Consider the following 115,343-nt stretch of genomic DNA (forward strand, 5'->3'; position numbering starts at 1 on the left):
CCCAGTAGTCTATCTAATCTATCAGCGGCATATGTATGAGGTAAATGAGCAAATATGGAGGGAGATACGATTGACGATAACGAGACAAGACGCGTGGACGCAAGATGAAGATTTGCTGCTGGCAGAAGTGGTGCTCAGGCATATTCGGGAAGGCGGGACCCAGCTTTCCGCTTTTGAAGAAGTCGGCAGAGCGCTGACGAGAACGGCTGCCGCCTGCGGGTTCAGATGGAATTCTTATGTCAGAAAACAATATCAGTCAGGGATAGAACTGGCGAAAAAACAGCGGAAGGAATTAAGAAAGCAGATCGGGGTGCATTCCGCCAATCTGCCGGGAACCGTCAAACAGCCTCCGATCCGCAGGGCTGAAGGAGAAAAAGAGCTGTCCATTGATGATGTCATTTTGTTTCTGCAGCAATTTAAAGAGTCGCCAGCCGCAGCGGATATGCGTCATGAAAAAGAAAAACTCACAGAACAGCTGACCGCGCTGCAAAAAGAAGTCGAGGATCTGCGTGAGGAAAATGAAAGCTTGAGAAACAAGCTGGAGATGACGGAAGAAGATTATAAAGCGTTAATTGATATTATGGACAGAGCGAGAAGGATGGTCAATTCAAAAGAAGACGACAGAAAATCGGCGCAGAGCCTGTAAAATGAACCGGCCTGGGGGCGGCGCCCCGCCGGTTTTTTATTATGCCGTTTCTCCGGATGTCATTTCACCGTCCATATCGGGATGCCAGATATAAGGATTTTCTCCTTTATCACGCGCCATATCATATTTAACGGGCTCAAAATTCATCTTATCCCAGAAATCTGCTGATTTCATGCGTGAATTCGTCCTGATCGGCATTCTGAAGGATTTTGCAAAATCAACAAGCGCTTTTCCGTATCCGTTGTTTTGATAGCCCGGAAGAACCTCAAGCTTCCAAAGTTCCAAAAAGTCCTGACGGTGATCAAAATACGGATTCGCGCCTCCGTTTACCTGATATAAACTCATTCTCGCCACTAGTTTATCCCCGAAGTAAATCCCGTAAAAAGGCGAGGTGCTGTCATTTTCAATGATATTATCCTGAAGATCTTCAAGCATCGACAGCTCCTGCATCCCGTATTCCTTAAACCTTTTAAATTCTTCGAGTGTCTTAAAGTTGATGAGCAGTCGCTCTATTTTCAACACAAACTCCCCCTTTGTTGTGTTCTACCATTATTGTAAACGCTTTAATTGAAAATTCCAACTATAATATGCTTGCCAGTCTTTTTGCTCAAAACGAAATTGAAGTAATTTGCGGCGGCTTCTGCTATGATAATATGGAAAAATGCAGATATAGGGTGTGACAGTGTGAAAATCGGAATTATCGGCGGCGGAGCGGTAGGCCTTTTATGTGCTTACTACTTATCGTCCCGCCATCAGGTAACGGTCATTACGCGGCGGACGGAGCAGGCTGATGCGATTAACTCAGGCGGTATACGGCTTTTGAAAGACGGAATAGAATGTACGGCGGCATGCAGAGCGCAAACAGGCATCACTTCCGGATTCGACCTCTTAATCGCAGCCGTTAAACAGCACCAGCTAAGTGCTGTGTTGCGGGATCTTGAGACGATAAAAGGGACGAATGTGCTGTTTTTGCAAAACGGCATGGGACACATACACGACATTAAAGATTGGCATACGGATCATTCGCTTTATGTCGGCACTGTTGAGCACGGAGCAAAAAAGATATCAGATCATGCCGTTGAACATACGGGAGTGGGAGCCGTAAGATGGAGTGTATTCAGCGCATCCCGGCCGGAAACGCTCCAAAGCATCTTTTCCGGCATGCACCGGGATTTTCCCGTATATGATGAAAACGACTGGTATCGGCTTTTAACGGGAAAACTGATCATAAATGTATGCATCAACCCGTTAACTGCATTGCTGCGCGTGAAAAACGGAGAGCTGGTAACAAATGACGCTTACAAAAAATATATGAGAAACGTGTTTGAAGAAGCGGAGACAATACTTGGCCTCGCCGATAGAGAAAAAGCGTGGAACAAGGTTTGCGAAGTTTGCAGACTGACGGAAAAAAATCATTCCTCCATGCTCGTCGATATCATGGCAGGCAGGCGGACAGAGGCCGATGCGATTATCGGCTACCTTGTAAAAGAAGCGGAAAGCCGCGGATTGCCGGCCGTTCATCTCCCATTTTTACACCGCAGCATAAAAGCGTTAGAAAGAAACTGAAACAAAGTCTTTTGAGGTTTTCCGGTAACATGCTATACTCATTTCGGAAACCTAACTATTTATTGGAGAAAGGAAGTTCCAGACAGATGCAGCTAACTGAACTTTCCATCAAAAGTCAAAATAAGTTTGTGCAGCACTATATAGATGGAGAAAACATGTCTTCATTTTTTGATTATGATATTCATTCAGAGGACGTATGGCAAAAGCGGCTTCATGACCTGTCTTCGCGGCCGTTTGCCAGAGAAGAATTAGCGGATTATTTATCCTCCTATCACGAAAAATTTCACTCCGCCGCCATGCAGGCCTCCATCGAAAAACTGAGAGATCCAAAAAGCGCAGCGGTAGTAGGCGGCCAGCAGGCCGGTCTTTTAACGGGGCCTCTTTACACCATACATAAAATTATCTCCATTATCGTACTTGCCAGACAGCAGGAAGAGGCGTTGCAGATTCCTGTCGTTCCGATTTTCTGGGTGGCGGGTGAAGATCACGATCTGGAAGAAATCAATTTTGTGCATACGTCAACAGAGAATAAAGGTCCGGTGAAACAGAAACTGCCGCAGTCGTACTGGAAAAAAACATCGGCGGCTAAAACCGAGCTTGATCAGGAAAAATGCGCGGCTTGGATTGATGAAGTGTTCGCTGCTTTTGAGGAGACGGATCACACAAACACACTCCTTCAAAACGTGAAGCGATGTTTACGCTCATCAGAGACATTCACGGACTTTTTTGAACTGTTGATCGCCGACTTGTTTCAAGAAGAAGGCCTTATTCTGATGAATTCGGGAGATCCGGGGATTAAAAAGCTGGAAACGGGTATGTTTCAGCAGATTTTAAAACACAATCATGAGCTTGCCAAAGCCGTGTCAGACCAGCAGCGTCTTATGCGGGAAGCCGGTTATCACCCGATTATTGAATCGGACAAAGATCAGGCCAATCTGTTTTACGAACACGAGGGAGAGCGTTTCTTAATTGAAAAAGAAAACGGCGTTTTTGTCATTAAGGAGCTTGATCTGAAGTGGACGAACGACGAGCTTCATACCCATATGGAAGAAAAACCGGAATGTTTCAGCAATAACGTTGTGACAAGGCCGCTTATGCAGGAGTTTCTCATCCCGACTCTGGCGTTTATCGCGGGACCGGGGGAGATCAATTATTGGGGTGAGCTGAAGCGGGCTTTCTCATTAATGGGCTTTCGCATGACCCCGGTAATGCCGAGACTGAACATTACGATTTTAGAGCGCCATATTGAAAAGAAGCTTTCAGAACGGAATATCCCGCTTCAGGAAGCGATCGAACACGGCACCGGACACCTGAAAGACACTTATTTTGAAGAGCAGATTCCGGAAGAGTTTTCTTCTGTAATGGAACAGGCGAAGTCGCAGATTGAAGCTGTCCATAAACGCGCAAGGGACGAAGCGCTGAAGGTCGATTCAAGCCTTGAGCCGCTCTTACAGAAGAATGCCGCCTTCATTCAAGATCAGCTCTTGTTTTTAGAACGGACGGTAACGAAAAGAATTGAAGAAAAAGAAGGCTTTGTGCTGCGTGACTATGAAAGAATCCAAAACAGCATCAGACCGCTCGGCGCTCCGCAGGAACGGATTTGGAATGTGATGTATTATCTGAACCGCTACGGTCCAAAATTCTTCACAACCTTCAAACATCTGCCATTTTCTTTTCAAAACCAACATCAGATTGTCAAACTTTGAAATAAAGTTTTAAAGAACCCTGAATAGTTCAGGGTTTTTTTTTATGTGTAAACAGTGTAAAATGAGGTTGTGGAGAGAAGTGGCGGATAGTGGTGAGTTTAGGGGAGAAAGTGGGGGTCCTTATCATGTTTATGGGTGAATACCGGCATACTGTTGATGCAAAGGGCCGCATGATCGTACCCGCAAAATTCAGAGAAGGCCTCGGTGAGCAGTTTGTGCTGACCAGAGGACTGGACCAATGCCTTTTCGGCTATCCGATGAATGAATGGAAGCTGATTGAAGAAAAGCTGAAGGCTCTGCCGCTCACCAAAAAAGACGCCCGCGCATTTACCCGATTCTTTTTTTCCGGTGCGACCGAATGCGAACTGGACAAGCAGGGAAGGGTTAATATTGCGTCATCTCTTCTGAATTACGCAAAACTGGAAAAAGAATGTGTTGTCATCGGGGTTTCCAATCGAATTGAATTGTGGAGTAAGGTAATATGGGAACAATACACAGAAGAGCAAGAAGATTCATTCGCTGAAATTGCTGAAAACATGATTGGATTTGATATATAATGGATCTTCGTGCATCACAACAACAACTGACAATTCAATTCATTCCTGATAAAGGTGGGACCGACACAAATGTTTCAGCATAAGACAGTACTTCTTCGTGAAACCGTCGACGGTTTAAATATCAAACCGGACGGAACCTATGTGGACTGCACCCTTGGCGGCGCCGGGCACAGTACATATTTATTGCAGCAATTATCGGAAAAAGGACGCTTGATCGCCTTTGACCAAGATGACACGGCACTTGAAAACGCAAAGAAAACATTGTCCGAATACAAAGGACAGCTTATTCTGGTGAAAAGCAACTTTCGTTATTTAAAAGAGTGTTTACATGAACACGGCATTACGAGTGTCGACGGAATTCTATTTGATTTAGGAGTATCCTCTCCGCAGCTTGATACACCGGAACGGGGATTCAGCTATCATCATGACGCACCGCTGGACATGAGGATGGACCAGTCGGCCGCCCTTACGGCGAAAGAAGTCGTAAATGAATGGCGGTATGAGGACCTTGTGAGGATTTTCTTTAAATACGGAGAAGAAAAATTCAGCAAGCAGATCGCCCGAAAAATTGAAGAGGCAAGAGAAAAATCGCCTATTCAAACAACCGGCCAACTGGTCGATCTAATAAAGGACGCGATACCGGCTCCGGCAAGAAGAAGCGGAGGTCATCCGGCCAAACGTGTATTCCAAGCCATTCGAATCGCCGTAAACGACGAGCTTCAAGTATTTGAAGAGGCCCTCTTGCAAGCGATAGAGGTGCTGAAGCCGGGCGGAAGGGTGTCTGTGATCACTTTTCACTCGCTGGAAGACAGAATGTGCAAGACGACATTCAAGGAAAAATCATCACTTCCCGAACTGCCTCCGGGTCTTCCTGTGATACCGGAAGAATTTGAACCGGAATTAAAACTGATTACAAGAAAGCCCATTACGGCATCAAAAGAGGAGCTTGAAGAAAATAACCGCGCCCGGTCAGCGAAGCTCCGCATTGCGGAGAAACGAATATAAAGGGCAGCAAATGACAACATTAAAGGAGGTCATCAGCCTATGAGCAACTTAGCTTACCAGCAGGAAAAACAACAACGGCCAGTGATAAGTCCCGAAAAAAAGGTGATTGTCAAAAAGAGGGCTTCCATTACACTCGGGGAAAAGGTGCTGCTCGTCCTGTTTGCCATTGCCGTTCTCTCCACATCAATGTTTATCGTATCAAAGGCATACGCGGCGTACCAATCCAATATTGAGGTGCAAAAACTGGAGGAGAAAGTATCTGAAAAGAATAAGCAGATCGGTGATCTCGAAAAGACGGCTGCTGACTTAAGCCAGCCGCAGCGCCTGATGGATATCGCTAAAAAGCACGGTTTGAATCTGAAAGATAAAAAAGTGAAAAACATACAGGAATGATAACCCATGCCGAAAAAAAATAAGTTTATGAACAGAGGAGCAGCGATACTCAGTATTTGTTTCGCTCTCTTTTTCTTTGTCATTCTCGGGAGAATGGCGTACATTCAATTAACTGGTAAAGCAAACGGTGTAGAACTTGCAACAAAAGCGACCGAGCAGCACGAAAAAAAGCGGACGATAGAAGCGAGCCGCGGCTCTATTCTTGACCGGAACGGCAAAGTGCTTGCAGAGGACACGGCGACATATAAACTCATTGCCGTGCTTGATAAAAAGATGACGACCGACAAGAAGCATCCTCAGCATGTCAAAGACAAAGAGAAAACGGCGGAAAAACTGGCGACCGTTATCAATCTTGATAAAAGCGAGATTCTGGACATCTTAAACAGGGATGGCGCGAAGCAGGTGGAATTCGGTTCAGCCGGCCGCGATATCTCTTATGCGAAAAAACAAAAGATCGAAAAAATGAATCTTCCGGGTATTTCTTTCTTAAGAGATACGAAGCGCTACTATCCGAACGGTGTATTTTTGTCAAATGTTCTCGGCTATGCCGATGTGAATGAAAAAACAAACGAGATACAAGGCTCTTTAGGGCTTGAAAAAATACTGAACAACTATCTGACGGAACGCGACGGATCCGTCACTTACGAAAGTGATAAATCCGGCTGGAAACTTCCGAACAGCAAAGAAAAAATCACCGCACCTAAAAACGGTGACAATGTATATTTAACCATTGATCAGAAAATTCAAACCTTTTTAGAAGACAGCATGACGAAAGTAGCGGAAAAATATAAACCGAAAAAAATTATGGCGGCTGTCGTAGAACCGAAAACAGGCAAAGTGCTTGCGATGGGGCAGCGTCCGAGTTTTGACCCGAATATCAGAAACGTCACCAATTATTACAACGACTTAGTGTCGTACGCGTATGAACCGGGTTCAACGATGAAGATCTTTACGCTTGCCGCGGCGATTCAGGAAAATGTGTTTTCTGCAAACGAGAAATATAAATCAGGAACATATAAAGTGGGAGGCGGACCTGTTAAAGATTGGAACGATGGCGCCGGTTGGGGTATGACAAGCTTCCATGACGGCCTCATGAGGTCATCGAATGTTGCTTTCGCCAAACTGGCCAACGAAAAACTGGGGTTTGACCGGTTTAATGAGTACCTGCACAAATTCGGGCTCTATCAAAAAACAGGGATTGATCTGCCCGGTGAAGTATCAAGTAAAATTAACTACAAATATGATTTTGACAAAGCGTCTACGGCTTACGGCCAAGCATCGGCGATAACGCCGATCCAGCAGCTTCAGGCCGTCACGGCGATTGCCAATAACGGCAAAATGATGAAACCTTACGTCATTGATCATATTGTCGACCCCGATACGAAAAAAGTCGTCAAGCAGACAAAACCAGAGCAGGCAGGCACGCCGATTTCAGCCGATACGGCTAAAAAAGTCCGGAATCTGCTCGGAGAAGTCGTGACGTCAGACATCGGAACCGGAAAACCTTATAAAATTGAAGGATTTGACGTCGCGGGTAAAACGGGAACCGCACAAATTGCCGGGACGGGCGGATATTTAAGAGGAACGAGCAACTATGTGTTTTCATTCATGGGCATGGCGCCGAAAAATGATCCTAAGCTTGTCATCTATGTAGCCGTGCAGCAGCCGCAATTAAAAGCGGGGCAAAGCAGCTCTGATCCTGTCGCGGAAATCTTTAACCCGACGATGAAAAACAGCCTCCACTACATGAATATCGAACCGACGGAAAAAACAGATTCCGGTCAGGAAGAAACGAAAAGCCAAAAGATGCCTGACCTGACAGATAAGACGGTCAAGAGCGCTGAGAAGGAAGCGAAAAATGAACATCTCACACCGATTGTCATCGGCAGCGATGTTGCCGTAAAAGAGCAGTATCCGACAGCCGGAGAAGATGTGATCACCAATCAGAAAATCTTCTTAAAAACAGACGGAAAGATGACGATGCCGGATATGTCCGGATGGTCGAGGCGGGAAGTGCTTCAATTCAGCAAAGTATCAGGCATTCACATTGATGTGAGCGGTGAAGGTTACGCTTCAAGCCAAAGTGTGAAAAAAGGCAAAGAACTGAAAGGAAATACCGTGATCAAGGTGAAATTTAAAAATCCTGATTAACGGGACAGAGAAGTCCGCGGATGCCCGCGGGCTTCTTTTTTATGCGCCGCCGTTCTATGTGTCCAAGCTGAGGCATAAATTGAAACAAGCCTAAATAAGGAGTGGACGGTCCCTTGCGCGTTTCAAATGTAACGGTTCGAAAACGTTTATTACTGGTTTTGCTTTTTGGCGTAATCATTTTTTTGATCATTGACAGCAGATTAGGCTATGTCCAATTTGTGATGGGAGAAAAGCTGACTTCACTGGCTAAGGATTCCTGGAGCCGGAATTTGCCGTTTGAGCCTGAGCGGGGAGAGATTCTTGACCGAAACGGCGTGAAGCTGGCTACTAATAAAAGCGCGCCGACCGTCTTTGTCGTACCGCGCCAGATCCAAAATCCCATAAAAACGGGCAAACTTCTCGCGTCAGTTTTAAATATGTCGGAAGAGAAGGTCTACAAACACATTACTAAGAAAACCTCCATAGAAAAAATCTCACCCGAGGGGCGGAAAATTTCCAATAAAAAAGCGAAAGAAATCAAAGCGCTCGACTTAAAAGGGGTGTATGTGGCTGAAGACAGCATCCGCCATTATCCGTACGGAAGCTTTTTGTCCCATGTTCTCGGTTTTGCCGGTATTGATAACCAGGGTCTTCTCGGTTTGGAGGCTTATTATGATGATGACTTAAAAGGTGTAAAGGGATCCGTGAAATTTTATACGGATGCCAAGGGGAAGAAAATGCCTGATGAAGCGGATGATTACACCCCTCCGAAAGACGGACTTGATATGAAACTGACGATTGACGCCAAGGTTCAGACGATTATAGAAAGAGAGCTCGACAATGCAGCGGCGAAATATAACCCGGACGGAATGATTGCGGTCGCAATGAATCCGAAAAACGGGGAAGTGCTCGGCATGTCAAGCCGTCCTGATTTTGATCCGGCTGACTATCAATCGGTGGATCCGTCCGTTTACAACCGGAACCTGCCGGTATGGAGCACATATGAACCGGGTTCGACCTTTAAGATTATTACGCTTGCGGCGGCTCTTCAAGAGCAAAAAGTAAACTTGCAAAGAGACCACTTTTATGACAAAGGATTTGCCGAGGTCGACGGCGCCCGCCTCCGATGCTGGAAAAAGGGCGGCCACGGTTCGCAATCTTATCTTGAAGTCGTTCAAAATTCCTGCAACCCCGGGTTTGTACAGCTGGGGGAACGGCTCGGAAAACAAAAGCTGTTTCAATATATTAAGGACTTCGGTTTTGGAAAGAAAACAGGCATTGATCTGCAAGGGGAAGGAACGGGGATCTTATTCCCGCTTGACAGAGTCGGCCCGGTCGAACAGGCGACAACCGCTTTCGGACAAGGGGTTTCCGTCACGCCGATTCAGCAGGTGGCAGCCGTTTCCGCAGCAATAAACGGCGGAACGCTTTATACTCCGTTTATTGCCAAAGAGTGGGTTGATCCCGTTACGAAAAAAACCGTTAAGAAACAATCGCCGATTGCGAAAAGGCAAGTTATTTCCCAGGAAACGTCAAAGCAGATCAGATATGCTTTAGAAAGCGTCGTCGCTCAGGGAACGGGGCGGAATGCCTTTGTGGAAGGATATCGCGTCGGCGGAAAAACAGGTACCGCACAAAAGGTGAAAGACGGCAAATATCTCGAAAACAACCATATCGTCTCCTTTATCGGTTTTGCGCCGGCCGATGACCCGAGCCTTGTCGTGTATGTCGCGGTTGATAATCCGAAAGGCACGATTCAATTCGGGGGAACCGTCGCCGCGCCGATTGTCGGAAATATGATGAGAGACAGTCTGCCTGAGCTCGGCGTGAAACCGCGAAAAAATCAAATCGAGAAAAAATATCAATGGAACGACACAAAAACAATAGAGGTTCCGAATGTTGTAGGGATGTCTGTCTCTGATCTTGAGTCGCTGCTTGTCAATTTGAATATTGACTCCTCAGGAAAAGGAAGCAAAATTGTGAAACAATCACCTGCAGCCGGAACGAAAGTAAAAGAAGGCTCAAAGATCCGTGTTTACTTGAGTGAAGAATGAGTCTTTTTGAGGCAGCCGATTGTTTTCGGCTGCCTCTTATCATAAAGAGAAAAAAAGAAGATAACTTTTAAGATTAACTGGATGTATCCTTTTATTTACGCTAAAATATGAACTGTATGTTTAAAAGCCATTCTGACTTTTATAAACGGTTATCATGATAAAAGAATGAATAGAATTTCTGAGAGGTTTGATACAATGAAACTTACAAAGCTGCTTACATATTTAATGGCCGAACCTGTTCAAAATGACTTTCATGACCCTGACATAACTTCAATTGAGATGGACTCCAGGGAAGTGAGAAAAGGGAGTCTTTTTGTGTGTATAAAAGGGTATACGGTAGACGGACATGATTTTGCCCAAAAAGCCGCAGAAAACGGCGCAGCGGCCATCGTTGCCGAGAAAGAGCTTGACGTCGATGTTCCTGTCATTATTGTCCGCCGGTCACAGCGGGCGCTCAGCGTTCTTTCTGACGCGTTTTACGGGCAGCCGACAAAGCAGCTTCAGCTTATCGGCATCACCGGCACAAACGGCAAAACATCAACGACGCACATGGTTGATGAGATTTTCAAAAAAGCGGGAAGACAGACCGGTTTAATCGGAACGATGTACATTAAAATCGGGGATGAGACATTCCCGGTCAAAAATACAACGCCCGAAAGCGTCACACTGCAAAAAACGTTCAAGAAAATGAATGATGAGCATGTTGACACAGCTATTATGGAAGTGTCTTCTCACGCTCTGTCACTCGGCAGGGTTCACGGCTGCGATTATGATATCGCCGTATTCACGAACCTGACGCAGGACCATTTAGATTATCACAAGACGATGGAAGACTACAGACAGGCTAAAAGCCTCCTGTTTTCCCAGCTGGGCGGCTCCTTTAATCACGAAAAGCCGAAGCGGGCCGTTTTAAACGCAGATGACAAAGCCAGTGCTTATTTTGAAAAAGTGACGGCGGCGCACATCCTTACATACGGAATCGAGAATGATGCCGATGTCATGGCGAAACAAATCGAGATCTCTGCGCAAGGCACAAGCTTTGAGCTCGTTACGCCAAAAGGAACAAAGCAGATCACGGTTTCACTCGTCGGCCGCTTCAACGTGTATAACGTACTGGCTGCAGCGGCGACAGCGATCGCAGCGGGTCTGCCGTTTGATACGATCACAAGCGCTCTTGAAGAGCTGCAAGGTGTCAGAGGCCGGTTTGAACTGGTGAATCACAATCAGCCGTTTCCTGTGGTCGTCGATTACGCGCACACGCCTGACAGTCTGGAAAACGTCCTGAATACATGTAAAGACATGACAGAGGGCAAGCTTTTCGTCGTCGTCGGCTGCGGCGGAGACCGGGACAAAACGAAACGCCCGAAAATGGCGGAAATTGCGGTGCGGATTGCCGACGAACCGATTTTCACTTCAGATAACCCGAGAAGCGAGGACCCGCTGGCCATATTAAGAGATATGGAAAGAGGGGTAGAAGGCACTTACTATCACAGTATCGCAAACCGCGAGCAGGCTATCTTTTTTGCCATTGCCAACGCGAAAAAGGGAGATGTGGTTCTGATTGCCGGGAAAGGGCATGAAACCTATCAGCAGATCGGCAATGAAACATTCGACTTTGATGACGCCGAAGTAGCGGGAAGAGCTATTGTTGAGCTGAATAAAAAGTAAAACAGGAAAGAGTGTTAGAATGAGGGAAATGAAAAGAATTACGGGGACACAATGTGAATATGATAAATACGTATGTCGTTTGAACGAAACGGGAGGAGAAAAGAGCAATGCTTGAGCAAGTGATTTTATTTACAATAATAATGGGATTTTTAATCAGTGTTCTGATATCTCCGATTCTTATCCCGTTTTTAAGACGTTTAAAATTCGGCCAAAGTATCAGGGAAGAGGGGCCGAAATCACATATGAAAAAATCAGGGACGCCGACGATGGGCGGGGTCATGATTATTGTATCCATCGCCATTACGGCGATTGTCATGACGCAGAAATTTTCGCATCTGAGCGCGGAAATGTTTCTTCTGCTGTTTGTCACGATCGGATACGGCCTGCTCGGCTTTCTGGATGACTATATTAAAGTAGTAATGAAACGGAATCTCGGATTGACGTCGAAGCAGAAATTGATCGGCCAGATCATTATTGCCATTGTATTTTACGGAGTATATCATTATTGCCATTTTTCAACCGGCATCAGGGTGCCGGGCACACATCTGTCAATCGATCTCGGCTGGGGATACTTTATCCTCGTTCTCTTTATGCTTGTCGGAGGTTCAAATGCCGTCAACCTGACAGACGGTCTGGACGGTCTCTTGTCCGGTACCGCGGCTATCGCATTCGGCGCTTTCGCCATCCTTGCGTGGAACCAGTCACAATATGACGTTGCGATTTTCTCGGTTGCCGTTGTCGGCGCCGTTCTCGGTTTTCTTGTATTCAACGCCCATCCCGCCAAGGTATTTATGGGGGATACCGGTTCGCTTGCGCTCGGAGGAGCGATCGTGACCGTTGCCATTCTGACGAAGCTTGAAATTCTGCTCGTCATTATCGGCGGAGTATTTGTTATTGAGACCTTATCTGTTATCTTACAAGTCATCAGCTTTAAAACGACAGGAAAACGAATCTTTAAGATGAGTCCGCTTCACCACCATTACGAATTGGTCGGATGGTCTGAATGGAGAGTTGTCGTCACATTCTGGACTGCGGGACTGCTGCTTGCCGTTTTAGGAATTTACATCGAGGTGTGGTTATAAGTGGAAAACGAACTTTTTTTGCAAAAACAAAACTTTCTGGTCCTCGGACTGGCGAAAAGCGGATATGCGGCTGCGTCGATTCTTCATGAAAAAGGCATTAACGTCGTCGTGAATGATCAAAAAGCCTTTGAAGAGAACGAACCTGCCCAAAGGCTTGCAGAAAGAGGAATTGAAGTCATCTGCGGTGAGCATCCGACGTCACTTTTTGATCAGCATCACATTACCATTCTGATCAAAAATCCCGGAATCCCGTATGAAAATATCATGGTGGAGGAAGCACAAAGAAGAGGCATCCCGGTCTGGACGGAAATCGAGCTTGCGTATTATATCACCAATGCAAAATTCATCGGCATTACAGGTTCAAACGGGAAAACAACAACGACGACCCTGATTTATGAAATGCTGAAAGCTGATTCGATAAAGACGCTGATCGCAGGGAATATCGGCACTGTCGCCAGTGAAGTGGCTTATCATGCTGACGGTGATGAATGGATCGTCACAGAGCTTTCTTCGTTCCAGCTGATGGGGACTCATGCATTCAGACCTGAAATCGGCCTGATTTTAAATGTGTTCGACGCTCATTTGGATTACCATCACAGCCGTGAAAACTATGAAAAAGCCAAGCAGAACGTGTATCTTCATCAGCTTGAGAGTGATACGGCCATCGTGAATCAGAGCGATGAAACAGTCGTGCGGCTTGCCGAAAGCGGAAAAGCCGGCACCGTTCCGTTTTCAGTTCACCAGGAACTGTCAAGCGGCGCATTCATTAAAGACGGAATGCTGATGTTCGGCGATGAAGCGATTCTGCCTGTTGATGACATCGTACTGCCGGGCGCGCACAATTTAGAAAATATTTTAGCCGCTGTAGCCGCGGCAAAAACGGCGGGCGCGTCTAATAAAGCGATTCAGAAGGTGCTGACAAGCTTTACCGGTGTCAAACACCGTCTGCAGTATGTAACTGCGATCCAGAATCGTAGATTTTATAATGACAGCAAAGCGACGAATATTTTGGCCACAAGCAAAGCGCTCTCCGCGTTCAAAGCACCGGTTATTCTGCTTGCAGGCGGACTGGACCGCGGCAACGGTTTTGACGACCTGAAACCGTATATGGACAATGTCAAAGCGGTCCTGACGTTCGGACAGACAGCGCCGAAGATAGAAAAACTGGGCAATGAGCTGGGAATACAACATGTCAAACGTGTCGATAATGTTGAACAAGCAGTATCTGCGGCGTTTGCGCTCTCAAATGAAGGAGACGTCATCCTCTTGTCACCCGCGTGTGCAAGCTGGGATCAATTCAAAACATTTGAAGAACGCGGTGACATGTTTATAGATGCCGTGCATATGCTTAAGTAAGGGCTTGTCTCTGTTCATCGGCAGCCCTAAATGACTTATGCTTGGGGTGTCGATTGCTTTGACTACTAAAAAAACAGCGCCTGATTTGTTATTAGTTATCATTACGTTATTGCTTTTAACAATAGGATTAATTATGGTCTACAGTGCAAGTGCGGTATGGGCGGATTATAAATTTGACGACTCGTTTTTCTTCGCGAAACGGCAGCTGCTGTTTGCGGGGATCGGCGTCATTGCCATGTTTTTCATTATGAATGTGGATTATTGGACATGGCGCACATGGTCGAAGCTGCTTCTGATCATTTGTTTTTTTCTGCTTGTGCTTGTGCTGATTCCGGGAGTCGGAATGGTGCGGAACGGTTCAAGAAGCTGGATCGGAGTGGGAGCGTTCAGCATTCAGCCTTCGGAGTTTATGAAACTGGCGATGATTGCGTTTCTGGCTAAATTTCTTTCTGAAAAACAGAAGAATATTACGTCATTCAGACGCGGATTCGTTCCCGCGCTCGGAATCGTGTTTTCTGCATTTATTATTATTATGTGCCAGCCAGACCTGGGAACGGGGACGGTAATGGTGGGCACGTGCATCGTGATGATTTTTGTTTCCGGTGCGCGAATCGCTCATTTTGCGTTCCTCGGACTCATCGGTTTAAGCGGATTTGCGGCGCTAGTTCTGTCCGCTCCTTATCGGATTAAACGGATTACCTCTTACTTAAACCCGTGGGAGGATCCGCTTGGAAGTGGATTTCAGATCATTCAGTCGCTCTATGCCGTAGGTCCGGGCGGACTGTTCGGGATGGGGCTCGGCCAAAGCCGGCAAAAGTTTTTTTACCTGCCGGAGCCGCAAACCGATTTCATTTTTGCTATTTTATCTGAGGAACTCGGCTTTATCGGCGGTTCGCTCATATTGCTGCTGTTCACTATTTTATTATGGCGGGGCGTCAGAATTGCCCTCGGCGCGCCGGATTTATACGGAAGCTTTGTCGCCATCGGTATTATTTCTATGATAGCTATTCAAGTCATGATTAATATCGGCGTTGTGACGGGGCTGATCCCGGTAACAGGAATTACGCTGCCGTTTTTAAGCTACGGAGGCTCATCACTGACGCTGATGCTCGCAGCGGTCGGCGTGCTTTTAAATGTCAGCCGGTACTCGAGGTATTGATCTGTATCTTGCCTCATCACTCATGATTTATTCGTTATCTATAAAAAAACAGACAACATCAATAACCCTGTCCTAAAAAACAGGGTTATCGCTATGTGATTAAGGGGGACATACGAATGCGTATTGCAGTAAGCGGAGGCGGAACCGGAGGACATATTTATCCGGCCCTGGCCTTTATTAAAGAAGTTCAGCGCCGGCATCCGGATGTGGAATTTTTGTATATCGGAACAGAGAACGGTCTTGAGAAAAAAATTGTTGAACGGGAAAATATTCCGTTCCGCGCCATTGAAATTACAGGTTTCAAACGAAAACTTTCTTTTGAAAATGTAAAAACCGTCATGCGCTTCTTAAAAGGCGTGAAGAAAAGCAAATCATATTTAAAAGAGTTTAAACCAGATGCCGTTATCGGTACAGGCGGCTATGTATGCGGTCCGGTCGTATACGCGGCGGCAAAAATGGGAATTCCGACGATCATTCATGAGCAAAACAGCCTGCCCGGCATCACAAATAAGTTTCTCTCGAAATATGTTAATAAGGTAGCAATTTGCTTTGAAGAGGCAAAATCGCATTTTCCTGCTGAAAAAGTTGTGTTTACGGGAAACCCGAGAGCCTCTGAAGTCGTCTCAATTAAGACAGGCCGCTCATTAACTGAGTTCGGGCTGAAAGACAATCAAAAAACGGTGCTCATTTTCGGCGGAAGCAGAGGCGCGGCTCCCATTAACCGTGCCGTTATAGATATGCAGGAAGAATTGAAAACGAGACCTTACCAAGTGCTTTATATTACCGGGGAAGTACATTACGAGAAGGTAACGGCTGAGCTGAAAGGCGGAAAAGCCGCTGATAATATGGTGACAAAACCGTTTTTGCACCAAATGCCGGAGTACTTACAATCAATTGATGTCATTGTGGCCAGAGCCGGAGCGACGACGATTGCGGAGATCACCGCTCTCGGCATTCCGAGCGTGCTTATTCCGAGCCCGTATGTGACAGCCAATCACCAGGAAGTCAATGCGAAGGCGCTCAGCCAGCATGACGCTGCAATCGTACTGAAGGAAACCGAGCTCAGCGGAGAAAAACTGATCGCTGCGCTGGACAAAATCGTCATGAATGAAGAAACCTTAAAAGACATGAGTGAGCGGACAAAATCACTCGGTGTTCCAGATGCGGCAGCCAGACTGTACAGTATCATGGAAGACATAAAAAAATAGAGCAAATGGAATGCGGAGGTTTATGATGGAGAACGTAATTCAGGAATTAAGAGACCGCGAAGTCGGCAAAGTGCTGGAACAAGAACCGCTCGCGAACCATACAACGATGAAAATCGGCGGTCCGGCGGACATTTTGATCATCCCCAACCGTGTGGAAGCGGTCAAAGATATTATGGATATTGTGAAGAAACATGATCTGCCATGGACGGTTATCGGCCGCGGTTCAAATCTGCTCGTGCTTGATGAAGGCATAAGAGGAGTTGTCATCAAACTGGGCGCGGGTCTGGATCATTTGGAGATTGACGGTGATCAGGTGACGGTCGGAGGTGGCTATTCGGTCGTCCGGCTTGCGACTTCCATGAGTAAAAAAGGAATGTCCGGTCTCGAATTTGCAGCGGGCATTCCCGGATCAATCGGCGGAGCCGTCTATATGAATGCCGGGGCGCACGGATCTGATATGAGTGAGATTCTTGTGAAAGCCCGTATCTTATTTGAAGACGGCACAATCGAATGGCTGACGAACGAAGAGATGGATTTCAGCTACAGAACGTCTGTTTTGCAGAAAAAACGTCCCGGCGTCTGTCTCGAGGCAGTTCTTCAGCTTGAGCAAAAGGAACGGGAAGCCATTACGGCGCAAATGCAGCAGAACAAAGATTACAGAAAAAACACTCAGCCGTATTCAAGCCCATGCGCCGGGAGCATATTCAGAAATCCGCTGCCGGATCATGCCGGAAACCTCGTTGAAAAAGCGGGATTAAAAGGACATCAGATCGGCGGAGCGAAAGTGTCCGAAATGCACGGGAATTTTATCGTCAATGCCGGCGGAGCGACTGCCAAGGACGTTCTCGACCTGATTGAATATGTGAAAAAGACAATCCGTGAGCAGTATGATGTTGACATGCATACAGAAGTTGAAATCATCGGAGGGAATCGTTAAAAGGTTCTCTGATTACATGAGCTCATGTGATATACTTTTAACAAATGTCAAACGGCATCACAGCATGCCGTTTGTTTTTCAATCAGACGAATGTCAAGCTGTTTCATTCTTAGTGAGGTGGACAGGCAGTGAACCCAAATCATGAAAGAGAAAAAATTGTAAATATTGAAGAGCGGATTCCGAAAATCAAAGAGCAGCGGAAACAAAAAGCAAACCGCCGGCTGATTTCATTCATTGTGCTCTTTTTTATGATGGTGCTGATCATCGTGTACTTGCAGATGCCGATCAGCAAAGTGTCTTCTGTCACCGTTTCCGGAAACGAAAACGTGTCTGTAAAAGAGATCAACGCGCTTTCTGATATACATAACGGACAAACCGAGTTCTGGAGTCTGAACAAGAAACAAACAGAAGAAAAGATTGAGCAGAATAAGCTGGTGAAAAAGGCGGAACTTTCAAAAGTATTTCCTAACAAAGTCAGCATTCACATTGAAGAATACAAGACGATCGCGTATCTGCAGCGACATGATGTATATTATGAAGTGCTCGAAAACGGCACTGTGCTGCCGAACGAAGTCACGCCGGATGACGCGGGCCCGATTTTGGTTGACTGGACAAACGCGAAAAAGCGGGTCAAAATGGCGGAGCAGCTTGATAAGCTTTCCGGTTCGCTAAAGCAGTCGATTTCTGAAATCTATTATACACCGGTAAAAATGGATCAGGACCGGATCAAGCTGTATATGAACGACGGGTATGTAGTTACCGCTTCTATTAAAACGTTTGCCGGCCGGATGAAGACCTATCCTTCTATCGTTTCCCAGCTGGACGGCGGGAAAAAGGGGATTATCCACTTAGAAGTCGCTACGTATTTTGAAGAATTTAACAAAGGTAAATCCGGCAAGAAAAAAGAAAATGATTAATAGTTCTAAAGAACTAATTTCAAGGTGGTTCAAAAGAATCTATTACAATCAGCGGGGCAGCCGATATAACCGATAGCGGAATCATTATGACTATGTTTGTTTTTGCCCGGGATATGGCTGCCGGACAAGCGGAAAATTCTCAATGCAATGGGCGTGTCTTCTGCAATGAGCATTGCATTTGGAATTTTCCTCCTGTTTCTTCTTTTTTCGGATGTTTCTGGCAATATCTATAGCTTTTCTGGAGGTTCATCTTAGTGTAGACTAATGGAAAGCGGGTATATTTGCATCTGGTTTGCACAGTATGGCACCGTGACAGGAAATCTTACGGTAAGGTGGGCCGTCTCTAAAAAAAATAAAAAAAATACGATATAAAAGAGGATATACATAGAATATAACGAATAGTTTCATTAAACATAAATTGTGAGAAATCAGATAAGAATTTGTTGATGCTGTTGTTTTTGTTACACACTTGTAAAGCCACATTCATTGTATTGTTGTTCCGCAAATAATAGAATAGAATTTGATCGAAATGTGAGGAGGTGCCATAGAATGAACAACAATGAACTTTACGTCAGTCTTGACATCGGTACGTCCAATACAAAAGTGATCGTCGGAGAAATGACAGATGATTCCCTTAACATTATCGGAGTGGGAAATGTACCGTCTGAAGGGTTGAAAAAAGGCTCAATCGTTGATATAGATGAAACCGTTCATTCTATAAGAAAAGCGTTTGACCAAGCTGAAAGAATGGTAGGTTTTCCGCTGAAAAAAGCCATTGTCGGCGTTAATGGAAATTATATTCATATTCAAGATACGAACGGCGTTGTCGCTGTTTCCAGTGAAAACAAAGAAATTCACGTTGAAGACGTCCGCAGGGTAATGGAAGCGGCACAGGTCGTGTCAGTTCCGCATGAGCAGCTGATCGTAGACGTCGTTCCGAAACAGTTTATCGTTGACGGAAGAGACGAAATTACCGATCCGAAAAAAATGCTCGGCGTGCGCCTGGAAGTAGAAGGCACGCTGATTACCGGCTCCAAAACGATCTTACATAACTTACTTCGCTGTGTGGAGAGAGCGGGCGTTGAAATTACTGATATTTGCCTGCAGCCGCTTGCGGCCGGTTCGGCGGCTTTGTCAAAAGACGAAAAAAACCTCGGAGTCGCCATGATTGATATCGGCGGCGGCTCGACGACGGTGGCGGTATTTGAACAGGGGCACCTGAAGGAGACAGCCGTCATTCCGCTCGGAGGCGAAAACATCACGAAAGATGTATCGATCGGATTGCGCACTTCCACCGAAGAGGCTGAAAGAGTAAAAAAACAATTCGGACATGCATTCTACGATGAGGCTTCAGAAGATGAAGTATTTGAAGTCACCGTCATAGGAACGAATCAAAAGCAATCTTTTACACAGCAGGAAATTGCCAATATTATTGAAGCAAGAGTGGAAGAGATTCTTGAGATTGCCGCAGCCGAAATTGAGCATATGGGAATTACAGATCTGCCCGGCGGCTTTGTGCTGACCGGCGGACAGGCCGCAATGCCCGGAGTGCTTTCATTGGCACAGGAAGTGCTGAGGCACAATGTAAGGGTCGCAAGCCCGAATTATATCGGTGTAAGAGACCCTCAGTATATGACGGGTGTCGGCTTGATACAATTTGCCTGCCGAAATGCCAGAATTCAGGGAAGAAAAATAGGCTTTCATATGCCGGAAGAAGCCGTGCAGGAAATCGCGGTCTCTCACGAAGAAGAACATCATCAGCGGCCAGAGGCGCAGCAGCGTCCAAAAGCAAAACAAAAAACACAAGCCGAACACAACAAACCGAGCAAAATGAAAAAACTATTAAGCATGTTTTGGGAATAGATTGATAGTCATTCGGCAGATTAGGAGGATTTAGCATGTTGGATTTCGAAACAAACATAGACGGCTTAGCATCAATTAAAGTAATCGGAGTAGGAGGCGGCGGTAATAACGCGGTCAACCGAATGATTGAAAATGAAGTGCAGGGTGTAGAGTACATTGCGGTAAACACGGACGCGCAAGCTCTTAACCTGTCAAAAGCGGAAGTGAAAATGCAGATCGGGGAAAAGCTGACCCGCGGTCTCGGAGCGGGAGCGAATCCGGAAGTCGGCAAAAAAGCCGCTGAAGAAAGTAAGGAACAAATCGAAGAAGCGCTAAAAGGCGCTGACATGGTGTTCGTTACAGCCGGAATGGGAGGCGGTACCGGAACGGGAGCCGCACCGGTTATCGCGCAAATCGCAAAGGACTTAGGCGCTTTGACTGTCGGTGTCGTAACAAGACCGTTTACATTTGAAGGAAGAAAACGTCAGCTGCAGGCTGCAGGCGGTATCACGGCAATGAAAGAAGCCGTTGACACACTGATCGTTATTCCGAATGACCGCATTCTTGAAATTGTCGATAAAAACACACCGATGCTTGAAGCATTCCGTGAAGCTGATAACGTGCTTCGCCAAGGGGTGCAAGGTATCTCTGACCTCATCGCGACGCCTGGTTTAATCAACTTGGACTTTGCCGATGTCAAAACCATCATGTCCAACAAAGGTTCAGCATTGATGGGTATCGGGATCGCTACGGGCGAAAGCCGTGCTGCTGAAGCCGCCAAAAAGGCGATCTCCAGTCCGTTACTGGAAGCGGCAATCGACGGAGCGCAAGGTGTTTTGATGAACATTACGGGAGGTACAAACCTGAGCCTCTACGAAGTGCAGGAAGCAGCCGACATCGTCGCTTCTGCATCCGACCCAGATGTCAACATGATTTTCGGTTCAGTTATCAATGAAAATCTGAAAGATGAAATCGTCGTCACCGTTATTGCGACCGGTTTTATCGAACAGGAAAAAGATGACTCAAAACCGCAGCGACCGACTTTAAACCAAGGATTGAAGTCTCAAAGTCAAAACGCTGCGAAACGTGAGCCGAAACGAGAAGAAACACAGCATCAAAACACGGTGAACCGCCATACATCACAGCCGGCGGATGATGCCCTCGACATTCCTACATTTTTAAGAAACCGCAACAAACGCGGCTGATGTAAAAAAGGACAAGACCACATGGTTTTGTCCTTTTTCTTTTTTGTGTACAGTCTTCCTTCCTATCCCCATAATCTATACAGTGAAAAAAGCAACTTTATACCTATGACGAATTGATTGTTTTTTAGTTTCATACGGCTTTCTACAGAATGCGACAATATCTGGATGGAAGATTGTCTACATTTAACGTACAGCATCGAAATGACAAACGATTCCAATTATGAAGGAGGGATACACATTTTATAGGGCGTTACCAAATAAGGGGGGATACGATTGAAGAAAAAAACAAGAAACAGATGGACAGGCTCCGTTTTAAGCGCGATTGTCGTCAGTTCCCTGTTGTTTCCGGGTGCAGCCGGAGCGAACAGCACACCGGGGGCAGTTTCTTTCACCAAAGATCTTTCTTCCTCTAAGAGCATTCAGCATAAGATTTCCGATTCAGTCAAGAAGCGTTTTGAAAAAAATGATAAAGTCACGTTTCTTATCAAATTTAAAGAGAAAGCCAATACGAAAAAAGCGGTCAAAGAAGCAGAAAAAAACGCCAAGTCTCAATCGCTTTCCGCAGCAAAAAACGAATATCAAAAGCGGTCAGCCGTCGTTTCTTCTTTAAAACTGGCGGCTCATGATGCGCAGCAGAATCTGAAAACATATTTGGAAAAACAAAAAAAGAAAGGCAAGGCTGATCACATCCATTCCTATTATATTGTTAACGGAATGGCAGTCACTGCTTCGAAAGAGGTAATGGAAAAAGCCGCCTCATTTCCTGAAGTAGAAAAAGTTCTTCCGAATGAAAAACGTCAGCTTACTCAACGACAATCAAAAGCTCCTTTTCAAATGAAGAAAAAACAAAAAGAGATCAAAGCAAAGGAAGGCATCGAATGGAATATCAGCCAAATTGATGCGCCGCAGGCCTGGGCCTCAGGATACGACGGAACCGGCACGGTTGTCGCCTCCATTGATACGGGAGTTCAGTGGGATCATCCGGCGCTTAAAGAAAAATACCGGGGTTACGATCCTGAAAATCCCGCAGCGCCGAATCATGAAATGAACTGGTATGATGCCGTGTCCCATAAAGACGCTCCCTACGATGATCTTGAACACGGCACTCATGTAACAGGGACCATGACGGGTTCAGAACCTGACGGCTCAAATCAAATCGGTGTGGCTCCGGGGGCGAAATGGATCGCAGTAAAAGCATTTTCAGATGACGGAGGAACCGATGCCGATATTTTGGATGCCGGTGAGTGGGTGCTCGCGCCTAAAGATAAAAACGGCACGCCCCATCCCGAGATGGCGCCGGATGTTGTCAATAATTCCTGGGCAGGCGGTTCGGGAATGGACGAGTGGTACCGCGATATGGTGAATGCGTGGAGAGCGGCAGGGATTTTTCCGGAATTCTCTGCGGGAAATGAAGACTTATTTACACCGGGAGGACCGGGTTCAATCGCAAACCCGGCCAATTATCCTGAAGCATTTGCGACAGGTGCGACTGACATCGACAAGAAACTCGCTGATTTCTCACTTCAAGGCCCCTCACCGTATCATGAAACAAAACCGGACATTTCGGCTCCGGGAGTGAATATCCGTTCTTCGATTCCTGGAGGAACATACGAAGGCGGCTGGGACGGAACTTCAATGGCCGGGCCGCATGTGGCGGCGACGGCGGCTTTGTTAAGGCAGGCGAACGCCTCTATTACGGTCGATGAAATGGAAGACGTTTTGACGCGCACCGCGGAAAAGCTGACAGATTCCGTTTTTCCGGAATCACCGAATAACGGTTACGGCCACGGTCTCGTTAACGCTTTTGATGCCGTTTCTGCCGTAACGGACGGAATCGGAGGCGTAGAAGGCAAGGTCTCTTCTGCGGGCGAAGATCACAATCCGCCCAGCTTTCACCATGAACCGGTCTCAGCGGCTTACAAAGGGGCAAACCTTCCGTTAACGGTTACAGCAGAAGACGATGTAAGCGTAACTGAAGTCATCCTTTCCTATCAGTTTGATGAAGGAAAGTGGAAAACGACAGCTGCCGTTCAAAAAAGCGGTGATGAAAAAAAGGGAACATACCAGGCGGAGATTCCGGATGTAACGGGAAGCAAGGTAAGTTATAAATGGACCATAAAAGATTTCGGAGGTCATTCTGTAGAATCTGATACGTACCGGGCTGACGTGAAACCGAGCATTACGGCGGGATACAAAGAGGATTTTGAATCACAGCCGGCGGGCTGGTCCAGTTACGGGACACATGACCAATGGGAATGGGGTATCCCGGGTTCAGGGCCCGGCACCGCATTTTCCGGAGATAAAGTGTATGCGACGAATCTGTCCGGCCCTTATGCCGATTCAGCCAACATGAATTTGGTGATGCCTCCGATTCAAGTTCCGGAAACAGGACGGCTGTTTTTGCAATTTAAAAGCTGGCACAAGCTCGAAGAATTTTTTGATTACGGGTATGTGTTCGTTCTTCCGGAAGGAAAATCACATTGGGAGCAGGCGGCCGTTTACAATGGTGACTCCGCAGGATGGAACGATGAAGAGGCAGATTTATCTGCGTATAAAGGCCAAAACATAAAGCTCATGTTTAATATGCAGTCAGACGAAGTACTCAATGAAGACGGATGGTATATCGATGATGTCCGGCTTTCAAGCAGCCCTCTCGGCAAGGCGGCTAAAAAAAGTAAACACAATAGACAAACACCTCCCGGCCACCTGAAGAAAAAAGCAGTCAGTCCGAAACAGGCCAAACCGGCAGTGAAATCACCCGGAAAAAGAGTAAAACGTGAAACAAACCTCCTGCCTCTCAGAGCGCAAATCAGTGTCGCCGAGACGGGGAAATCCGTATATTCCGACCCTGCAAGCGGAAGCTACAGCCTGTCGCATAAGGCGGGAAGCTATACGCTGAAAGCCGAGGCTTACGGATTTAAGTCCGCTTCGAAACAAGTTTCTATTCAATCAGACAAAACCGCACAGGCAGACTTTACACTGGAGCAAATGCCGTCCGGCACGCTAAAAGGAACCATCACCAATCAGTCAACAGGCGAACCGGTAAAAGGGGCTGCGCTTTATGTGGCTGAGGATGCCGCAATTGAACCGGCGGTGACAAACGATAAAGGGGAATATTCGCTTAAGGCGTACGAAGGCTCCTACACAATCAAAGTAGCGGCAAAAGGCTTTTACAATAGCGAATTTTCCGTTGACATCAAAGGAGATGCTGAAAAAAACGTCAAGCTTAAGCCGTATATCGGTTATGAAGGGGAAATTGCATATGATAACGGAACGGAAGAAGCCGCGCTGTCATATTTTAAAGCCGGCAGCAAATCTGCCGTTAAGATGACGCTCAAAGACGGAAAAGAACACGGTATGCTGACGGGAGGCCTTTTTAAATTTTGGGGCGCCGACTGGCCTGATCCGGGCGGTACCGAATTTCAAGCAGAAGTATATGATGCATCCGGCCCTGATGGAGCTCCGGGCAGCAAAATTGCCGGCCCGTTCCAAGCTGAAGCGCTTCGAAACGGCGAATGGACCAAAGTGGATCTCAGCTCAAAAGGAATCGCGGTCGGAAAGGATTTTTATCTTGTGTTCCGCCAGACGAAACCCGATCCTTATACACCTGCCCTGTCATCTGATGACGGCAGTCCGTACTCGAACAGAAACTGGCAATACCTTGACGGCCGCTGGTCAAAAGCCGATAAATCAGACGGAAACTTTATGATCAGGGCTTTGGTCGACTACGAAGCTTCTGTGCCAGAAATAACGTCGCCTGAAGACCGGTCATTTACAAACAAGAAGTCAATCACGGTGAAAGGAACAGCTTCACCAAAAACCGCTGTCCGTCTTACCAATAACGGTAAAACCGCCGCAGAAACGAAAGCAGATGCAGACGGCAATTTCCAGGCCGGCGTCACACTCACTGAAGATGCCAATCGGCTGACGGCGGCATCTGTGACAGACAGCGGGTCAACCGATGAGTCACGCCCTGTCACGGTCATACTGGATGAGGATAAGCCGGATGTGACGATTGACAGTCCGGCAAACGGTGATAAAACAAATAAAGAAGCAGTGACCGTAAAAGGAAAAGTGCACGACACCCATTTAAAATGGGTAAAGGTGAACGGAAAAAAAGCTGAAGTAAATAACGGTTCTTATCAAGCGAGAACTCTTCTGGAAAACGGCAGCAATGAGATCAAGGTCACGGCCTCAGATGAAGCGGGTAACAAAACAACGAAAAAGACGGTAATCGATGTCAATTACAATGCTCCCGTCATTTCCGGATTGGTTCCCGGAGCGGATAAGGAATTAAAAGCCGGAGAATCAGTGAAAATCGCTTTTTCAAGCGGAAAGAAATTAGACGCTTCCTTCGTTATCCGTCTGCCTCTGACAAACGCCCGGGCAGGGAGCCAAAACGCAACAGAGCTTCCGCTGAGAGAAATTTCTCCGGGACGATATGAGGGTTACTGGACGGCGACTTCTTCCATCAAAGCAAGCGGAGCAAAAATTGACGTTATCGCTAGAGATGACTACGGAAATGAAACGAGACAGACGGCTAAAGGAAAACTTTATATCAATGAGTAAAACAGAGCGCTGCCAGATCACGGCAGCGCTTTTTTAGTTGAAGCGGACAATAGGAAAGCAACCCTTTCGGCCCTCGACAAATAAAACGGTTATCCCTTAAAAATTGTACTTTACCCTCAACATTAATTGACAGACTTTCCCACAGAGCTTGCTTTATACTTATGAAACAAGAGAGAGAAACAGATAAGTAAGACAAAAGAGGAAAGGGGTCAGATGTGAAAATCTATCTGGATGTCATTTGGCTGTTGAACTTTTGTTTTGATTCTCTTTTGCTTTTATTGACCGCCTTTATTTTAAAACGCCAGGTAAAAAAAAGAAGAGTGGCCGCCGGCGGTTTCATCGGGTCAGCCATTGTGCTTCTGATGTTTACGCCTGTTTCTCCCTTTGTGGAGCATCCGGCGGGAAAAATGGCGTTTTCAGTAGTCATCGTGCTTGCGGCTTTTGGCTTTAAACGGTTCCGATACTTTTTTCAAAATTTGTTCGCCTTTTATTTCGCGACTTTTCTCGTCGGCGGGGGAATGATCGGCGTACATTCCCTGCTGCAGACAGAATCAATTGTGCAGCAAGGCGTAATGGTCACAAGCCAGACCGGATTCGGCGACCCGATCAGCTGGATGTTTGTAGTTATCGGATTTCCGGCCATATGGTTTTTTTCGAAAAAGAGAATTGAAGACATCGAGACGAAGTCCATTCAGTACGATGAACTTGTCATGGTGCAGGCGGAATTCAGCGGACAGACAATCCGCGCGAAAGGATTGGTGGATTCCGGGAATCAGCTGTATGATCCGCTGACGAAAACGCCGGTCATGATCCTTCACATTGACAAATTCGCTCCGATTCTCAGCGAAAAGGAAACGGCCCTCATCAAATCCGCCAGTCCGCTTGAAGTGATAGAGCAGCTTGATGATTCGTTCCGCCATGCGGATAAGCTGAGGCTGATTCCGTACAGGGGCGTCGGCCAGGACAATCAATTTTTACTCTGTTTAAAGCCGGATTACGTCACGATTTTAACAAAAGACGAAATGATCGCTTGTGAAAAATGCCTGATCGGCATCAGCACGAAACCATTATCCGCGGACGGTGAATTTGACGGAATCGTTCATCCGAAGATGCTGACAGGGAAGGCTGTAAAACATGTTTCCTGACGAAAAGTCTGTTATTCATCATACTCAAAACGCGTTGTATTTAGAAGGGGGAGGAAGATGAAAAAACTTAAGCTGCGTCTGACATATTTGTGGTATAAATGGCTGATGAAACTCGGACTGAAAAGCGATGAAGTGTATTACATAGGAGGAAGCGAGGCGCTGCCGCCGCCTTTGTCTAAAGAAGAGGAGCAGGTGCTCTTATTAAAGCTGCCGAGCGGGGATCAGGCGGCGCGGGCCATTCTGATTGAGAGAAACTTACGTCTTGTCGTTTACATTGCCCGCAAATTCGAAAATACCGGCATCAATATCGAGGACTTAATCAGCATCGGCACCATCGGTTTGATCAAAGCGGTAAACACTTTTAATCCGGAAAAGAAAATCAAACTCGCCACCTACGCGTCGCGATGTATCGAAAACGAAATTTTAATGTACTTGCGCCGAAACAACAAAATCCGTTCAGAGGTGTCCTTTGATGAACCGCTGAATATTGATTGGGACGGAAACGAGCTGCTGCTTTCGGATGTGCTCGGCACAGATGATGATATTATTACAAAAGACATTGAAGCCAATGTGGATAAAAAACTTTTGAAAAAAGCGCTTGAGCAATTAAACGAAAGAGAAAAGCAGATTATGGAACTGCGTTTCGGGCTTGTCGGAGAAGAAGAAAAAACTCAAAAAGATGTAGCCGACATGATGGGGATTTCACAATCTTATATCTCCCGGCTCGAAAAGCGGATTATCAAAAGACTGAGAAAAGAGTTTAACAAAATGGTGTAAAATTTTTTCCATCTGACAGCCCTTACTGCTGCAAGGATTGCCGCAGCCGGATGTTTATTTCTGTAAAATGGCGGTGCATATTTTTCCCACCCGAGGAGATACTTAACGTTGTACAGCAGCTCCTAGTGGGAGGGAAAAACGTGTCAAGAAATAAAGTCGAAATTTGCGGGGTGGATACCTCCAAATTACCGGTGCTCAAGAATGAAGAGATGAGAAAGCTGTTTAGGCAATTACAGGATGAGGGCGATGATTCAGCGAGGGAAAAGCTTGTAAACGGCAATCTGCGCCTTGTCTTAAGCGTCATTCAGAGGTTTAACAACAGAGGAGAGTATGTTGATGACTTATTTCAGGTCGGCTGCATCGGACTAATGAAATCCATTGATAATTTTGACCTAAGCCATAATGTTAAGTTTTCAACATACGCTGTACCGATGATTATCGGAGAAATCCGCAGATATTTGCGGGATAACAATCCGATCCGCGTCTCGAGGTCGCTTCGCGATATCGCATATAAAGCGCTTCAAGTAAGAGAGCGGTTAATCAGTGAGACAAGCAGGGAGCCGACAGCAGAGGAAATCGCCAAAGTTCTTGAAGTGCCCCATGAAGAAATTGTGTTTGCCCTTGACGCCATCCAGGATCCGGTTTCACTGTTTGAGCCGATTTATAATGACGGCGGCGATCCGATTTACGTGATGGACCAGATCAGCGATGAGCGCAATAAGGATACACAATGGATTGAGGAGCTGGCTCTGAAAGAAGGCATGAGAAGACTGAACGAACGGGAAAAAATGATTTTGCGAAAGCGCTTTTTCCAAGGGAAAACCCAAATGGAAGTCGCTGAAGAAATCGGCATATCCCAAGCTCAGGTCTCAAGGCTTGAAAAGGCAGCCATTAAACAAATGAATAAGAATATCCATCAATAACGGAAAAAGCCTTTAAACCTTGTTTAAAGGCTTTTTTCATGCGATGGTTTACGTTTGCAAAAAAGTGATGTATTCTAATGTGTAAAAGTTTTTAGAAAATTTAAACAAAGCAAACGGAGGAAACTTCAATGATTTTACAGCTGGACAGTGTGTCATTAAAAAGAAACGGGAAATGGATTTTGAAAGATATTAACTGGCACGTCGAGAAAAACGAAAATTGGGTGCTGTACGGATTAAACGGAGCCGGAAAAACGGCTTTGCTGAATATGTTATGCTCTTATTACTTCCCCACTTCAGGAGAGATGCAGGTGCTCGGCCATCAATTCGGCAAAACAGAGCTCGGTGACAGGCTCAGAAGGAAAATCGGCCTTGTTTCGGCAGGTCTTCAGCACAAATTATATGCCGCGGACTCCGCTTTTGAAATCGCCCTCAGCGGCGCGTACGCCTCAATCGGGCTGTACGAAACTCCGAGTGAGCAGGTAAGGGAAAAAGCGATCGGTCTTCTGAAGGATTTGGGCGCCATCGGTTACGCCGACAGACGGTATGAAACATTATCACAAGGGGAAAGACAAAGAGCGCTGATTGCGCGGGCGCTTATGGCTGATCCGGAACTGCTGATTCTGGACGAACCCGTGACGGGTCTTGATTTTATGGCAAGGGAGCAGCTGCTGGACACGATTACGTCGATCGCCGAAAAAGAAAATGCGCCGTCCATCCTTTATGTCACCCATCACGCTGAAGAAATTCTGCCGGTATTTGATCAGGCGCTGCTTTTAAAACAGGGCGAGGTGTTCGCCTCCGGGAAAATCAGGGACATGCTTTCTGACGAGCGGCTTACAGCGTTTTTCGATATGCCTGTTAATGTCTTATGGAACAATGGCCGCCCGTTTTTAACCCGTGCAAAAGAGGCATCATCCGTAAAATAACATAAATTCACCCTGGGGGTGCTGCCATGCGGCTGAGAGAGACGTTGTCTCAACCCTTAAAGGACCTGATCCGGATCATGCCGGCGGAGGGAAGCGGTGAAAAAAGCGGAGGAAGATCCGTTTTTTACCCGTTTCATTTCATGAATGAAACGGGTTTTTTGATACAGCCAAAGGGGAGATTTCCAATGCATCAGATTGATATGCTGTTACACCAGGCGGAGAAACGGCGGCACGACTTCATACATATTGCTGAAAGACTGATAGCCTTTCCGACTCCGGCCCCGCCAGCAAGAAATACGGCAGAAGCCCAAAAGTGGGTGGCCGGATTTTTAAAAGAAACGGGCTGCTCGGTCGATATGTGGGATGTGTATCCGGAAGATCCGAATGTAGTCGGTGTTTTAAAAGGGACAGATTCAAGCAGGCATCAAAGCCTGATTTTAAACGGACACATTGATGTGGCAGAAGCCGGGGGCGAAGACTGGCACTCTGACCCGTTTCAGCCGCACGTAAAAGATGGCATGCTGATCGGAAGGGGCGCCGCTGATATGAAAGGGGGTTTGGCGTGTGTTCTTTTCTCTCTGAAGCTGATCCATGATGCCGGCATTAAGCTTCCGGGCGACCTCATTGTACAGTCTGTAATCGGAGAAGAAGTCGGTGAGGCGGGGACGCTGGAATGCTGCAAACGCGGCTATCACGCGGATTTTGCCGTTGTCGCGGATACGAGCAGCCTGCATATTCAAGGGCAGGGCGGAGTCATCACCGGCTGGATAGAATTGAAAAGCAAACAAACATTTCATGACGGCATGAGGCGCAATATGATTCATGCGGGCGGAGGCACATTCGGAGCGAGCGCCATCGAAAAAATGGCGAAAATCATCACTGCCTTGGGAGAGCTGGAGCGCCACTGGGCGGTAACGAAAAGCTATCCCGGTTTTGCGCCCGGCACCAATACGATCAACCCCGCCGTCATTGAAGGCGGAAGACACGCAGCGTTTGTCGCCGATGAATGCCGGTTATGGATCACCGTCCACTTTTATCCGAACGAAACGCACGAACAAGCAGCCGCAGAAATCGAAGACTATATTAATCGTGTCGCTGACAGTGATCTGTGGCTCAAAGAAAACAGGCCGGTGTTCAAATGGGGCGGATCTTCGATGATTGAAGACAGAGGAGAGGTGTTCCCGGCGCTGGAAATCGACCCGGATCATCCGGCAGTTTCTGTCTTGGCTGCATCACACTCAGCCGTCAGAAAACAGGAGCCCGTCATTGATGTTTCCCAAACCGTAACTGACGGAGGGTGGCTTTATCATGCCGGGATTCCGAGCGTCATATACGGTCCCGGCGATTTAAAAAACGCCCACTCCGTAAACGAGGAAGTGTCCGTTGATGAGCTTATGGACTATACGAAAATTATGCTGAGATTTATCCTCGGCTGGTGCAGCCGCAAAAAAGATTGCCCGATGTGACAAGGTTCAGCCCGGCCGTTCATATAATAGGAAAAAGAACGGGCAAAGGGCGTGATACGGATGATCAGCATATCTGAATTTCAAATAAAAGATGTGGTAAACGTGTCGAACGGAAAAAAACTCGGAAGCATCGGTGATATTGATATTAACGTGACAACGGGAAAAATTCAGGCGATTATTTTAGGCGGCAGCGGAAAAGTTCTCGGTTTTTTCGGAAAAGAAGAGGAAATGATCATTCCTTGGCGAAATATAGTTAAAATTGGGGAAGATGTCATCTTAGTGCGTGTAAACGAACCAAAGGGGGGAGCGTAATCCTCCCTTTACTTGTAAAAAGCCGGAAATCTCAATGTTTCCGGCACATTTATTTATCTCATTTTTCAATCAGCCGCTAAACGTATGCTTAAAATTGTGTTAAAATGAGTGGGAAATTACGCTTTTTTAATGTTTGTCGAAAGGTTGGATCTCCATGAATACATATCACCCGTTTAGTCTTACCACCCCCTCGGCACTCATGATAGAAGACTGGAACTGTGTGAATCAGCTTAACACAAAGGTCATCGCCGGATTCACAACGAAAAACGGCGGGGTCAGCAATCCTCCGTATGAGTCATTAAATACCGGATTGCACGTCCGGGACGAAGCTCATGATGTTGTGACAAACCGTGAAGTCATAGCGTCCTTATGCGGTACTGATCTGGATTCCTGGGTGTTCGCCGACCAGACACATGAAAACCGCGTCCGGCGCGTGACAGCCGGGGATAAAGGAAAAGGAGCGAGAGACTATTCTTCCGCATTCCGCGGGACGGACGGGCTCTACACGAAAGATGCGAATCTTTTTTTGGCCCTTTGTTTTGCGGACTGTGTGCCCTTGTATTTTTATGACCCGGTGAAATCCATTATCGGCGCTGCCCATGCCGGATGGAAGGGGACGGTCAAACAAATCGGACGCATCATGACGGAACGCTGGGTAAACGAAGAAGGCTCCCGTTTAGCAGATATTCAGGCTGTCATCGGTCCGTCCATCAGCGCGGAAAGCTATACAGTCGACGACCGCGTCATCAATGAAGTGCGGGCGCTGCCTTTTACGGCTGAATCCGCCATATGCGAAACGGAAAAAGGCCAGTATCAGCTTGATTTAAAAGAGGTCAACCGTCTTCTTCTGATACATTGCGGCATTCCGGAAGAAAACATTTCAGTCAGCGGTTTATGCACCGAACGAGAGCATGAACTATTCTTTTCACACCGCCGCGACAAAGGGAAAACGGGACGCATGATGTCCTTTATCGGAATGAAGGAGGCGTAAGATCTTGCGTGTTGCTGATCAATTACGACATATAAACGAAAGAATAAACGAAGCATGTAACAGATCGGGCCGAAGCCCCGAAGATGTTACCGTCATCGCGGTTACAAAATACGTATCAGCCGAAAGGGCTCAAGAGGCCGTTGATGCCGGTATTACAAGTCTGGGAGAAAACCGGGATGCCGAGCTTATCCATAAGCAGGAAGTCATCAAAGGCAGCCCGGAGTGGCACTTTATCGGCAGTCTTCAGTCCAGAAAGGTGAAGGCCGTCGTTGACCGTGTATCTTATATTCATTCCTTAGACAGACTGTCATTGGCAAAAGAGATTGAAAAACGGGCGCAGCATGCGGTTCGCTGTTTTGTGCAGGTGAATACTTCGCTTGAGCCGTCTAAGCACGGTTTGAAAACAGAGGAGGTCATCCCCTTTATCAGAGAGCTTTCTGAGTTTAGAAACATTTCTGTAGAGGGCCTGATGACGATGGCTCCCCTGACAGACGATACAGAAACGATCAGAGCCTGCTTCCGGCAATTGCGTGATCTGAGGGATCAGGTGCAAAAACTGCATCAGACAAACGCACCGTGCCGGGAACTGTCAATGGGCATGTCAAATGATTATGAAATCGCTGTTGAAGAGGGCGCAACTTTTATCAGAATCGGCTCTTCATTAGTCGGAAATGAACCGGGGGGTGTAAACAAATGAGCATGAAAAATAAACTGAAAAACTTTTTCTCAATGGATGAGGAGGAGTACGAGTACGAATACATTGAAACGGAGCAGGATCATCCGGAAGAGCATGAACAGCAGAAAGATAAACAGCCTGCTTACGCTCAGAAGCCGCAGGGCAAGCAGAACGTAGTAAGCTTGCAAAGTGTTCAGAAATCCTCTAAAGTGGTGTTGAGTGAACCGCGTGTATATGCGGAAGCGCAGGAAATCGCCGATCATTTAAAGAACAGGCGGGCGGTTGTCGTCAATCTGCAGCGCATCCAGCATGATCAGGCGAAAAGAATCGTCGACTTTTTAAGCGGTACTGTCTACGCCATCGGCGGCGACATTCAGAGAATCGGTTCAGATATTTTTCTGTGCACGCCTGATAATGTCGACGTTTCCGGTACGATTTCGGAGCTTATAAATGAAGACGAACATCAGAGGTGGTAAAGCAGGATGATTCTTTATCAAATTTTTTCCGTTCTGAGTTATTTAATTTACATCTACTCGTTTGCCCTGATCATCTATATCTTTATGTCATGGGTGCCGAGTACGAGAGAAACGGCGGTCGGACGGTTTCTCGCAGCGATTTGCGAACCGTATTTAGAGCCGTTCAGAAGGATCATTCCGCCCATTGCCATGCTGGATATATCCCCGATTGTAGCGATTATCGTGCTTCGGTTTGCCACGACGGGACTTTGGGGCCTATACCGCATGATCGCAATGTATACTTGAATGCGACAGTTTGATACGGGCTTGGCACCAGCCAAGCCTCTTTACATAGAAAGGAAAGAACATGAGCGATATTTACCAGCACTTCAGACAAGACGAGCGGCCTTTTATTGATCAGGCGCTTGAATGGAAACAGATTGTCCTGGACCAGTATCGGATGAAGCTGACTGATTTCTTAGATCCCAGAGAACAGGTCATTGTAAAAGCCGTTATCGGCGACGCCTGCGGTCTTGCGTTTTTCGGAGGATATGACAGAGCTGAGCGCAAGCGCGCGATTTTATACCCTGAATATATGGAACCTGAACAGGATGATTTTGAGCTTCGGGCTTTTGACGTTCAATACGCTGAAAAATTCGTCAGCATTGACCACCGCTCTCTTCTCGGATCATTAATGGGGATCGGCTTAAAGCGGCAGAAATACGGCGATCTGATTTTCTCTGAGGAAGCCGTGCAGCTGATCGTCTCCGGTGAAATCGCCGATTTTGTCAGCACTCAGCTGACCAAGGCGGGCAAAGCGCCGGTAAAGCTTGAGAAAATCGAGCTTTCCGCTATTCACATTCCCGCTTCAGATGTCGAAATAAGGGATGACACGGTTTCTTCATTGCGTCTCGACGCCGTCTGCGCTTCAATGAGCAGGCAATCCCGTCAGAAAGCGCAGGCGCTTGTGAAAAACGGGCTCGTTAAGGTGAATTGGAAAGCCATTGAAGATCCGTCTTATCAGGTTGCTGAAGGGGACATGCTCTCGATTCGCGGCTTCGGACGATGCAGTTTGGCAAAAGTTGACGGAAAAACGAAAAAAGACAAATGGAAAGTTACATTTGAACGGCAAAAATGAGTCGTTTTTTCAGTTTTTTTCTCCATCTGTGCCGTATTTGTTTTATAATGTGAACTAGATAACCGTACTGAAATGTAAAAATGGAGGTGGCAATATGCCATTAACGCCGAATGATATCCATAACAAAACGTTTACAAAAGGTTTTCGCGGATATGATGAAGATGAAGTAAATGAATTTTTAATGCAGGTCAGAAAAGATTATGAAATCGCACTCCGTAAAAAAACGGAGCTTGAGGCGAAAGTGAACGAGCTGGACGAAAAAATCGGCCACTTTGCCAATATCGAAGAAACGCTGAATAAATCAATTCTCGTAGCTCAGGAAGCCGCAGAAGACGTAAAGCGCAACTCGCAGAAAGAAGCGAAGCTGATCGTCCGTGAAGCAGAAAAAAATGCTGATCGCATCATCAATGAGTCGCTTTCCAAATCAAGAAAAATCGCAATGGAAATTGAAGAGCTGAAAAAACAGTCTAAAGTCTTCAGAACACGTTTCCAAATGCTGATTGAAGCGCAGCTCGACCTGCTGAAGAACGATGATTGGGATCATCTGCTGGAATACGAAGTCGACGCGGTATTTGAGGAAAAAGAATAATTTTCTGATTTTCTTGACATTCTCCGGCCCGTTCGAATATAATACGTTCATAAATTCAGATGAAAAGACGATTGAAAGGGACCGGCATGACTCAAAACAGGCTATAAAGCGACCCGGGGAAGGTGAAAGCCCGGGATGGCCGGAATCATGCAGATCAGCCCTTTAGTTTCCTTTCTGAACCGAGAGTAGGATAGGACGTTCCATCACGTTACGATGTTCGAGAGGAAAAGACGGATGATCCGTTTTTTCTAAAAGGGTGGTACCGCGAGATAAGCTTTCTCGTCCCTTATGGGATGAGAGGGCTTTTTTTATTTTCTGAAAAATGTTGTGGAGGAATGAAAATGGATTACAAAGATACGCTGTTAATGCCGAAAACAGATTTTCCGATGCGCGGAAATCTGCCGAATCGTGAGCCGGACATGCAAAAAGACTGGGAGGAGCAGGACATTTACCGTCTTGTTCAAGAACGGACGAAAGACCGCCCGAAATTCGTGCTGCATGACGGACCTCCTTATGCAAACGGAGACATCCACATGGGCCATGCCCTGAACAAAATCCTGAAAGACTTCATCGTCCGCTATAAATCAATGAGCGGCTACAACGCACCGTACGTGCCGGGCTGGGATACGCACGGACTGCCGATTGAAACGGCGCTGACGAAAAACAAAAAAGTAAACCGGAAAGAAATGTCAGTAGCAGAATTCCGCAAACTATGTGAAGAGTACGCTTGGAAGCAAATCGAGGGACAGCGTGAGCAATTCAAACGTCTTGGTGTCCGCGGTGACTGGGAAAACCCATACGTGACATTAAAACCGGAATACGAAGCGCAGCAAATCCGCGTATTTGGTGAAATGGCAAAACGAGGCTACATTTACAAAGGCCTTAAACCGGTTAACTGGTCACCTTCAAGTGAGTCTGCTCTGGCTGAAGCCGAGATCGAATATCAAGACAAACGTTCAGCATCTATTTACGTCGCTTTTGGTGTAAAAGACGGTAAAGGCGTTCTTGAAAACGGCGAGCGCATCATCATTTGGACAACAACGCCTTGGACAATTCCGGCGAACCTCGGAATCTCAGTGCACCCTGATCTTGAGTACAGCGTGATTGCAGTAGGTGAAGACCGCTTTGTCGTAGCAAGTGCCTTAGTCGAAAGTGTTGCATCAGCATGCGGATTTGATCAGTATGAAGTGACAAGAACGGTCAAAGGAAAAGACCTTGAGAACATTATCGCTGAACACCCGCTATATGGCAGAGACTCTCTCGTTATGCTTGGTGAACACGTAACAACTGATGCCGGAACAGGCTGTGTTCATACAGCGCCAGGACATGGGGAAGATGACTTTATCATTGGCCAAAAATACGGTTTAGATGTGCTTTGCCCGGTCGATGAAAAAGGTGTAATGACAAGCGAAGCTCCTGGGTTTGAAGGCATGTTCTATGATGATGCAAACAAAGCGATCACACAGCAGCTCGATGAAAAAGGCGCACTTGTGAAGCTTGAATTCATTACTCACTCTTATCCGCATGATTGGAGAACAAAAAAACCAACCATTTTCAGAGCGACAGCGCAATGGTTTGCGTCTATTAAAGATTTCAGATCAGACCTGCTGGATGCCATTAAAGAAACCAAATGGGTTCCTGAATGGGGTGAGCAGCGTTTGCACAACATGGTTCGGGACCGCGGAGACTGGTGTATTTCCAGACAGCGTGCGTGGGGTGTGCCGATTCCGGTATTTTACGCTGAAAACGGAGAACCGATTATTACAGATGAAACCATTGAACATGTTTCTGAATTGTTCAGACAGCACGGATCAAACATTTGGTTTGAAAAAGAAGCAAAGGATCTTCTTCCGGAAGGCTTTACGCATCCTGGCAGCCCGAACGGCACATTTAAAAAAGAACAGGATATCATGGATGTTTGGTTTGATTCAGGCTCTTCACATCAAGCAGTGCTTGAAGAACGTGATGACCTCGTTCGCCCGGCTGATTTATACCTAGAGGGATCTGACCAATATCGCGGCTGGTTTAACTCTTCTCTTTCTACAGCAGTAGCCGTAACAGGAAAAGCGCCGTATAAAGGTGTGCTCAGCCATGGGTTCGCACTGGATGGAGAAGGACGCAAGATGAGTAAATCAATCGGTAACGTTGTTGTTCCGGCTAAAGTCATGAAACAGCTTGGTGCCGACATCTTAAGATTATGGGTATCGTCAGTGGATTATCAGGCGGACGTTCGCGTGTCTGACGCCATTCTGAAGCAGGTCGCGGAAGTATACCGGAAAGTCCGCAACACGTTCCGCTTCCTTCACGGCAACCTGTTCGATTTCAATCCAAGCGTCAATGCCGTGGATGTAAAAGATCTCCGCGAAGTGGATCAATATATGCTGATCAAGCTGAATAAGCTGATCGATAAGGTAAAAAAAGCGTACGATGAATATGAATTTGCGGTTGTTTATCACAGCATTCACAATTTCTGTACGATCGAGCTCAGCTCCTTCTATCTTGATTTTGCAAAAGATGTTGTGTACATCGAGCATGCGGATCATCCGGACCGCCGCAGCATGCAGACGGTCTTCTATGAAACGCTGCTGGCGTTAGTGAAGCTGACGGCGCCGATTCTCCCGCACACGGCGGATGAAATGTGGTCTCACTTATCATTTGTTGAAGAAGCGAGCGTGCAGCTGACAGATATGCCGGAAACCATCGCTGTTCCGGACAGTCAAGCGACAGAAGAAAAGTTCGACCGCTTCATGGAGCTTCGAAACGACGTGCTGAAAGCTTTGGAAACAGCCCGTAACGAAAAAATTATCGGAAGATCATTGGAAGCGAGCCTGACTTTGTATCCGAACAAAGAAAACCGCGACCTCTTGTCATCCATTAAAGAAAACATCGCGCAGCTGTTTATCGTCTCAGAACTGACAGTAAAAGACGAAAGTGAAGCGCCGGAAAACGCGCAAAGCTTCACAACAGGAAAAATGACCGTAGAAAAAGCGGAAGGCCAGATGTGTGAACGTTCCCGCGTAATTTCTAAAGATGTCGGAGCCAATCCGAAATATCCGACATTATCACTGCGCAATGCGGAAATCGTTGAAAAATATTATCAAAAATAATAAATGAGAAAGCGCCCGGTGACAGCCGGGCGCTTTTTTACATGCCACTAATGTCATCGATTAGAACGACAGGAAAAATCTTATGGGCTTCAAATGGCGCTCTGGGGGCAACAATAAAGCTATAACATCAAGAGCAGGAGTTGTGATGAATGAATGATCAACTGACCGCAATCCACACGGAGCTTCTCATGATGAAAGAAGAACTTCAATCAAGATTATTCGAATATTCTTGCTTTCAAATGTCAGCATCTGTTGAACCTTCAATGAACGACCAAGAAGCAACTCTGATCTATCATATAAAAGAAGAACTTCAGGACGTTCTTCTTGCCCTGTCTAAGTTTGAAAACAATACGTACGGTTATTGTGAAAAAACAGGCGACCCCATTCCGATTGAAAAACTTGCGGTGCTGCCGACGGCCAGAACCGCTGATGATTTTTATTATCCCGCTCAATTTGAAAAGAAAACCCTTCCATATTGGGAACCCGGAGATTATGCGTATGATCAGGCGCTGTATGAGTGACAGCGTCTGTTTGCATGCGCTTATGATCTGCCTTTACTCTGGCATCTTTTACTGATAAAATTCATAAAGGATAAAAGTAACTGTATACTGGAGGAACGTGTGTGCTTTATTATCTAATCGCTCTTTTTATTATTATTGCCGACCAATTGACCAAATGGCTTGTCGTCAGCCATATGGAATTGGGACAAAGCATACCTGTCATCGATCAGGTGCTTTATATCACATCTCATCGCAACACGGGAGCGGCGTGGGGGATTTTAGCCGGCCAAATGTGGTTTTTCTACGTCATTACCATCGCCGTGATTATCGGAATCGTTTATTACATACAGCGTTATGCAAAAGGGCAGATGTTACTCGGAATTTCTCTCGGCTTAATGCTGGGCGGTGCGGCCGGAAACTTTATTGACCGGGCGGCGCGCCAGGAAGTGGTGGATTTTATTCATGTCATCATCGTGGATTATCACTATCCGATTTTTAATATCGCGGACTCCTCACTGTGCGTCGGTGTAATACTTTTATTTATTCATATGCTGTTTGACAGCGGGAAAAAGAAGGAGCAATAACATGAATCAATTTGAGATAACCGTTCAGCCTGAACAAAAGAGCGAACGGATTGATAAATTTTTGGCTTCAACGGGAGAAAACTGGTCACGCACTCAAGTGCAGCAATGGGTAAAAGAGGGATTGGTATCCGTTAACGGCAAATCCGTAAAAGCGAATTATAAAATGCAGCCCGGCGATCAGGTAAACGTCACCATTCCTGAACCGGAAGAATTGGACGTGCTTGCAGAGCCGATGGATTTGGACATTTACTATGAGGATCAGGACGTCTTGGTTGTGAACAAACCGCGGGGCATGGTTGTACACCCGGCGCCCGGCCATGTGACTGGGACGCTTGTAAACGGACTGATGGCTCACTGCAACGACCTTTCCGGCATTAACGGCGTCATGCGCCCGGGAATCGTCCACCGGATTGATAAAGATACTTCCGGTCTGTTAATGGTCGCTAAAAACGATATGGCGCATGAATCACTCGTTAATCAGCTCGTCAATAAAACCGTGACCAGAAAGTACATAGCGGTTGTCCACGGGGTGATTTCACATGATGACGGAACGATTGACGCTCCGATCGGGAGAGATAAAAAAGACCGTCAAAGCATGACCGTAACAAGAGAAAGCAGCAAAAACGCCGTCACGCATTTCCACGTGCTTGAGCGTTTTCAAGATTTCACGCTCGTAGAGTGCCGTCTTGAGACCGGAAGAACGCATCAGATCCGTGTTCATATGAAATATATCGGGTTTCCTTTGGCAGGTGACCCGAAGTACGGACCGAGAAAAACCATTGATTTCAATGGTCAGGCGCTTCATGCCGGAATATTAGGTTTTGATCATCCGCGGACGGGCGAATACATGGAGTTTGAAGCGCCCCTTCCTGAAGATATGAAAAAACTCATTGAAGATTTAAGAAATAGCCATTGACAGCGACTTTCTTTTCTGAAATAATAAAAACAAGCTGAATAGATTCTTTAACACAGTCCAGAGAGGCTGAGAAGGATAACGGATAGGACAGAAGAGATACACGTGTGTCTTCGTCCTGGAAAGGAACCCCTCTATGCTCTGGCAGGAGGGGTTTTTTCTTCTTATATACGAATGGAGAGGTGTCACGAGTGAATCAAAAAGCTGTTATTCTCGACGAACAGGCGATCAGGCGGGCGCTGACAAGGATAGCCCATGAAATGATCGAACGGAATAAAGGAATGAATGACTGCATTCTTGTAGGAATTAAAACAAGAGGCATTTATTTAGCGAAGCGGCTGGCCGAGCGGATCGAACAGATTGAAGGGAATCCGGTCACCGTCGGGGAAATCGATATCACCCTTTACCGTGACGACCTGACGAAAAAAACGAGCAATGAAGAGCCGCTTGTAAAAGGGGCGGACATTCCGGCCGATATCACAGACCAAAAGGTCATTGTGGTTGATGATGTGCTTTATACCGGCCGGACGGTGAGAGCTGCGATGGATGCCCTCGTTGATGTCGGGCGGCCGTCATCGATACAGCTTGCCGTGCTTGTCGACAGAGGGCACCGGGAGCTGCCGATCAGAGCGGACTATATCGGGAAAAACATTCCGACCTCAAAAGCTGAAAAAGTGATGGTTCAGCTGAGCGAAGTTGATCAGACTGATATGGTCGCCATTTACGAAAATGAATAATCACCTTTTTAAATGCATTCCAGAGAGTTTGCAAAGAGGATTTTAAAACACAAAGCCGGGCGGATCGACGCGGCCGGGTTTTGTATGCCTCTTTGCGCAAAAAGCAAAGAGGTTTTTTTATACCATTTGAAAGTCAACCGGGAGGAAAACGCCATGAGTAAGAAAAAAGTAAACCTGGGAGTCAGGGACGTCCCCAATCCATTGTCTTGGCTGTCATTCAGCCTGCAGCATTTATTCGCCATGTTCGGTTCAACCATACTCGTGCCGAAACTGGTCGGAATGAGCCCGGCAGTGGCGCTTGTCACGAGCGGAATCGGGACACTCGCCTATCTCTTGGTGACAAAAGGCCAGATTCCCGCTTATCTCGGCTCATCATTCGCCTTTATATCACCGATTATCTTGGTGAAGGCGACGGGAGGGCCGGGGGCTGCCATGGTCGGCGCTTTCCTGGCGGGAATTGTGTACGGCCTGATCGCACTGCTCATCAGGCAGCTTGGAACGGGGTGGCTGATGAAGCTGCTGCCCCCGGTGGTCGTCGGGCCGGTCATCATCGTCATCGGCCTCGGACTGGCAAGCACAGCCGTCAATATGGCAATGTATGCTGATCCGAATGCGAAGGAACTCGTCTACAGCCTGAAACATTTCAGTGTAGCCGGCGTCACTTTGGCCATAACCATTATCTGTGCCATCTTTTTACGGGGATTTTTAAGCCTGATTCCGGTATTGATCGGCATTATAGGCGGCTATCTGTTTGCGCTGACACAGGGCATCGTCAATTTCCAGCCGGTCATTGATGCAAAGTGGTTCGCCGTTCCTGAATTTATCATCCCTTTCAAAGACTATACGCCGTCAGTGACATTGGGCATTGCGGCTGCGATGGTGCCGGTCGCTTTCGTGACGATGTCAGAACATATCGGCCACCAAATGGTGCTGAGTAAAGTCGTCGGACAGGATTTCATTAAAAAGCCGGGACTGCACCGCTCCATAATGGGGGACAGTGTTGCGACGATCATCGCTTCGTTAATCGGCGGCCCGCCGACGACGACATACGGCGAGAACATCGGAGTACTGGCAATTACGAGAGTTTTCAGCGTCTTTGTCATCGGCGGCGCGGGTGTGATTGCGCTGTGCTTCGGATTTATCGGAAAAGTATCAGCACTGATCAGCTCTGTTCCGTCCGCGGTTATGGGAGGCGTTTCCTTCCTGCTCTTTGGAATTATCGCCTCCAGCGGCTTAAGAATGCTGATTGACAACAACATTGATTATGAGAACAAGAGAAATTTAATTATCACATCCGTCATCCTCGTGATTGGCGTCGGAGGGGCTTTTATTCAAGTTTCAAAAGGCGGGTTCCAAATATCCGGCATGGCGCTTGCGGCAATCGTCGGAGTCATCCTGAACCTCATCCTGCCGCATGCAAATGAAGAAGACGCGATTGCATCAGAAAAACAAAATCATATGTAAAACCTTTTAAAGAAAGTCCAGAGAGGCTTGGAAGGGTTATAACGGGAAGAAGCTGTACGCTGCTTCTCTCTTTAACCGCACCCCGAGTCTATAGACCGGGGTGTTTTTTTACGGCCTTCAAGCGGAAACGGAGGAGAAAAACATGAATCATTTAACGGCGATGTCTGAACTGAGCACGGCTGAAATTACAGAACTGCTGCGTGAGGCAAAAGCGATAAAAGAGGGAACAGTCCGCCCCGATCTCGCGGGAAAATTCGTTGCGAATCTGTTTTTTGAACCGAGCACGAGGACGCGGTTCAGCTTTGAAGTGGCGGAAAAGAAACTCGGGATGAACGTGCTCAGCTTAGACGGCACGAGCACAAGCGTTCAAAAAGGCGAGTCCTTATACGACACGGTCAGAACACTGGAATCAATCGGAGCGGACGCCTGCGTCATCCGGCACAGCACGGATGAATATTACAAAGATCTGACCGGCAGAGTCAATATTCCGATCTTAAACGCCGGCGACGGCTGCGGCCAGCACCCGACTCAGTCATTACTCGATTTAATGACGATTCAAGAGGAATTTGAGACCTTTCAGGGCCTGACGGTTTCCATTCATGGCGATATCAAACACAGCAGGGTGGCAAGGTCAAATGCCGAGGTGCTGACAAGACTCGGCGCACGCGTGCTGTTTTCAGGGCCGCCGCAATGGCAGGATGAGAAAAACGCCTTCGGCACCTGTGTGCAGACGGATGAAGCCATACAAGCTTCAGATGTCGTCATGCTGCTCCGCATCCAAAATGAAAGGCATCAGACAGAAGCCGACCAAAAAGGCTATCTGGAAGCATACGGGCTGACCGCAAAGCGGGCGGAGAGCATGAAGCGGCATGCCATCATCATGCATCCCGCACCGGTGAACAGAGGAGTCGAAATTGACACAACATTAGTGGAATGCGGAAAATCAAGAATCTTTAAACAAATGGAAAATGGCGTGTATATCAGAATGGCAGTCTTAAAAAGAGCACTGCAAACCAATGTGAAAAGGGGAGAAGCGGCTTATGTCTTATCTCATTAAAAACGGCTGGATGTTAAATGAACAGGGAGAAAAAGTGGCACAGGATATCCGGGTAACGGGTGAATTCATTTCGGAAACCGGGCTTCTGACAGCGAAAGACGGAGAAACGGTGATCGACGCTGACGGACTGTTCGTTTCACCGGGACTCGTAGACCTTCATGTTCACTTCAGAGAACCGGGCGGCGAGAAAAAAGAAACCATTGAGACGGGCTCTAAAGCCGCGGCGCGGGGCGGCTTTACCACAGTCGCAGCCATGCCGAATACAAGACCGGTGCCGGATACGAAAGAGCAGATGGAATGGCTGCAAAACCGGATCAAAGAAACCTCATCTGTCAGGGTTCTTCCTTACGCATCCATTACGATCAGACAAACCGGCGAAGAAATGACAGATTTTGAGGCGCTTCATGAAGCCGGCGCATTCGCCTTCACCGATGACGGCGTCGGCGTTCAGACGGCCGGAATGATGTATGAAGCCATGAAACGGGCGGCTTCAATGAATAAAGCGATTGTCGCTCATTGTGAGGATAACTCGCTTATTTACGGAGGGAGCGTGCATGAAGGTTCTTTTTCAAAAGCGAACGGCCTGAACGGCATACCTTCCATTTGTGAAGCGGTACATATCGCCCGTGACGTGCTGCTGGCGGAAGCGGCGGGCTGCCATTACCACGTGTGTCATATCAGTACGAAAGAATCCGTCAGAGCCGTAAGAGACGCAAAAAAAGCCGGAATCCGCGTGACGGCGGAAGTGTCGCCGCACCACCTGCTTCTTTGTGACGAAGATATCCCGGGACTTGATACCAATTTTAAAATGAATCCGCCGCTTCGCAGCAAAGAGGACAGAGAGGCGCTGATTGAAGGGCTTTTAGACGGTACGATTGATTTCATCGCCACTGACCATGCGCCGCATACAGAAGAAGAGAAAAACACGGATATGAAGCTTGCACCTTTCGGGATCGTCGGTTTAGAAACAGCCTTTCCGCTTCTGTACACACATTTTGTGAAAAACGGGGCGTGGACGCTGAAGCAGCTGGTTGATTTCATGACGGTAAAACCTTGCGAGGCATTTGATCTTCCGTACGGAACGCTTGCACCGGGGGCGCCGGCTGACATCACCCTGATTGATCTGGAAAAAGAAGCAGCCATTGACAAAGATACATTTTTATCTAAAGGAAAAAATACGCCATTCAACAAGATGAAGTGCTTCGGCTGGCCTGTTGCAACGATGGCTGCCGGTAAGCTTGCATACGAAGAAGGGAGACTCGTCAAATGAAAAGAAGACTAGTGCTGGAAAATGGAGCGGTATTTGAGGGTGAAGCATTCGGGAGCCTGGAGCATACCGCGGGTGAAGTCGTATTCAACACGGGAATGACCGGTTATCAGGAAATTTTATCAGACCCTTCTTACTGCGGGCAGATCGTGACGCTGACGTATCCTCTGATCGGCAACTACGGAATTAACAGAGATGACTTTGAATCCATCACTCCTTTTGTAAAAGGGCTGATCGTAAAAGAAATGTGCGAGCTGCCTTCCAACTGGCGTTCGGCTTACACGCTTGACGAGTATTTGAAAATGAAAAATATCCCCGGCTTACAAGGGATTGACACGAGAAAGCTCACAAGAATGATCCGCACGGCCGGCGCATTAAAAGGAACGTTTGCTTCAAGTGAGGAGAATGTCGGAGAGGTTCTTGCAAGGCTGAAAGAAACGGAACTGCCGAGAAATCAAGTCGCTCAAGTATCTGCGAAAACGGCATATCCGAGTCCGGGCCGCGGCAAACGCATCGTACTCGTCGATTTCGGTATGAAGCACGGCATTTTAAGAGAGTTAAACAAAAGAAAATGCGATGTCATCGTTGTGCCGTACAATGTAACGGCGGAAGAAGTGCTTCAGCTCAAGCCGGACGGCATCATGCTTTCTAACGGACCCGGAGATCCGAAAGATGTGCCGGAAGCCATTGAAATGATAAAAGGCATACTCGGGAAGGTGCCGTTATTCGGAATCTGCCTCGGCCACCAATTATTTGCACTGGCATCCGGAGCGGAAACGGAAAAAATGAAATTCGGACACAGGGGTTCCAATCATCCGGTTAAAGAGCTTGCGACAGGGAAAGTCGCTTTAACCGCCCAAAACCACGGATATACAGTTTCTTCAATAGATGAGACAGAGCTTGAAGTGACGCACATTGCGATCAATGATCAAACGATCGAAGGACTCAAGCATAAAACATTGCCGGCATTTACGGTTCAGTACCACCCTGAAGCTTCACCGGGGCCGGAAGACGCCAATCATTTATTTGACAGATTCATTGACTTGATCGAAACAACTGAGAAAGAAGGGGAAGCGGTATGCCAAAACGCGTAGATATTAAAAAGATTTTAGTGATCGGATCAGGCCCGATTATTATCGGACAGGCGGCGGAATTTGATTATGCGGGCACACAGGCGTGTCTCGCTTTGAAGGAAGAAGGCTATGAAGTCATTCTCGTCAACTCGAATCCGGCAACGATTATGACGGATACGGAAATGGCTGATCGGGTATACATAGAACCGCTGACGCCGGAGTTTCTCACTCGTATTATCAGAAAAGAACGGCCGGACGCCATCCTGCCGACTCTGGGAGGCCAGACCGGACTGAATCTTGCCGTTGAGCTGTCTGAACTCGGGGTTCTTGAGGAATGCGGGGTGGAAGTGCTCGGCACAAAGCTGTCCGCCATCCAGCAGGCGGAAGACCGCGACTTATTCCGTACGCTGATGAATGAGCTGAATGAACCGGTGCCGGAAAGTGAGATCATCCGCACTTTACAGGAAGCCGAGGAATTTGTCGGCCGAATCGGGTTTCCGGTTATTGTGCGCCCCGCTTACACATTAGGCGGAACGGGCGGCGGCATCTGCTCGAATGAAGCAGAACTGAAAGAGATCGTCGAAAACGGATTAAAACTCAGCCCCGTCCATCAGTGCCTTCTGGAAAAAAGCATTGCCGGTTACAAAGAGATCGAATATGAAGTCATGAGAGACAGCAGAGATCACGCGATCGTCGTCTGCAACATGGAAAATATCGATCCGGTCGGCATCCATACGGGCGACAGCATCGTCGTTGCCCCGAGCCAGACTTTGAGCGACCGGGAATACCAGCTTTTGCGCAATGTTTCATTAAAGCTGATCCGCGCGCTCGGCATTGAAGGCGGCTGTAATGTTCAGCTCGCGCTCGATCCCGACAGCTTCCAATATTACATTATCGAAGTGAATCCGCGGGTGAGCCGCTCATCTGCCCTCGCCTCAAAAGCGACGGGTTACCCGATCGCAAAGCTTGCGGCGAAAATCGCAGTCGGGCTTTCTCTTGATGAAATGATGAATCCCGTAACGGGAAAAACATATGCGGCTTTTGAGCCCGCGCTTGACTATGTCGTTTCTAAAATCCCGCGCTGGCCGTTCGACAAATTTGAGTCGGCAAACCGCAGGCTCGGGACGCAAATGAAAGCCACCGGAGAGGTCATGGCCATCGGGCGCACCCTTGAAGAATCGCTGTTAAAGGCGGTCCGCTCACTTGAAGCCGATGTCTATCACCTGGAACTGAAGGATGCGGAAGAGATTTCTGACGGACTTTTGGAAAAACGGATCAGAAAAGCCGGGGATGAACGCCTGTTTTATCTTGCTGAAGCGTTCAGAAGAGGCTATACAGTGGAGCAGCTTCATGAGTTTTCCGCAATTGACGTATTCTTTTTGCACAAGCTCTGTAAGCTGGTCGCTTTTGAAACAGAGCTGAAAGCGGAAAAAGGCAGCCTCGCCGTCCTTCAGACAGCGAAGGAACTCGGTTTCTCCGACAAATATATCAGCCGGGAATGGAACATGCCGGAACAAGAGCTGTATCAAATGCGAAAAGAAGCAGCCATCAAGCCTGTATATAAAATGGTGGATACATGCGCGGCGGAATTCGAATCAGAAACCCCGTACTTTTACAGCACATATGAGGAAGAGAACGAGTCTGAGGTTACATCAAGAAAAAGCGTCGTCGTCCTCGGTTCCGGCCCGATCCGTATCGGACAGGGCGTCGAATTTGACTATGCGACCGTTCATTCTGTCTGGGCGATCAAGCAGGCAGGCTATGAAGCGATTATTATCAACAACAACCCTGAGACGGTGTCCACTGATTTCAGCATATCAGACAAACTGTATTTTGAACCGCTGACGGTAGAAGATGTCATGCACATCATCGATTTGGAACAGCCGGAAGGCGTTGTCGTCCAATTCGGCGGCCAGACGGCGATCAATCTTGCGGAAGAATTGAGCGCCCGCGGCGTCAAAATCCTCGGCACATCACTTGAAGATTTAGACCGTGCGGAAGACCGGGATAAGTTTGAGCAGGCGCTTGAGGCGCTGAATGTGCCGCAGCCGCTCGGAAAAACCGCTGTGTCGGTGAACGAAGCGGTCAAAATTGCCGCATCCATCGGCTATCCGGTACTTGTCCGCCCTTCGTATGTGCTCGGCGGCCGGGCGATGGAAATCGTCTATCACGAAGAAGAGCTGCTTCACTATATGAAAAATGCGGTCAAAATCAACCCGCAGCATCCGGTGTTAATCGACCGTTATCTGACGGGGAAAGAAATCGAAGTCGATGCCGTATCTGACGGCGAAACAGTCGTTATTCCGGGAATTATGGAGCATATCGAGCGGGCCGGCGTCCATTCAGGGGATTCAATCGCCGTCTATCCGCCTCAGTCTTTAAGCGAAGACATTAAGAAAAAAATCGAACAATACACTGTAGCCTTGGCAAAAGGCCTTAACATCATCGGGTTGCTGAACATCCAGTTCGTACTGTCGCAAGGTGAAGTGTATGTGCTTGAGGTAAATCCGCGGTCAAGCAGAACCGTGCCGTTCTTAAGCAAAATCACAAAGATTCCGATGGCGAATCTGGCGACAAAGGTCATTCTCGGCCAAAAGCTTGCTGATTTCGGCTATCAAGAGGGGCTGCAGCCTGAACAGCAGGGGGTATTCGTGAAAGCGCCTGTCTTCTCATTCGCGAAGCTGAGAAGAGTGGATATTACGTTAGGCCCTGAAATGAAGTCGACGGGAGAGGTCATGGGCAAAGATTCAACCCTGGAAAAAGCGCTCTATAAAGCGCTGATTGCTTCTGGCATTCAAATCCCGAACTACGGCTCAGTGCTGTTGACTGTTGCCGATAAAGATAAAGAAGAAGGACTGCTGATCGCGAAGCGGTTCCACGCCATCGGCTATAAAATCTTGGCGACGGAAGGAACGGCGGCTTATTTAAAAGACGCTCAGATTCCGGCTCAAGTCGTCGGAAAAATCGGCGAAGAAGGGAAAAATCTGCTCGATGTGATCAGAAACGGCGAAGCGCAATTTGTCATCAATACGCTGACAAAAGGCAAACAGCCGGCCAGAGACGGCTTCAGAATCCGCCGCGAATCCGTTGAGAACGGAGTCGCCTGCCTGACATCTTTAGATACGGCCGAAGCCATTTTGCGGGTACTGGAAAGCATGACATTCCGGGCGGATCATATGCCTGCATCCGAAACCAATCAAAAGGCGGCAGTCACGATATGAAGAAAGCGCATTTGACTGTTCAATCCAACTTAGAAATTGCCGACCGGATTTATAAGATGGTGCTGAAAGGAGAGCTTGTCCGGCACCTTACCGAGCCGGGTCAATTTCTACATCTGAAGGTGAGTGACGCGGTCACGCCGCTATTAAGAAGACCGCTCAGCATTGCGGACGTCAATTTCGCCGCGGATGAAGTATCCGTTATCTACAGAGCTGACGGTGAGGGAACGCGGCTTTTGTCCGAGAAAAAAGAGGGCGGCAGGATAGACGTTCTCGGCCCTCTCGGCAACGGATTCCCCATCCGGCGGATTGAACCCGGCAAAACCGCGCTGTTAGTCGGAGGCGGAGTGGGGGTTCCGCCTTTGCAGGAACTGTCAAAGCGATTGACGGAAAAAGGCGTAAACGTCATTCATGTGCTTGGATTTCAATCAGCAAAGGATGTTTTTTACGAACAGGAATGTCGTGCGTACGGAGACACCTATGTGGCGACGGCTGACGGAACATATGGAGAGAAAGGGTTTGTCACCGATGTCATCCGTGAAAAGCAGCTCGAATTCGATGTCCTGCTAAGCTGCGGACCGACACCGATGCTGAAAGCTCTGAAGCAGCAGTACGGCCATAAAGAGGTTTATCTTTCGATGGAGGAGCGGATGGGCTGCGGCATCGGGGCCTGCTTCGCCTGTGTGTGCCGCACGGGTGAAAGCGATACATCCTATGTAAAGGTCTGCCTTGACGGGCCGGTATTTAAAGCTGAGGAGGTGGCGCTGTAATGTTAGAAGTGAATCTGCCGGGTCTCCAATTGAAAAATCCGATCATCCCCGCTTCCGGATGTTTCGGTTTCGGGAAAGAATATGCCGGATTTTACGATTTATCATGCCTCGGAGGCATTATGATTAAAGCCACGACGAACGAAGCCCGCTTCGGAAATCCGACACCGAGAGTGGCGGAGACAAGCGCGGGAATGCTGAATGCCATCGGACTGCAAAATCCCGGCCTTGAGCATGTGCTCAATCATGAGCTGCCTTGGCTCGAACAATTTGACACGCCGATTATCGCAAATGTCGCCGGTTCTCAGGTGGACGACTATAAAGAAGTAGCCGAGCACATCAGCCAAGCGCCGAATGTGCATGCGCTTGAGCTTAACATTTCATGTCCGAATGTCAAAACGGGGGGGATTGCTTTTGGTACTGATCCCGTCATGGCGGCCGAACTGACAAAAGCGGTGAAAGAAGTTTCCGCAGTGCCTGTGTATGTGAAGCTTTCGCCTAATGTCGCAAACATAACCGAAATTGCTAAAGCGATTGAAGCGGCCGGTGCTGACGGTCTGACGATGATTAATACACTCATCGGGATGAGGCTTGATCTAAAGACGGGACGGCCGATCTTAGCAAATAAAACGGGCGGACTGTCAGGCCCGGCGATCAAACCGGTCGCCATCCGGATGGTATACGAAGTCAGCCAGGCCGTTCAAATCCCGATTATCGGGATGGGCGGCGTTCAGACCGCAGAGGATGCATTAGAATTTCTTCTTGCGGGAGCGAGTGCGGTTGCCGTCGGCACGGCAAACTTCGTCAATCCGTTCGTCTGCCCGGAAATCATAGAACAGCTCCCCCGTGTACTGAACCAACACGGCTTTCAATCTGTAAGTGAATGCATCGGAAGGAGCTGGAAACATGAAAAACAACCTGCCCATCATCGCGCTTGATTTTGCATCAGGGGAAGAGACTTTAACGTTTTTAGACTTGTTTGAAAAGGAAAGGCTTTTTGTCAAAACGGGGATGGAACTTTTTTATCAGGAAGGCCCCGCCATCATTCACCAATTAAAAGAACGGAATTGTGATATATTTTTAGATTTAAAGCTTCATGATATCCCGACTACGGTCAATAAAGCGATGAAGCGGCTGGCCGGCCTCGGCGTTGATCTCGTCAATGTGCATGCGGCAGGGGGCGCACGCATGATGCGCGCGGCCCTTGAGGGGCTTGAAGAAGGCACGCCGGCAGGCAGAAAACGCCCGTCTTTAATCGCGGTGACTCAGCTGACCAGCACTTCAGAGCAGGTGGCGAAGGAAGAGCTTCTGCTGCATAAGCCGCTGTTAGAAACGGTTGTGCACTACAGCAAAATGGCGGAAGAGTGCGGGCTGGACGGAGTGGTATGTTCGGTACATGAAACAAAAGCCATTTATGAAGCGGTCCGGCCTTCATTTCTGACAGTCACACCGGGCATCCGCACGGCCAGTGACGCAGCTGACGATCAAGTCCGGACGGCGACTCCGTCATTTGCGAAAAAAAACGGTTCGTCAGCCATCGTCGTGGGCCGCTCAATTACAAAAGCGGAAAACCCCGTTGAAGCATATGAAGCAATTAAACTGGAATGGGAGGGCGTTCGCCGATGAAACAGGCTATCGCAAAACATCTATTACACATTGAAGCTGTCTTTTTACGCCCGAATGAGCCGTTTACGTGGGCGAGCGGCATTTTATCACCGATCTATTGTGACAACCGTCTGACATTGTCGTATCCAAAAGTGAGAAATGATGTGGCGGACGGGCTCGGCAAACTGCTGAAAGAGCATTTTCCCGAGGCAGAGATGATCGCGGGCACTGCAACGGCGGGCATTCCGCATGCTGCGCTTCTCGCAGACCATACAGGCGCACCGATGTGCTACGTCAGAAGCAAACCGAAAGCGCACGGCAAAGGAAATCAAATAGAAGGCGCCATTAAAAAAGGGCAAAAAACAGTCGTGATTGAAGACTTGATTTCTACCGGAGGCAGCGTGCTTGAAGCTGCAGCGGCCCTTCAAAGAGAGGGCGCGGAAGTCCTCGGCGTCATTTCCATTTTTACATACGGACTGCCGAAAGCAAAAGAAGCCTTTAAAAAAGCGGGTCTTCCTTATTACTCGTTAACGGATTATGACACGCTGATTGAAGTCGCGCTTGAAAACGGAACGATTCATTCAGATGACATTGAGAAACTGAAATCATGGAAACAGAATCCCGAGTCAAAAGATTGGTTTAAAAAATAATGACAATAAAAACAGGCCTCAGGGCCTGTTTTATTATTCCTATCAAAAAACTCGGGTTGACTTCTGTTAGAATTGTGCTAAAATTTAGTACAAATCTAAAAAGCTTATCAAGAGCGGCTGAGGGACTGGACCGATGACGCCCGGCAACCTGCGTGTCATGCAAGGTGCCGCATCCAGAAAAATGCACAGCATTTTGAAGATAAGGGCTATACCGGGTCACTGTCTTTCATTCCGCTGGATTGAAAGTTTTTTATATGAAAAAAAGATTGAGGGATAAGACAACCGGCAGAAAACAACAGCTGTTTGATTGTCTCCGGGAGGAGGAAAGGAAAAATGCTAACGTATGACACATGGGAAGAGCCGGCGATTACATTTCCGGAAGACGATTCCTATAAAGGCGCGCTGTCCGTTTTAAAATGGGCATACGGCCACTACGGAGACCAGCTTGTTTACGCGTGCAGCTTCGGGATTGAAGGCATCGTCCTGATCGATTTAATTTCTAAAGTAAAGAAAGACGCGGAAATCGTGTTTCTCGATACGGGTCTTCACTTTAAAGAAACATATGAAACGATCGAAAAAGTGAAAGAGCGTTACCCGGGACTGAACATTATCCTGAAAAAGCCCAGCCTTACTCTTGAAGAACAGGCCGAGGCGCACGGAGATAAACTGTGGGAAAGAGAACCGAACCAGTGCTGCTACATCAGAAAAATTCTGCCGTTAAGAGAAGCGCTCGCAGGGCATCCGGCATGGCTGTCCGGCCTTCGCCGGGATCAAGGGCCGAGCCGGGCGAATACGAATTTCCTGAATAAAGACGACAAGTTTCAATCGATTAAAGTATGCCCGCTGATCCATTGGACATGGAAAGACATCTGGAGATATACTTCCAAGCATGAGCTGGATTACAATATCCTCCACGATCAGGGGTATCCGAGCATCGGCTGTGAACCGTGCACTTCACCTGCGTTTACCGCGGAAGATTTGCGGAGCGGCAGATGGAACGGCATGGCGAAAACAGAATGCGGACTGCATGAATAAAGGAGCTGCACGATGGAATTAGCCGCTATTTTATTCTGCCTGTTTTTTGCCATGAATATCGGAGCAAGCGGAGCCGCGGCTTCAATGGGAGTCGCTTATGGGTCCGGCGCCGTTAAAAAGAAAACGTATGCGCTGATCATCTGCGCGGCCGGAGTCCTGTCAGGGGCGGTTATCGGCGGCGGAGAAGTCGTTAAGACGATCAGCGGCGGAATCATTCCCGAACAAACCATTACGCTCACCATTGTCTGCATTATTATCGGATCGGCGGCGCTATCATTATTCACGGCGAATGTGCTCGGCATTCCGCTGTCGACGAGTGAGGTCACTGTCGGGGCGATTGTCGGTGTCGGCGTCGCGTACAAAGTATTGTTTTTACAGCATCTTTTGGTCATCGTGATTTTTTGGGTGCTTGTACCGTTTGTCGCGTTCTGTTTCACGTTTCTCGTCTCGAAGGTATTCAGTTCTCTGAATATTCGAGTCATTTCGAGTCGGAAACAGAAGATTTTAGGGATTGTGCTGCTGATTGCGGGGTTTTGGGAAGCTTTTTCAGCCGGAATGAACAATGTCGCAAATGCGGTGGGCCCTTTGGTTGCTGCGGGCGTGCTCAGCGTGTCCAAAGGAACGCTGTACGGAGGCATCTTTGTCGCTCTCGGCGCTCTGCTTTTAGGACGCAAAGTGCTTGAAACTAACGGGAAAAAGATTACGAGATTTTCAGCCGGAGAAGGCATACTGCTTTCAGGAACCGGCGCGGGGCTTGTCATTATCAGTTCCGTCTTCGGTCTGCCGGTCCCATTGGCGCAAGTCACATCATCATCAATTATCGGTATCGGAATGGCCAAAAACGGGCCGAACGTTTTTCATAAAGAAGTCGTGAAAACGATGCTCAAAGTATGGGTCGTTTCACCGTTTTTGTCACTGTCGATTTCGTATTTGCTTGTCTCCCTGCTGTTAAAAGGAGATTACTATTCCATCTTTATGATGGCCAGCGTGCTTTTGGCAGCTGGCGGAGCCGCCAGTCTGATGAAAGCCATCCGAAAAGAGAAACGCTCTGTCCATGAACAAGGCGGAGGCATTTAACTATTAATCTGAGTTTATTTATCTGTTAACTGGGAGGAATCATGTATTATGAGTTTAGCACCGCACGGAGGAACATTAATTAATCGGGTAAATGAGCAGTATGATCTTACATCCGTCCAAAAAGAAATTGAGCTTGATTTGATTTCGTTCGCTGATTTAGAGCTGATCGGGATCGGGGGGTACAGCCCGATTGAAGGATTTTTCACAGAAAAAGATTACGTGTCAGTCGTTGAAAATATGCGTCTGGCATCCGGGGTTGTCTGGTCCCTGCCGATCACGCTTCCGGTCGATTCAGAAAAAGCGGCTGAGCTTGCCGTCGGCGACACGGTGAAACTGACTTACGGCGGAGAAACATACGGCGTAGTCGACATCGAAGATATTTATACGCCGGATAAACAAAAAGAAGCCGTTCACGTATATAAAACCGATGATGCCGCGCATCCGGGCGTGAAAAAATTATTTTCACGCGGCGATACGTATATCGGCGGGCCGATCACATTAGTTAAAAAAGCGTCAAAGCAGTTTCCCGAGTTTACATTTGAACCTGCCGATACAAGACGAAGCTTCGAAGAAAAGGGCTGGAAAACCATCGTCGGTTTCCAAACGAGAAATCCGGTTCACCGCGCCCACGAATATATCCAAAAAACCGCGCTTGAGACGGTTGACGGCCTGTTTTTGAACCCGCTCGTCGGTGAAACAAAATCAGATGACATTCCGGCGGATGTCAGAATGGAAAGCTACCAGGTGCTGCTCGATCATTATTATCCGAAAGACCGCGTGTTCCTCGGCGTATTTTTGGCGGCTATGCGGTATGCGGGGCCGAGAGAAGCCATTTTCCACGCGCTTGTCCGCAAAAACTACGGCTGCACGCATTTTATCGTCGGCCGCGATCATGCCGGCGTCGGTGATTACTACGGCACATATGAAGCGCAAGAGCTGTTTGATCAATTTACAGCGGATGAACTCGGGATTACACCGATGAAATTCGAGCACAGCTTCTTCTGCCAGAAATGCGGCAACATGGGAACGGCCAAAACATGCCCGCATGACAGAGAAGACCACGTCATTCTGTCAGGAACAAAGGTCAGAGAAATGCTGCGAAGCGGCGTCATGCCGCCGGCGGAATTCAGCCGTCCTGAAGTTGTCGAGGTGTTGATTAAAGGGCTGAAAACGAAAGAAGAAGCAGGCGTTTCTTAAGGAGGAAAATAGAGTGACAAATCGTGATATCGTGTGGCATGAAGCCTCAATAACGAAAGAAGAATACCAGCAGAAAAACAAGCATAAAAGCTCTATCCTCTGGCTGACGGGCTTAAGCGGTTCAGGAAAATCCACGATTGCAAACGCCGCAGCGCGCGAGCTGTTTGAACAAGGCTATCAAGTCATCGTGCTTGATGGTGATAACATCCGCCACGGCTTAAACAAGGACTTAGGTTTTTCCGATGATGACCGCAAGGAAAATATACGCCGCATCGGGGAAGTGGCGAAGCTTTTCGTTCAGCAGGGAACCATCGTCATCACGGCTTTTATTTCTCCGTTCCGTGAGGACAGAGATCAGGTGAGAGAGCTTGTGGCGGAGGGCGAATTTAATGAAATCTATGTGAAATGCGACCTCGATATATGTGAAAAGCGCGATCCGAAAGGTTTATATAAAAAAGCAAGAAATGGTGAAATTCCGTTCTTTACGGGGATCGACTCACCGTATGAAGAGCCGAAAGCGCCTGAGCTCGTACTTGATTCAGGCAAATGTGAACGCGAAGAATGCACCGGAAGACTGGTTGACTTTGTGAAAAACAGCTTAGCATAATAGGTCCAAAAAGGCCGCGCAATCAGCCGGATATCCCCCGCAATGGCGGGATATGGTAAAATAGCTGAAGTGCGGCCTCGCGGCTGTTCTGGGAAGATTTCAAAACGGATCGGGGAGACATGCTATGGGGAAAGTATTTATCGTTGGAGCCGGTCCGGGAGATCCGGACTTATTAACGGTGAAGGCAATGAAAGCCATACAGAAAGCGGACGTTATATTATATGACAGATTGGTAAGCAAAGAGATTTTACAATATGCCGGAGAAGAAGCGGATCTGATTTACTGCGGAAAGCTCCCGGATTTTCACATTATGAAACAGGATACGATCAACCGTTTCCTTGTGAAGTATGCGAAAAAGGGGAAAACCGTTGTAAGGCTCAAGGGAGGCGACCCGTTTGTTTTCGGCCGCGGAGGCGAAGAAGCGGAGGCTCTCGCACAAAACGCCATTCCGTTTGAGATCGTTCCCGGCATTACATCAGGAATCGCGGCTGCTGCTTATGCCGGCATTCCCGTGACGCACAGAGAGGCGAGCTCCAATGTCGCATTCGTTACGGGACATTATAAACAAGAAGACGACTTTGAAGAAAAATGGAAAGCGCTGGCGACGGGCATTGATACGCTGGTGATTTATATGGGAATTAAAAATATCCGGCAGATTGAAAGAATGCTGCTGGAAAACGGCAGAGACGCCGGCACCCCGGCAGCCTTTATTCATTGGGGAACGACGGACAGGCAAAAAACAGTCGTCTGCACCGTCGGCACGCTTTCAGACACAGTGATAAAAGAAGAAATCAAAAACCCGAGCTTAATTGTTATCGGCGATGTCGTCAATTATCACTGCAAACTGGACTGGTATGCATCTGAACAGAAAAATCTGGATTTGAGCGAGGCGTTGTAAATGAAGCAGGCGATTTTATACATCGGGCACGGAAGCAGGATGAAAAAAGCGCAGACAGAGTCGGCGGCGTTTTTAAAAGGGTGCATGCCGCACGCTGACGCTCCCATTCAGGAAATTTGTTTTTTAGAACTGCAGGAACCGTCTATTGAAGCGGGATTTGAAGCATGTGTCAGACAAGGCGCCACTCATATTGCGGCCGTGCCTTTGCTGCTGTTGACCGCTGCCCACGCAAAACATGACATTCCGGCTGAAATCGCCCGTGCGGCGGCCCTGCATCCCGATATAAAAGTGACATATGGTGTTCCGATCGGAGTGGACGATGAAGTCGTAAAAGCGGTGCATCATCGCATTGAAGATACCGGAGTGCCCATTGAGCAGGCGAAAGTGGTGCTGATCGGAAGAGGAAGCACAGATCCGGCAGTTAAGAACGCAGTCAGTGAGATTGCCGGAAAACTTGAGGCGATTACACCTGTTAAAGAAGTCATCCCTTGTTTTTTAACAGCATGTGATCCGCACTATAAAGAAGTGTTTGCCGGCCTTGAAGAGGATGACGGAGCACCCGTTTTTATCGTTCCATATCTTCTGTTTACCGGGCTTTTAATGACTGAGATTGAACGGGAAGTTCAAAAGCTTCAAACGGTCAATCAAAATGTTCATCTCGCTTCATACTTAGGTTTTCACCCGCATATTAAGCAGGCGTTTTTGAACCGTGTGTCAGAAGCTGTTCGAAACCCCGGCGGTCAGTTTGATTTTAAGGGGGGACAGTATGCTGCCTCTGCACATTAATTTAAGCGGAAAAAGAATTATCATCGCGGGCGGAGGCAATGTTGCCTTAAGAAGGCTCAAAACGGTGCTTCCGGAAGGCGCAGATATTACTGTAATCAGTCCCGATGCCCTGCCCGAAATTAAACAGCTGGCGGATGAAGGGCGCATCCGCTGGGTTTCCCGTAAAATTGAAATGAAGGATCTCGCGCCCGCTTTTTTCATCATTGCCGCGACAAATGACCGCAGCGTGAATCAGGAGATAGCCGCGAGCGCTTCTGAAACGCAGCTGGTCAATTGTGTAAGCGATGCTGAACAGGGCAGCGTGTATATGCCGAAGATCATCCGCAAAGGGCGCATTCAAGTATCCGTATCAACAAGCGGCGCAAGCCCGGCACATACGAAAAGACTGGCTGAGGACATAGAGCCTCTCATTACTGCTGATTTGGCTGAAGAAGTGGATCGATTATTTGAGAAAAGAAGAAGACCATAAAAAACACCTTGTCTGTCAGCAGGCAGGGTGTTTTTATACTGTCCTCACAGTCCCCGAATGTGAACAATTCAAAACGAAAGCGGGCAGTTTGAACGGTATATGCCGACAAGCGGTCAGGATTGCGAAGTGATGCGGAATATGTATCTGATCCCAATGCCGCCGGACTCTGCCCGCATACAAAGGAACGGTCAGAGACCCGGCATGATTATATTGACTGCCCGGATGTGCTCAGGTGCGGCGAGGGAAGGTGACAGTATCCGCCGCCAAATCAGGTGTGACTGCTTTAATCCGAGACGGCCCCGGCGGATCAGGCAGACATGACGGGAAACTGATCAGATATTGTAAAGATCGGTTCTGACGGCTGGGAGAGTGTCGTCTCCGTTTATACGTAATAAAAAACACCTCCAAGCTGAGTGCGGGTTTCAGCTTGGAGGTGCGTTTATTTTTTCAGCCGTATGACAAGGTCGGCATCAGGTGTGACAAATACGGTATGCTGGCTGTCATAGGTGACAAATCCGGGCTTTGCGCCGTTTGGCTTTTTCACGTGTCTGATTTTTGTATAATCAACGGGAACGGAGCCGGAATCTTTCGCCTTGGAAAAATAAGCGGCGATCGCAGCCGCCTCCAGTATGGATTGTTCATCCGGATCGTTGCTTTTAATCACAACGTGGGAACCGGGAATGTCTTTCGTGTGGAACCATAAATCATCCCTTGCGGCAGCTTTTGTCGTTAAGTACTCATTTTGTTTATTGTTTTTGCCGACAAGAATCGTCAATCCCCGTGAAGATTCATATTGCTCCAAAACAGGAACGTGCTGCTTCTGTTTTTTCTGTCCTCGCTGCTGTTTCGGTCGCAGATATTTGCCTTCCACAAGCTCTTCCCTTATTTCGTGAATATCCTTTGTGGAGGCGGAGGAGAGCTGCTGGATCAGCTGATCGAAATAAGCAATTTCCTCCTCGGCCAGACGGATCTGTTCTTTTACTACCTCGACGGAATTCTTCGCCTTTTGATACTTTGTAAAATACATCTGCGCGTTTTCTGAAGGTGTTTTGTTCGGATTTAAAGGGATGGTCACTGTCTTACTTTCTTCATCATAATAATTGATGACTTCCGCTTCTTTGTCACCTTTTTTCAGCATGTACAAATTCGCCGTCAGCAGTTCGCCGTATAGCTGGAATTCCTTCGCATTTTCTGAGTAGTCGAGCGTCTTTTCCAGCTTTTTTATCTTATTGGCGTTCTTTTTCCGTTCATTTGCGACAAACCGCTCGAGATCCTGAGCCTGCTGTTTGACGCGGTCGCGTTCCGCCTTGCCGAAATAAAACCGGTCCAACAGTTCACTCAGCGAGTGAAAGGTGCGCTCCTCACCGTTTACATGTGTGAGAGACAGGAGATAAAAGTATTCCTTTCCGCCGGCTGTCGTAATGTTCGGTGTAAACCTGCAATCTTTCACGGCATGGAACATTTCAATCAGCGTCTTCGGCAGCGTTATTTTGTTAGCGAGGCCCGCTCTGTGCACGGCTTCTTTTGCAAACAGCGGAGAAACACCGGAGAAGTGTCTGACGATCTGCTGGTCAAGCCGTCCTTCCTGAAAACTGAGATAACGCAAAACGTCCTCTTCATCCGCGGCAAGCGGCGAAATTTTTTCCTGAGCGGGAGGAAGCTTGTAATCATAGCCCGGCAGAACGGTCCGGTAGCTGTTCATCGACGGAGATAAATGCTTCAGTCCGTCGATGATGGCTCCTTCTCCGTCAGTCAGAATAATATTGCTGTGCCGTCCCATAATTTCAACATACAGCGTTCTGACGGTTTCGTCGCCGATTTCATTTCTGCTTTTTATGCGGAATATCATAATCCGGTCTAATCCGGCCTGTTCTATTTTCTCAATAAATCCGCCTTCTATATGCTTTCTGAGCAGCATACAAAACATCGGCGGCTCGCTCGGATTTTCATAGGCCTGGTTTGTCATGTGCACCCGTGAATAGCTCGGATGCGCCGATAATAATAATTTATGGTTTTTTCCGTTAGCGCGGATATGAAATATCACATCGTGCTTAAAAGGCTGATGGACTCTCGTAATCCGGCCTCCGGCGATCCGGCTGTTTAATTCATGTGTCATTCCGTATGTAAACATGCCATCAAAAGACATATAAAACACCCTTTCCTTCTTCCTGCATTCGATAATTATAGCATGAAAAGGGACGAGTCAGAATAAGCTTGTTTACAGAGTGACATCTCTAAAGCGAGGCAGGGGAGTGGACGAGAAGAATGAAGTTTCATGAAATGGGACAAACCGATTTGCTGAAAGCAACAAATACGTCCATTAAACAGGGGTTGACCGAAAAAGAGGTGAAAAAACGCCTTGAAAAGCACGGACCGAACGAGCTTCAGGAGGGCAAGAGGACACCGGCGATCGCCGTGTTTTTCGCCCAATTTAAAGATTTTATGGTGCTCGTGCTGCTGGCGGCAACCTTAATATCCGGGTTTTTAGGCGAATATGTAGATGCCGTAGCGATTATGGCGATTGTATTTGTCAATGGGGTTCTCGGTTTTTTTCAAGAGCGGCGGGCGGAAAAGTCTTTACACGCATTAAAAGAGCTGTCAACTCCGTATGTGTCAGCGTTGCGGGACGGGAGCTGGAAGAAAATTCAGTCCAAGGAGCTCGTTCCCGGCGATATCATGAAATTTTCAAGCGGCGACCGGATTGGCGCGGATGTGCGGATCGTTGAAGCGAAAAGCCTTGAAATTGAGGAATCGGCGCTGACCGGGGAATCAATTCCGGTGGTTAAACAAGCTGATAAACTGAGAAAGCCGGATGTTTCGTTAGGCGACATCAGCAATATGGCGTTTATGGGTACGATCGTAACGCGCGGCAGCGGTGTCGGCGTCGTCGTCGGTACAGGAATGAATACGGCAATGGGGAAAATCGCCGATATGCTGGAATCCGCCGGCAGCCTTTCAACACCGCTGCAGCGAAGACTTGAAGAGCTCGGCAAAATTTTAATTATCGTCGCGCTCCTTTTAACGGTATTGGTCGTTGCAGTCGGCGTCTTACAGGGACATGAGCTTTACAGCATGTTTTTGGCCGGGGTGTCATTGGCCGTCGCCGCGATTCCGGAAGGGCTTCCCGCCATTGTTACGGTGGCATTATCAATCGGCGTCCAGCGCATGATCAAACAAAAATCAATTGTCAGAAAGCTTCCGGCGGTTGAAACATTGGGCTGCGCCTCTGTCATTTGTTCTGATAAAACCGGCACGCTGACACAAAACAAAATGACCGTCACCCATATGTGGTCAGGGGGAAAAACATTTAAAGTGTCAGGCATCGGCTATGAGCCGGAGGGCGTTTTCACCCGAGATGAGCGGGAAATCAAGCCGAAAGATGAGAAGATTCTTGAACAGATGCTGGTTTTCGGCGCGTTGTGCAACACATCCGAAATCGCACTGAAAGACGGCCATTATGTACTCGACGGCGATCCGACAGAAGGAGCGCTGCTGACGGCTGCAAGAAAGGGCGGCTATTCAAACGATTGGCTCAGCGGGCACTACCGCGTGGTTGCCGAGTTTCCGTTTGACTCCGTCCGCAAAATGATGACCGTCATTGTAGAGGATCAGGAAAAAAAGCAGTTCGTCATCACTAAAGGAGCGCCCGATGTGCTGATTGACCGCTCGTCACATCTGATGTACGACGCAAGAAGCGCGCCATTTTCAGGAGAAAAGAAAGCAGAAACGGAAGCGGTTCTGAAAGAGCTGGCGTCGCAAGCTTTGCGTACGATCGCGATTGCTTATAAACCGCTTAAGCCCGGAGAAAAGCCGACAATGGAGCAGGCGGAAAAAAATCTGACGATACTCGGCTTGTCAGGCATGATTGATCCGCCCCGTCCGGAGGTCAGACAGGCGATTAAAGAATGCCGTGAAGCCGGCATTAAAACGGTTATGATCACAGGGGATCACGTCGAAACGGCAAAGGCCATTGCAAAAGATTTGCGTCTTCTTCCGAAAAAGGGGCGTGTGATGGACGGCAAGACGCTGAATGAGCTTACGGAGAAAGAACTTATCGAAACGGTCGATGATGTCTACGTCTTCGCACGCGTGTCGCCTGAACATAAATTGAAAATCGTCAAAGCGTTCCAGGAAAACGGACACGTCGTCGCCATGACGGGAGACGGGGTTAATGACGCGCCGGCCATAAAGCAGGCAGATATCGGCGTTGCCATGGGCGTGACGGGAACGGATGTGGCAAAGGAAGCCTCTTCTCTCATTCTGGTAGATGATAACTTTGCTACGATTAAATCAGCCATAAAAGAGGGACGGAATATCTATGAAAATATAAGAAAATTCGTCCGTTATTTGCTCGCCTCCAACGTCGGTGAAATTTTAGTGATGCTGTTTGCGATGCTTCTCGCTCTGCCGCTGCCGCTCGTTCCGATTCAGATATTGTGGGTGAACTTAGTCACTGACGGGCTGCCGGCGATGGCCCTCGGTATGGATCAGCCGGAAGGAGACCTGATGAGGCGGAAGCCGCGGCACCCGAAAGAAGGAGTGTTTGCGAGAAAACTGGGCTGGAAAGTCGTATCAAGAGGGTTTTTAATCGGAGCTGCAACCATTTTAGCGTTTATCATCGTCTATCACCGCAATCCTGAAAATCTGCCCTACGCACAGACCGTTGCATTCGCGACTCTTGTCCTGGCTCAGCTTATACACGTGTTTGACTGCCGGAGCGAAACGTCTGTTTTCTCCCGGAATCCGTTTGAAAATATCTATCTGCTCGGGGCCATCATTTCTTCTATCTTCCTGATGGTCATCGTCATCTATTATCCGCCGCTGCAGCCGATATTCAAAACAGTGCCGATTACGCCGGGCGATTGGATGCTGATTATCGGTATGTCGGGCATACCTACTTTTTTGCTGGCGGGTTCACTTTTGACAAGAAAAAAATAATTCCATATGATATAATCTTAGGGGTAATAGCATGTCTCTTGCCCTTTTATTTTGATAACGGGAAAGAATTGGGTGTTTCATATGATACGGAGTATGACAGGCTTCGGCAGCGCAAGCAGCACAAAAGGCGATCTCTCGGCAACCGTTGAATTGAAATCCGTCAATTACCGGTTCAAAGAAGTGAACGCCCGCCTGCCACGGCCTTTGCTATATGTAGAGGATAAGCTGAAACAAACGATATTGCAGCATATACAGCGCGGAAGAGTAGAGCTGTTTCTCACTGTAAACAGTGACGCGCTCATAAAAAGAAGCCTGAACATCGATTGGGAGCTCCTTGATGAATATGTGAGCGCCGCACGCGTCATGAAAGAGCGCTACAGCCTGGCCGCAGAACCCGATGCAATGGAGTTCTTTAAATTTGAACATATTGCGCAGATACACGAAGAACAGATGCGTGATGACAAGCTTGAAGAAGTCATCAGGGAAGCCGCTGAGCTGGCTGTAAAGGAACTTTGTGACATGAGGGAAAAAGAAGGACGGCTTTTGGCGGAAGACTGCTTTCTGCACATCGAGCGGCTTGAGACGCTGTCCGAACAGGTGAAAGAGCGCGCTTCGGCCGTTGTTATTCAATACCGCGAGCGTCTTTACGCCCGAATGAAGGAATGGACGGAGGATGCGCTCGACGAAAGCAGGCTGATCACGGAATGCGCCATTTTCGCCGATCGTTCTGATATAACGGAAGAAATTACCAGGTTGAAGAGCCATTTTGTTCAATTCCGTGATATATTAAAAGAAGGCGGGGCAGTCGGCCGCAAACTTGATTTCCTTGTTCAGGAGCTTAACCGAGAAGCGAACACGATCGGCTCAAAAGCCAATGATCATCAAATCACAAAGCTTGTCGTTGAAATGAAAAGTTCTATTGAAAAATTGAAGGAACAAGTGCAAAATATAGAATAGCGACTGTGCGTATTGTTTACAGACGGCCTCTTCAGGTTACACTAGAGACGTCTATTTTACAGGGGGAACGTAGAAGATGACGATTAAACTGATTAATATCGGATTTGGCAATATCATCTCCGCCAATCGGATGATTTCGATTGTCAGCCCGGAGTCTGCGCCAATAAAGCGAATGATCCAGGATGCAAGAGACCGCGGAATGCTAATAGACGCTACATACGGACGAAGAACCCGTGCAGTTGTCGTCATGGATAGTGATCACATTATCTTATCTGCCGTCCAGCCTGAGACAGTTGCACACAGACTTTCTGTGAAAGAAGAAATTATGGATGAAGGGCAGGGGTAATTGCCGCATGAAAGAAAGAGGGTTATTAATCGTTCTCTCAGGTCCCTCCGGAGTTGGAAAAGGAACGGTTCGGCAAGCAATATTTTCACAACAGGACACGAAATTTGAATACTCAATTTCAGTCACGACGAGAAACCCGAGAGAGGGCGAAGTCGATGGCGTCGATTATTTCTTTAAATCTAGAGATGAATTCGAACGCATGATTGAAAACAACAAACTGCTTGAGTGGGCAGAATATGTCGGCAACTATTACGGGACGCCCGTTGATTATGTCGAACAGACGCTTCAAGAAGGAAAAGACGTCTTCTTAGAGATTGAAGTGCAGGGCGCGCTCCAAGTGCGGAATGCATTTCCGGAAGGCCTGTTTATCTTCTTAGCGCCGCCGAGTCTTTCTGAGCTGAAAAACAGAATCGTGACAAGAGGAACTGAAACCGACGATTTAATCGAAAACAGAATGAATGCCGCAAAAGCTGAAATCGAAATGATGGACGCGTATGATTATGTCGTTGAAAACGACGATATCCAAACGGCTTGTGATAAGATTAACGCAATCGTTCTCGCCGAGCACTTAAAACGTGAACGCGTCGCTCCGAGATATAAGAAAATGCTGGAGGTAGAATAACTTATGTTAGATCCGTCAATTGACTCTTTAATGAATAAATTAGATTCTAAATATACGCTGGTGACCGTGTCTGCAAGACGCGCGCGTGAAATGCAGATCAAAAAAGACCAGCAGATTGAACATACCATTTCTCACAAATATGTAGGCAAAGCTTTAGAAGAAATTGACGCGGGCCTGCTTTCGTTTGAAAGAGAAGACAGCGAATAACAAGCACACGTAGCAACCTATCTCTACATAGGTTGTTATTTTTTTCCGTTTGGGATTTGTCCAATGCTTTCATAAAGGGGAGAAGACTTCATGAAAAACCGAAACATTTTGCTATGCGTAAGCGGAGGAATTGCCGTTTATAAAGCTTCCGCACTCACGAGCAAGCTGGTTCAGGCCGGCGCAAACGTCAAAGTGATTATGACTGAGTCCGCGCGTGAGTTTGTTTCTCCGCTGACATTTCAGGCGCTGAGCCGGAATGAAGTATATACAGATACATTTAATGAACAAAATCCGAAGGTGATTTCTCATATTGATGCCGCTGACTGGGCGGATTTAATTATTGTCGCGCCCGCTACGGCAAATATCATCGGCAAGCTTGCCAACGGAATTGCTGACGATATGCTCACAACGACGGTGCTGGCGGCTGAGGCCCCGGTCTGGGTGGCGCCTGCGATGAATGTCCATATGTATGATCATCCGGCGGTGAAACGGAACATCTCTGTGCTTTATCAGGACGGGGTCCGCTTTATCGAACCGAGTGAAGGCTATTTGGCATGCGGATATGTCGGCAAAGGAAGGCTGGAGGAGCCGGAGCTTATTGTTGAGCGTGTCAGAGAGCATTTTAAGGAGCCTGAAAACGATGCGCCGCTGAAAGGAAAACATATTGTCATTACAGCCGGTCCGACGCGCGAAGCCGTGGACCCTGTCCGCTTCTTCACAAATAAATCCACCGGCAAAATGGGCTACGCCGCTGCTGAAGCCGCTGTCCGTCTCGGGGCGCGGGTGACGCTGATTTCAGGCCCGGTGTCAATAGAGCCGCCAGTCGGGCTGTATCAGTTTCTTCCTGTGCAATCGGCAGCCGATATGAGAGAAGCCGTGCTTTCTGTGTTTGATTCATGCGACATGGTGATTAAGACGGCGGCCGTGGCCGATTTTACGCCGGCGGCTGTTTCTGATCACAAAATGAAGAAGAAAGACGGTTCGCTCGTGATCGAATTCAACCGTACGGCAGACATACTGAAAGAACTCGGCGAACGGAAAACACACCAGCTGCTGGTCGGTTTTGCGGCTGAAACGCAAGACGTCGAACGCTATGCGCGCAGAAAACTCGAACAGAAAAACCTTGATATGATCGTTGCGAATGATGTGAAAGCAGAAGGGGCCGGATTTGGCACGGATACGAATGTCGTCACCTTCTATTTCCGGGACGGAAGAAAACGGGAGCTTGCGCTTATGTCTAAACTTGACGTTTCCTTTGAAATGCTGAAGGAAATGACCGCTTTGAAAGCCGAGGACCGAAAACCCGTATGAATGTAGCAGAAGTCATTGTCGATGTCAGCTCCAAAAACATTGACAGACCCTTTGATTACAAAATTCCCGATCATTTAAAAGGGATGATCGAAGTCGGCATGCGGGTGATTGTCCCGTTTGGCCCGCGCAAGCTTCAAGGATTTGTGACCGGTTTGAAAGATTCGTCTGAATTAAACGGCGGCTCAATGAAGGAAGTCGAGAAGCTTCTTGATTTGACGCCCGTTCTGACTGAGGAACTGATGCAGCTGTCTTCATGGCTTTCTGACAAAACGCTGTCGTTTAAAATCACGGCGCTTCAGGCAATGCTGCCCGCCGCACTGAAGGCGAAGTACGAGAAAGAGCTGAAAGTCGTTGACGAAGAAGCGCTGACACCGGACATCAAACAGCTTTTCAGGAATCAAAAAAGTCTTCTGTACTCGGATATTACCGATGAAAGCATTCTTTCGTCACTTCAAAAATTCGTGCGCAAAGGAAGCATTGATGTCACATATAAAGTCGCCCAAAAAACGAATAAAAAAATGATCCGCATGATCGAAGCGGGGGCGGACAAAGAAGAACTCGCCCGGCACGCAGATTCATTGACAAAGCAGGCTTCTAAACAGCTCGCCGTGCTTACTTATTTTATCGGCGGGGGAGCAAAGATTTCCGCGGCCGAGCTTTGCAAAAAGACCGATTCCAGTTCCGCGACGCTGAAAACGCTTCTTAAAAAGGGGCTTCTTACGGAAAGCTTTGAGGAGGTTTACCGCGATCCTTATCAGGACAGAATGTTCAAAAAAACAGAGCCGCTCTCTCTTACAGAAGAGCAGCAGGCCGCTTTTGAGCCGATTAAACAAGCTGTAGCCGATCATGTCCATCATGTCTTTCTGCTTCACGGCGTCACAGGAAGCGGCAAAACGGAAATTTACCTGCAATCCATTGAAAAAGTGCTGGCAAAAGGACAAGAAGCCATCGTGCTCGTTCCGGAAATCTCGTTGACACCGCAAATGGTCAACCGTTTTAAAGGCCGTTTCGGCTCACAGGTTGCGGTCATGCACAGCGGATTATCCACAGGTGAAAAATACGATGAATGGCGGAAGATTCAGCGCAAGGAAGTCCGGCTTGTCGTCGGAGCCAGATCGGCCATCTTTGCCCCGTTTGAAAATCTCGGCATGATCATTATTGATGAAGAGCACGAATCTTCCTATAAGCAGGAGGAAATGCCGCGGTATCATGCAAAGGACGTAGCCATCCGCCGGGCCGAGCATCACAGCTGTCCGGTCGTCCTCGGGAGCGCCACGCCGACATTGGAGTCATTTGCGCGGGCGAAAAAAGGCGTTTATGAGCTGCTTCCATTAAAACATCGCGTAAATCGCCAGCTCATGCCTGACGTTTCTCTCGTTGATATGAGAGAAGAACTGAGAAACGGCAACAGATCAATGTTTTCAAGAGAACTGATGGAACAGCTGGAAGAGAAGCTTGCAAAAAAAGAGCAGGCCGTCCTTTTTCTGAATAAACGGGGGTATTCCTCGTTTGTGATGTGCCGGGACTGCGGTTATGTGCCGCAATGTCCGCATTGCGACATTTCGATGACTTATCACCGCTACGGACAAAGGCTGAAATGCCATTACTGCGGCCATGAGGAACCTGTCCCGGGAACATGCCCGGAATGCGGCAGCGAACATATCCGCTTTTTCGGCACGGGAACGCAGCGTGTGGAGGAGGAGCTTACCAAAGTGCTGCCTCAGGCGCGCGTGATCAGGATGGATGTGGACACCACTTCAAGAAAAGGCGCCCATGAAAAACTGTTGTCAGCGTTCGGTGAAGGGAAGGCGGATATCCTGCTCGGTACGCAAATGATCGCAAAAGGGCTTGATTTTCCGAACGTGACGCTCGTCGGAGTATTAAGCGCAGATACGACGCTTCACATCCCTGATTTCAGGGCCGCGGAGAAGACATTCCAGCTGCTGACGCAGGTAAGCGGCCGGGCCGGGCGGCATGAAAAGCCGGGAACGGTGGTCATTCAAACGTATACACCGTCTCATTACAGCATTCAGCTGACGAAAACGCACGACTATGAAACTTTTTTTCAGCAGGAAATGGCGCACAGACGGGCCCAGTCATACCCGCCTTATTATTACGTGGCGCTGGTGACCGTTTCTCATGAAGAAGCGGCAAAAGCCGCGGTCACCGCAGAAAAGATTACAAACTATTTAAGAGCGGGATGCGGGCCTGATACGAAAATTCTCGGGCCGGCGGCTTCCCCGATCGCCAGGATCAAAGATAGATATCGCTATCAATGCGTGATAAAATACAGACAGGAAAACGAGTTGCAGATTCAGTTGAAAAAGATACTGGAGCACTATAAACGCGACATTGCGCAAAAGCATGTCATGATTTCAATCGATATGAATCCGTACATGCTAATGTAACATTAGTTTTTGGAGGGCAAAATTTTGGCTGTGAAAAAAATCGTCACACACCCGGCGGAGGTTCTGGAAACACCCGCTGATGAAGTGACAGTGTTTGATAAAAAATTAAAAAAATTGCTTGACGATATGTACGATACGATGCTCGAAATGGATGGCGTCGGCCTCGCCGCGCCGCAAATCGGCATTTTAAAAAGAGCGGCCGTCGTGGACATCGGTGAAGAAAGCGGCCGGATCGACCTTGTAAATCCGGTTATTCTTGAAAAGAGCGGTGAACAGACCGGAGTCGAGGGCTGCTTAAGCTTTCCCGGGGTTTACGGGGATGTCACCCGCCCGGATTACGTAAAGGTAAAAGCCTATGACCGTAAAGGAAAACCGTTTATTTTAGAAGCGGAGGGTTTTTTGGCCAGAGCCGTTCAGCATGAAATGGATCATTTAGACGGCATTTTATTCACATCAAAAATTACGGCTTACTACACTGAAGAAGAACTGGCAGAAATGGAAGGATGATTGGATGACAAGGATCGTTTTTATGGGAACGCCCGATTTTTCAGTTCCCGTCCTGCGCACGCTTATTGAAGACGGGTATGAAGTGGTTGGTGTCGTTACGCAGCCTGACCGCCCGAAAGGCAGAAAAAAAATCATGACGCCCCCTCCTGTTAAGGCTGAAGCTGAACGTCACGGCATTCCCGTGCTTCAGCCCGAAAAAGTAAGGCTCGAAGAAGAAATAGAAAAAGTGCTCAGCCTGAAGCCGGACCTGATTGTTACGGCGGCATTCGGACAGATCCTGCCCAAGCAGCTGCTGGACGGCCCGAAATACGGCTGTATCAACGTACACGCGTCACTATTGCCTGAATTAAGAGGCGGAGCGCCGATACATTATTCGATTCTCCAAGGCAAGAAGAAAACGGGCGTGACAATCATGTATATGGTTGAAAAGCTTGATGCGGGCGATATGATTTCGAAAATCGAAGTGGAAATTGATGAAACGGATAACGTCGGCACGCTTCACGACAAATTAAGCATAGCGGGGGCAAAGCTTTTGTCAGAGACCGTCCCGAACGTCATTTCCGGAAATATTAAACCGATCAAACAGGACGAATCAAAAGCGACTTACGCGCCTAACATTAAGCGTGAGCAGGAGCGGATTGATTGGGCAAAGCCCGGAGAAGAGATCTACAACCAGATCAGAGGTTTAAACCCTTGGCCTGTCGCCTATACAACTTTGAACGGTCAAAATATGAAAGTATGGGCTTCTGAAAAAGTTGCGGCAAAAACTGAAGCTGCGCCCGGAACAGTCATCCGCACGGAGCAAAACGGCATTGTCGTCGCATCAGGAAACAGCACCGCCCTTTTAATCACAGAGCTGCAGCCGGCGGGAAAAAAACGGATGAAGGGCGAAGATTTTGTAAGAGGCAAAAATGTGCAGCCCGGTGACGTGTTAGGAGAAGCAAATGAAGAAAATTAATGTCCGGGAGCTCGCCCTTGAAGCGCTTGAGAAGCTTGAGCAAAATCAGGCATACAGCAACCTGCTTCTTACATCGGTTATCAAAACGAACACGCTCAGCGATCAGGACAGAGGACTGCTGACAGAGCTTGTCTACGGAACACTGCAAAATAAAATCGCCTTAGACTACATGCTGAAGCCTTTTATCCGCAAGCCGAATAAAGTGAAGCCATGGGTGATTCAGCTGCTTCGTCTGTCCGCGTATCAAATGGAGTATTTAGAAAAAATACCGGATCGCGCCGCCATTCATGAAGCGGTTGAGATCGCCAAAAAACGCGGGCATAAGGGCATTGCGTCCTTTGTCAACGGCATCCTCCGCTCCCTGCAGCGTGAAGGGGCGCCGTCATTCGCTGAAATTGAAGACCCGGTTCTCCGTCTTTCCACAGAGACAAGCCATCCCGAGTGGCTCGTAAAAGAGTGGGTCGAGGCGTACGGCTTTGAGGCAGCTGAAAAGATCTGCCGGATTCATCTCATTCCGCCGAAGCAGACGCTCCGTGTCAATCACATAAAGAGCGACAGGGAAACGGTGCTGAATGAGATGGAGAATGCCGGTCTTGAAGCTGAAGCCGGAGACCTTTCTCCTGATGCGATTAAGCTTTTAAAAGGAAGCATCGCGAACACGGCATTTTTCCAAAACGGCCGGGTATCCATACAGGATGAAAGCTCAATGCTTGTCGCGCGGGCGCTGGACCCGAAGCCGGGCGAAACCGTTTTAGACGCATGCGCCGCACCGGGCGGAAAGTCGGCTCACATTGCGGAACTGATGGAGAACGAGGGGAGCCTCACATCGCTTGATCTTCACCGCCATAAAGTGAAGCTGATTAAAGAGGGCGCAGAACGGCTCGGGCTTACGATCATCGACGCGCAAACGATGGATGCGCGAAAAGCGGGAGAGGCCTTTGGCGCAGAACGGTTTGACCGTGTTCTCGTTGATGCCCCTTGCTCAGGTTTCGGCGTCATCAGAAGAAAACCCGATATGAAATATACGAAGACGCCGGAGGACAGCAGACGGCTGTCAGAAATCCAGCTCGGCATTTTAAGGGAAATCGCCCCATTAGTAAAAAAAGGTGGCACACTCGTATACAGTACGTGTACAATGGACCGGACAGAAAATGAAGAAGTTATGCATGCGTTTATACAAGAACACCCTGAGTTTGAACCCGATTTGTCTCTTGAAAAGCGGCTGCCTGAAAAGGCGAGACCCTTTGTTCAGGATGGAAGCCTTCAAATTCTTCCGCATTATTTCGGAACAGACGGTTTCTTTATTAGCAGCATGAGAAAGAAGGGATAAAAAATGACACAATTAAAAAAGACAAGCGTACGGAAAGAGCTGCGGACTGAGCAGCCGTCCATTTACTCTTTTGAATTAGATGAAATCAAACAATGGCTGACCGAGAATGGCGAAAAGCCGTTCCGCGCAGCACAGATTTTTGAATGGCTTTATGAGAAGCGGGTTTCTTCATTTGATGAAATGACAAACCTCTCAAAAAGCCTGCGTGAAAAACTCGAGAGCAATTTTGTGCTGACAACGCTGAAAACGGCTGTAAAACAGACATCTCAAGACGGCACGATGAAATTTTTATTTGAGCTTCATGACGGTTATACGATCGAAACGGTTTTAATGAGACACGAGTATGGTAATTCTGTATGTGTAACGACACAGGTCGGCTGCCGGATCGGCTGCACATTTTGCGCGTCAACGCTCGGCGGACTGAAACGGAATCTTGAAGCGGGAGAAATCGTCGCTCAAGTCGTGAAAGTGCAAAAGGCGCTTGATGAAACGGATGAACGCGTCAGCTCAGTCGTCATCATGGGAATCGGAGAGCCGTTTGATAATTTCAATGAAATGCTCGCTTTCTTAAAAATCATTAACCACGATAAAGGGCTGAACATCGGAGCGCGTCATATCACAGTTTCCACCAGCGGAATCATTCCGAAGATTTACGATTTCGCCGATCAAAAAATGCAGATCAATTTCGCGATTTCTCTGCATGCTCCGAATACGGAAATCAGAAGCCGTCTGATGCCGATTAACAAAGCCTATAAGCTTCCTGACCTTATGGAGGCCGTCAAATATTACATCGAGAAAACAGGCAGACGGATCAGCTTTGAATACGGGCTGTTCGGTGGCGTAAATGATCAGGTCGAACATGCAGAAGAGCTTGCAGAACTGTTAAAAGACGTGAAATGCCATGTCAATTTAATTCCGGTAAACTATGTGCCTGAACGGGATTACGTCCGCACACCGAGAGATCAGATTTTCGCATTCGAAAAAACGTTAAAATCCCGCGGTGTAAATGTCACGATCAGAAGAGAGCAAGGCCATGACATTGACGCGGCCTGCGGTCAGCTTCGCGCGAAGGAGCGTCAAGACGAGACGAGGTGAAGAGGTTGATTACAGCCTTGAAAACAGATACAGGTAAAGTCCGCCGGCATAATGAAGATGCGGCGGGCATTTTCACAAAAGAAGACGCGGTGCTTGCGGTTGTCGCCGACGGCATGGGCGGTCATCTTGCCGGAGATGTAGCGAGCAGGATGGCGGTTGCGGCGATGGAAGAGCAGTGGAACCGGACCGAAACGGTTCCTTCTCTGCCGTCTGCTTGCGAGGATTGGCTGAAAGACCGGATTCATGAGGCGAATGTCAAAGTACATGACCACGCTAAAGCGAATGAAGAATGCCGGGGAATGGGCACCACTGTTGTTTGCGCCTTATTCACCGGGAAGTTTGTCACTGTGGCTCATATCGGTGACAGCCGGTGCTACCTGCTTCAAGAGGGGGAATTCACTCAGCTGACTGAAGACCATTCGCTTGTGAATGAGCTGGTCAAGACGGGGGAAATTTCGAAAGAGGACGCCGAGCACCATCCGCGGAAAAATGTATTGACGAGAGCGCTGGGGACAGATGAAACCATCAGTCCCGACGCCCGTTCTTTTGAACTGTCTGACGGCGATCAGCTGCTTTTATGCTCTGACGGACTGTCAAATAAAATAGAAGATCACGAGATCAAACAAATGCTTCAAGCCGAATCTGATCCTCAGGAAAAAGTAGACCTTCTCATCAGCAAAGCGAATCAAAACGGCGGCGAAGATAACATCACGGCTGTGTTGATTGAGTTTTCCGCAGATGCAAAAGAGGGTGAAGACAAGTGCTAACCGGCAAGCGGATCAGCGGGCGTTATCATATCCTTCGGCCCATTGGCGGCGGCGGAATGGCAAACGTTTTTTTAGCTGAGGACATCATTCTCGAACGTGAAGTCGCAATTAAAATTCTGCGGTTTGACTTTGTGAATGACATTGATTTTATCAGGCGTTTCAGAAGAGAAGCACAGTCGGCATCAAGCCTCGATCATCCGAATATCGTCAGTATTTACGATATCGGGGAGGAAGGCGATATTTATTACATTGTCATGGAATATGTGGAAGGCATGACATTAAAGGAATACATAAAAGCACACGGACCGCTTCATCCGAAAGAAGCGCTGTCCGTTATGGAGCAGATCGTCTCGGCCATCGCCCATGCCCATCAAAACCATATCGTGCACCGGGATATTAAACCGCACAATATATTGATAGATCATTTAGGGCATATCAAGGTGACGGATTTCGGCATCGCCACAGCGCTTACGTCTACGACAATCACACATACGAATTCTGTGCTGGGCTCGGTTCATTATTTGTCTCCGGAGCAGGCGAGAGGCGGTCTGGCAACGAAAAAATCAGATATTTACGCGCTCGGCATCGTGCTGTTTGAGCTTTTAACAGGTAAAATCCCTTTTGACGGAGAATCAGCCGTCAGCATAGCGCTAAAGCATCTGCAAACAGAAACGCCTTCCGCCAGAAAGTGGAACCCTTCCATTCCGCAGAGCGTCGAAAACATTATTTTAAAGGCAACCGCTAAAGACCCGTTTCACCGCTATGAAAGCGCCGAGGACATGGAAGCGGACATCAGAACGGCTTTTGACGCCGGCAGGCTGAATGAACAAAAATTTTCCGTGCAGGATGATGAGGAAATGACAAAAGCCATTCCCGTTATTACTGACGGCGCAAAAGCCGCACCTCAGGCGGAAACGCCGGGGGAGACGGATGATAAGGAACAGCAGCCCGCCAAAAAGAAAAAACGGAAATGGCCGTGGGTTTTGCTGGCCGTCTGTTTCATTTTCATTATGGCGGCTGTTCTTGCGGTCACCGTGTTCCCGTCTTTGTTTATGCCTAAAGATGTAAGCGTCCCCGACGTACGGGGCATGAAGTACGAAAAAGCGGAAGCCCTGCTTGAAAAGAACGGGCTCCGGGCGGATCCTGATATAACGGATATTGAAGATGAAAAAATAGAAGAGGAATTAATGGTCAAAACGGACCCAAAAGCGGGGTCTACCGTTAAAGAAGGCTCTTCTGTAAAACTGTACAAAAGCATCGGAAAACCGAAAACCCAGCTGATCGACGTGAAAGGGCGGCAGATCGGCGACGCAAAAAAAGCGCTGAAGGAAAAAGGCTTCAAACATGTCAATGTCAAAGAAGAGAACGATGACAGCGAGGCCGGCACCGTAATTGATCAGAACCCGTCAGCCGGCACCGACATGGTCGCAAGCGACGATGAAGTCAATCTAACGGTCAGCCTCGGCCCGGCGGACGTTACGCTGAGGGACTTAAAGACTTACAGCAAAGAAGCGGCTTCAGGGTATCTTGAAGATAACGGCCTGCAGCTTGTTGAAAAACAAGCCCATTCAGATGACGTGCCGGAAGGACAAGTCATGAAGCAAGAGCCGGCAGCCGGCACTGCGGTTAAGCCGGGAAGTAATGTTGAAGTGACGTTCTCGCTCGGACCTGAAGAAAAACCGGCGAAAACGGTAAAAGAAAAAATCAGCATTCCTTACGAACCCGAACATGAAGGGGACGAGCTTGAAGTGCAAATCGCCATCGATGATAAGGACCACAGCATCTCTGATACGTATGACTCATTTAAAATAAAAGAGCCGACTGAAAAAACAATCGAACTGAAGATTGATCAGGGACAGAAGGGGTATTATCAAGTGATGGTCGATCATAAAGTCGTCAGCTACAAAACGATTGAATACCCGAAAGATAATGACTGACAAGGAGGGACCCTATGCCTGAGGGCAAAATTATAAAAGCGTTAAGCGGATTCTATTATGTCTTGGATGAATCACAGGACAAGATCATTCAATGCAGGGGCCGGGGCATTTTCAGAAAAAATAAAATAACGCCCCTGGTCGGCGATTATGCCGTTTATCAGGCTGAAAATGATAAAGAAGGCTACCTGCTGGAAATCAAAGAACGAACAAACGAGCTGATCAGGCCGCCGATTTCAAATGTCGATCAGGCCGTTCTTGTCTTTTCTGCCGTTCAGCCGGCGTTCAGCACGTCTTTATTGGACCGTTTTCTCGTCCTTGTGGAAGTCAACGGCATTCACCCGATCATCTGCATAACCAAAATGGACTTAGCTGCAGACGGGGAATCGAAAGAGGCGATACTTTCTTACGTGAAAGACTATCAGGCGATCGGTTATGACGTATATGTGACGTCATCAAAAGAAAACAGCGGCTTAACAGGCATTGTGAAACACTTCGAGAACAAAACAACGGTGTTTGCCGGTCAGTCCGGAGTCGGAAAATCTTCGCTTTTAAATGCGATCAGCCCGGAGCTTGAGCTGAAAACAAACGAGATTTCCACGCATTTGGGACGCGGAAAACATACGACGCGCCATGTGGAGCTCATTCATACATCAGGCGGTCTGGTGGCGGATACTCCGGGATTCAGTTCGCTTGAATTTACCGGCATTGAGGAAGAAGAGCTGGGCAGCACGTTCCCTGAGATCAGAGAAATAAGCGCCTCTTGCAAATTCAGAGGCTGTCTGCATCTTAAAGAGCCGAAATGCGCGGTAAAGCAAGCGGTGGAAGAAGGAGAGATTCAGCCGTACCGCTATGAGCATTACAAAGAATTTATGCAGGAAATAAAAGAGAGAAAGCCGAGGTATTAATATGATTAAGGTTGCGCCATCAATTCTTTCCGCCGATTTTGCTTCACTGGGCGAGGAAATTAAAGACGTGGAAAAAGGAGGGGCGGACTATATCCATATTGATGTCATGGATGGCCATTTCGTCCCTAACATTACAATCGGGCCGCTTATCGTTGAAGCCGTCCGTCCGGTGACTGATCTGCCGCTGGATGTCCATCTTATGATTGAAAACCCGGACCGCTACATCCCGGCATTCGCAAAAGCCGGTGCGGACATCCTTTCCGTTCATGCTGAAGCGTGTCCGCATCTTCACCGGACCATTCAATTGATAAAAGAGCAGGGAGTAAAAGCGGGAGTTGTGCTCAATCCGCATACGCCCGTCCAAACGATTGAACATGTGATCGAGGAGCTTGACCTTGTGCTGTTAATGACGGTTAACCCCGGTTTTGGCGGACAGCGCTTCATTCATTCGGTTCTGCCGAAAATCCGTCAGGTCAAACAGCTGGCTGAGGAGAAAGGCCTGTCTGAGCTTTTAATCGAAGTGGACGGAGGCGTTAATAAAGAAACAGCCCCTTTATGCACTGAAGCGGGCGCCAATCTGCTTGTTGCCGGGTCTGCCGTATATAATCAGCCGGATCGGAAAAAAGCCATTGCTGACATCCGAAACGCGTAATAAACATGCTGAAAAAGAGCCCGGTGAAAGCCGCCGGCTCTTTTCGCGTCTAAGAGAGAGGAAAACATATGAAGACAATCAATATCGTTGCGGGCGGCCCGCGGGAGCTTATTCCCGATCTATCCGAATACACTGACGGAGATACGACGTGGGTCGGAGTCGATAAAGGGACGGTTGCTCTTTTGGAAGCCGGAATCATTCCGCAGGAAGCTTTCGGTGATTTTGACAGCATTACGGAAGAGGAGCTCATGCAGATTCAAAAAGCGGCGCCGGCCCTCCATGTGTATCAGGCGGAAAAAGATTATACCGATCTTGAACTCGCCCTTGACTGGGCTTTACAAAAAGAACCGGAAACCATTCGGATATTCGGTGTGACGGGCGGAAGAGCCGATCACTTTTTAGGGAACATCCAGCTGCTGTATAAAGCCTTACATAAGAATACCGATGTCGTGCTGATCGACCGGCAGAATGACATTCAGATGTTCGGGCCCGGCCGTTATACAATTGAAGAAAAAGCGCGCAGACGCTATATTTCTTTCATTCCGTTTACGGAAGCGGCAGACGGCCTGACACTCGACGGTTTTAAATATCCCCTTGATAATTGTCATATTCCTCTGGGTTCCACACTATGTATTAGTAACGAACTCATTCATTCACGAGGTACTTTTTCGTTTGCAAAAGGCATATTAATAATGGTAAGGAGCGCGGATTAGAAAAGCGGCTTCTGCCATATGCGGAAAAAACCATGAATCCTAAAGTGATGAACGCAGCGGATACGGGACTTATAGGAGGGGACAAAATGAAATTTTATACCATTAAATTGCCGAAGTTTTTAGGAGGAATTGTCCGGGCGATGCTGGGCTCATTTAGAAAAGAGTAAGCCCAAGAAGCTGAAATTGCCCTCTTTGAACGCATAAAAAACGCCTGCCGCATAAAAGGGCAGGCGTTCATTTTTGCTTATACACGCTCAACTTTACCGGATTTTAAAGCCCGGGCAGATACATACACTTTTTTAGGTTTGCCGTCAACAAGGATGCGGACCTTTTGAAGGTTGGCGCCCCAAGTACGCTTAGAAGCGTTCATTGCGTGAGAACGGTTGTTTCCGGCTTTTGTTTTTTTACCTGTAATAAAACATTTACGTGCCATTTGTTTCCCTCCTAACTGCGCGAAACATCTTTTCAAACATAGTGTCTCAGATGCTTTCGTTATACAATACTTTAAATAATTTACCACAGCTAAAAACCGTTTGCAACTATTGTTTCCCTTACTTTCAAGAAAAATCACTTGACATGTAAAACCAATCACATTTCCGCGCTGAAGGCCGCTGTCTGTATCTTTTCTTTTCATAATGGGATACATATAGTAGAATAATGATAACTCTATGCATCTGAAGGAGGAACCTGTGTGTCCATTGAAATGAAGACAAAATACGGACAGATTGATATATCCAACGAAGTCATCGCAATGGTTGCCGGAGGCGCTGCCATTGACTGTTACGGAATAGTGGGGATGGCCTCAAAAAACCAGATTAAAGACGGTTTGTCTGAAATCCTCCGGAGAGAGAACTTCGCAAAAGGCGTACATGTCCGTCAGGAAGCCGAACAAATACATATCGACATGTACATTATTGTCAGCTACGGCACTAAAATATCCGAAGTAGCCCACAATGTTCAGACGAAGGTAAAATACACAGTAAATCAAACAATCGGACTTGCAGTTGATTCTGTAAATATTTATGTCCAAGGCGTACGAGTAACGAACCCGTAGTGAGGAGGATGAGTATTGTCTAGACGAAACTTAGATGGGAGAGCTTTTGCGGCAATGATTCTGGCGGGGGCTGAGACATTGTCTCAAAACGCGTCCGCGGTGGATGCGCTGAACGTGTTTCCCGTGCCTGACGGCGATACCGGAACAAATATGAATTTATCGATGTCATCCGGTGCAAGAGAGGTAGAGCACATTGACTCACCCGACATCGGCAAAGTCGGCATCGCCCTGTCAAAAGGCCTGCTTATGGGGGCGAGAGGAAACTCAGGGGTGATCTTGTCCCAATTGTTCAGAGGTTTCACAAAGAGCATTGAAAACAAAAACCAAATAGACGCCCAAGAATTTGCCGCAGCACTCCAAGCGGGAGTGGATATGGCATATAAGGCGGTCATGAAACCGGTTGAAGGAACGATTTTAACCGTGGCCAAGGATGCGGCTAAAAAAGCGGTCGCCTCGGCCAAAGAAGAAACCGATATTATTTCGGTCATGGAGGCCGTTATTGAAGAAGCGGAAGCGTCGCTGAACCGCACGCCGGATCTGCTTCCTGTTTTAAAGGACGTCGGTGTCGTTGACAGCGGCGGAAAAGGTCTGCTTTGTGTATATGAAGGCTTTTTGGCTGCTTTAAAAGGAGAGGCCGTACCGAAAAAAGCGGTTCTTCCGGCACTCGATGATATGGTGAATGCCGAGCATCATAAAAGCGCGCAGAGCATGCTGAGTACAGAAGACATTGAATTCGGATTTTGTACGGAAGTGATGGTGAGGCTGGATCAAGATAAACGGACGTTCAAGGAAGAGACGTTCAGAAACGAACTGAGCCGTTTCGGCGATTCATTGCTGGTCGTGGCTGATGATACGCTTGCGAAAGTTCATATTCATGCCGAAGAACCAGGGAACGTACTCAATCTCGCACAGCGTTACGGCGATTTGATTAAAATTAAAATTGAAAACATGAGGGAACAGCATACTTCAATCATCAGCCAAGAACATGATGAAAAAAAGCCGGCCGGCGTTATGAAAGAAGCCCGCAAGCCTTTTGGCATCGTGACTGTGGCAATGGGAGAGGGCATTTCTGAATTGTTTACGAGCATCGGCGCTTCACACGTAATCGAAGGCGGCCAGACAATGAATCCGAGCACGGAAGATATTGTTGAAGCCGTTCAGTCTGTCAATGCGGAGACGGTTTTCATTCTTCCGAACAATTCCAATATTGTGATGGCTGCCAATCAGGCGGCGAGCGTGGCTGAAGAAAATGTCATTGTCATTCCGGCAAAAACGGTCCCTCAAGGCATGACTGCCCTGCTTGCGTTTAACCCTGACCAGCCGGCTGACGTAAATGAAGCTAATATGCTTGAGGCCATCCGGAATGTGAAAAGCGGACAGGTGACATATTCAGTCAGAGACACCCATATCGACGGCAAAGATATTAAAAAAGGTGATTTTATCGGCATTTTAAACAGTTCAATTATCGGCAGCGCCGAAGATCGGATAAGTGCGGCGAAATTGCTGCTGGATGAAATGATCGGGGAAGAAGATGAAATCGTCACCATTTTGTACGGAGAGGACGCGCCCGAAGAAGAAGCTGAGAAACTCGCTGAGTATATTGCAAGCGTCTGTGAAGATATCGAGGTTGAAATCCATAACGGCAGACAGCCTCTGTATCCATATATATTTGCGGCAGAATAGAAGGGCTTATCAGGCCCTTCTATTCTTATGCCTTTATTTACCTGCGGCAGTGCGGCAGTGTGCCTGCTTGCCAATTGAGAAATGTTCAATTAGTCTAAAGAAAAGCGCTGAATGAAGTGATGTTAAGGAGGAGCAAACCAGCATGAAGTATAGAAGCGTTTTTGATATTATCGGCCCGGTAATGATCGGTCCGTCCAGTTCACATACCGCAGGCGCCGCCCGGATCGGCAGAGTGGCCAGAAGCTTATTCAGGCGGGAGCCCCGCCGGATCGTTGTGTCTTTTTACGGATCATTTGCGGAGACGTATAAGGGTCACGGCACTGATGTCGCGATTATCGGCGGCCTGCTTGATTTTGATACATTTGATGAGCGGATTAAAACAGCGATTCAAATTGCGGAAGAGAAGGGCATATATGTAGAGTTCCGTACAGAGGATGCCGTGCCCGTTCATCCGAATACAGCGCGCATCGTCATTTCTGATGATGAGGGAGAGCTTGCCCTTACCGGTATTTCCATCGGCGGCGGAAAAATAGAAATCACGGAGCTCAACGGCTTTGAGCTGCGTTTGTCCGGAAACCATCCGGCTATTTTAGTCGTTCACAATGATAAATTCGGCACGATTGCAGGCGTTGCCAATGTGCTTGCGAAATTCTCCATCAACGTCGGACATATGGAAGTGGCGCGTAAGGACGTCGGCCAGCTTGCGCTGATGACGATTGAGGTCGATCAGAATATTGAAGAAGAAGTGCTTGACGAGCTTTCAACACTTCCTAATATTATACAGGTTACTAAGATAGCTGACTAAAAAGTCAGGAGGAAAATGACATGTTTCGTAATGTAAAAGAATTAATAGAAATCACTCAAGAAAAACAAATTCCGATTTCGGAAGTGATGATCACCCAAGAGATGGAAGTGACGCAAAAAACGCGGGAAGAAATCTTTCAAGGAATGGAGCGCAATCTCTCCGTCATGGAAGCAGCTGTTGAAAAAGGGCTGAAGGGCGTCACGAGTCAGACCGGTTTAACAGGCGGAGATGCCGTGAAACTTCAGGCATACATCCAATCTGGAAGAAGCCTGTCGGGCAATCTGATTTTAGACGCCGTTTCTAAAGCTGTGGCGACAAATGAAGTCAATGCGGCGATGGGAACGATCTGCGCTACACCGACTGCCGGCTCTGCCGGGGTCGTGCCGGGAACGTTATTCGCCGTAAAGCATAAGCTGCACCCTACGACAGAACAAATGATCCGTTTTCTGTTTACAGCCGGCGCGTTCGGTTTTGTCGTAGCAAATAATGCGAGTATTTCAGGAGCGGCAGGAGGCTGTCAGGCGGAAGTCGGGTCAGCATCAGGCATGGCAGCGGCTGCGATTGTGGAAATGGCGGGCGGAACGCCTCAGCAATCAGCGGAAGCAATGGCGATTACACTGAAAAATATGCTCGGTCTCGTATGTGACCCGGTCGCCGGATTGGTAGAAGTGCCGTGTGTCAAACGAAACGCAATGGGAGCATCCAACGCAATGATCGCGGCGGATATGGCGCTGGCCGGGATTACAAGCCGCATTCCTTGCGATGAGGTGATTGACGCGATGTACAAAATCGGCCAGACAATGCCGACAGCACTGCGTGAAACGGGACAAGGCGGTTTAGCCGCGACACCGACGGGAAGAGAATTAGAGAAAAAAATTTTCGGAGGAGCGCTGAAATCAAGTGACACACCATCAGCAAACTAGTATAGCGGAAATTAAGGGCATTGGGCCGGAAACAGAAAAAACATTGCACGAACTTGGTATCTATGACATTTCTGATCTTCTGAATTATTTCCCTTACCGTTATGACGACTATGAGCTGAGGGATTTAGAAGAAGTAAAACATGAAGAAAGAGTGACGGTAGAAGGGAAGGTTCATTCAGAACCTTCTCTTACCTATTACGGCAAAAAACGAAACAGGCTGACATTCAGAGTGCTTGTCGGCAATTATTTAATTACCGCGGTCTGCTTTAACCGTCCCTACTTAAAAAAGAAACTGACGTTAGGTTCTGTCGTCACGATATCAGGGAAATGGGATAAACACAGACAGACCGTTTCCGTGCAGGAATTAAAAAACGGTCCTCATCAAGAAGATAAAAGCATTGAGCCTGTTTATTCTGTTAAAGAAAACGTCACCGTAAAAATGATGAGACGGTTTATTAAGGAAGCGCTGCAGCATCATTTGGACAGTGCGGCCGATCCGCTTCCTGAAAAATTGAGAATCCGCTACAAGCTGCCTGATTACAAACATGCCCTGCAGACGATGCATCAGCCTGAAACGAGGGAATCGTTACAGCAGGCAAGACGCCGGTTTGTTTACGAGGAATTCTTATTATTTCAGCTGAAAATGCAGGCGTTCCGTAAAGCGGAAAGGGAACAGTCAAAAGGCATCAGCCATGTGTTTCCGGCTGAAAAACTCGCCGCTTTCACAGACAGCCTGCCGTTTTCGCTCACGACCGCACAGACGCGTGTGCTTCGGGAAATTACCGCTGATATGACATCCCCTTACCGAATGAACCGTCTGCTGCAAGGTGATGTCGGATCAGGGAAAACGGCCGTCGCCGCCATCGCTTTGTACGCTGCGATTTTGTCGGGGTATCAGGGGGCATTAATGGTGCCGACTGAAATTTTGGCCGAACAGCATGCAGATTCTCTCGTATCGTTGTTTGCAAATGAAGATGTAAATATCGCGCTTTTGACGAGTTCTGTCAAAGGAAAGCGGCGCAGGGAGCTTTTGGAGCGGCTTGCTCTCGGAGAGATTGATATTTTAGTAGGGACCCATGCTTTAATCCAGGATGAAGTGGAATTCAAAGCGCTGAGCCTTGTTATTACGGACGAGCAGCACCGGTTCGGGGTCGAACAGCGCAAAAAACTCAAGAATAAAGGTCAGGATCCGGATGTGCTGTTTATGACAGCCACCCCGATTCCGAGAACGCTGGCCATTACCGTCTTCGGAGAAATGGATGTTTCCGTGATAGATGAAATGCCCGCGGGGCGAAAACAAATCGAAACGTATTGGGTAAAACACGACATGCTGGAGCGGATTTTGGCTTTTATAGAAAAAGAGCTGAAGCAGGGAAGGCAAGCCTATGTTATCTGCCCGCTCATTGAAGAGTCGGATAAACTGGATGTACAGAATGCGATTGACGTATATAACATGCTGTCTGACGTTTACCGCGGTAAATGGAATGTCGGCCTGATGCACGGGAAGCTCCATTCTGATGAAAAAGATCAGGTGATGAGAGAATTCAGCGCCAATCAATGTCAGGTACTTGTGTCAACAACCGTCGTAGAAGTCGGGGTGAACGTGCCGAATGCGACGATTATGGTCATCTATGACGCCGACCGTTTCGGATTATCTCAGCTCCATCAGCTCCGCGGCCGGGTCGGGCGGGGAGACCACCAATCTTTCTGCATCTTGATGGCAGATCCGAAATCCGAAACCGGGAAGGAACGGATGAGAATCATGTCGGAGACAAACGACGGCTTCGAGCTGTCTGAAAAGGACCTTGAACTGCGCGGCCCCGGTGATTTCTTCGGAAAAAAACAGAGCGGTATGCCCGAGTTCAAGGTGGCGGATATGGTTCATGACTACAGAGCTTTGGAAACGGCCCGCCAGGATGCGGCCAATCTGGTGTCTTCAGAGGCGTTTTGGAAAGATGACGAATACCGCATGCTGCGCGGTCAATTACTTTCAAGCGGCGTCCTGGAAGGGGAGAAATTAAGCTGATTCTGCAAAATTCGGCGGCTTTCAAAAAACAATCATTGCATTCCAAACTATGAGATTATATACTACTATTAGTACCTAGTCTTAATTGTCCGGATGGTGTTTACAGATGAGAAGAAGCAAGAAAGAACGCCAAAAATTATTGCAGCAGACGATCAAATCGACACCCTTCATCACAGATGAAGAATTAGCGGGGAAATTCGGCGTCAGCATTCAGACGATCCGTTTAGACCGCTTAGAGCTCTCAATACCGGAGCTGAGGGAAAGAATTAAAAACGTGGCAGAACAAACGCTTGATGATGAAGTGAAATCACTGTCTTTAGACGAAGTGATCGGTGAAATTATTGATCTGGAGCTTGACGGCCAGGCCATTTCCATATTAGAAGTAAGACGCGAACATGTCTTCAGCCGCAATCAAATTGCGCGGGGTCATCATTTGTTTGCGCAGGCGAACTCACTCGCCGTAGCCGTCATTGATGATGAGCTGGCGCTGACCGCAAGCGCAAATATCCGCTTTACAAGACAGGTGAAAGAAGGCGAGCGCGTCGTTGCGAAAGCCAAAGTGACGGCAGTCGAAAAAGAAAAAGGCAGAACGGTAGTTGAAGTCAACAGCTATGTGGGAGAAGAAGTCGTGTTCTCCGGCAGCTTTGACATGTACCGTTCAAAACAATCATAAAGGTGGAGCATGCATGAGAATAGCTGTAGATGCAATGGGGGGCGACAACGCACCCAAAGCTGTTATTGACGGAGTAATGAAGAGTATTGAGGCATTTGACGATCTTCATATTACGCTGGTCGGTGACAAGACAACGATAGAATCACACTTGCCAACAACATCAGACCGCATCACTGTGTTGCACGCCGATGAAGTGATTGAACCGACGGATGAACCGGTCCGCGCCGTACGCAGAAAGAAAAACTCTTCTATGGTGCTGATGGCGCAGGAAGTGGCTGAAAACAGAGCGGACGCCTGCATCTCAGCGGGGAATACGGGCGCACTCATGACAGCGGGACTGTTTATCGTCGGCAGAATTAAAGGAATCGACCGGCCTGCGCTTGCCCCGACGCTTCCGACCGTTTCAGGCGACGGTTTCCTTCTTTTGGACGTGGGAGCCAATGTAGATGCCAAACCGGAGCATCTCGTCCAGTACGGAATTATGGGATCTGTATATGCCCGGCAGGTTCTCGGAATCAGCTCGCCCCGCGTCGGATTGTTAAATGTCGGCACGGAAGAAAAGAAAGGAAACGACCTGACAAAAAAGACGTTTGAACTATTAAAAGAAACAAACGTGAATTTTGTCGGAAACGTTGAGGCGAGAGACTTGCTCGAAGGAGCTGCTGACGTCATCGTCACAGACGGCTTTACGGGCAACGTCACGTTGAAAACATTGGAAGGTTCAGCGTTATCGATTTTCAAAATGCTGAAAGATACACTGACTTCAAGTTTTGTTTCTAAGCTCGCAGCTGGAGTGCTGAAGCCGAAGCTGATGGAAATGAAACTGAAAATGGACTATTCTGAGTACGGCGGGGCGAGTCTTTTCGGTTTGAAAGCGCCCGTCGTTAAAGCGCACGGCTCTTCTGACGCACGCGCTGTTTACCATGCGCTGCGCCAGGCGAGAGAAATGGTCAGCCAAAACGTGGCCGCATTTATAGAAGAAGAAGTAAAAGAAGAAAAAACAGATGAGTAGTCTGGAGGTTACCGCATCATGAGTAAGATTGCATTTTTATTTCCCGGACAGGGATCACAATATATCGGTATGGGAAAAGACCTGTACGAACGCGAAGAAGCGTCAAAACGTATTTTTGATGAAGCGGATGAAACGCTTGAAACAAAGCTGAGCTCGCTCATTTTTGAAGGCGACGCCGAAGAATTAACCCTTACATACAATGCGCAGCCCGCGCTGTTGACAACGAGCATTGCCGTATTGGAAAAGTTTAAAGAATTCGGCATCACCCCTGATTTCACCGCCGGACACAGCCTCGGAGAATATTCGGCGCTTGTTGCGGCGGGAGCGATGACATTTAAAGATGCCGTTCACACGGTAAGAAAACGGGGAGAATTCATGAATGAAGCCGTGCCGGCCGGAGAAGGCGCCATGGCAGCTATTCTCGGAATGGATGCGGAGTCCTTGAAAAAGGTGACGGATCAAGTGACGGAAAACGGTCATCTCGTACAGCTTGCAAACTTGAACTGCCCCGGCCAGATCGTAATTTCCGGAACGGCAAAAGGTGTGGAGCTGGCTTCAGAGGAAGCGAAAAACAACGGAGCAAAACGGGCAATCCCATTAGAAGTAAGCGGACCGTTCCATTCTGAATTAATGAAGCCGGCAGCGCAAAAACTCGAGGAGGTGCTCAGCGCCTGTGAGTTAAAAAATGCGGCTGTTCCCGTGATTTCAAACGTTTCGGCTGACGTTATGACAGAAAAAGACGATATCAAGAAAAAACTGATCGAACAGCTGTACTCACCTGTTCGCTTTGAAGAAACCATTAACAAACTGATTGACGAAGGCGTCACGACGTTTGTTGAAATCGGGCCAGGAAAAGTGCTTTCAGGCCTTGTGAAAAAAGTGAACCGCCGCCTTAAAACAATCGCGGTTTCTGACCATGAAACCATCGAACTGGCGATTCAAACGCTGAAGGAGGAGAATCAGGATGCTTAATGAAAAAACAGCAGTGGTAACGGGAGCGTCCCGCGGAATCGGGCGGGCGATCGCGCTTGATCTTGCGAAAAACGGCTGTAACGTAGTAGTCAACTACTCCGGGAATGAAGCGAAAGCGAACGAAGTCGTAGATGAAATCAAATCTTTGGGCCGAAACGCGATCGCGGTAAAAGCCGATGTATCAAATTCCGAAGAAGTACAAAACATGATGAAAGAGGCTGTCGCTGCATTTTCTTCAATCGACATTCTCGTGAACAATGCGGGGATCACAAAAGACAATCTTCTGATGAGAATGAAAGAAAATGAATGGGATGATGTCATTAACATTAACCTGAAAGGTGTATTCAACTGCACGAAAGCCGTGACAAGACAGATGATGAAACAGCGCTCCGGCCGGATTATCAACGTATCATCAATCGTCGGCGTCAGCGGAAACCCCGGCCAGGCGAACTATGTGGCGGCAAAAGCCGGTGTAATCGGCTTAACGAAGTCATCAGCCAAAGAGCTTGCGAGCCGAAATATTACGGTCAATGCCATTGCTCCGGGCTTTATTTCTACAGATATGACGGACAAGCTTTCTAAAGAAGTCCAAGATGAAATGCTGAAGCAGATTCCGCTCGCGCGTTTCGGTGATCCTTCCGATATCAGCAGCGTTGTTACGTTCCTTGCTTCTGAAGGATCGCGTTATATGACGGGCCAAACCCTTCATATTGACGGCGGAATGGTGATGTAAAGATTTGTTTTTAAAATTTCATCCTAGTTTCTCTAGTTTTTTAAAAACGAATCCTCTATAATACTTGAGGGGAGGTGAATTGCTATGGCAGATACATTAGAGCGTGTAACGAAAATCATCGTAGACCGCCTTGGCGTTGATGAAGCTGACGTCAAACTTGAAGCTTCTTTCAAGGAAGACTTAGGTGCTGATTCCCTAGATGTAGTTGAGCTTGTTATGGAACTTGAAGACGAGTTTGATATGGAGATTTCTGACGAAGATGCTGAAAAGATTGCAACAGTCGGCGACGCTGTGAACTACATACAAAACCAGCAATAAGCTGATGCTAAAAGTCCCGCCTGACAGCGGGGCTTTAGCCCTTTAATCGTTCGGTTACCGGCGTCTGACGCTGTACGCGCTGCCGATTCCGTTTACGGCGGGGAGCGCGGTGAACCTGATGTGCCTATGGAGGTTACTATGTCAAAACACTCACATTTTAAAGATAAAAAAAAGTTCTATAAAAAAATAGAGCAATTTAAAGAGTTCCAAGAACGGATTTCGGTTCATTTTCAAAACGAGAAACTTTTGTATCAAGCATTTACACATTCATCTTATGTGAATGAGCATCGGAAAAAGCCGTATGAAGACAATGAAAGGCTTGAATTTTTAGGTGACGCTGTTTTGGAACTGACGATCTCCCAATTCTTATTTGCCAAATACCCGGCCATGAGTGAAGGAGATTTGACGAAGCTGAGAGCCGCTATCGTATGCGAGCCGTCACTCGTCTCACTTGCCCATGAATTGTCATTCGGCGATCTTGTTCTCTTGGGAAAAGGAGAAGAAATGACGGGCGGCAGAAAGCGTCCTGCGCTTTTAGCGGATGTGTTTGAAGCGTTTATCGGCGCACTGTATCTGGATCAGGGCCTTGAGCCGGTTCAGCAATTCCTGAAAGTGTACGTGTTCCCTAAAATAAACGATGGTGCTTTTTCTCATGTGATGGATTTCAAAAGCCAGCTTCAAGAATTTGTACAGCGGGACGGAAAAGGATCGCTTGAGTACAAAATTCTCAATGAAAAAGGGCCTGCCCACAACCGGGAATTCGAGGCGCTTGTCTCTCTTAAAGGTGAGGCGCTCGGTATCGGGAACGGACGTTCCAAAAAAGAAGCCGAGCAGCATGCGGCACAGGAAGCTCTTGCGAAAATGCAAAAACATCATACGAAACAATAAAATCCCCCTGTTTCCCTAGGGGGATTTCAGTATGTCTGCGCCTGATATAAGCGGGTGATTATGATAATATTGAGATACTTATACGATAAGGAGGATCTGGGATGTTCCTCAAACGTTTAGACGTTATAGGATTTAAATCATTTGCAGAACGGATATCCGTTGACTTTGTAAAAGGCGTCACGGCCGTTGTCGGTCCGAACGGCAGCGGAAAGAGCAACATTACCGAAGCCATCCGCTGGGTGCTCGGCGAACAATCAGCCCGCTCGCTTCGGGGCGGAAAAATGGAAGATATCATTTTTGCGGGAAGTGATTCGCGCAAGCGGCTGAACCTTGCCGAAGTCACGTTAACGCTTGATAATGAAGATCATTTTCTCCCGATCGATTACCACGAAGTCAGCGTGACGAGACGGGTGTACCGTTCCGGAGAGAGTGAATTTCTCATCAACAATCAGCAGTGCCGTTTGAAAGACATCATTGACTTATTTATGGACTCCGGGCTCGGAAAAGAAGCATTCTCTATTATCAGCCAGGGGAAAGTCGAAGAGATTCTCAGCAGCAAAGCGGAAGACCGCCGCAGTATTTTTGAAGAAGCGGCCGGCGTGCTGAAATATAAAACAAGAAAGAAAAAAGCGGAAAACAAACTGTTTGAGACGCAGGATAACTTAAACAGGGTGGAAGATATTCTCCATGAGCTTGAAGATCAGGTCGAACCGCTGAAAATCCAGGCATCAATCGCCAAAGACTACTTAGAAAAAAAGAAAGAGCTTGAGCATGTCGAAATTGCCCTTACCGCCTTTGACATCGAACAACTGCATGGCAGATGGTCGGGTTTAAAAGACAAGGTGCAGGCTGCTAAAGAAGAAGAATTGGCGGAATCATCGGCTCTATCCGCAAAAGAAGCGATGATAGAAGAGACGAGAGATAAAATCCACGCGCTTGATGAATCCGTCAACGAACTGCAGCAGGTTCTGCTCGTGACAAGTGAAGAGCTGGAAAAGCTGGAAGGCCGGAAAGAAGTGCTGAAAGAGCGCAAAAAAAATGCCGCGCAAAACCGGGAACAGCTTGAGGAATCCGTTACACATTACACGAACAAAGAAGCCGAACTGAAAGCCGACATTGAAAAACAGTCTGCCGTCTATGATAAGCTGCGTGCGGAAGTGAAGCGGTTAAACGCCCAAGTGAAAGAAAAGCAGCAGGCTCTCAGTCTGCATAATGAAAATGTAGAAGAGAAAATTGAACAATTAAAAAGCGATTACTTTGAATTGTTAAACAGCCAGGCGTCGATTCGCAACGAGCTGCAGCTTTTAGATGACCAGATGTCCCAATCTGCGGTCCAGCAGGCGAGACTGACCGCAAACAATGAAAAATATCTTGAAGAACGTAACGATATTGCAGTCCGCAAAGCGGCGTGCGAAGAAGAATTGGCTGCCGTTGAAGAGGATATTCACAATCAGGTCGTCCGCTTTCGCGAAGTCCAGACAGCATATGAACAGAAAAAACGCCAATATGAAAAGAAAGAATCTGCGCTGTATCAGGCATATCAATTCGTCCAGCAGGCCAGATCCAAAAAAGATATGCTTGAAACGATGCAAGGCGATTTTTCAGGATTTTACCAAGGCGTAAAAGAAGTGCTGAAGCAGAAAGAGAAGCTCGGCGGCATCCGCGGCGCCGTTCTCGAACTGATTGCCACCGAACAAAAGTATGAAACGGCGATCGAGATTGCACTCGGCGCAGCGGCGCAGCACGTTGTCACAGACGACGAGCAGGCGGCGCGGAAAGCGATTCAATATTTAAAACAGAATTCATTCGGCCGCGCGACGTTCCTGCCGCTTACGGTTATGAAACCGCGCCAGCTCCAAACCCGTGATGAACAGACGGCTCAGAAGCATCCGTCTTTCCTCGGCACAGCGAGCGGGCTTGTCACATATGATGCCGCGTATCGGAATGTCATTCAAAACCTTCTCGGCACCGTGCTGATCACTGAAGATTTAAAAGGTGCGAATGAACTGGCCAAGCTTCTCGGGCACCGCTACCGCATCGTGACGCTTGAGGGCGATGTCGTCAATCCAGGCGGATCAATGACAGGCGGCGCGGTCAAAAAGAAAAACAATTCTCTGCTCGGCAGAAGCCGTGAGCTTGAGACGGTGACTGCGCGGCTTGCCGAAATGGAAGAAAAAACAGCTTTGCTCGAAAAAGAGGTCAAAACGCTGAAGCAGGCCATTCAAGAGCTTGAACATACGCTGAGCGGTCTCCGTGAAGACGGTGAAGCTTTCAGAACAAAGCAGCAGGATGTAAAAGGCAGGCTGTATGAACTCGAAGTCGCTGAAAAGAACATCAATACCCATCTGGAGCTTTACGATCAGGAGAAAGCATCACTGACCGAAAGCAGCCGGGAAAAAGAGACGCGCAAATCAGCTCTGGAAGAACAGCTGAGTGAGGCATCCGGCCAGCTGAAAGAGCTTGAGGAAGAGATGGAAAGGCTGACAAAACAAAAGCAGACCCTATCCTCAACAAAAGAAACGCTCTCTCATGAACTGACGGAATGTAAAGTGGCTGCTGCGAAAAAAGAACAGGCGTGTTCGAGTGAAGAAGACAACCTCAAACGGCTGAAAAAAGAGCTTGAAGAAACGCAGCTCGCTCTGAAAGAAACACGGGAAGATTTAAGCCTCCTGACCTCAGAGATGACGTCCAGCACAAGCGGTGAGGAGCAGCTTGAAGAAGCAGCCCATCACAAGCTTCACGATAAAACGAGAACGATCGAATTGATCGCCAGCCGGCGCGACCAGCGGGTGAAGCTCCAGCGGGCTCTTGATACGAACGAGCTTGAACTGAAAGAGATGAAGCGTCTGTATAAGCAAAAAACAGACATTCTGAAAGATGAAGAGGTAAAACTCGGCCGGATGGAAGTTGAGCTTGATAATCTCTTGCAGTATTTACGCGAGGAATACAGCTTATCCTTTGAAGGGGCAAAAGAACAATATCAGCTCGAACTCGAGCCTGAAGAGGCGAGAAAACGGGTCAAACTGATCAAGCTTTCAATTGAAGAGCTCGGAACGGTCAATCTCGGCAGCATCGATGAATTTGAAAGAGTAAACGAACGGTATCAGTTTTTAACAGAGCAGAAAAATGACCTGACGGAAGCGAAAAACACACTGTTTCAAGTCATTGAAGAAATGGATTCTGAAATGACGAAGCGATTCCATGAAACGTTTATCCAGATCCGTTCTCAATTCAACGACGTGTTCCGTTCTTTATTCGGAGGAGGACGGGCTGAACTGAAGCTGACTGATCCGAATGATCTTCTTAATTCCGGGGTGGACATTATCGCGCAGCCTCCGGGCAAAAAACTGCAAAACTTAAATCTTTTGTCAGGGGGAGAACGGGCGCTGACTGCCATTGCCCTTTTATTCTCCATTCTGAAAGTAAGGCCCGTGCCGTTCTGCGTCCTTGATGAAGTGGAAGCTGCGCTTGATGAAGCCAATGTATTCAGGTTTGCGCAATATTTAAAAAAATACAGCGGCGACAGCCAGTTTATCGTCATCACCCACAGAAAAGGCACCATGGAAGAAGCGGATGTCCTCTACGGTGTTACGATGCAGGAATCCGGCGTTTCCCGAATGGTTTCGGTCAAACTGGAAGAAACAAAAGAATTCGTTCAGTAACGAGGAAAGAGGTTGAAAGATGAGCTTTTTTAAAAAATTAAAAGAGAAAATCACGAAACAGACAGACTCCGTCTCTGAAAAATTTAAAGATGGTCTTGAAAAAACAAGAAATTCCTTCTCAAATAAAGTGAACGAACTCGTCTCCCGCTACCGAAAAGTCGACGAGGATTTCTTCGAAGAGCTTGAGGAAGTGCTGATTGGCGCTGACGTAGGTTTTACAACCGTCATGGAGCTGATTGATGAGCTCAAAAAAGAAGTGAAGCTGAAAAACATCCAGGATCCTCAGGAAGTGCAGTCCGTCATTTCTGAAAAGCTTGTCGACATTTATAACAGCGGCGACGAACAGATTTCTGAATTAAATATTCAGGACGGGCGCCTGAACGTTATTCTGCTTGTCGGGGTAAACGGCGTCGGAAAAACGACAACGATCGGAAAACTTGCCCATAAGCTGAAGAATGAAGGCAAATCCGTTGTGCTCGCTGCCGGAGACACCTTCAGAGCCGGGGCGATTGAACAGCTTGAAGTGTGGGGGGAGCGTACAGGCGTGCCTGTCATTAAACAGGCTGCCGGAAGCGACCCTGCTGCGGTTATTTATGATGCCGTACACGCGGCTAAAGCAAGAGGAGCGGATGTGCTGATTTGTGATACGGCCGGCCGCCTTCAGAATAAAGTAAACTTAATGAAAGAGCTTGAAAAAGTCAAACGCGTCATCGAACGCGAAGTGCCTGAGGCTCCGCATGAGGTTCTCCTTGCGCTGGACGCGACGACAGGCCAAAATGCGATGGCGCAGGCGAAAGAATTCTCCAAAGCGACGAATGTGACGGGTATCGCGTTAACGAAGCTTGACGGCACCGCAAAAGGCGGTATCGTCCTGGCGATCCGCAATGAGCTTCACATCCCCGTGAAACTGGTCGGCCTCGGAGAAAAGGTTGACGATCTCCAGCGGTTTGATGCAGAATCTTACGTATACGGTCTCTTTTCTGATTTAGTTGAAAAAGCCGAGGATTAATGAATAAAAAACGAGTATAAAATGGACGGTTTTATACTCGTTTTTTTATACGCATTGATAGATCGGAATGGAGGGGGCAATTGTTGGACAAATGGCTGAAAGCTGAATTGGAAAGTAAGGTCGGAGCGATAAACCATATGTCGCTGTTGGATGAACAGGGAGGCACTTCAACCGTTCGAAAAATAGTGGCCGGCCAAGACGCATTTCTGCTGAAAAGTTCTTTTCAACAGAAGTATCGGGAATGGTTAATGAGAGAAGCCTTCGTTTTACAAAAACTGACGGAAACTCGTCGTCTGCCTGTTCCTATTTATTATGGGATGATACAGGAACAGCATGCCAGCCATATCATCATGTCATTTGAGGATGGAATCACCCTGACTTCGGCTTTAAGAAAAGCAAAAGGGGATACTGAAAAGAAAAAGCTGATCAAAAGTTTCGGCCAGTTTCTGCAACGTCTGCATGAAACCGAAATGGTCCCTGGTTTACAGCCGGAATCAGACTGGCTCGATCTGCAAATCAAACGAGCCGGGGAATATGTCAAAAAAGGACAGGCTGAAGGAAGTGCAGAGCTTTTGAAGGAATTGGACAGGTACAGGCCTGTTCCTGTTCAGCAGACAATGATACACGGTGACTGCACGACTGATAATGTGCTGGTGAAAGACGGAGAGGTCTATCTGTTTATCGATGCTGCGGGAATATCGGCGGGAGATCCGCGATATGATGAATCATTAGCGATCAGTCATTTTGTCACAAACGAAGCATGCCTCAATGCTTTTTACGAAGGCTATTGCCGCTATCGTGTATCAAAACAAGAATTCGAGTATTTTAACGACGGTCTATATGAATTTTTTTGAAAAAACTTATTATGTAAAAAGAGCATCATGCTTTGACAAGATAAAAACTTGACACACGCTCTGAAACCATGTAAACTAAGTTTTTGTAAAGGGATTTGACTTAACAAAGGGGAGAGCTCAAATGTCGCTCGAAAAAACGACGAGAATGAACTATTTATTTGACTTCTATCAGTCGTTGCTGACGTCAAAACAAAAGAGCTATATGTCGCTTTATTATCTGGACGATTTCTCCCTTGGTGAAATAGCCGAAGAGTATGACGTTTCAAGGCAAGCCGTTTACGATAACATCAAACGGACTGAAGCGATGCTTGAACAATATGAAGAAAAACTGCTCCTTTTTAAAAAGTTTCAGGAGCGTAAAGAAATGTTTACAAAGCTGAAAGAGCTTGCTTCCGGGTTGCAGGAAGAGGAAAAAATGACGGCTCTGATTGAAGCGCTTGAGAAATTAGATTAGGAGGCGGCAAACAATGGCATTTGAAGGATTAGCCGACCGACTGCAAAAGACGATTTCAAAAATCCGCGGAAAAGGAAAAGTCAGCGAACAAGACGTAAAAGAGATGATGCGTGAAGTTCGTCTTGCGCTTCTTGAGGCTGACGTTAACTTTAAAGTCGTAAAGGATTTTGTGAAAAAAGTAAGTGAACGGGCTGTCGGACAGGACGTTATGCAGAGTCTGACACCCGGTCAGCAGGTTATTAAAGTCGTAAAAGAAGAGCTTACCGAGCTGATGGGCGGCGAAGAAAGCAAAATTGCCGTCGCCAAACGCCCGCCGACCGTTATTATGATGGTCGGGCTCCAAGGTGCCGGTAAAACGACAACCACGGGGAAGCTTGCCAACCTGCTGCGCAAAAAACATAACCGCAAACCGCTGCTCGTGGCTGCGGATATTTACCGCCCCGCCGCGATTAAACAGCTGGAAACCCTGGGGAAACAGCTTGATATGCCGGTCTTTTCGCTTGGCGATCAGGTCAGCCCGGTGGAAATTGCCAGACAGGCGATTGAAAAAGCGAAGGAAGAGCATCATGATTATGTGATTTTAGACACCGCCGGACGGCTGCACATCGATCATGAACTGATGGATGAGCTCTCCGGCGTAAAGGAAGTCGCAAATCCTGAGGAAATTTTCCTTGTCGTCGACTCAATGACCGGTCAGGATGCGGTAAACGTCGCCAAAAGCTTTAATGACCAGCTCGGTTTAACGGGTGTCATTTTAACAAAGCTTGACGGGGATACCCGCGGAGGTGCGGCGCTTTCTATCCGCGCGGTCACCGAAACGCCGATTAAATTCGCCGGAATGGGAGAAAAGCTCGATGCTCTTGAAGCGTTCCATCCTGAACGGATGGCATCCCGGATTCTCGGAATGGGTGACGTGCTGACCTTGATTGAAAAAGCTCAGGCGACTGTTGATGAAGACAAAGCCAAAGAGCTTGAGCAGAAAATGAGAACGATGAGCTTCACATTGGATGATTTTCTGGAGCAGCTCGGCCAGGTCCGAAACATGGGGCCTCTTGACGAACTGCTGCAAATGATGCCCGGCGCAGGCAAAATGAAAGGCTTAAAAAACATCCAAGTCGATGAAAAACAGCTGAATCATGTGGAAGCGATCATTAAATCAATGACTGTTCTTGAAAAAGAACAGCCGGATATCATTAACGCCAGCCGGCGGAAGCGGATTGCCAAAGGAAGCGGAACATCCGTTCAGGAAGTCAACCGTCTTTTAAAGCAGTTTGAGGAAATGAAAAAAATGATGAAGCAGATGACCAACATGACAAAAGGGAAGAAAAAAGGCTTTAAATTACCTTTTATGTAATCGGTTATACATGATAAAACCGTTGTTAAGAAAAAACACTTTACAAACACTTTTATCATTGTTAATATACTATCTTGTTGAAATATTTTCGGAGGTGCTAGTAAAATGGCAGTAAAAATTCGTTTAAAACGTATGGGAGCAAAAAAATCTCCTTTCTATCGTATTGTTGTAGCAGATTCTCGTTCACCGCGTGACGGCCGTTTCATCGAAACAGTCGGCACATACAACCCGGTTGCAAAGCCGGCTGAAGTGAAAATCAACGAAGAGCTTGCTCTTAAATGGCTTCAAACAGGAGCTAAACCTTCTGATACAGTCCGCAACTTGTTCTCAAGCCAAGGAATTATGGAAAAATTCCACAACGCTAAACAAGGCAAGTAATGACTGATCAGAACTTGGAAGATTTGATTGTCAGCATTGTGGCTCCGCTTGTCGACCATCCGGAAGACATAACGGTCACAAAGGAAGAGACTGATCAAAAGATTGCGCTGCGCTTATCTGTCAATAAGTCAGATACCGGTAAGATTATCGGAAAGCAAGGCCGGACTGCAAGAGCGATTCGAACCGTCGTTTTTGCAGCTGGCGCACAGTCTTCTAAGAAAGTTCAATTTGAAATATTTGACTGAAAAAGGGAGAGGGCCGGCACCTCCCCTTTTTTTACACGTAAAAAAGGCAAATGAACAGAAATATGTTGGAAGAGTGGGGAGTCTGGTCCTATGCAGATTATTCACAGGGTAACCGTTATGCAGGTTCTGACCGAGCAAAGCAAGGAAAAGCTTTTGGCCTCTTTTGCAGAAAAAAAGCAAACGCTTGAACGAGAATGCAGCCAGCTCTATTTTCAGCTTAGAAAACATGAAAAAGATCAGCAGAATCCCGATGTAGCGGAATCTTTTAAAAAAGCCATTGAGAAAAGACAAGACAAAATCAAAATGATCGATTTCCAAATAAGCCAGACAGAGTCGCTCCCGCTTGGAAGCGAAGTGAAGGAAAAGGAGATCGATGCGCTGCTTTCAATCAATGTCGGTGATAACTGGCATGAAAAAACAGCGGCAAATACCATCGTCATAAAAGACGGGGTAGTAATTGAAATCCGCCCGAGGTGATAATATGACAAACAGATGGTTTAATGTAGGCAAAATTGTAAATACCCACGGCATTAAAGGCGAAGTGCGGGTCATTTCTAAAACGGACTTTGCCGAAGAACGGTACAAGCCCGGCAATACGCTCTATTTGTTTGCGGAAGGGGCTGCGGAGCCAATTAAAGTAACGGTCAGCGCCCACAGGCTTCACAAGCAGTTTCACCTGCTGCAATTCAAAGAAATGCCGAGTCTCAATGAAGTCGAACACCTAAGAAACATGGTGATCAAAGTCCCTGAAGAAGACTTGGGAGAGCTTGAAGAAGATGAATTTTATTTTCATGAAATCATCGGCTGCGAGGTTGTGTCAGAAGACGGGGAACTGATCGGCACAGTGAAGGAAATCTTGACGCCAGGGGCTAATGACGTATGGGTGGTTGCAAGAAAAGGCAAAAAAGATGCGCTCATTCCGTATATTGCTTCCGTGGTAAAGGATATTAATATAAATGAGAAGAAAATTAAGATTCATGTAATGGAAGGGTTAATAGACGAATGAAAATCGACTTTTTAACACTGTTTCCCGAAATGTTTCAAGGGGTGCTCGGCTCCTCCATTCTGCAAAAAGCACAGGAAAAAGAGGCTGTCCGTTTTGACGTCATCAATTTCCGGGCTTTTTCGGATAATAAACACCAAACGGTTGATGATTACCCGTACGGCGGGGGAGCCGGGATGGTGTTAAAGCCGCAGCCTGTATTTGATGCGGTTGAAAAGCTGACAGCCGGTACGGACGCCAAGCCGCGCATTATTCTCGTCTGCCCGCAAGGTGAGCGTTATACGCAGAAGAAAGCCGAGGAGCTGGCACAAGAGGAACATCTCATGTTTATTTGCGGACATTATGAAGGGTATGATGAACGGATCCGGGAACATCTTGTCACTGATGAAATCTCCATCGGGGATTTTGTGCTGACCGGGGGAGAGCTCCCTGCCATGATGATTGCCGACAGCGTTGTCAGGCTTTTGCCGGGCGTCCTCGGAAAAGAAGCATCCCACGTGGAGGATTCCTTCAGCACAGGGCTTTTAGAGCATCCGCACTATACGAGGCCTGCAGATTATAGAGGCTTAAAAGTGCCTGAGACCCTTCTGTCGGGCAACCATGCAAAAATACAAAAATGGCGCAATAAAGAATCAATCAGAAGAACCTTTTTAAGACGTCCCGATCTTCTTGAAAACTATCCTCTCACTGATGAGCAAAGAAAATGGATTTCCGAGTGGGAAAACGAATAGATTCTATTGCGCAGGCGATGAAGATATGATAAGATACTACTTGTGGCTTAAGGAGGCTTATCCTTCAGAAGCTTGAAAACGATGTTCCGCTGTGCCTTGCAGTTGTGGCCAAGAGCATCTGTTGGAAGGAGTTGAAAACGATGCAAAAACTAATTCAAGATATCACAAAAGAACAGCTTCGCACTGATCTTCCTGCGTTCCGTCCTGGTGACACTTTACGTGTACACGTAAAAGTTGTTGAGGGTAACCGTGAGCGTATCCAGATCTTCGAAGGTGTTGTGATCAAGCGTCGTGGTGGTGGAATCAGCGAAACGTTCACAGTTCGTAAGATTTCTTACGGTGTTGGCGTTGAACGTACATTCCCTGTACACACACCAAAAATCGCGAAAATCGAAGTTGTACGTTACGGTAAAGTACGTCGCGCTAAGCTTTACTACCTGCGTGAACTTCGCGGAAAAGCGGCTCGTATTAAAGAAATCAGACGATAATGATAACGAACGAAAAGAGCTTGTTACCCGTAACAGGCTCTTTTTTTATATGAAATTTGTAAAAGCAGAACAAGCAACGTAAAATACATAAGAGATCATCGGAACATCCGGTTCCGGTAAATAAGGCAGGTGTCGAAGTCACATGACCATTCAATGGTTCCCAGGCCATATGGCTAAAGCGAGACGGGAAGTAACAGAAAAACTGAAATTAATTGATATCGTATACGAATTGGTGGATGCGAGAATCCCGATGTCATCGAGAAATCCGATGATTGAGGAGATTTTAAAAAATAAGCCGCGCATTATGCTTTTAAATAAAGCCGATAAGGCGGATGCGGCTGTGACTGCCCAGTGGAAGGACCACTTTCAGGAACAGGGCATTCCCTCTCTTTCAATAAACTCCGTTAACGGGCAGGGACTGCATCAAATCGTGCCGTCCTCAAAAGAGCTGCTGAAGGATAAGTTCGATAAAATGAAAGCAAAGGGCATTAGGCCGAGAGCAATCCGCGCATTAATCATCGGCATTCCGAATGTCGGCAAGTCTACGCTCATTAACCGGCTGGCCAAGAAAAACATTGCCAAGACGGGAGACAGGCCCGGCATTACCACTTCACAGCAGTGGGTAAAGGTAGGCAAGGAATTAGAGCTGCTCGATACACCGGGAATTTTATGGCCTAAATTTGAAGATGAGCTTGTCGGCTTGCGTCTGGCGATCACCGGGGCGATTAAAGATACGATTATCAACCTGCAGGATGTGGCCGTCTTCGGGCTGCGCTTTCTGGAAGAGCATTATCCCGACCGCTTGAAGGAGCGCTACGGACTTCAGGAAATCCCTGAGGATATCGCCGCTCTTTTCGACGCGATCGGTGAAAAACGCGGCTGTTTGATGGGCGGCGGAATGGTTGACTATGATAAAACAACGGAAGTCATCATTCGGGACATCCGGACGGAAAAATTCGGCAGGCTTTCATTTGAAACACCATCAGAATAAAGACGCGCAGCGATGCGGGTCTTTATTTTTTCCGCAGAATACCGATATACATAATGTAAGGGAGAAGAGAACGTGAATACATTAACCGTAAAAAGCGTAAAAGAACGCCTGCAAGAGGTCAGGGACGAAAGCGACCCCTTCCTTGCCCAATGTGAGAAAGACCCGAGAAAAAGCGTACAGGCGCTTTTAGAGCAATGGCTGAAAAAGCACGCGAAGGAAAAAGCTCTTAAAGAGCAATGGCTGAACATGACGGCATACGAAAGACTGTCATCCAAAAAGGGCTTCCGCCTGATTGCGGGTGTTGACGAAGCCGGAAGAGGGCCGCTTGCCGGACCGGTTGTCGCCGGCGCCGTCATTTTGCCGGCAGAATGCGAGATTCTCGGTCTCACGGACTCGAAGAAATTGTCTGAAAAGAAGCTCGAGGAGTATTACAGCCGGATCACGGAAGAAGCGGCGGCTGTAGGAGTCGGCATTGTCCATGCGGACGTCATTGACCGGATCAACATTTATGAGGCCGCGAGACTGGCGATGGTAAAAGCCGTCAATGCTTTAACGGAAACACCTGATTATCTGCTTGTTGATGCCATGACCCTTCCGCTTGACATTCCGCAGTCATCAGTTATAAAAGGGGATGCCAAAAGCGTGTCAATTGCCGCCGGAGCCTGCATCGCAAAAGTAACGCGGGACCGTCTCATGGCTGAGTACGCCAAAACCTACCCCATGTACGGCTTTGAAAAAAATAAAGGCTACGGAACGAAAGAACATCTTGAAGCTCTTCAGGCATACGGACCGACAACTATTCACCGAAAAACGTTCGCTCCCGTTCAATCTTATTGTTAGAAAAGAGGCTTAAGACATGAACATAAGCGGCGAAATCCAAGCGGCTTTCAGACAGCTGACGGCGGAAATCCCTCCGGACCGGCAAGACGGCGGTAAAGACAGCGGCGCTCAAAGGCTGCTGTTAGGGAAGGTTCTCCGTTTGCTGGACGATCAAAGCGCTCTTATCCAAATCGGCGGCCGGACGATGCAGGGAAAACTTGAAACCCCCCTTCGTCCGCAGGCGTATTACTGGTTTTCTTATGACAAACAGCCGGCGGAAAAAACGGGCCGGCTTCATGTCATTGACCAATTCGAAGGAAGCCCGAAAACCGTTCAGGAAGCGGCGGGAAGACTGTTAAACGCTCTTTCTGTCAAACCAGGCCCTGTGTCTCTGCAGATTGCCGAAACGTTTATGCAGCAGAAGCTGCCGATGACGGAAAACAGCCTCAAAGCTTGCATCCGCTGGGCTGAATCGTTTCCGGCCGCCGAATTGAAAAAAGCGGCGGAAACAATCGTATTTGCGCTGAAACGGGAACTGCCCGCACATCCGGAAGTCTTGTCAGCCATTCATGCTGTTAAATATCCGGTTCCGACCCGGCGCCTCCTCTCAGGACTGCTTCAGGCAATCAATCAGGCTCCGCAATCGGCAAAAGAGCTGTCTGTGCTCAAAGAGGCGGTTTCTGACGTGTTAAACGCGGAAACGGATCTTCATGCAGAACGTCTCCTGAAGAAGCTTGCCGAGGCTGCACGCATGCCGCTCTCAGAAACCGGGCTGATGGATGAAGGAGAACGGACGGAATCAAAACAATCACCATTTGTCCGAGAGACTCGTGAAAACGGAAAGGCAGTCTCAAGCCAGCCTTCTCCTCCGAGTGCACGGGCAAATCCGGAACTGCCTGAAAAAACGGCAAAACAGATTATAGAGAAATTAATGACATCGGCAGAAAAAACTGAAAACCGTCCCGTAAAAGTAACGGCGGAGATCATTAAGGCTTTCATTTCTCAAGAAAAAACATTTAAAACAGCACCTGTTCTTCAAAACGCACAACTGACAGAACAGGAGGCGGCTGTTTTCGAAAAAGCCGCTCAGCTCACCGAATTGAAATATGCAGAAAAACATGATGTATTAAGCCTTTTGCAGAAAATCAAAAAAGGACTGGGCACACGTGATGAATTATCATTCATTACAGCGCTTGAAAAAGGCGTGTCTCCGCAGCCGGAGAAACAAGCGCTGAAAACAGCCCTCCAAGCCGTCCGGACGCTTCAAGAAGCGCCCCAATCCGTTAAACAAGAGGCGGAACCGCTTATTCATAAATTAAACGGCCAGCTGTTTATTGAGCAGCATAACCCTTCTTTTACGCAGATGGTGCTGTCATTTCCGCTGGGAGCGTCCGCGTATGAGAATGACATCACAGTTCTCTTTAAAGGACGGAAGAAGCCGGACGGAAAACTCGATCCGTCACATTGCAGGCTCCTGTTTTTGCTGCACCTTGAAACACTGCAAGAAACCGTTGTGGACTGCATGATTCAGCAAAATGTAATGACCATTACGGTTGAGACTGATTTTGAGCTTCAGGCGGCCATCGACCCTCTCGTACCGGCTTTAAAAGAAGCCGTAAAAGAAACGGGCTTCAGCCTGTCAGGCGTCACGGCTAAAAAACGGCGCCCGAAAGACCAGAGCGCTCTTGTGGAAGAGTTTATAGAAAAAGACGGCGGAAGAAAAGTGGATGTGAAAATATGAAAGAGCAAACGCCGTTAAGAAGAGCTGTCGCCCTGCATTACGACCGGCAGAAAGACCAAGCCCCGAAGGTTGTCGCAACAGGCAGGGGGCACGTGGCGGAAAATATTATAAAAGAAGCTGAGAAGGCTGGGGTTCCCATTCAGGAAGACAGAACCCTTGTCGAATTAATGCGCCATTTGACGGTTGACGATCAGATACCGGAGGCGCTTTATGAAACCGTTGCCGAAATTTTTTCATTTGTTTACAAACTGGACGAAACCCTGAAAAACGAAAAATAAGGACCATTCATTTCCCGGACTCCGTTTAAATTTATATTTTCAATAAAATAAAAGTTAGAATGTTTGGAAGGATATAAAGATTTTGTTTTGAACCCTAGACAATTCTTCCAGTATTATATAGAATGAAAGCGCAGTCTATTTTTAGTTTTGCTACATAAGTTAGGAGGATGGGAAATGAATATCCATGAGTACCAGGGAAAAGAAGTCCTCAGAAAATACGGGGTGTCTGTTCCTGAAGGTAAAGTGGCTTTTACAGCAGAGGAAGCAGTTGAAAAAGCAGAGAGCCTGTCAAGCTCGGTTTATGTCGTAAAGGCGCAAATCCATGCTGGCGGCCGCGGCAAAGCTGGTGGGGTAAAGATTGCAAAAACAAAAGATGAAGTGAAAGAGTATGCCGAAGAACTGTTAGGCAAGACGCTCGTCACACATCAAACGGGTCCGGACGGACAAGTAATAAAACGCTTACTTATTGAAGAAGGCTGCGATATTAAAAAGGAATACTATGTCGGGCTTGTACTTGACCGCGCTACTTCAAGAATCGTTTTAATGGCGTCTGAAGAAGGCGGAACGGAGATTGAAGAAGTAGCGGAAAAAACACCTGAAAAAATTAAAAAAGCGGTAATTGATCCGGCTGTCGGCCTTCAGGGCTATCAGGCAAGGGAAATTGCATTCGCAATTAACATCCCGAAAGAGCTTGTCGGCAAAGCCGCTAAATTTATGCTCGGTTTATATAAAGCATTTGTTGAGAAGGACTGCTCCATCGCCGAGATCAACCCTCTCGTCGTTACGGGGGACGGAAACGTCATGGCGCTGGATGCTAAGCTGAACTTCGACAGCAATGCGTTATACAGACAAAAAGACATTATGGAATACAGAGATTTAGATGAAGAAGATCCGAAAGAAATCGAAGCGTCAAATTACGATTTAAGCTACATTTCCCTTGATGGAAATATCGGCTGTATGGTAAACGGCGCGGGTCTTGCAATGTCTACTATGGATATCATTAAACACTACGGCGGAGAACCTGCAAACTTCCTTGATGTCGGGGGCGGCGCAACCGCAGAAAAAGTTACGGAAGCTTTTAAAATCATTCTTTCCGATCAAAACGTAAAAGGAATTTTCGTCAATATTTTCGGAGGTATCATGAAGTGTGATGTCATCGCCGAGGGCGTTGTTGAAGCGACGAGACAAGTCGGATTGACATTGCCGCTGGTCGTGCGCCTTGAAGGGACAAACGTAGATTTAGGAAAGAAAATCCTGAATGAATCAGGCTTAAACATCACATCTGCGGAATCAATGGCAGACGGCGCACAGAAAATAGTATCCTTAGTTTAGGAAAGAATGAAAGGCAGGGGACCAGATAATGAGTGTTTTTATCAATAAAGATACAAGAGTTATTGTACAGGGGATTACAGGTTCTACCGCTTTATTTCATACAAAGCAGATGCTGGAATACGGCACGAATATCGTTGGCGGTGTAACACCTGGAAAAGGCGGAACGGAAGCGGAAGGCGTACCGGTATTCAATACGGTCGCAGAAGCGGTTCATACAACGGGCGCAGATGCGTCAGTTATTTACGTGCCGGCTCCGTTTGCGGCGGACGCAATTATGGAAGCGGTTGACGCGGAAATTGATCTTGTCATTTGTATCACTGAGCACATTCCGGTTTTGGACATGGTGAAAGTGAAGCGCTTTATGGAAGGCAAGAAAACGAGATTAATAGGGCCGAACTGCCCTGGTGTTATTACACCTGAAGAATGCAAGATCGGCATTATGCCGGGATACATTCATAAAAAGGGCCATGTAGGCGTTGTGTCCCGTTCAGGAACATTGACATACGAGGCCGTCCATCAGCTTTCAGAAGCCGGCGTAGGCCAATCTACCGCTGTAGGGATCGGCGGCGATCCGGTCAACGGCACGAACTTTATTGACGTGTTAAAAGCGTTCAACGAAGATCCTGAAACACATGCAGTCATCATGATCGGAGAAATCGGCGGCACAGCTGAAGAAGAAGCGGCTGAGTGGGTGAAAGCGAACATGACGAAGCCTGTTGTCGGCTTTATCGGCGGTAAAACCGCGCCTCCGGGAAAACGCATGGGCCATGCGGGCGCCATCATCTCCGGAGGAAAAGGCACGGCAGAAGAAAAAGTCAAAACGATGAACGCCTGCGGAATTGAAGTCGCGGAAACCCCTTCTGTAATGGGTGAAACGCTGATTAAGGTGTTAAAAGAAAAAGGCTTGTTTGAAACGTGCAAAACTCACTGATCGAAGCAGGGGCAGCCGTAACGGCTGTTCCTGTTTTTGCTGAAAAAAAGAGGAGGTTTCCAGATTTGGATCAAGCATCGCGCTGTTTAATGGTCTGCAGTATTAATCAAATCATTTCCCCGTCTCTTCTATTAAAATGGTGGAAAGCTGATCACTCTCTGTCTTTTTTACCGAATCCGCATCCATTAACTGTTTTATCAGAAGGGAAAACAGCCCCGGAAGCAATTTTTCGGGAAATAGAGCGCAAGGATCCGGAACTTGATGAAGTTCTGTCCGATTACCGCCGCGAAGGCATTACTGTCATTCCGATTTCATCAAGCCGCTATCCAACATGGCTTAAAGCGATTTATGATCCGCCGGCTGTCTTGTATGCAAAAGGGAACACGCTGCTTCTTGAAAAAGGCAGAAAAATCGGGATTGTAGGAACGCGGAAACCGACGGAAGACGGAATAAAAGCGGTTGGGCATCTTTCCGCCGAACTCTCAAAAAAAGGCTGGGTCATTGTAAGCGGGCTTGCATCCGGTATAGACGGATTGTCTCATAAGGCGAGCATCAGGGCAAAAGGGCTTACGATCGGCGTGATAGCCGGCGGATTCCATCACATCTATCCCCGGGAAAATCTCCTGTTAGCAGAATACATGGCTGAACACCATCTCCTACTCTCAGAACATCCTCCTGAAACAAAGCCGAAAAAATGGCACTTTCCGATGAGAAACCGCATAATCAGCGGACTAAGTGAAGGAATTGTGGTCGTGCAGGGAAAAGAAAAAAGCGGTTCATTAATCACAGCTTACCAGGCTCTCGATCAAGGCAGAGAGGTATTTGCCGTTCCGGGTTCCATATTTAATCCATATTCCGGAGGACCTATAAAACTCATTCAAGAAGGGGCGAAAGCTGTATTATGCGCAGAGGATATTGACGGAGAGCTGACCGCCCGATGCGTTCAGTATACGGAACCCTTTTGAAATATCGTTTGACAAACGGTATTGTAATATTTAATAATAGTGAGGATTTAAAGTTGCACATTATTTTCATGTATAAAATGACGTTCATCATAAAGAATGAAATGTTGAAAGCCATAAAAAGGCAGCTCTAAAATGAATTGATACTTGAAAAGAGAGAGAACACCTCTTGAGGGGGATGAAAATGTCTGATTATCTAGTCATCGTGGAATCGCCGGCAAAGGCGAAAACGATTGAACGTTATTTAGGGAAGAAATATAAAGTCAAAGCTTCAATGGGACATGTCCGGGATCTTCCGAAAAGTCAAATGGGAGTTGACATCGAACAGAACTTTGAACCGAAATATATTACGATCCGCGGAAAAGGCCCTGTTTTAAAAGAATTAAAAACAGCGGCAAAGAAAGCAAAAAAAGTTTATCTCGCGGCCGACCCCGACAGAGAAGGGGAAGCGATTGCATGGCATCTCGCACACAGTCTTGATCTGGATCTCAGCTCGGACTGCCGGGTCGTCTTTAATGAAATAACGAAAGACGCCATTAAAGAATCATTTAAACATCCGCGCATGATTAATATGGATCTTGTCGATGCGCAGCAGGCGCGCCGCATACTAGACAGACTCGTCGGATACAAAATCAGCCCGATTCTTTGGAAAAAAGTAAAAAAAGGCCTCAGTGCGGGCCGTGTGCAATCCGTTGCGCTCCGGCTGATCATCGACCGGGAAAAGGAAATCAACGATTTTAAACCTGAAGAGTACTGGACGATTACCGGCTCATTTTTAAAAGGAAAAGAGACGTTTGAAGCCGGATTTTTCGGAAAAAACGGCAAAAAGCTTCCTTTAAAAAGCGAAGAAGACGTAAAAGCCATCCTTGCTCAGCTGAAAGGCAATAAGTATACAGTTGACAAGGTTACGAAAAAAGAGCGCAAACGAAATCCCGCTCTGCCGTTTACAACGTCCACTCTGCAGCAGGAGGCTGCAAGAAAGCTGAATTTCAGAGCGAAGAAAACGATGATGATCGCGCAGCAATTATATGAAGGAATTGATCTCGGCAAAGAAGGGACAGTCGGGCTCATCACGTATATGAGAACGGACTCAACGCGGATTTCCAATACAGCCGTTGAAGAAGCGTCAGCTTTTATTGATCAGGCGTACGGAAAAGAGTACTTAGCGGGAAAACGGAAACCGGCAAAGAAAAATGAAAACGCACAAGATGCCCACGAAGCGATCCGCCCGACTTCGGTGCTCAGAAAACCTGCCGACTTAAAAGCGGTGCTTGGAAGAGACCAGCTCAGATTATACAAGCTGATTTGGGAGCGCTTTGTTGCAAGCCAGATGGCGCCTGCAGTCCTTGATACGATGAGCGTCGATCTCAGCAATAACGGATTGACATTCCGGGCAAACGGAAGTAAAGTCAAATTCGCCGGCTTCATGAAAGTCTATGTAGAGGGTAAAGACGATCAGCTGGAAGAAAAAGACCGCATGCTTCCGGACCTTAAAGAGGGAGACACGGTTTTATCGAAAGATATTGAGCCTGAGCAGCACTTTACTCAGCCGCCTCCGCGTTATACAGAGGCGCGCCTGGTTAAAACGCTTGAAGAACTGGGGATCGGCCGTCCTTCGACATATGCGCCGACTCTTGACACCATCCAGCGCCGCGGTTACGTGGGATTAGACAATAAACGGTTTGTGCCGACTGAGCTTGGGCAGATCGTGCTGGATCTTATCATGGAGTTTTTCCCGGAAATCATTAACGTTGAATTCACGGCTAAAATGGAAAGAGACCTTGACCATGTTGAAGATGGCCAGACAGAATGGGTTCAAATCATTGACAGCTTCTATACTGATTTCGAAAAACGCGTGAAAAAAGCGGAAGCCGAAATGAAAGAAGTGGAAATTGAACCTGAATACGCCGATGAAGATTGTGAGTTATGCGGCTCCCGGATGGTTTATAAAATGGGCCGATACGGCAAATTTATGGCGTGCTCCAATTTCCCTGACTGCCGGAATACAAAACCGATTGTCAAACAAATCGGCGTAAAATGCCCTAAGTGCCATGAAGGAAACATTGTCGAACGAAAATCAAAAAAGAAACGCATCTTTTACGGCTGTGACCGTTATCCTGAATGCGACTTCGTATCTTGGGACAAACCGATTGAACGAAAATGCCCGAAATGTGAAAATATGCTCGTAGAGAAAAAGCTTAAAAAAGGCATACAAGTCCAATGCGTCGAATGCGATTATAAGGAAGAACCACAGAAGTAGCGGTGAGCAGAGCCTTGCTCACCTTCTTTGTGTGGAAGGGACAAACAACAGGAGATGAAAAGAAATGAACCAGCAAACAGTTAATGTAATCGGAGCAGGCCTTGCCGGAAGTGAAGCGGCATGGCAGCTTGCAAAACGAGGAATTCAAGTGAAACTATATGAAATGCGGCCCGTCAGGCAGACGGCAGCCCATCATACTGATAAATTCGCCGAACTGGTATGCAGCAACTCCCTCCGTTCAAATACACTCGCCAATGCGGTAGGCGTATTAAAAGAAGAAATGCGGGCCCTTGACTCGGCAATCATTCAATCTGCTGATAAATGCTCGGTTCCGGCCGGGGGAGCGCTTGCCGTTGACCGTCATGAATTTGCGCAAAGCGTGACGGATCTCGTGAAAAACCATCCGAACGTAACGGTTCTTACTGAGGAAGTAACAGAGATTCCGGAAGGCCCGACTGTTATCGCGACCGGACCGCTTACGTCAGAATCGCTTTCACAGCAGCTGAAAGAGCTCACGGGAGAAGAGTATCTGTATTTTTATGACGCGGCGGCGCCGATTGTCGAAAAAGACAGCCTCGATATGGAGAAAGTGTACTTAAAATCCCGTTATGACAAGGGAGAAGCGGCGTACTTAAACTGCCCGATGACAGAGGAAGAGTTCGACCGTTTCTATGAAGCATTGACGACGGCTGAGACGGTACCTTTAAAAGAATTCGAGAAAGAAATCTTCTTTGAAGGCTGCATGCCGATTGAAGTCATGGCGAAAAGAGGCAAGAAAACAATGCTGTTCGGACCGATGAAACCGGTCGGACTGGAAGATCCGAAAACAGGCAAGCGCCCTTATGCAGTCGTTCAGCTCAGACAGGATGATGCGGCGGGAACGCTTTATAATATTGTAGGTTTTCAGACACATTTAAAATGGGGAGACCAAAAAGAAGTGCTTAAACTGATCCCCGGTCTTGAAAATGTTGATATCGTCAGATACGGCGTCATGCACAGAAACACATTTATCAACTCGCCGAGCCTTTTGAACCCGACATATCAATTTAAACAGCGGAACGATCTGTTTTTCGCGGGCCAAATGACCGGCGTAGAGGGTTATGTTGAATCTGCCGCTTCAGGTCTTGTAGCGGGAATCAATGCCGCCAAACTTGTGCTCGGTCAGGATCTTGTGACATTCCCGCAGGAGACGGCGATCGGAAGCATGGCTCACTACATTACGACGACAAATCAGAAGAACTTCCAGCCGATGAATGCAAACTTCGGCCTCTTAAAAGAATTGCCTGTAAAAATTAAAAACAAAAAAGAACGAAATGAAGAATACGCTAAACGCGCAATTGAGACTATTCAAACTATTTCGAAAACGATATAGCTTTTCATTGCAACTTCGATGCATTATATGATACCATTTAAAAGCCCTTCGGAGAGGGAGGTCTTCATAATGACTGAGAATGTTAACTTTTTTTTAAAGTTATTCGTTGAATATTTACAAATTGAAAAAAATTATTCACAATATACTATTGTGAATTATGTTAATTCGATTGAAGAATTTGGGATGTTTCTGCATGCTCAAAATATAAATGGAATGAAAGAAGCTGCATATCATGATGTGAGAATATTTTTGACAGAGGCTTATGAAAAAGGCCTGTCAAGAAAAACAATCAGCAAGAAAATTTCAGCTTTGAGAAGCTTCTATAAATTTTTAATGAGGGAAAAGCTTGTTGAAGAGAATCCGTTTCAGCTTGTTCATCTGCCGAAACAAGAGAAACGGATTCCGAAGTTTCTTTATGAAAAAGAACTTGAGGAACTATTCGCTGTTTCAGACAGAAGTCAGCCGTCAGGGATGCGCGATCAGGCCCTGCTTGAGCTTCTTTATGCGACCGGAATGAGGGTCAGTGAGTGCTGTACGCTCACTGTCGGCGATCTTGACCTGTTCATGGATACGGTGCTCGTTCACGGGAAAGGCAAGAAGCAGCGCTATATCCCGTTCGGCTCATATGCCCGTGATGCGCTGGAGCTGTATATCAACAGCGGAAGGCAGTGCCTGCTTGAAAAAGCAAAAGAGCCTCATGATGTGCTGTTTGTCAATCAAAGAGGCGGCCCGCTGACCGCCAGAGGAATCCGGTATATTTTAAGCGGGCTTGTAAAAAAAGCATCCGGCACTTTACATATACACCCGCATATGCTTCGGCACACGTTTGCGACTCATCTGCTGAATGAAGGGGCTGATTTAAGAAGCGTCCAGGAGCTTTTGGGCCATTCCAATCTGTCTTCTACGCAGATATACACACATGTATCGAAGGAAATGCTGAGAAACACATATATGTCCCACCACCCGAGAGCTTTTAAAGAAAATTAAAAGGAGGCCCTTCTCATGTCATCTTTTCATGCGACAACGATTTTTGCCGTCCAGCATAACGGGAAAAGCGCTATGTCAGGAGACGGCCAGGTCACATTCGGTCAGGCTGTAGTCATGAAACATACCGCGAGAAAAGTGAGAAAGCTGTTTAACGGAAAGGTTCTGGCCGGATTTGCGGGATCTGTTGCAGACGCTTTCACACTTTTTGAAATGTTTGAGGCGAAGCTTGAAGAATACAACGGCAATTTAAAACGTGCGTCGGTTGAGCTTGCGAAAGAATGGCGCAGCGATAAAGTGCTGCGCAAGCTGGAAGCCATGCTGATTGTCATGAACCAGGATACCTTGCTTCTCGTATCGGGAACAGGTGAAGTGATTGAGCCGGATGACGGCATTTTGGCAATCGGCTCCGGCGGAAACTACGCCCTGTCAGCAGGAAGAGCGCTGAAAACCTATGCCGGAGAGAATCTGTCCGCCAAAGATATTGCAAAAGCCGCTTTGAAAATCGCGGGCGAGATTTGTGTGTACACAAACGATCAGATCATTTTGGAAGAACTTGAATAGAAAGGACTTGAGGCGCATGGAAAACAAACCGTTAACACCGAGACAAATCGTAGATCGGTTGGATCAATACATTGTAGGACAGCAGGATGCGAAAAAAGCTGTCGCCGTGGCATTAAGAAACCGCTATCGCAGAAGTCTTCTTGATGAAAAACTGAGAGACGAGATCGTTCCCAAAAACATCCTGATGATGGGCCCGACCGGGGTGGGGAAAACAGAGATCGCCAGAAGGATCGCCAAGCTTACCGGTGCGCCATTTATAAAAATTGAAGCGACAAAATTTACAGAAGTCGGCTATGTAGGCAGAGATGTCGAATCAATGGTCAGAGACCTCGTTGAGACATCCGTTCGGCTCATTAAAGAAGAAAAAATCAGCGAAGTGAAAGAACAGGCTGAAGAAAATGCAAACAAACGTATAGTGCGGCTTCTCGTTCCGGGAAAGAAAAAACAAGCGGGTGTGAAAAATCCGTTTGAAATGCTTTTCGGAGGAAGCCAGGCGGCAAATGATGATGAAGCCGACCAGCAGGAAGAAGCAAGCCTTGAAGAGAAAAGAAAGCGCATGGCGCATCAGCTCGCATTGGGAGAGCTCGAAGACCATTACGTCTCCGTAGAGGTGGAAGAGCAGCAGCCGTCGATGTTTGACATGCTGCAAGGCTCCGGGATGGAGCAGATGGGCATGAATATGCAGGATGCGCTGAGCAATCTGGTGCCAAAAAAGAAAAAACGCCGCAAAATGACGGTCAGAGAAGCAAGGAAGGTTCTGACCAATGAAGAGGCAGGCAAATTAATCGATATGGATGAAGTCGGCCAAGAGGCCGTGTTAAGAGCTGAAGAGGGCGGCATTATCTTTATTGACGAAATAGATAAAATCGCAAAAAACGGAGGGGCTTCTTCCTCAGCAGATGTATCGAGAGAAGGCGTTCAAAGAGATATCCTTCCGATTGTCGAAGGATCTACCGTCGTCACGAAATACGGCTCCGTCAAAACAGATCACGTGCTGTTTATCGCAGCCGGGGCATTCCATATGGCCAAACCGTCTGATCTGATTCCGGAGCTGCAGGGCCGCTTTCCGATTCGTGTAGAATTGAGCAAGCTGACGGTAGATGATTTTGTGAAGATTCTCGTCGAACCCGATAACGCGCTGTTAAAACAATATCAGGCTTTATTGCAGACAGAAGGTATATCTCTTGAATTTTCTGACGAAGCTATTCGTAAGATCGCCGAAGTGGCTTATCATGTGAATCAGGATACGGACAACATCGGAGCGAGAAGGCTTCACACGATATTGGAACGTCTCTTGGAAGACCTGTCGTTTGAAGCGCCGGACGTGACGATGGAAAAAGTCGCCATCACGCCGCAATACGTTGAAGAAAAGCTCGGAACGATTGCAAACAACAAAGATCTAAGTCAATTTATATTGTGAAAATTTAATAAGAGGAATTCTAGGAGGATTATTTATCATGGCTTTACTACAAAAAACACGAATTATTAACAGTATGCTGCAGGCTGCGGCAGGCAAACCCGTAAACTTTAAAGAAATGGCTGAAACGCTTCGTGACGTCATTGATTCTAATATTTTCGTCGTCAGCCGAAGAGGAAAGCTTTTGGGCTACTCTATTAATCAGCAGATTGAAAATGACCGCATGAAAAAAATGCTTGAAGACCGCCAGTTCCCGGAAGAGTACACGAGAAATCTGTTCAATGTTCCGGAGACGTCTTCAAACCTTGATATCAACAGCGAATACACGGCGTTTCCTGTGGAAAACAGAGACCTGTTCCAAGCGGGCTTAACAACGATCGTGCCGATCATCGGCGGAGGAGAGAGACTGGGCACGCTCATTCTGTCCCGTCTGCAGGATCAATTTGAAGATGATGATCTCATTCTTGCTGAATACGGAGCAACCGTTGTAGGAATGGAGATTTTAAGAGAAAAAGCGGAAGAAATCGAAGAAGAGGCACGAAGCAAAGCGGTTGTTCAAATGGCGATCAGTTCTCTGTCTTACAGTGAACTTGAAGCGATTGAGCATATCTTTGAAGAGCTTGACGGAAACGAAGGCTTGCTTGTGGCAAGTAAGATTGCGGATCGTGTCGGCATTACGCGTTCAGTAATCGTTAACGCGCTGAGAAAGCTGGAAAGCGCAGGCGTCATTGAATCCAGATCACTGGGAATGAAGGGAACGTACATTAAAGTTCTGAACAACAAATTCCTTATTGAATTGGAAAACCTTAAATCTCATTAAGACAAAAGCAGGATCCCTAAAAATGGGGGTTCTGCTTTTTTTATGGACAATAGGTGAAAAGTTGCAGTTTAAAGTTGCTTATTGGAATCTGATCTGAGATAATCCATCTTGCTGTGTGAAAAAAGGAGGAAGAAACAGAAATTCTGCTATTTTCAGTCTTATATTAAACAAATCCTTGTAGTACAAATATTCTAGGACTTAATACCTACATGCAAAATAGATATAATTGAGCACTTTTTTTTAGCCTAACTTCATAGACTTTAAGCCTGTTATTTCTTACAATAAGCATATGGTTTTACAATTCTCGACAAGGATTTTTAGGAGAAAAATATCTGAAATGGAGGTAAGTGGATTTGGACTTATTTTCTGGAACCATACAAAATCTTGAGAATGCCTTGGGGAGAGCGGACATTAAGCAAAAAGTCTTAACTAATAATATCGCCAATATAGATACACCGAACTATAAGGCAAAAAAAGTCTCTTTCCGAAATTTGTTAGATCAGGAAACATCCAATCTTGAGGCTGTAAAAACCGACTATCGGCACGTTGACTTTACGGGTTCGGGGGACGATTATTCTATCGTGTCCAGCAGTGATACATCGTACCAGCAAAACGGAAACAATGTCGATATCGACAAAGAAATGACAGATTTAGCCGAAAACCAAATTAATTATCAGGCTTTGGTTGAAAGAATGAGCGGCAAATTCAATTCTCTGAAAACCGTCTTGACAGGAGGAAAATAATGAGTGGCTTTCAAAGCTTAAATATTTCGGGTTCCGCTTTAACTGCACAGCGTGTCCGGATGGACGTCGTATCGTCCAACCTGGCCAATATGGATACAACGAGAGCGAAGCAGATAAATGGCGAATGGGTGCCTTACAGAAGAAAGCTGGTATCTCTCCAATCCGGAGGCGAATCATTTTCGTCCCTTTTACATTCCAAGATGAACGGAACAGGAAGCGCGGGAAATGGCGTAAAGGTATCTGGTGTTACGGAAGACCCGTCCGCTTTTAATCTCGTTTATGATCCGGAGAATCCTGATGCGAATAAAGACGGATATGTACAAAAACCAAATGTAGATCCATTAAAGGAAATGGTGGATCTTGTCAGCAGCTCGAGATCATATGAAGCAAACGTAACTGCATTAAACGCCTCCAAAGGCATGCTTTTGAAGGCGTTAGAAATCGGAAAGTAAGGTGATGTAAGTGGTTAACGCTATTACTCCTTTTCAGCTTCAACAAACCCAAAATACTCAAAACGTAACGAATCAATTAAACCAAACTCAAAAAACTGATTCTTCAAACCAAACAAGCTTTTCGGAGCTTTTAAAAAACTCTATTGATTCGTTAAATGAGTCACAAGTGAAATCTGACCAAATAACGAACGAACTGGCTGCAGGAAAGGATGTAAACCTTGACGAGGTCATGATCGCTGCCCAAAAAGCAAATATTTCTCTGACGGCCGCTACCGAATTCCGCAATAAAGCCGTGGAAGCCTATCAGGAAATCATGAGAATGCAGATGTAGTGGTCAGATTGAAGAGAAT

General features: G+C 47.4%; 109 protein-coding genes and 2 riboswitches. Of the genes, 106 read left to right on the forward strand and 3 right to left on the reverse strand.

From position 1 onward, the window contains the following. Positions 1 to 70: 70 nt before the first annotated feature. The gene (gene gerR, locus NSQ37_RS13470; protein WP_015239811.1) at positions 71 to 646 is read left to right on the forward strand and encodes a sporulation-specific transcriptional regulator GerR; all 576 of its coding nucleotides are present in this window, start codon (positions 71 to 73) and stop codon (positions 644 to 646) included. Positions 647 to 685: 39 nt separating this feature from the next. Here the strand turns inward: gerR and NSQ37_RS13475 are convergent, their stop codons facing one another. Further along, positions 686 to 1,168: an N-acetyltransferase gene (locus tag NSQ37_RS13475; protein ID WP_007409700.1), complete on the reverse strand. Its 483-nt coding sequence runs from the start codon at positions 1,166 to 1,168 to the stop codon at positions 686 to 688. Between the two features lie 162 nt (positions 1,169 to 1,330). Between NSQ37_RS13475 and NSQ37_RS13480 the strand changes: the two genes are divergently transcribed. The 50 genes from NSQ37_RS13480 (at position 1,331) to NSQ37_RS13725 (ending at position 58,409) form a co-directional block, all read left to right on the forward strand. Further along, positions 1,331 to 2,212 (forward strand): 2-dehydropantoate 2-reductase, encoded by an 882-nt coding sequence (locus NSQ37_RS13480; protein ID WP_326364921.1) that lies wholly within the window; start codon positions 1,331 to 1,333, stop codon positions 2,210 to 2,212. Positions 2,213 to 2,298: 86 nt separating this feature from the next. After that, positions 2,299 to 3,918 (forward strand): bacillithiol biosynthesis cysteine-adding enzyme BshC, encoded by a 1,620-nt coding sequence (gene bshC, locus NSQ37_RS13485; protein WP_015239813.1) that lies wholly within the window; start codon positions 2,299 to 2,301, stop codon positions 3,916 to 3,918. 125 nt (positions 3,919 to 4,043) lie between these two features. Then, entirely contained in the window at positions 4,044 to 4,475 is a 432-nt protein-coding gene (mraZ, locus tag NSQ37_RS13490) for a division/cell wall cluster transcriptional repressor MraZ (RefSeq protein ID WP_007409703.1), read from the forward strand. Between the two features lie 69 nt (positions 4,476 to 4,544). Continuing rightward, a complete protein-coding gene (rsmH, locus tag NSQ37_RS13495) occupies positions 4,545 to 5,480 on the forward strand; it encodes a 16S rRNA (cytosine(1402)-N(4))-methyltransferase RsmH (protein WP_060561723.1) in 936 nt (311 codons plus the stop codon). 39 nt (positions 5,481 to 5,519) lie between these two features. Continuing rightward, complete coding sequence (gene ftsL / locus NSQ37_RS13500) at positions 5,520 to 5,873, forward strand: cell division protein FtsL (protein WP_003154442.1); 354 nt, start codon at positions 5,520 to 5,522, stop codon at positions 5,871 to 5,873. 6 nt (positions 5,874 to 5,879) lie between these two features. Next, complete coding sequence (pbpB, locus tag NSQ37_RS13505) at positions 5,880 to 8,024, forward strand: penicillin-binding protein 2B (protein WP_253612998.1); 2,145 nt, start codon at positions 5,880 to 5,882, stop codon at positions 8,022 to 8,024. 113 nt (positions 8,025 to 8,137) lie between these two features. Beyond that, positions 8,138 to 10,057: a stage V sporulation protein D gene (locus NSQ37_RS13510; RefSeq protein WP_003154438.1), complete on the forward strand. Its 1,920-nt coding sequence runs from the start codon at positions 8,138 to 8,140 to the stop codon at positions 10,055 to 10,057. A gap of 195 nt (positions 10,058 to 10,252) precedes the next feature. Next, positions 10,253 to 11,725: a UDP-N-acetylmuramoyl-L-alanyl-D-glutamate--2,6-diaminopimelate ligase gene (locus NSQ37_RS13515; protein ID WP_003154436.1), complete on the forward strand. Its 1,473-nt coding sequence runs from the start codon at positions 10,253 to 10,255 to the stop codon at positions 11,723 to 11,725. Positions 11,726 to 11,832: 107 nt separating this feature from the next. Next, complete coding sequence (gene mraY / locus NSQ37_RS13520; protein ID WP_007409707.1) at positions 11,833 to 12,807, forward strand: phospho-N-acetylmuramoyl-pentapeptide-transferase; 975 nt, start codon at positions 11,833 to 11,835, stop codon at positions 12,805 to 12,807. After that, the gene (murD, locus tag NSQ37_RS13525; protein ID WP_015239817.1) at positions 12,808 to 14,163 is read left to right on the forward strand and encodes a UDP-N-acetylmuramoyl-L-alanine--D-glutamate ligase; all 1,356 of its coding nucleotides are present in this window, start codon (positions 12,808 to 12,810) and stop codon (positions 14,161 to 14,163) included. It abuts the gene before it with no gap. Between the two features lie 58 nt (positions 14,164 to 14,221). Then, positions 14,222 to 15,322 carry a stage V sporulation protein E gene (gene spoVE, locus NSQ37_RS13530; protein WP_015239818.1) on the forward strand — a complete coding sequence of 367 codons (1,101 nt, stop codon included), beginning with the start codon at positions 14,222 to 14,224 and terminating at the stop codon, positions 15,320 to 15,322. Positions 15,323 to 15,438: 116 nt separating this feature from the next. Next, entirely contained in the window at positions 15,439 to 16,530 is a 1,092-nt protein-coding gene (gene murG, locus NSQ37_RS13535) for an undecaprenyldiphospho-muramoylpentapeptide beta-N-acetylglucosaminyltransferase (RefSeq protein ID WP_003154428.1), read from the forward strand. A 25-nt stretch (positions 16,531 to 16,555) separates the two neighbouring features. Continuing rightward, positions 16,556 to 17,467 carry a UDP-N-acetylmuramate dehydrogenase gene (gene murB, locus NSQ37_RS13540; protein ID WP_007409709.1) on the forward strand — a complete coding sequence of 304 codons (912 nt, stop codon included), beginning with the start codon at positions 16,556 to 16,558 and terminating at the stop codon, positions 17,465 to 17,467. 128 nt (positions 17,468 to 17,595) lie between these two features. Further along, on the forward strand, positions 17,596 to 18,384 hold the full coding sequence (locus NSQ37_RS13545; protein ID WP_007409710.1) for a cell division protein FtsQ/DivIB: 789 nt from the start codon (positions 17,596 to 17,598) through the stop codon (positions 18,382 to 18,384). Positions 18,385 to 18,933: 549 nt separating this feature from the next. Further along, a complete protein-coding gene (gene ftsA, locus NSQ37_RS13550; protein WP_003154425.1) occupies positions 18,934 to 20,247 on the forward strand; it encodes a cell division protein FtsA in 1,314 nt (437 codons plus the stop codon). Positions 20,248 to 20,282: 35 nt separating this feature from the next. Further along, positions 20,283 to 21,431 carry a cell division protein FtsZ gene (gene ftsZ, locus NSQ37_RS13555; protein ID WP_003154424.1) on the forward strand — a complete coding sequence of 383 codons (1,149 nt, stop codon included), beginning with the start codon at positions 20,283 to 20,285 and terminating at the stop codon, positions 21,429 to 21,431. 273 nt (positions 21,432 to 21,704) lie between these two features. Continuing rightward, positions 21,705 to 26,000 carry a S8 family peptidase gene (locus tag NSQ37_RS13560; RefSeq protein WP_099566732.1) on the forward strand — a complete coding sequence of 1,432 codons (4,296 nt, stop codon included), beginning with the start codon at positions 21,705 to 21,707 and terminating at the stop codon, positions 25,998 to 26,000. Between the two features lie 215 nt (positions 26,001 to 26,215). After that, a complete protein-coding gene (gene spoIIGA / locus NSQ37_RS13565) occupies positions 26,216 to 27,145 on the forward strand; it encodes a sigma-E processing peptidase SpoIIGA (RefSeq protein ID WP_025284698.1) in 930 nt (309 codons plus the stop codon). Between the two features lie 57 nt (positions 27,146 to 27,202). Beyond that, positions 27,203 to 27,922, forward strand: a complete 720-nt coding sequence (gene sigE, locus NSQ37_RS13570) for an RNA polymerase sporulation sigma factor SigE (protein ID WP_007409714.1) — start codon at positions 27,203 to 27,205, stop codon at positions 27,920 to 27,922. A 140-nt stretch (positions 27,923 to 28,062) separates the two neighbouring features. Beyond that, the gene (gene sigG / locus NSQ37_RS13575; RefSeq protein ID WP_003154420.1) at positions 28,063 to 28,845 is read left to right on the forward strand and encodes an RNA polymerase sporulation sigma factor SigG; all 783 of its coding nucleotides are present in this window, start codon (positions 28,063 to 28,065) and stop codon (positions 28,843 to 28,845) included. Between the two features lie 128 nt (positions 28,846 to 28,973). Further along, on the forward strand, positions 28,974 to 29,771 hold the full coding sequence (locus NSQ37_RS13580) for an ABC transporter ATP-binding protein (protein WP_163113620.1): 798 nt from the start codon (positions 28,974 to 28,976) through the stop codon (positions 29,769 to 29,771). Positions 29,772 to 29,775: 4 nt separating this feature from the next. Further along, positions 29,776 to 29,880, forward strand: a riboswitch (TPP riboswitch). Positions 29,881 to 29,956: 76 nt separating this feature from the next. After that, positions 29,957 to 31,237: an acetylornithine deacetylase gene (locus tag NSQ37_RS13585; RefSeq protein WP_025284699.1), complete on the forward strand. Its 1,281-nt coding sequence runs from the start codon at positions 29,957 to 29,959 to the stop codon at positions 31,235 to 31,237. 60 nt (positions 31,238 to 31,297) lie between these two features. Beyond that, positions 31,298 to 31,549 (forward strand): YlmC/YmxH family sporulation protein, encoded by a 252-nt coding sequence (locus NSQ37_RS13590; protein WP_003154415.1) that lies wholly within the window; start codon positions 31,298 to 31,300, stop codon positions 31,547 to 31,549. A 154-nt stretch (positions 31,550 to 31,703) separates the two neighbouring features. Next, positions 31,704 to 32,540, forward strand: a complete 837-nt coding sequence (gene pgeF / locus NSQ37_RS13595; RefSeq protein ID WP_253612994.1) for a peptidoglycan editing factor PgeF — start codon at positions 31,704 to 31,706, stop codon at positions 32,538 to 32,540. A gap of 4 nt (positions 32,541 to 32,544) precedes the next feature. Then, positions 32,545 to 33,237: a YggS family pyridoxal phosphate-dependent enzyme gene (locus NSQ37_RS13600; protein WP_007409718.1), complete on the forward strand. Its 693-nt coding sequence runs from the start codon at positions 32,545 to 32,547 to the stop codon at positions 33,235 to 33,237. Further along, positions 33,234 to 33,692 carry a cell division protein SepF gene (gene sepF / locus NSQ37_RS13605; RefSeq protein ID WP_007409719.1) on the forward strand — a complete coding sequence of 153 codons (459 nt, stop codon included), beginning with the start codon at positions 33,234 to 33,236 and terminating at the stop codon, positions 33,690 to 33,692. The genes NSQ37_RS13600 and sepF overlap by 4 nt, the downstream gene beginning before the upstream one ends. Before the next feature lie 6 nt (positions 33,693 to 33,698). Continuing rightward, entirely contained in the window at positions 33,699 to 33,977 is a 279-nt protein-coding gene (locus tag NSQ37_RS13610; RefSeq protein WP_003154408.1) for a YggT family protein, read from the forward strand. 61 nt (positions 33,978 to 34,038) lie between these two features. Continuing rightward, positions 34,039 to 34,809: a YlmH family RNA-binding protein gene (locus tag NSQ37_RS13615; RefSeq protein WP_253612992.1), complete on the forward strand. Its 771-nt coding sequence runs from the start codon at positions 34,039 to 34,041 to the stop codon at positions 34,807 to 34,809. A gap of 94 nt (positions 34,810 to 34,903) precedes the next feature. Then, entirely contained in the window at positions 34,904 to 35,398 is a 495-nt protein-coding gene (gene divIVA / locus NSQ37_RS13620) for a septum site-determining protein DivIVA (RefSeq protein ID WP_003154406.1), read from the forward strand. A gap of 341 nt (positions 35,399 to 35,739) precedes the next feature. Continuing rightward, a complete protein-coding gene (ileS, locus tag NSQ37_RS13625; protein ID WP_253612990.1) occupies positions 35,740 to 38,505 on the forward strand; it encodes an isoleucine--tRNA ligase in 2,766 nt (921 codons plus the stop codon). Positions 38,506 to 38,654: 149 nt separating this feature from the next. After that, positions 38,655 to 39,026 carry a TraR/DksA family transcriptional regulator gene (locus tag NSQ37_RS13630; protein WP_007409725.1) on the forward strand — a complete coding sequence of 124 codons (372 nt, stop codon included), beginning with the start codon at positions 38,655 to 38,657 and terminating at the stop codon, positions 39,024 to 39,026. Between the two features lie 101 nt (positions 39,027 to 39,127). Continuing rightward, entirely contained in the window at positions 39,128 to 39,589 is a 462-nt protein-coding gene (gene lspA, locus NSQ37_RS13635) for a signal peptidase II (RefSeq protein ID WP_003154398.1), read from the forward strand. A 1-nt stretch (position 39,590) separates the two neighbouring features. After that, positions 39,591 to 40,505: an RluA family pseudouridine synthase gene (locus NSQ37_RS13640; RefSeq protein ID WP_072589081.1), complete on the forward strand. Its 915-nt coding sequence runs from the start codon at positions 39,591 to 39,593 to the stop codon at positions 40,503 to 40,505. Positions 40,506 to 40,693: 188 nt separating this feature from the next. Then, positions 40,694 to 41,239: a bifunctional pyrimidine operon transcriptional regulator/uracil phosphoribosyltransferase gene (gene pyrR / locus NSQ37_RS13645; RefSeq protein WP_003154392.1), complete on the forward strand. Its 546-nt coding sequence runs from the start codon at positions 40,694 to 40,696 to the stop codon at positions 41,237 to 41,239. A 153-nt stretch (positions 41,240 to 41,392) separates the two neighbouring features. Beyond that, positions 41,393 to 42,703, forward strand: coding sequence for a uracil permease PyrP (gene pyrP, locus NSQ37_RS13650; RefSeq protein WP_007409727.1), 1,311 nt, complete (start codon positions 41,393 to 41,395; stop codon positions 42,701 to 42,703). Positions 42,704 to 42,845: 142 nt separating this feature from the next. Next, a complete protein-coding gene (locus tag NSQ37_RS13655; RefSeq protein WP_072589082.1) occupies positions 42,846 to 43,760 on the forward strand; it encodes an aspartate carbamoyltransferase catalytic subunit in 915 nt (304 codons plus the stop codon). After that, a complete protein-coding gene (locus tag NSQ37_RS13660) occupies positions 43,744 to 45,030 on the forward strand; it encodes a dihydroorotase (protein ID WP_094031696.1) in 1,287 nt (428 codons plus the stop codon). Before NSQ37_RS13655 ends, NSQ37_RS13660 begins: the two co-directional genes overlap by 17 nt. Next, positions 45,027 to 46,121: a carbamoyl phosphate synthase small subunit gene (locus tag NSQ37_RS13665; RefSeq protein WP_094032421.1), complete on the forward strand. Its 1,095-nt coding sequence runs from the start codon at positions 45,027 to 45,029 to the stop codon at positions 46,119 to 46,121. The genes NSQ37_RS13660 and NSQ37_RS13665 overlap by 4 nt, the downstream gene beginning before the upstream one ends. Continuing rightward, entirely contained in the window at positions 46,106 to 49,321 is a 3,216-nt protein-coding gene (carB, locus tag NSQ37_RS13670; RefSeq protein WP_015239828.1) for a carbamoyl-phosphate synthase (glutamine-hydrolyzing) large subunit, read from the forward strand. Before NSQ37_RS13665 ends, carB begins: the two co-directional genes overlap by 16 nt. After that, positions 49,318 to 50,088, forward strand: a complete 771-nt coding sequence (locus NSQ37_RS13675; RefSeq protein ID WP_253612988.1) for a dihydroorotate dehydrogenase electron transfer subunit — start codon at positions 49,318 to 49,320, stop codon at positions 50,086 to 50,088. Before carB ends, NSQ37_RS13675 begins: the two co-directional genes overlap by 4 nt. Beyond that, positions 50,088 to 51,023, forward strand: a complete 936-nt coding sequence (locus NSQ37_RS13680) for a dihydroorotate dehydrogenase (protein WP_094032424.1) — start codon at positions 50,088 to 50,090, stop codon at positions 51,021 to 51,023. Before NSQ37_RS13675 ends, NSQ37_RS13680 begins: the two co-directional genes overlap by 1 nt. Next, on the forward strand, positions 50,992 to 51,711 hold the full coding sequence (gene pyrF, locus NSQ37_RS13685; RefSeq protein ID WP_144664714.1) for an orotidine-5'-phosphate decarboxylase: 720 nt from the start codon (positions 50,992 to 50,994) through the stop codon (positions 51,709 to 51,711). The genes NSQ37_RS13680 and pyrF overlap by 32 nt, the downstream gene beginning before the upstream one ends. Then, positions 51,708 to 52,340, forward strand: a complete 633-nt coding sequence (gene pyrE, locus NSQ37_RS13690; RefSeq protein WP_039063053.1) for an orotate phosphoribosyltransferase — start codon at positions 51,708 to 51,710, stop codon at positions 52,338 to 52,340. Before pyrF ends, pyrE begins: the two co-directional genes overlap by 4 nt. A gap of 101 nt (positions 52,341 to 52,441) precedes the next feature. Next, a riboswitch (SAM riboswitch) is annotated at positions 52,442 to 52,546 on the forward strand. A gap of 127 nt (positions 52,547 to 52,673) precedes the next feature. Continuing rightward, positions 52,674 to 53,375 (forward strand): phosphoadenylyl-sulfate reductase, encoded by a 702-nt coding sequence (locus NSQ37_RS13695; RefSeq protein ID WP_003154369.1) that lies wholly within the window; start codon positions 52,674 to 52,676, stop codon positions 53,373 to 53,375. A 12-nt stretch (positions 53,376 to 53,387) separates the two neighbouring features. Further along, positions 53,388 to 54,452, forward strand: a complete 1,065-nt coding sequence (locus NSQ37_RS13700) for an inorganic phosphate transporter (RefSeq protein ID WP_015239832.1) — start codon at positions 53,388 to 53,390, stop codon at positions 54,450 to 54,452. Between the two features lie 48 nt (positions 54,453 to 54,500). Continuing rightward, the gene (gene sat, locus NSQ37_RS13705; RefSeq protein ID WP_043021069.1) at positions 54,501 to 55,649 is read left to right on the forward strand and encodes a sulfate adenylyltransferase; all 1,149 of its coding nucleotides are present in this window, start codon (positions 54,501 to 54,503) and stop codon (positions 55,647 to 55,649) included. A gap of 13 nt (positions 55,650 to 55,662) precedes the next feature. After that, positions 55,663 to 56,256, forward strand: coding sequence for an adenylyl-sulfate kinase (cysC, locus tag NSQ37_RS13710; RefSeq protein WP_007611313.1), 594 nt, complete (start codon positions 55,663 to 55,665; stop codon positions 56,254 to 56,256). A gap of 124 nt (positions 56,257 to 56,380) precedes the next feature. Then, the gene (cobA, locus tag NSQ37_RS13715; protein WP_007409740.1) at positions 56,381 to 57,154 is read left to right on the forward strand and encodes a uroporphyrinogen-III C-methyltransferase; all 774 of its coding nucleotides are present in this window, start codon (positions 56,381 to 56,383) and stop codon (positions 57,152 to 57,154) included. Beyond that, positions 57,155 to 57,940: a sirohydrochlorin chelatase gene (locus tag NSQ37_RS13720; RefSeq protein ID WP_012117524.1), complete on the forward strand. Its 786-nt coding sequence runs from the start codon at positions 57,155 to 57,157 to the stop codon at positions 57,938 to 57,940. Further along, positions 57,921 to 58,409 carry a precorrin-2 dehydrogenase/sirohydrochlorin ferrochelatase family protein gene (locus tag NSQ37_RS13725; RefSeq protein ID WP_015239834.1) on the forward strand — a complete coding sequence of 163 codons (489 nt, stop codon included), beginning with the start codon at positions 57,921 to 57,923 and terminating at the stop codon, positions 58,407 to 58,409. The genes NSQ37_RS13720 and NSQ37_RS13725 overlap by 20 nt, the downstream gene beginning before the upstream one ends. A 439-nt stretch (positions 58,410 to 58,848) precedes the next feature. Here the strand turns inward: NSQ37_RS13725 and NSQ37_RS13730 are convergent, their stop codons facing one another. Next, positions 58,849 to 60,555: an Rqc2 family fibronectin-binding protein gene (locus tag NSQ37_RS13730; RefSeq protein WP_043021141.1), complete on the reverse strand. Its 1,707-nt coding sequence runs from the start codon at positions 60,553 to 60,555 to the stop codon at positions 58,849 to 58,851. Between the two features lie 119 nt (positions 60,556 to 60,674). Here NSQ37_RS13730 and NSQ37_RS13735 point away from each other — a divergent pair, with 119 nt between their 5' ends. From NSQ37_RS13735 to spoVM, 17 genes are all read left to right on the forward strand, one after another. Then, positions 60,675 to 63,347, forward strand: coding sequence for a calcium-translocating P-type ATPase, SERCA-type (locus NSQ37_RS13735; RefSeq protein ID WP_025284709.1), 2,673 nt, complete (start codon positions 60,675 to 60,677; stop codon positions 63,345 to 63,347). 81 nt (positions 63,348 to 63,428) lie between these two features. After that, positions 63,429 to 64,304: a YicC/YloC family endoribonuclease gene (locus NSQ37_RS13740; RefSeq protein WP_007409745.1), complete on the forward strand. Its 876-nt coding sequence runs from the start codon at positions 63,429 to 63,431 to the stop codon at positions 64,302 to 64,304. A 76-nt stretch (positions 64,305 to 64,380) separates the two neighbouring features. Further along, positions 64,381 to 64,650, forward strand: a complete 270-nt coding sequence (gene remA / locus NSQ37_RS13745; RefSeq protein ID WP_003154355.1) for an extracellular matrix/biofilm regulator RemA — start codon at positions 64,381 to 64,383, stop codon at positions 64,648 to 64,650. 7 nt (positions 64,651 to 64,657) lie between these two features. Beyond that, on the forward strand, positions 64,658 to 65,272 hold the full coding sequence (gmk, locus tag NSQ37_RS13750; RefSeq protein WP_003154347.1) for a guanylate kinase: 615 nt from the start codon (positions 64,658 to 64,660) through the stop codon (positions 65,270 to 65,272). A 3-nt stretch (positions 65,273 to 65,275) separates the two neighbouring features. Then, positions 65,276 to 65,479 (forward strand): DNA-directed RNA polymerase subunit omega, encoded by a 204-nt coding sequence (gene rpoZ / locus NSQ37_RS13755; RefSeq protein WP_003154346.1) that lies wholly within the window; start codon positions 65,276 to 65,278, stop codon positions 65,477 to 65,479. Between the two features lie 90 nt (positions 65,480 to 65,569). Beyond that, complete coding sequence (gene coaBC / locus NSQ37_RS13760) at positions 65,570 to 66,790, forward strand: bifunctional phosphopantothenoylcysteine decarboxylase/phosphopantothenate--cysteine ligase CoaBC (protein WP_100001421.1); 1,221 nt, start codon at positions 65,570 to 65,572, stop codon at positions 66,788 to 66,790. Beyond that, entirely contained in the window at positions 66,787 to 69,198 is a 2,412-nt protein-coding gene (priA, locus tag NSQ37_RS13765) for a primosomal protein N' (protein WP_039063083.1), read from the forward strand. Before coaBC ends, priA begins: the two co-directional genes overlap by 4 nt. Positions 69,199 to 69,222: 24 nt before the next feature. Further along, complete coding sequence (gene def, locus NSQ37_RS13770) at positions 69,223 to 69,705, forward strand: peptide deformylase (protein WP_012117530.1); 483 nt, start codon at positions 69,223 to 69,225, stop codon at positions 69,703 to 69,705. A 4-nt stretch (positions 69,706 to 69,709) separates the two neighbouring features. Further along, positions 69,710 to 70,663, forward strand: coding sequence for a methionyl-tRNA formyltransferase (fmt, locus tag NSQ37_RS13775; protein ID WP_012117531.1), 954 nt, complete (start codon positions 69,710 to 69,712; stop codon positions 70,661 to 70,663). After that, positions 70,650 to 71,993, forward strand: coding sequence for a 16S rRNA (cytosine(967)-C(5))-methyltransferase RsmB (gene rsmB, locus NSQ37_RS13780; RefSeq protein WP_043021074.1), 1,344 nt, complete (start codon positions 70,650 to 70,652; stop codon positions 71,991 to 71,993). Before fmt ends, rsmB begins: the two co-directional genes overlap by 14 nt. 3 nt (positions 71,994 to 71,996) lie before the next feature. Further along, a complete protein-coding gene (rlmN, locus tag NSQ37_RS13785) occupies positions 71,997 to 73,088 on the forward strand; it encodes a 23S rRNA (adenine(2503)-C(2))-methyltransferase RlmN (RefSeq protein ID WP_003154339.1) in 1,092 nt (363 codons plus the stop codon). Positions 73,089 to 73,093: 5 nt separating this feature from the next. Further along, entirely contained in the window at positions 73,094 to 73,855 is a 762-nt protein-coding gene (locus tag NSQ37_RS13790) for a Stp1/IreP family PP2C-type Ser/Thr phosphatase (protein ID WP_007409750.1), read from the forward strand. Beyond that, the gene (gene pknB, locus NSQ37_RS13795) at positions 73,849 to 75,792 is read left to right on the forward strand and encodes a Stk1 family PASTA domain-containing Ser/Thr kinase (protein ID WP_341123948.1); all 1,944 of its coding nucleotides are present in this window, start codon (positions 73,849 to 73,851) and stop codon (positions 75,790 to 75,792) included. The genes NSQ37_RS13790 and pknB overlap by 7 nt, the downstream gene beginning before the upstream one ends. Before the next feature lie 14 nt (positions 75,793 to 75,806). After that, the gene (rsgA, locus tag NSQ37_RS13800; RefSeq protein WP_100001429.1) at positions 75,807 to 76,697 is read left to right on the forward strand and encodes a ribosome small subunit-dependent GTPase A; all 891 of its coding nucleotides are present in this window, start codon (positions 75,807 to 75,809) and stop codon (positions 76,695 to 76,697) included. Between the two features lies 1 nt (position 76,698). Continuing rightward, positions 76,699 to 77,349, forward strand: coding sequence for a ribulose-phosphate 3-epimerase (gene rpe / locus NSQ37_RS13805; protein ID WP_100001431.1), 651 nt, complete (start codon positions 76,699 to 76,701; stop codon positions 77,347 to 77,349). Positions 77,350 to 77,417: 68 nt separating this feature from the next. After that, a complete protein-coding gene (locus tag NSQ37_RS13810; protein ID WP_100001433.1) occupies positions 77,418 to 78,062 on the forward strand; it encodes a thiamine diphosphokinase in 645 nt (214 codons plus the stop codon). An 86-nt stretch (positions 78,063 to 78,148) separates the two neighbouring features. Beyond that, complete coding sequence (gene spoVM, locus NSQ37_RS13815; RefSeq protein WP_003154329.1) at positions 78,149 to 78,229, forward strand: stage V sporulation protein SpoVM; 81 nt, start codon at positions 78,149 to 78,151, stop codon at positions 78,227 to 78,229. A 77-nt stretch (positions 78,230 to 78,306) separates the two neighbouring features. On the opposite strand, the gene rpmB is transcribed toward spoVM, so the two are convergent. Beyond that, a complete protein-coding gene (gene rpmB, locus NSQ37_RS13820) occupies positions 78,307 to 78,495 on the reverse strand; it encodes a 50S ribosomal protein L28 (RefSeq protein WP_003154328.1) in 189 nt (62 codons plus the stop codon). A gap of 258 nt (positions 78,496 to 78,753) precedes the next feature. On the opposite strand from rpmB, the gene NSQ37_RS13825 reads away from it, so the two are divergent. The 38 genes from NSQ37_RS13825 to fliE all read left to right on the forward strand — a co-directional run bounded on the left by NSQ37_RS13825 (position 78,754) and on the right by fliE (position 115,324). Beyond that, positions 78,754 to 79,116, forward strand: coding sequence for an Asp23/Gls24 family envelope stress response protein (locus NSQ37_RS13825; protein ID WP_003154327.1), 363 nt, complete (start codon positions 78,754 to 78,756; stop codon positions 79,114 to 79,116). 15 nt (positions 79,117 to 79,131) lie between these two features. After that, complete coding sequence (locus tag NSQ37_RS13830; RefSeq protein ID WP_022553356.1) at positions 79,132 to 80,799, forward strand: DAK2 domain-containing protein; 1,668 nt, start codon at positions 79,132 to 79,134, stop codon at positions 80,797 to 80,799. Between the two features lie 142 nt (positions 80,800 to 80,941). Further along, on the forward strand, positions 80,942 to 81,604 hold the full coding sequence (gene sdaAB, locus NSQ37_RS13835) for an L-serine ammonia-lyase, iron-sulfur-dependent subunit beta (RefSeq protein ID WP_003154325.1): 663 nt from the start codon (positions 80,942 to 80,944) through the stop codon (positions 81,602 to 81,604). Between the two features lie 20 nt (positions 81,605 to 81,624). Beyond that, on the forward strand, positions 81,625 to 82,527 hold the full coding sequence (gene sdaAA / locus NSQ37_RS13840; protein WP_012117539.1) for an L-serine ammonia-lyase, iron-sulfur-dependent, subunit alpha: 903 nt from the start codon (positions 81,625 to 81,627) through the stop codon (positions 82,525 to 82,527). Beyond that, on the forward strand, positions 82,505 to 84,553 hold the full coding sequence (gene recG, locus NSQ37_RS13845) for an ATP-dependent DNA helicase RecG (protein WP_012117540.1): 2,049 nt from the start codon (positions 82,505 to 82,507) through the stop codon (positions 84,551 to 84,553). Before sdaAA ends, recG begins: the two co-directional genes overlap by 23 nt. Before the next feature lie 106 nt (positions 84,554 to 84,659). Continuing rightward, complete coding sequence (gene fapR, locus NSQ37_RS13850) at positions 84,660 to 85,226, forward strand: transcription factor FapR (protein WP_003154320.1); 567 nt, start codon at positions 84,660 to 84,662, stop codon at positions 85,224 to 85,226. 13 nt (positions 85,227 to 85,239) lie between these two features. Next, on the forward strand, positions 85,240 to 86,238 hold the full coding sequence (gene plsX / locus NSQ37_RS13855; RefSeq protein WP_007409758.1) for a phosphate acyltransferase PlsX: 999 nt from the start codon (positions 85,240 to 85,242) through the stop codon (positions 86,236 to 86,238). An 18-nt stretch (positions 86,239 to 86,256) separates the two neighbouring features. Continuing rightward, complete coding sequence (gene fabD / locus NSQ37_RS13860; protein WP_100001435.1) at positions 86,257 to 87,210, forward strand: ACP S-malonyltransferase; 954 nt, start codon at positions 86,257 to 86,259, stop codon at positions 87,208 to 87,210. After that, positions 87,203 to 87,943 (forward strand): 3-oxoacyl-[acyl-carrier-protein] reductase, encoded by a 741-nt coding sequence (gene fabG, locus NSQ37_RS13865; RefSeq protein WP_003154312.1) that lies wholly within the window; start codon positions 87,203 to 87,205, stop codon positions 87,941 to 87,943. The genes fabD and fabG overlap by 8 nt, the downstream gene beginning before the upstream one ends. Before the next feature lie 84 nt (positions 87,944 to 88,027). Continuing rightward, positions 88,028 to 88,261, forward strand: a complete 234-nt coding sequence (gene acpP / locus NSQ37_RS13870) for an acyl carrier protein (RefSeq protein ID WP_003154310.1) — start codon at positions 88,028 to 88,030, stop codon at positions 88,259 to 88,261. A gap of 138 nt (positions 88,262 to 88,399) precedes the next feature. Then, the gene (gene rncS / locus NSQ37_RS13875) at positions 88,400 to 89,149 is read left to right on the forward strand and encodes a ribonuclease III (protein WP_014417754.1); all 750 of its coding nucleotides are present in this window, start codon (positions 88,400 to 88,402) and stop codon (positions 89,147 to 89,149) included. Positions 89,150 to 89,250: 101 nt separating this feature from the next. Beyond that, entirely contained in the window at positions 89,251 to 92,811 is a 3,561-nt protein-coding gene (gene smc, locus NSQ37_RS13880; RefSeq protein ID WP_337681089.1) for a chromosome segregation protein SMC, read from the forward strand. A gap of 19 nt (positions 92,812 to 92,830) precedes the next feature. Further along, a complete protein-coding gene (gene ftsY / locus NSQ37_RS13885) occupies positions 92,831 to 93,820 on the forward strand; it encodes a signal recognition particle-docking protein FtsY (RefSeq protein WP_003154301.1) in 990 nt (329 codons plus the stop codon). An 83-nt stretch (positions 93,821 to 93,903) separates the two neighbouring features. Next, entirely contained in the window at positions 93,904 to 94,674 is a 771-nt protein-coding gene (locus tag NSQ37_RS13890; RefSeq protein ID WP_072589091.1) for a phosphotransferase family protein, read from the forward strand. Positions 94,675 to 94,795: 121 nt separating this feature from the next. Then, positions 94,796 to 95,128: a putative DNA-binding protein gene (locus NSQ37_RS13895; protein WP_003154299.1), complete on the forward strand. Its 333-nt coding sequence runs from the start codon at positions 94,796 to 94,798 to the stop codon at positions 95,126 to 95,128. Positions 95,129 to 95,141: 13 nt separating this feature from the next. Further along, positions 95,142 to 96,482 carry a signal recognition particle protein gene (gene ffh, locus NSQ37_RS13900; protein ID WP_007409763.1) on the forward strand — a complete coding sequence of 447 codons (1,341 nt, stop codon included), beginning with the start codon at positions 95,142 to 95,144 and terminating at the stop codon, positions 96,480 to 96,482. A gap of 105 nt (positions 96,483 to 96,587) precedes the next feature. Further along, complete coding sequence (gene rpsP, locus NSQ37_RS13905) at positions 96,588 to 96,860, forward strand: 30S ribosomal protein S16 (RefSeq protein ID WP_003154296.1); 273 nt, start codon at positions 96,588 to 96,590, stop codon at positions 96,858 to 96,860. Next, a complete protein-coding gene (locus NSQ37_RS13910) occupies positions 96,860 to 97,105 on the forward strand; it encodes a KH domain-containing protein (RefSeq protein WP_007611392.1) in 246 nt (81 codons plus the stop codon). Before rpsP ends, NSQ37_RS13910 begins: the two co-directional genes overlap by 1 nt. A gap of 90 nt (positions 97,106 to 97,195) precedes the next feature. Then, entirely contained in the window at positions 97,196 to 97,582 is a 387-nt protein-coding gene (locus NSQ37_RS13915; protein WP_003154291.1) for a YlqD family protein, read from the forward strand. 4 nt (positions 97,583 to 97,586) lie between these two features. Then, the gene (rimM, locus tag NSQ37_RS13920) at positions 97,587 to 98,111 is read left to right on the forward strand and encodes a ribosome maturation factor RimM (protein ID WP_003154290.1); all 525 of its coding nucleotides are present in this window, start codon (positions 97,587 to 97,589) and stop codon (positions 98,109 to 98,111) included. After that, positions 98,108 to 98,839, forward strand: a complete 732-nt coding sequence (trmD, locus tag NSQ37_RS13925) for a tRNA (guanosine(37)-N1)-methyltransferase TrmD (RefSeq protein WP_007409764.1) — start codon at positions 98,108 to 98,110, stop codon at positions 98,837 to 98,839. The genes rimM and trmD overlap by 4 nt, the downstream gene beginning before the upstream one ends. 140 nt (positions 98,840 to 98,979) lie before the next feature. Further along, a complete protein-coding gene (rplS, locus tag NSQ37_RS13930; protein WP_003154288.1) occupies positions 98,980 to 99,327 on the forward strand; it encodes a 50S ribosomal protein L19 in 348 nt (115 codons plus the stop codon). Positions 99,328 to 99,469: 142 nt separating this feature from the next. Next, positions 99,470 to 100,318 carry a ribosome biogenesis GTPase YlqF gene (ylqF, locus tag NSQ37_RS13935; RefSeq protein ID WP_007611396.1) on the forward strand — a complete coding sequence of 283 codons (849 nt, stop codon included), beginning with the start codon at positions 99,470 to 99,472 and terminating at the stop codon, positions 100,316 to 100,318. Between the two features lie 72 nt (positions 100,319 to 100,390). Continuing rightward, entirely contained in the window at positions 100,391 to 101,158 is a 768-nt protein-coding gene (locus NSQ37_RS13940; protein WP_253612980.1) for a ribonuclease HII, read from the forward strand. Between the two features lie 16 nt (positions 101,159 to 101,174). Beyond that, a complete protein-coding gene (locus tag NSQ37_RS13945; protein WP_341123949.1) occupies positions 101,175 to 102,878 on the forward strand; it encodes a glycosyl transferase in 1,704 nt (567 codons plus the stop codon). Then, positions 102,875 to 103,156: a FlhB-like flagellar biosynthesis protein gene (locus tag NSQ37_RS13950; RefSeq protein WP_015239847.1), complete on the forward strand. Its 282-nt coding sequence runs from the start codon at positions 102,875 to 102,877 to the stop codon at positions 103,154 to 103,156. The genes NSQ37_RS13945 and NSQ37_RS13950 overlap by 4 nt, the downstream gene beginning before the upstream one ends. A 174-nt stretch (positions 103,157 to 103,330) precedes the next feature. Beyond that, a complete protein-coding gene (gene sucC, locus NSQ37_RS13955; RefSeq protein WP_094031703.1) occupies positions 103,331 to 104,488 on the forward strand; it encodes an ADP-forming succinate--CoA ligase subunit beta in 1,158 nt (385 codons plus the stop codon). Between the two features lie 28 nt (positions 104,489 to 104,516). Next, complete coding sequence (sucD, locus tag NSQ37_RS13960; RefSeq protein ID WP_003154281.1) at positions 104,517 to 105,419, forward strand: succinate--CoA ligase subunit alpha; 903 nt, start codon at positions 104,517 to 104,519, stop codon at positions 105,417 to 105,419. Between the two features lie 65 nt (positions 105,420 to 105,484). Beyond that, positions 105,485 to 106,384 (forward strand): DNA-processing protein DprA, encoded by a 900-nt coding sequence (gene dprA / locus NSQ37_RS13965; RefSeq protein ID WP_094031704.1) that lies wholly within the window; start codon positions 105,485 to 105,487, stop codon positions 106,382 to 106,384. Between the two features lie 181 nt (positions 106,385 to 106,565). Continuing rightward, positions 106,566 to 108,641, forward strand: coding sequence for a type I DNA topoisomerase (topA, locus tag NSQ37_RS13970; protein WP_007409771.1), 2,076 nt, complete (start codon positions 106,566 to 106,568; stop codon positions 108,639 to 108,641). Positions 108,642 to 108,705: 64 nt separating this feature from the next. Continuing rightward, complete coding sequence (gene trmFO, locus NSQ37_RS13975; RefSeq protein ID WP_012117550.1) at positions 108,706 to 110,013, forward strand: FADH(2)-oxidizing methylenetetrahydrofolate--tRNA-(uracil(54)-C(5))-methyltransferase TrmFO; 1,308 nt, start codon at positions 108,706 to 108,708, stop codon at positions 110,011 to 110,013. 69 nt (positions 110,014 to 110,082) lie between these two features. Next, entirely contained in the window at positions 110,083 to 111,000 is a 918-nt protein-coding gene (gene xerC, locus NSQ37_RS13980) for a tyrosine recombinase XerC (protein ID WP_007409774.1), read from the forward strand. 15 nt (positions 111,001 to 111,015) lie between these two features. Continuing rightward, positions 111,016 to 111,561 carry an ATP-dependent protease subunit HslV gene (gene hslV / locus NSQ37_RS13985; protein ID WP_003154267.1) on the forward strand — a complete coding sequence of 182 codons (546 nt, stop codon included), beginning with the start codon at positions 111,016 to 111,018 and terminating at the stop codon, positions 111,559 to 111,561. A gap of 16 nt (positions 111,562 to 111,577) precedes the next feature. Beyond that, positions 111,578 to 112,981: an HslU--HslV peptidase ATPase subunit gene (gene hslU / locus NSQ37_RS13990; protein ID WP_007611413.1), complete on the forward strand. Its 1,404-nt coding sequence runs from the start codon at positions 111,578 to 111,580 to the stop codon at positions 112,979 to 112,981. A gap of 37 nt (positions 112,982 to 113,018) precedes the next feature. After that, complete coding sequence (gene codY, locus NSQ37_RS13995) at positions 113,019 to 113,798, forward strand: GTP-sensing pleiotropic transcriptional regulator CodY (protein ID WP_003154263.1); 780 nt, start codon at positions 113,019 to 113,021, stop codon at positions 113,796 to 113,798. 353 nt (positions 113,799 to 114,151) lie between these two features. Next, positions 114,152 to 114,541, forward strand: a complete 390-nt coding sequence (gene flgB / locus NSQ37_RS14000) for a flagellar basal body rod protein FlgB (protein WP_003154260.1) — start codon at positions 114,152 to 114,154, stop codon at positions 114,539 to 114,541. Beyond that, on the forward strand, positions 114,541 to 114,993 hold the full coding sequence (gene flgC / locus NSQ37_RS14005; RefSeq protein ID WP_059367001.1) for a flagellar basal body rod protein FlgC: 453 nt from the start codon (positions 114,541 to 114,543) through the stop codon (positions 114,991 to 114,993). The genes flgB and flgC overlap by 1 nt, the downstream gene beginning before the upstream one ends. Before the next feature lie 10 nt (positions 114,994 to 115,003). Further along, entirely contained in the window at positions 115,004 to 115,324 is a 321-nt protein-coding gene (fliE, locus tag NSQ37_RS14010) for a flagellar hook-basal body complex protein FliE (protein ID WP_007409777.1), read from the forward strand. The last annotated feature ends 19 nt before the right edge of the window (positions 115,325 to 115,343 follow it).

This window comes from Bacillus sp. FSL P4-0334, assembly GCF_038004825.1.
Taxonomy (GTDB): Bacteria; Bacillota; Bacilli; order Bacillales; family Bacillaceae; genus Bacillus; species Bacillus velezensis.

Bases quoted from the DNA above. Each gene is read 5' to 3' on its own strand.
- ftsZ (WP_003154424.1), top strand. From the start codon at position 20,283: ATGTTGGATTTCGAAACAAACATAGACGGCTTAGCATCAATTAAAGTA.
- NSQ37_RS13740 (WP_007409745.1), top strand. From the start codon at position 63,429: ATGATACGGAGTATGACAGGCTTCGGCAGCGCAAGCAGCACAAAAGGC.
- pbpB (WP_253612998.1), top strand. From the start codon at position 5,880: ATGCCGAAAAAAAATAAGTTTATGAACAGAGGAGCAGCGATACTCAGT.
- divIVA (WP_003154406.1), top strand. From the start codon at position 34,904: ATGCCATTAACGCCGAATGATATCCATAACAAAACGTTTACAAAAGGT.
- NSQ37_RS13730 (WP_043021141.1), bottom strand. From the start codon at position 60,555: ATGTCTTTTGATGGCATGTTTACATACGGAATGACACATGAATTAAAC.
- ftsL (WP_003154442.1), top strand. From the start codon at position 5,520: ATGAGCAACTTAGCTTACCAGCAGGAAAAACAACAACGGCCAGTGATA.
- flgC (WP_059367001.1), top strand. From the start codon at position 114,541: ATGAGTGGCTTTCAAAGCTTAAATATTTCGGGTTCCGCTTTAACTGCA.
- rplS (WP_003154288.1), top strand. From the start codon at position 98,980: ATGCAAAAACTAATTCAAGATATCACAAAAGAACAGCTTCGCACTGAT.
- sat (WP_043021069.1), top strand. From the start codon at position 54,501: ATGAGTTTAGCACCGCACGGAGGAACATTAATTAATCGGGTAAATGAG.
- rpe (WP_100001431.1), top strand. From the start codon at position 76,699: ATGATTAAGGTTGCGCCATCAATTCTTTCCGCCGATTTTGCTTCACTG.
- murB (WP_007409709.1), top strand. From the start codon at position 16,556: ATGGAGAACGTAATTCAGGAATTAAGAGACCGCGAAGTCGGCAAAGTG.
- codY (WP_003154263.1), top strand. From the start codon at position 113,019: ATGGCTTTACTACAAAAAACACGAATTATTAACAGTATGCTGCAGGCT.
- NSQ37_RS13590 (WP_003154415.1), top strand. From the start codon at position 31,298: ATGATCAGCATATCTGAATTTCAAATAAAAGATGTGGTAAACGTGTCG.
- sigE (WP_007409714.1), top strand. From the start codon at position 27,203: ATGAAAAAACTTAAGCTGCGTCTGACATATTTGTGGTATAAATGGCTG.
- rpmB (WP_003154328.1), bottom strand. From the start codon at position 78,495: ATGGCACGTAAATGTTTTATTACAGGTAAAAAAACAAAAGCCGGAAAC.
- rpsP (WP_003154296.1), top strand. From the start codon at position 96,588: ATGGCAGTAAAAATTCGTTTAAAACGTATGGGAGCAAAAAAATCTCCT.
- plsX (WP_007409758.1), top strand. From the start codon at position 85,240: ATGAGAATAGCTGTAGATGCAATGGGGGGCGACAACGCACCCAAAGCT.
- rsgA (WP_100001429.1), top strand. From the start codon at position 75,807: ATGCCTGAGGGCAAAATTATAAAAGCGTTAAGCGGATTCTATTATGTC.
- rsmH (WP_060561723.1), top strand. From the start codon at position 4,545: ATGTTTCAGCATAAGACAGTACTTCTTCGTGAAACCGTCGACGGTTTA.
- ftsA (WP_003154425.1), top strand. From the start codon at position 18,934: ATGAACAACAATGAACTTTACGTCAGTCTTGACATCGGTACGTCCAAT.
- NSQ37_RS13585 (WP_025284699.1), top strand. From the start codon at position 29,957: ATGCATCAGATTGATATGCTGTTACACCAGGCGGAGAAACGGCGGCAC.
- NSQ37_RS13725 (WP_015239834.1), top strand. From the start codon at position 57,921: ATGCTGCCTCTGCACATTAATTTAAGCGGAAAAAGAATTATCATCGCG.
- fapR (WP_003154320.1), top strand. From the start codon at position 84,660: ATGAGAAGAAGCAAGAAAGAACGCCAAAAATTATTGCAGCAGACGATC.
- ffh (WP_007409763.1), top strand. From the start codon at position 95,142: ATGGCATTTGAAGGATTAGCCGACCGACTGCAAAAGACGATTTCAAAA.
- smc (WP_337681089.1), top strand. From the start codon at position 89,251: ATGTTCCTCAAACGTTTAGACGTTATAGGATTTAAATCATTTGCAGAA.
- NSQ37_RS13665 (WP_094032421.1), top strand. From the start codon at position 45,027: ATGAAAAGAAGACTAGTGCTGGAAAATGGAGCGGTATTTGAGGGTGAA.
- NSQ37_RS13580 (WP_163113620.1), top strand. From the start codon at position 28,974: ATGATTTTACAGCTGGACAGTGTGTCATTAAAAAGAAACGGGAAATGG.
- NSQ37_RS13515 (WP_003154436.1), top strand. From the start codon at position 10,253: ATGAAACTTACAAAGCTGCTTACATATTTAATGGCCGAACCTGTTCAA.
- NSQ37_RS13675 (WP_253612988.1), top strand. From the start codon at position 49,318: ATGAAGAAAGCGCATTTGACTGTTCAATCCAACTTAGAAATTGCCGAC.
- remA (WP_003154355.1), top strand. From the start codon at position 64,381: ATGACGATTAAACTGATTAATATCGGATTTGGCAATATCATCTCCGCC.
- sdaAA (WP_012117539.1), top strand. From the start codon at position 81,625: ATGTTTCGTAATGTAAAAGAATTAATAGAAATCACTCAAGAAAAACAA.
- NSQ37_RS13895 (WP_003154299.1), top strand. From the start codon at position 94,796: ATGTCGCTCGAAAAAACGACGAGAATGAACTATTTATTTGACTTCTAT.
- coaBC (WP_100001421.1), top strand. From the start codon at position 65,570: ATGAAAAACCGAAACATTTTGCTATGCGTAAGCGGAGGAATTGCCGTT.
- spoVM (WP_003154329.1), top strand. From the start codon at position 78,149: ATGAAATTTTATACCATTAAATTGCCGAAGTTTTTAGGAGGAATTGTC.
- NSQ37_RS13680 (WP_094032424.1), top strand. From the start codon at position 50,088: ATGTTAGAAGTGAATCTGCCGGGTCTCCAATTGAAAAATCCGATCATC.
- fabD (WP_100001435.1), top strand. From the start codon at position 86,257: ATGAGTAAGATTGCATTTTTATTTCCCGGACAGGGATCACAATATATC.
- NSQ37_RS13950 (WP_015239847.1), top strand. From the start codon at position 102,875: ATGAAAGAGCAAACGCCGTTAAGAAGAGCTGTCGCCCTGCATTACGAC.
- sdaAB (WP_003154325.1), top strand. From the start codon at position 80,942: ATGAAGTATAGAAGCGTTTTTGATATTATCGGCCCGGTAATGATCGGT.
- fmt (WP_012117531.1), top strand. From the start codon at position 69,710: ATGACAAGGATCGTTTTTATGGGAACGCCCGATTTTTCAGTTCCCGTC.
- rimM (WP_003154290.1), top strand. From the start codon at position 97,587: ATGACAAACAGATGGTTTAATGTAGGCAAAATTGTAAATACCCACGGC.
- NSQ37_RS13615 (WP_253612992.1), top strand. From the start codon at position 34,039: ATGAGCGATATTTACCAGCACTTCAGACAAGACGAGCGGCCTTTTATT.
- sepF (WP_007409719.1), top strand. From the start codon at position 33,234: ATGAGCATGAAAAATAAACTGAAAAACTTTTTCTCAATGGATGAGGAG.
- carB (WP_015239828.1), top strand. From the start codon at position 46,106: ATGCCAAAACGCGTAGATATTAAAAAGATTTTAGTGATCGGATCAGGC.
- rlmN (WP_003154339.1), top strand. From the start codon at position 71,997: ATGACACAATTAAAAAAGACAAGCGTACGGAAAGAGCTGCGGACTGAG.
- mraY (WP_007409707.1), top strand. From the start codon at position 11,833: ATGCTTGAGCAAGTGATTTTATTTACAATAATAATGGGATTTTTAATC.
- sucC (WP_094031703.1), top strand. From the start codon at position 103,331: ATGAATATCCATGAGTACCAGGGAAAAGAAGTCCTCAGAAAATACGGG.
- rncS (WP_014417754.1), top strand. From the start codon at position 88,400: ATGTCAAAACACTCACATTTTAAAGATAAAAAAAAGTTCTATAAAAAA.
- NSQ37_RS13700 (WP_015239832.1), top strand. From the start codon at position 53,388: ATGGAATTAGCCGCTATTTTATTCTGCCTGTTTTTTGCCATGAATATC.
- pyrE (WP_039063053.1), top strand. From the start codon at position 51,708: ATGAAACAGGCTATCGCAAAACATCTATTACACATTGAAGCTGTCTTT.
- rpoZ (WP_003154346.1), top strand. From the start codon at position 65,276: ATGTTAGATCCGTCAATTGACTCTTTAATGAATAAATTAGATTCTAAA.
- sucD (WP_003154281.1), top strand. From the start codon at position 104,517: ATGAGTGTTTTTATCAATAAAGATACAAGAGTTATTGTACAGGGGATT.
- fabG (WP_003154312.1), top strand. From the start codon at position 87,203: ATGCTTAATGAAAAAACAGCAGTGGTAACGGGAGCGTCCCGCGGAATC.
- NSQ37_RS13735 (WP_025284709.1), top strand. From the start codon at position 60,675: ATGAAGTTTCATGAAATGGGACAAACCGATTTGCTGAAAGCAACAAAT.
- pyrP (WP_007409727.1), top strand. From the start codon at position 41,393: ATGAGTAAGAAAAAAGTAAACCTGGGAGTCAGGGACGTCCCCAATCCA.
- NSQ37_RS13945 (WP_341123949.1), top strand. From the start codon at position 101,175: ATGAACATAAGCGGCGAAATCCAAGCGGCTTTCAGACAGCTGACGGCG.
- gmk (WP_003154347.1), top strand. From the start codon at position 64,658: ATGAAAGAAAGAGGGTTATTAATCGTTCTCTCAGGTCCCTCCGGAGTT.
- ftsY (WP_003154301.1), top strand. From the start codon at position 92,831: ATGAGCTTTTTTAAAAAATTAAAAGAGAAAATCACGAAACAGACAGAC.
- NSQ37_RS13655 (WP_072589082.1), top strand. From the start codon at position 42,846: ATGAATCATTTAACGGCGATGTCTGAACTGAGCACGGCTGAAATTACA.
- ileS (WP_253612990.1), top strand. From the start codon at position 35,740: ATGGATTACAAAGATACGCTGTTAATGCCGAAAACAGATTTTCCGATG.
- priA (WP_039063083.1), top strand. From the start codon at position 66,787: ATGAATGTAGCAGAAGTCATTGTCGATGTCAGCTCCAAAAACATTGAC.
- murG (WP_003154428.1), top strand. From the start codon at position 15,439: ATGCGTATTGCAGTAAGCGGAGGCGGAACCGGAGGACATATTTATCCG.
- topA (WP_007409771.1), top strand. From the start codon at position 106,566: ATGTCTGATTATCTAGTCATCGTGGAATCGCCGGCAAAGGCGAAAACG.
- pgeF (WP_253612994.1), top strand. From the start codon at position 31,704: ATGAATACATATCACCCGTTTAGTCTTACCACCCCCTCGGCACTCATG.
- trmFO (WP_012117550.1), top strand. From the start codon at position 108,706: ATGAACCAGCAAACAGTTAATGTAATCGGAGCAGGCCTTGCCGGAAGT.
- NSQ37_RS13720 (WP_012117524.1), top strand. From the start codon at position 57,155: ATGAAGCAGGCGATTTTATACATCGGGCACGGAAGCAGGATGAAAAAA.
- NSQ37_RS13630 (WP_007409725.1), top strand. From the start codon at position 38,655: ATGAATGATCAACTGACCGCAATCCACACGGAGCTTCTCATGATGAAA.
- NSQ37_RS13695 (WP_003154369.1), top strand. From the start codon at position 52,674: ATGCTAACGTATGACACATGGGAAGAGCCGGCGATTACATTTCCGGAA.
- NSQ37_RS13910 (WP_007611392.1), top strand. From the start codon at position 96,860: ATGACTGATCAGAACTTGGAAGATTTGATTGTCAGCATTGTGGCTCCG.
- rsmB (WP_043021074.1), top strand. From the start codon at position 70,650: ATGAAGAAAATTAATGTCCGGGAGCTCGCCCTTGAAGCGCTTGAGAAG.
- NSQ37_RS13610 (WP_003154408.1), top strand. From the start codon at position 33,699: ATGATTCTTTATCAAATTTTTTCCGTTCTGAGTTATTTAATTTACATC.
- NSQ37_RS13660 (WP_094031696.1), top strand. From the start codon at position 43,744: ATGTCTTATCTCATTAAAAACGGCTGGATGTTAAATGAACAGGGAGAA.
- trmD (WP_007409764.1), top strand. From the start codon at position 98,108: ATGAAAATCGACTTTTTAACACTGTTTCCCGAAATGTTTCAAGGGGTG.
- acpP (WP_003154310.1), top strand. From the start codon at position 88,028: ATGGCAGATACATTAGAGCGTGTAACGAAAATCATCGTAGACCGCCTT.
- ylqF (WP_007611396.1), top strand. From the start codon at position 99,470: ATGACCATTCAATGGTTCCCAGGCCATATGGCTAAAGCGAGACGGGAA.
- xerC (WP_007409774.1), top strand. From the start codon at position 110,083: ATGACTGAGAATGTTAACTTTTTTTTAAAGTTATTCGTTGAATATTTA.
- mraZ (WP_007409703.1), top strand. From the start codon at position 4,044: ATGTTTATGGGTGAATACCGGCATACTGTTGATGCAAAGGGCCGCATG.
- NSQ37_RS13640 (WP_072589081.1), top strand. From the start codon at position 39,591: ATGAATCAATTTGAGATAACCGTTCAGCCTGAACAAAAGAGCGAACGG.
- hslU (WP_007611413.1), top strand. From the start codon at position 111,578: ATGGAAAACAAACCGTTAACACCGAGACAAATCGTAGATCGGTTGGAT.
- bshC (WP_015239813.1), top strand. From the start codon at position 2,299: ATGCAGCTAACTGAACTTTCCATCAAAAGTCAAAATAAGTTTGTGCAG.
- NSQ37_RS13915 (WP_003154291.1), top strand. From the start codon at position 97,196: ATGCAGATTATTCACAGGGTAACCGTTATGCAGGTTCTGACCGAGCAA.
- pyrF (WP_144664714.1), top strand. From the start codon at position 50,992: ATGAAAAACAACCTGCCCATCATCGCGCTTGATTTTGCATCAGGGGAA.
- NSQ37_RS13810 (WP_100001433.1), top strand. From the start codon at position 77,418: ATGAAGACAATCAATATCGTTGCGGGCGGCCCGCGGGAGCTTATTCCC.
- cobA (WP_007409740.1), top strand. From the start codon at position 56,381: ATGGGGAAAGTATTTATCGTTGGAGCCGGTCCGGGAGATCCGGACTTA.
- hslV (WP_003154267.1), top strand. From the start codon at position 111,016: ATGTCATCTTTTCATGCGACAACGATTTTTGCCGTCCAGCATAACGGG.